Source organism: Ruminococcus sp. MSJ-25 (assembly GCF_018917825.1).
Taxonomy (GTDB): Bacteria; Bacillota; Clostridia; order Oscillospirales; family Ruminococcaceae; genus Hominimerdicola; species Hominimerdicola aceti.
On sequence record NZ_JAHLPI010000004.1, the window covers coordinates 1 to 92,746 of the forward strand.

General features: G+C 41.4%; 90 protein-coding genes and 4 pseudogenes. 63 read left to right on the top strand and 31 right to left on the bottom strand.

Features of this window, described 5'->3' with window-relative positions; translation table 11 throughout:
• The first annotated feature begins 180 nt into the window (after positions 1 to 180).
• The 24 genes and pseudogenes from KQH97_RS00725 (at position 181) to KQH97_RS00840 (ending at position 16,543) form a co-directional block, all read left to right on the top strand.
• The gene (locus KQH97_RS00725) at positions 181 to 819 is read left to right on the top strand and encodes an ATP-binding cassette domain-containing protein (RefSeq protein ID WP_216552150.1); all 639 of its coding nucleotides are present in this window, start codon (positions 181 to 183) and stop codon (positions 817 to 819) included.
• A gap of 390 nt (positions 820 to 1,209) precedes the next feature.
• Positions 1,210 to 2,256, top strand: a complete 1,047-nt coding sequence (locus KQH97_RS00730; RefSeq protein WP_216552152.1) for a Fic family protein — start codon at positions 1,210 to 1,212, stop codon at positions 2,254 to 2,256.
• A gap of 93 nt (positions 2,257 to 2,349) precedes the next feature.
• A pseudogene (locus KQH97_RS08710) lies at positions 2,350 to 3,105 on the top strand (polymorphic toxin-type HINT domain-containing protein); the annotation flags it as partial.
• Between the two features lie 20 nt (positions 3,106 to 3,125).
• A complete protein-coding gene (locus KQH97_RS00740; protein ID WP_216552156.1) occupies positions 3,126 to 3,509 on the top strand; it encodes an Imm1 family immunity protein in 384 nt (127 codons plus the stop codon).
• A 17-nt stretch (positions 3,510 to 3,526) separates the two neighbouring features.
• The gene (locus tag KQH97_RS08580) at positions 3,527 to 4,087 is read left to right on the top strand and encodes a hypothetical protein (protein ID WP_253286327.1); all 561 of its coding nucleotides are present in this window, start codon (positions 3,527 to 3,529) and stop codon (positions 4,085 to 4,087) included.
• Positions 4,088 to 4,098: 11 nt separating this feature from the next.
• Positions 4,099 to 4,443 (top strand): hypothetical protein, encoded by a 345-nt coding sequence (locus KQH97_RS00750; protein ID WP_117859462.1) that lies wholly within the window; start codon positions 4,099 to 4,101, stop codon positions 4,441 to 4,443.
• 69 nt (positions 4,444 to 4,512) lie between these two features.
• Positions 4,513 to 5,430: a polymorphic toxin-type HINT domain-containing protein gene (locus KQH97_RS00755; protein WP_216552158.1), complete on the top strand. Its 918-nt coding sequence runs from the start codon at positions 4,513 to 4,515 to the stop codon at positions 5,428 to 5,430.
• Positions 5,431 to 5,448: 18 nt separating this feature from the next.
• Positions 5,449 to 6,126, top strand: coding sequence for a PoNe immunity protein domain-containing protein (locus KQH97_RS00760; protein WP_216552160.1), 678 nt, complete (start codon positions 5,449 to 5,451; stop codon positions 6,124 to 6,126).
• Between the two features lie 64 nt (positions 6,127 to 6,190).
• Positions 6,191 to 6,710: pseudogene (locus KQH97_RS00765) on the top strand (polymorphic toxin-type HINT domain-containing protein); the annotation flags it as partial.
• Between the two features lie 75 nt (positions 6,711 to 6,785).
• Positions 6,786 to 7,058, top strand: a complete 273-nt coding sequence (locus KQH97_RS00770) for a hypothetical protein (protein WP_216552162.1) — start codon at positions 6,786 to 6,788, stop codon at positions 7,056 to 7,058.
• 184 nt (positions 7,059 to 7,242) lie between these two features.
• Positions 7,243 to 7,455, top strand: a pseudogene (locus tag KQH97_RS08800) (DddA-like double-stranded DNA deaminase toxin); the annotation flags it as partial.
• Positions 7,434 to 7,865 carry a hypothetical protein gene (locus KQH97_RS00780; protein ID WP_216552164.1) on the top strand — a complete coding sequence of 144 codons (432 nt, stop codon included), beginning with the start codon at positions 7,434 to 7,436 and terminating at the stop codon, positions 7,863 to 7,865. The pseudogene KQH97_RS08800 and the gene KQH97_RS00780, both read left to right, overlap by 22 nt.
• Positions 7,866 to 8,216: 351 nt before the next feature.
• Entirely contained in the window at positions 8,217 to 8,684 is a 468-nt protein-coding gene (locus tag KQH97_RS00785) for a polymorphic toxin-type HINT domain-containing protein (protein WP_253286328.1), read from the top strand.
• 12 nt (positions 8,685 to 8,696) lie between these two features.
• Positions 8,697 to 9,203, top strand: coding sequence for a hypothetical protein (locus KQH97_RS00790; RefSeq protein WP_215650091.1), 507 nt, complete (start codon positions 8,697 to 8,699; stop codon positions 9,201 to 9,203).
• Positions 9,196 to 9,696, top strand: coding sequence for a hypothetical protein (locus KQH97_RS00795; protein ID WP_118160541.1), 501 nt, complete (start codon positions 9,196 to 9,198; stop codon positions 9,694 to 9,696). Before KQH97_RS00790 ends, KQH97_RS00795 begins: the two co-directional genes overlap by 8 nt.
• A 252-nt stretch (positions 9,697 to 9,948) precedes the next feature.
• Complete coding sequence (locus KQH97_RS00800) at positions 9,949 to 10,668, top strand: hypothetical protein (protein ID WP_216552166.1); 720 nt, start codon at positions 9,949 to 9,951, stop codon at positions 10,666 to 10,668.
• Positions 10,649 to 11,146, top strand: coding sequence for a hypothetical protein (locus tag KQH97_RS00805; protein ID WP_117905749.1), 498 nt, complete (start codon positions 10,649 to 10,651; stop codon positions 11,144 to 11,146). The genes KQH97_RS00800 and KQH97_RS00805 overlap by 20 nt, the downstream gene beginning before the upstream one ends.
• 268 nt (positions 11,147 to 11,414) lie before the next feature.
• Complete coding sequence (locus KQH97_RS00810; RefSeq protein WP_216552168.1) at positions 11,415 to 11,663, top strand: hypothetical protein; 249 nt, start codon at positions 11,415 to 11,417, stop codon at positions 11,661 to 11,663.
• 208 nt (positions 11,664 to 11,871) lie between these two features.
• A complete protein-coding gene (locus KQH97_RS00815) occupies positions 11,872 to 12,753 on the top strand; it encodes a leucine-rich repeat domain-containing protein (protein WP_022287966.1) in 882 nt (293 codons plus the stop codon).
• Between the two features lie 131 nt (positions 12,754 to 12,884).
• The gene (locus KQH97_RS00820) at positions 12,885 to 13,367 is read left to right on the top strand and encodes a hypothetical protein (protein ID WP_118160549.1); all 483 of its coding nucleotides are present in this window, start codon (positions 12,885 to 12,887) and stop codon (positions 13,365 to 13,367) included.
• Between the two features lie 340 nt (positions 13,368 to 13,707).
• A complete protein-coding gene (locus KQH97_RS00825; RefSeq protein ID WP_216552170.1) occupies positions 13,708 to 14,613 on the top strand; it encodes a DUF5104 domain-containing protein in 906 nt (301 codons plus the stop codon).
• Positions 14,614 to 15,075: 462 nt separating this feature from the next.
• Positions 15,076 to 15,582 carry a hypothetical protein gene (locus tag KQH97_RS00830; RefSeq protein ID WP_216552172.1) on the top strand — a complete coding sequence of 169 codons (507 nt, stop codon included), beginning with the start codon at positions 15,076 to 15,078 and terminating at the stop codon, positions 15,580 to 15,582.
• Positions 15,583 to 15,965: 383 nt separating this feature from the next.
• Entirely contained in the window at positions 15,966 to 16,385 is a 420-nt protein-coding gene (locus KQH97_RS00835; RefSeq protein WP_216552174.1) for a hypothetical protein, read from the top strand.
• 14 nt (positions 16,386 to 16,399) lie between these two features.
• The gene (locus tag KQH97_RS00840; protein ID WP_216552176.1) at positions 16,400 to 16,543 is read left to right on the top strand and encodes a hypothetical protein; all 144 of its coding nucleotides are present in this window, start codon (positions 16,400 to 16,402) and stop codon (positions 16,541 to 16,543) included.
• Positions 16,544 to 16,609: 66 nt separating this feature from the next.
• Here the strand turns inward: KQH97_RS00840 and KQH97_RS00845 are convergent, their stop codons facing one another.
• Positions 16,610 to 16,930: a hypothetical protein gene (locus KQH97_RS00845; protein WP_216552178.1), complete on the bottom strand. Its 321-nt coding sequence runs from the start codon at positions 16,928 to 16,930 to the stop codon at positions 16,610 to 16,612.
• Positions 16,931 to 17,019: 89 nt separating this feature from the next.
• Between KQH97_RS00845 and KQH97_RS00850 the strand changes: the two genes are divergently transcribed.
• Positions 17,020 to 17,904 (top strand): hypothetical protein, encoded by an 885-nt coding sequence (locus tag KQH97_RS00850; protein ID WP_216552180.1) that lies wholly within the window; start codon positions 17,020 to 17,022, stop codon positions 17,902 to 17,904.
• A gap of 50 nt (positions 17,905 to 17,954) precedes the next feature.
• On the opposite strand, the gene KQH97_RS00855 is transcribed toward KQH97_RS00850, so the two are convergent.
• The 6 genes from KQH97_RS00855 to KQH97_RS00880 all read right to left on the bottom strand — a co-directional run bounded on the left by KQH97_RS00855 (position 17,955) and on the right by KQH97_RS00880 (position 25,612).
• The gene (locus KQH97_RS00855; protein WP_117864549.1) at positions 17,955 to 18,221 is read right to left on the bottom strand and encodes a DUF1294 domain-containing protein; all 267 of its coding nucleotides are present in this window, start codon (positions 18,219 to 18,221) and stop codon (positions 17,955 to 17,957) included.
• A 58-nt stretch (positions 18,222 to 18,279) separates the two neighbouring features.
• Positions 18,280 to 21,993: a phosphoribosylformylglycinamidine synthase gene (locus KQH97_RS00860; RefSeq protein WP_022287792.1), complete on the bottom strand. Its 3,714-nt coding sequence runs from the start codon at positions 21,991 to 21,993 to the stop codon at positions 18,280 to 18,282.
• Positions 21,994 to 22,175: 182 nt separating this feature from the next.
• On the bottom strand, positions 22,176 to 23,663 hold the full coding sequence (locus KQH97_RS00865) for an L-fucose/L-arabinose isomerase family protein (protein WP_038671463.1): 1,488 nt from the start codon (positions 23,661 to 23,663) through the stop codon (positions 22,176 to 22,178).
• Positions 23,664 to 23,759: 96 nt separating this feature from the next.
• Positions 23,760 to 24,518 (bottom strand): YdcF family protein, encoded by a 759-nt coding sequence (locus KQH97_RS00870; protein ID WP_117892468.1) that lies wholly within the window; start codon positions 24,516 to 24,518, stop codon positions 23,760 to 23,762.
• Positions 24,519 to 24,627: 109 nt separating this feature from the next.
• Positions 24,628 to 24,897 carry an HPr family phosphocarrier protein gene (locus tag KQH97_RS00875; RefSeq protein ID WP_046440140.1) on the bottom strand — a complete coding sequence of 90 codons (270 nt, stop codon included), beginning with the start codon at positions 24,895 to 24,897 and terminating at the stop codon, positions 24,628 to 24,630.
• Between the two features lie 484 nt (positions 24,898 to 25,381).
• On the bottom strand, positions 25,382 to 25,612 hold the full coding sequence (locus KQH97_RS00880) for an HPr family phosphocarrier protein (protein ID WP_022287796.1): 231 nt from the start codon (positions 25,610 to 25,612) through the stop codon (positions 25,382 to 25,384).
• Between the two features lie 250 nt (positions 25,613 to 25,862).
• Here KQH97_RS00880 and mtaB point away from each other — a divergent pair, with 250 nt between their 5' ends.
• Positions 25,863 to 27,167, top strand: coding sequence for a tRNA (N(6)-L-threonylcarbamoyladenosine(37)-C(2))-methylthiotransferase MtaB (mtaB, locus tag KQH97_RS00885; RefSeq protein ID WP_216552182.1), 1,305 nt, complete (start codon positions 25,863 to 25,865; stop codon positions 27,165 to 27,167).
• A gap of 59 nt (positions 27,168 to 27,226) precedes the next feature.
• Here mtaB and gatB read toward each other — a convergent pair whose 3' ends face one another.
• From gatB to KQH97_RS00950, 14 genes are all read right to left on the bottom strand, one after another.
• The gene (gene gatB, locus KQH97_RS00890) at positions 27,227 to 28,663 is read right to left on the bottom strand and encodes an Asp-tRNA(Asn)/Glu-tRNA(Gln) amidotransferase subunit GatB (protein ID WP_117877556.1); all 1,437 of its coding nucleotides are present in this window, start codon (positions 28,661 to 28,663) and stop codon (positions 27,227 to 27,229) included.
• Positions 28,664 to 28,680: 17 nt separating this feature from the next.
• Positions 28,681 to 30,132, bottom strand: a complete 1,452-nt coding sequence (gene gatA / locus KQH97_RS00895; RefSeq protein ID WP_216552184.1) for an Asp-tRNA(Asn)/Glu-tRNA(Gln) amidotransferase subunit GatA — start codon at positions 30,130 to 30,132, stop codon at positions 28,681 to 28,683.
• A gap of 12 nt (positions 30,133 to 30,144) precedes the next feature.
• The gene (gene gatC, locus KQH97_RS00900) at positions 30,145 to 30,414 is read right to left on the bottom strand and encodes an Asp-tRNA(Asn)/Glu-tRNA(Gln) amidotransferase subunit GatC (RefSeq protein WP_022287800.1); all 270 of its coding nucleotides are present in this window, start codon (positions 30,412 to 30,414) and stop codon (positions 30,145 to 30,147) included.
• 41 nt (positions 30,415 to 30,455) lie between these two features.
• A complete protein-coding gene (gene ligA / locus KQH97_RS00905) occupies positions 30,456 to 32,432 on the bottom strand; it encodes an NAD-dependent DNA ligase LigA (protein WP_216552186.1) in 1,977 nt (658 codons plus the stop codon).
• A 283-nt stretch (positions 32,433 to 32,715) separates the two neighbouring features.
• Positions 32,716 to 33,345 carry a sporulation protein YunB gene (yunB, locus tag KQH97_RS00910; protein ID WP_216552188.1) on the bottom strand — a complete coding sequence of 210 codons (630 nt, stop codon included), beginning with the start codon at positions 33,343 to 33,345 and terminating at the stop codon, positions 32,716 to 32,718.
• A gap of 55 nt (positions 33,346 to 33,400) precedes the next feature.
• A complete protein-coding gene (locus KQH97_RS00915; protein ID WP_216552190.1) occupies positions 33,401 to 35,797 on the bottom strand; it encodes an endonuclease MutS2 in 2,397 nt (798 codons plus the stop codon).
• 44 nt (positions 35,798 to 35,841) lie between these two features.
• Complete coding sequence (recO, locus tag KQH97_RS00920; RefSeq protein ID WP_216552192.1) at positions 35,842 to 36,594, bottom strand: DNA repair protein RecO; 753 nt, start codon at positions 36,592 to 36,594, stop codon at positions 35,842 to 35,844.
• On the bottom strand, positions 36,557 to 36,679 hold the full coding sequence (locus KQH97_RS08715; protein ID WP_022287805.1) for a hypothetical protein: 123 nt from the start codon (positions 36,677 to 36,679) through the stop codon (positions 36,557 to 36,559). Before KQH97_RS08715 ends, recO begins: the two co-directional genes overlap by 38 nt.
• A 69-nt stretch (positions 36,680 to 36,748) precedes the next feature.
• Complete coding sequence (gene era, locus KQH97_RS00925) at positions 36,749 to 37,663, bottom strand: GTPase Era (protein ID WP_216552194.1); 915 nt, start codon at positions 37,661 to 37,663, stop codon at positions 36,749 to 36,751.
• Positions 37,664 to 37,675: 12 nt separating this feature from the next.
• Positions 37,676 to 38,164 carry a diacylglycerol kinase family protein gene (locus KQH97_RS00930; protein WP_216552196.1) on the bottom strand — a complete coding sequence of 163 codons (489 nt, stop codon included), beginning with the start codon at positions 38,162 to 38,164 and terminating at the stop codon, positions 37,676 to 37,678.
• On the bottom strand, positions 38,151 to 38,660 hold the full coding sequence (gene ybeY / locus KQH97_RS00935; RefSeq protein WP_117864595.1) for an rRNA maturation RNase YbeY: 510 nt from the start codon (positions 38,658 to 38,660) through the stop codon (positions 38,151 to 38,153). The genes KQH97_RS00930 and ybeY overlap by 14 nt, the downstream gene beginning before the upstream one ends.
• Before the next feature lie 7 nt (positions 38,661 to 38,667).
• Positions 38,668 to 39,627, bottom strand: coding sequence for a PhoH family protein (locus tag KQH97_RS00940; protein ID WP_038671482.1), 960 nt, complete (start codon positions 39,625 to 39,627; stop codon positions 38,668 to 38,670).
• 130 nt (positions 39,628 to 39,757) lie between these two features.
• Entirely contained in the window at positions 39,758 to 40,945 is a 1,188-nt protein-coding gene (locus KQH97_RS00945; protein WP_216552198.1) for a sporulation protein YqfD, read from the bottom strand.
• Positions 40,945 to 41,226 carry a YabP/YqfC family sporulation protein gene (locus tag KQH97_RS00950; protein ID WP_022287811.1) on the bottom strand — a complete coding sequence of 94 codons (282 nt, stop codon included), beginning with the start codon at positions 41,224 to 41,226 and terminating at the stop codon, positions 40,945 to 40,947. Before KQH97_RS00950 ends, KQH97_RS00945 begins: the two co-directional genes overlap by 1 nt.
• Positions 41,227 to 41,317: 91 nt before the next feature.
• Here KQH97_RS00950 and KQH97_RS00955 point away from each other — a divergent pair, with 91 nt between their 5' ends.
• Both KQH97_RS00955 and KQH97_RS00960 read left to right on the top strand, forming a co-directional pair.
• On the top strand, positions 41,318 to 42,400 hold the full coding sequence (locus KQH97_RS00955) for a nucleoside recognition protein (protein ID WP_216552200.1): 1,083 nt from the start codon (positions 41,318 to 41,320) through the stop codon (positions 42,398 to 42,400).
• Between the two features lie 56 nt (positions 42,401 to 42,456).
• Entirely contained in the window at positions 42,457 to 42,669 is a 213-nt protein-coding gene (locus KQH97_RS00960; RefSeq protein ID WP_022287813.1) for a hypothetical protein, read from the top strand.
• Positions 42,670 to 42,770: 101 nt separating this feature from the next.
• Here the strand turns inward: KQH97_RS00960 and KQH97_RS00965 are convergent, their stop codons facing one another.
• Positions 42,771 to 45,131, bottom strand: a complete 2,361-nt coding sequence (locus KQH97_RS00965; RefSeq protein WP_216552202.1) for an ATP-dependent helicase — start codon at positions 45,129 to 45,131, stop codon at positions 42,771 to 42,773.
• 159 nt (positions 45,132 to 45,290) lie between these two features.
• On the opposite strand from KQH97_RS00965, the gene KQH97_RS00970 reads away from it, so the two are divergent.
• From KQH97_RS00970 to KQH97_RS01025, 12 genes are all read left to right on the top strand, one after another.
• Positions 45,291 to 47,441, top strand: coding sequence for a sugar phosphate nucleotidyltransferase (locus KQH97_RS00970; protein WP_216552204.1), 2,151 nt, complete (start codon positions 45,291 to 45,293; stop codon positions 47,439 to 47,441).
• Between the two features lie 342 nt (positions 47,442 to 47,783).
• On the top strand, positions 47,784 to 49,688 hold the full coding sequence (locus tag KQH97_RS00975; RefSeq protein ID WP_253286329.1) for a ribonuclease J: 1,905 nt from the start codon (positions 47,784 to 47,786) through the stop codon (positions 49,686 to 49,688).
• A 47-nt stretch (positions 49,689 to 49,735) separates the two neighbouring features.
• The gene (locus tag KQH97_RS00980; RefSeq protein ID WP_117864584.1) at positions 49,736 to 51,712 is read left to right on the top strand and encodes a DHH family phosphoesterase; all 1,977 of its coding nucleotides are present in this window, start codon (positions 49,736 to 49,738) and stop codon (positions 51,710 to 51,712) included.
• Between the two features lie 24 nt (positions 51,713 to 51,736).
• A complete protein-coding gene (gene rplI / locus KQH97_RS00985) occupies positions 51,737 to 52,183 on the top strand; it encodes a 50S ribosomal protein L9 (RefSeq protein WP_216552206.1) in 447 nt (148 codons plus the stop codon).
• Positions 52,184 to 52,185: 2 nt separating this feature from the next.
• The gene (gene dnaB, locus KQH97_RS00990) at positions 52,186 to 53,547 is read left to right on the top strand and encodes a replicative DNA helicase (protein ID WP_038671492.1); all 1,362 of its coding nucleotides are present in this window, start codon (positions 52,186 to 52,188) and stop codon (positions 53,545 to 53,547) included.
• Positions 53,537 to 54,865, top strand: coding sequence for a tRNA lysidine(34) synthetase TilS (gene tilS / locus KQH97_RS00995; protein ID WP_216552208.1), 1,329 nt, complete (start codon positions 53,537 to 53,539; stop codon positions 54,863 to 54,865). The genes dnaB and tilS overlap by 11 nt, the downstream gene beginning before the upstream one ends.
• Positions 54,866 to 54,964: 99 nt before the next feature.
• Positions 54,965 to 55,489 carry a hypoxanthine phosphoribosyltransferase gene (hpt, locus tag KQH97_RS01000; protein WP_046440161.1) on the top strand — a complete coding sequence of 175 codons (525 nt, stop codon included), beginning with the start codon at positions 54,965 to 54,967 and terminating at the stop codon, positions 55,487 to 55,489.
• A 38-nt stretch (positions 55,490 to 55,527) separates the two neighbouring features.
• Positions 55,528 to 57,468, top strand: a complete 1,941-nt coding sequence (gene ftsH, locus KQH97_RS01005; protein WP_117926893.1) for an ATP-dependent zinc metalloprotease FtsH — start codon at positions 55,528 to 55,530, stop codon at positions 57,466 to 57,468.
• 118 nt (positions 57,469 to 57,586) lie between these two features.
• Entirely contained in the window at positions 57,587 to 58,354 is a 768-nt protein-coding gene (locus KQH97_RS01010) for a TIGR00282 family metallophosphoesterase (RefSeq protein ID WP_046440166.1), read from the top strand.
• A gap of 107 nt (positions 58,355 to 58,461) precedes the next feature.
• The gene (locus tag KQH97_RS01015) at positions 58,462 to 58,722 is read left to right on the top strand and encodes a stage V sporulation protein S (RefSeq protein ID WP_022287824.1); all 261 of its coding nucleotides are present in this window, start codon (positions 58,462 to 58,464) and stop codon (positions 58,720 to 58,722) included.
• 60 nt (positions 58,723 to 58,782) lie between these two features.
• Positions 58,783 to 59,481: an ABC transporter ATP-binding protein gene (locus KQH97_RS01020; protein WP_216552210.1), complete on the top strand. Its 699-nt coding sequence runs from the start codon at positions 58,783 to 58,785 to the stop codon at positions 59,479 to 59,481.
• Positions 59,475 to 60,257 carry a hypothetical protein gene (locus KQH97_RS01025; protein ID WP_216552212.1) on the top strand — a complete coding sequence of 261 codons (783 nt, stop codon included), beginning with the start codon at positions 59,475 to 59,477 and terminating at the stop codon, positions 60,255 to 60,257. The genes KQH97_RS01020 and KQH97_RS01025 overlap by 7 nt, the downstream gene beginning before the upstream one ends.
• Positions 60,258 to 60,300: 43 nt before the next feature.
• Here KQH97_RS01025 and KQH97_RS01030 read toward each other — a convergent pair whose 3' ends face one another.
• The 4 genes from KQH97_RS01030 to KQH97_RS01045 are packed head-to-tail and all read right to left on the bottom strand — an operon-like array spanning position 60,301 to position 62,729.
• Positions 60,301 to 61,449 carry a zinc dependent phospholipase C family protein gene (locus tag KQH97_RS01030; protein WP_216552214.1) on the bottom strand — a complete coding sequence of 383 codons (1,149 nt, stop codon included), beginning with the start codon at positions 61,447 to 61,449 and terminating at the stop codon, positions 60,301 to 60,303.
• Positions 61,450 to 61,453: 4 nt separating this feature from the next.
• Positions 61,454 to 62,059 carry a flavin reductase family protein gene (locus KQH97_RS01035; protein WP_216552216.1) on the bottom strand — a complete coding sequence of 202 codons (606 nt, stop codon included), beginning with the start codon at positions 62,057 to 62,059 and terminating at the stop codon, positions 61,454 to 61,456.
• On the bottom strand, positions 62,059 to 62,424 hold the full coding sequence (locus tag KQH97_RS01040; protein WP_117877579.1) for a hypothetical protein: 366 nt from the start codon (positions 62,422 to 62,424) through the stop codon (positions 62,059 to 62,061). Before KQH97_RS01040 ends, KQH97_RS01035 begins: the two co-directional genes overlap by 1 nt.
• An 8-nt stretch (positions 62,425 to 62,432) precedes the next feature.
• On the bottom strand, positions 62,433 to 62,729 hold the full coding sequence (locus tag KQH97_RS01045) for a hypothetical protein (protein ID WP_046440174.1): 297 nt from the start codon (positions 62,727 to 62,729) through the stop codon (positions 62,433 to 62,435).
• 338 nt (positions 62,730 to 63,067) lie between these two features.
• Between KQH97_RS01045 and KQH97_RS01050 the strand changes: the two genes are divergently transcribed.
• From KQH97_RS01050 to KQH97_RS01065, 4 genes are all read left to right on the top strand, one after another.
• Positions 63,068 to 63,607 carry a hypothetical protein gene (locus KQH97_RS01050; RefSeq protein WP_117926899.1) on the top strand — a complete coding sequence of 180 codons (540 nt, stop codon included), beginning with the start codon at positions 63,068 to 63,070 and terminating at the stop codon, positions 63,605 to 63,607.
• Between the two features lie 18 nt (positions 63,608 to 63,625).
• The gene (locus KQH97_RS01055) at positions 63,626 to 64,138 is read left to right on the top strand and encodes a hypothetical protein (protein WP_117926900.1); all 513 of its coding nucleotides are present in this window, start codon (positions 63,626 to 63,628) and stop codon (positions 64,136 to 64,138) included.
• A gap of 150 nt (positions 64,139 to 64,288) precedes the next feature.
• On the top strand, positions 64,289 to 64,804 hold the full coding sequence (locus KQH97_RS01060; protein WP_038671510.1) for a hypothetical protein: 516 nt from the start codon (positions 64,289 to 64,291) through the stop codon (positions 64,802 to 64,804).
• Complete coding sequence (locus tag KQH97_RS01065; protein ID WP_216552219.1) at positions 64,801 to 65,520, top strand: hypothetical protein; 720 nt, start codon at positions 64,801 to 64,803, stop codon at positions 65,518 to 65,520. Before KQH97_RS01060 ends, KQH97_RS01065 begins: the two co-directional genes overlap by 4 nt.
• 88 nt (positions 65,521 to 65,608) lie before the next feature.
• Here KQH97_RS01065 and KQH97_RS01070 read toward each other — a convergent pair.
• A pseudogene (locus tag KQH97_RS01070) lies at positions 65,609 to 66,262 on the bottom strand (DUF4368 domain-containing protein); the annotation flags it as partial.
• Here KQH97_RS01070 and KQH97_RS01075 point away from each other — a divergent pair.
• The 3 genes from KQH97_RS01075 to KQH97_RS01085 all read left to right on the top strand — a co-directional run bounded on the left by KQH97_RS01075 (position 66,224) and on the right by KQH97_RS01085 (position 72,288).
• Positions 66,224 to 66,529, top strand: coding sequence for a single-stranded DNA-binding protein (locus tag KQH97_RS01075; protein WP_117858986.1), 306 nt, complete (start codon positions 66,224 to 66,226; stop codon positions 66,527 to 66,529). The pseudogene KQH97_RS01070 and the gene KQH97_RS01075 overlap by 39 nt on opposite strands.
• Positions 66,530 to 66,712: 183 nt before the next feature.
• On the top strand, positions 66,713 to 71,419 hold the full coding sequence (locus KQH97_RS01080) for a hypothetical protein (protein WP_216552221.1): 4,707 nt from the start codon (positions 66,713 to 66,715) through the stop codon (positions 71,417 to 71,419).
• A gap of 443 nt (positions 71,420 to 71,862) precedes the next feature.
• On the top strand, positions 71,863 to 72,288 hold the full coding sequence (locus KQH97_RS01085; RefSeq protein WP_253286330.1) for a transposase: 426 nt from the start codon (positions 71,863 to 71,865) through the stop codon (positions 72,286 to 72,288).
• 302 nt (positions 72,289 to 72,590) lie between these two features.
• Here the strand turns inward: KQH97_RS01085 and KQH97_RS01090 are convergent, their stop codons facing one another.
• The 4 genes from KQH97_RS01090 to KQH97_RS01105 all read right to left on the bottom strand — a co-directional run bounded on the left by KQH97_RS01090 (position 72,591) and on the right by KQH97_RS01105 (position 76,857).
• Complete coding sequence (locus KQH97_RS01090) at positions 72,591 to 73,457, bottom strand: helix-hairpin-helix domain-containing protein (RefSeq protein ID WP_216552223.1); 867 nt, start codon at positions 73,455 to 73,457, stop codon at positions 72,591 to 72,593.
• Between the two features lie 6 nt (positions 73,458 to 73,463).
• Entirely contained in the window at positions 73,464 to 75,734 is a 2,271-nt protein-coding gene (locus tag KQH97_RS01095; RefSeq protein ID WP_216552225.1) for a glycoside hydrolase family 3 C-terminal domain-containing protein, read from the bottom strand.
• Between the two features lie 80 nt (positions 75,735 to 75,814).
• Complete coding sequence (locus KQH97_RS01100; RefSeq protein ID WP_216552227.1) at positions 75,815 to 76,261, bottom strand: YaiI/YqxD family protein; 447 nt, start codon at positions 76,259 to 76,261, stop codon at positions 75,815 to 75,817.
• A complete protein-coding gene (locus tag KQH97_RS01105; protein ID WP_022287838.1) occupies positions 76,258 to 76,857 on the bottom strand; it encodes a hypothetical protein in 600 nt (199 codons plus the stop codon). Before KQH97_RS01105 ends, KQH97_RS01100 begins: the two co-directional genes overlap by 4 nt.
• Positions 76,858 to 77,093: 236 nt before the next feature.
• On the opposite strand from KQH97_RS01105, the gene glmS reads away from it, so the two are divergent.
• From glmS to spoVM, 16 genes are all read left to right on the top strand, one after another.
• A complete protein-coding gene (glmS, locus tag KQH97_RS01110; RefSeq protein ID WP_216552230.1) occupies positions 77,094 to 78,914 on the top strand; it encodes a glutamine--fructose-6-phosphate transaminase (isomerizing) in 1,821 nt (606 codons plus the stop codon).
• A 53-nt stretch (positions 78,915 to 78,967) separates the two neighbouring features.
• Entirely contained in the window at positions 78,968 to 79,615 is a 648-nt protein-coding gene (locus KQH97_RS01115; RefSeq protein WP_216552232.1) for an HAD family hydrolase, read from the top strand.
• A 140-nt stretch (positions 79,616 to 79,755) separates the two neighbouring features.
• The gene (locus KQH97_RS01120; RefSeq protein ID WP_022287841.1) at positions 79,756 to 80,634 is read left to right on the top strand and encodes a YicC/YloC family endoribonuclease; all 879 of its coding nucleotides are present in this window, start codon (positions 79,756 to 79,758) and stop codon (positions 80,632 to 80,634) included.
• 14 nt (positions 80,635 to 80,648) lie between these two features.
• Positions 80,649 to 80,906 carry an extracellular matrix/biofilm regulator RemA gene (gene remA / locus KQH97_RS01125; protein ID WP_022287842.1) on the top strand — a complete coding sequence of 86 codons (258 nt, stop codon included), beginning with the start codon at positions 80,649 to 80,651 and terminating at the stop codon, positions 80,904 to 80,906.
• Positions 80,899 to 81,543: a guanylate kinase gene (gene gmk, locus KQH97_RS01130; RefSeq protein ID WP_022287843.1), complete on the top strand. Its 645-nt coding sequence runs from the start codon at positions 80,899 to 80,901 to the stop codon at positions 81,541 to 81,543. The genes remA and gmk overlap by 8 nt, the downstream gene beginning before the upstream one ends.
• On the top strand, positions 81,533 to 81,742 hold the full coding sequence (gene rpoZ / locus KQH97_RS01135; RefSeq protein ID WP_022287844.1) for a DNA-directed RNA polymerase subunit omega: 210 nt from the start codon (positions 81,533 to 81,535) through the stop codon (positions 81,740 to 81,742). Before gmk ends, rpoZ begins: the two co-directional genes overlap by 11 nt.
• A gap of 30 nt (positions 81,743 to 81,772) precedes the next feature.
• Entirely contained in the window at positions 81,773 to 84,238 is a 2,466-nt protein-coding gene (gene priA / locus KQH97_RS01140; protein ID WP_367614645.1) for a primosomal protein N', read from the top strand.
• An 18-nt stretch (positions 84,239 to 84,256) separates the two neighbouring features.
• Positions 84,257 to 84,718, top strand: a complete 462-nt coding sequence (gene def, locus KQH97_RS01145) for a peptide deformylase (protein ID WP_022287846.1) — start codon at positions 84,257 to 84,259, stop codon at positions 84,716 to 84,718.
• Positions 84,718 to 85,650 carry a methionyl-tRNA formyltransferase gene (fmt, locus tag KQH97_RS01150; RefSeq protein WP_117897511.1) on the top strand — a complete coding sequence of 311 codons (933 nt, stop codon included), beginning with the start codon at positions 84,718 to 84,720 and terminating at the stop codon, positions 85,648 to 85,650. Before def ends, fmt begins: the two co-directional genes overlap by 1 nt.
• Positions 85,651 to 85,662: 12 nt before the next feature.
• Positions 85,663 to 86,979: a 16S rRNA (cytosine(967)-C(5))-methyltransferase RsmB gene (rsmB, locus tag KQH97_RS01155; protein ID WP_216552236.1), complete on the top strand. Its 1,317-nt coding sequence runs from the start codon at positions 85,663 to 85,665 to the stop codon at positions 86,977 to 86,979.
• A 4-nt stretch (positions 86,980 to 86,983) separates the two neighbouring features.
• Complete coding sequence (gene rlmN, locus KQH97_RS01160; RefSeq protein WP_022287849.1) at positions 86,984 to 88,030, top strand: 23S rRNA (adenine(2503)-C(2))-methyltransferase RlmN; 1,047 nt, start codon at positions 86,984 to 86,986, stop codon at positions 88,028 to 88,030.
• Between the two features lie 9 nt (positions 88,031 to 88,039).
• Positions 88,040 to 88,777 carry a Stp1/IreP family PP2C-type Ser/Thr phosphatase gene (locus KQH97_RS01165; RefSeq protein ID WP_242843618.1) on the top strand — a complete coding sequence of 246 codons (738 nt, stop codon included), beginning with the start codon at positions 88,040 to 88,042 and terminating at the stop codon, positions 88,775 to 88,777.
• 42 nt (positions 88,778 to 88,819) lie between these two features.
• Positions 88,820 to 90,940 (top strand): Stk1 family PASTA domain-containing Ser/Thr kinase, encoded by a 2,121-nt coding sequence (gene pknB / locus KQH97_RS01170; protein WP_051706481.1) that lies wholly within the window; start codon positions 88,820 to 88,822, stop codon positions 90,938 to 90,940.
• 3 nt (positions 90,941 to 90,943) lie between these two features.
• A complete protein-coding gene (gene rsgA, locus KQH97_RS01175) occupies positions 90,944 to 91,828 on the top strand; it encodes a ribosome small subunit-dependent GTPase A (RefSeq protein WP_216552238.1) in 885 nt (294 codons plus the stop codon).
• Positions 91,821 to 92,480 (top strand): thiamine diphosphokinase, encoded by a 660-nt coding sequence (locus tag KQH97_RS01180; protein ID WP_216552240.1) that lies wholly within the window; start codon positions 91,821 to 91,823, stop codon positions 92,478 to 92,480. Before rsgA ends, KQH97_RS01180 begins: the two co-directional genes overlap by 8 nt.
• A gap of 43 nt (positions 92,481 to 92,523) precedes the next feature.
• Positions 92,524 to 92,607 (top strand): stage V sporulation protein SpoVM, encoded by an 84-nt coding sequence (gene spoVM, locus KQH97_RS08805; protein WP_117856231.1) that lies wholly within the window; start codon positions 92,524 to 92,526, stop codon positions 92,605 to 92,607.
• Positions 92,608 to 92,746: the final 139 nt, after the last annotated feature.

Here is a 92,746-nt window from a genome sequence, read left to right on the forward strand (position 1 = left end):
ATGGCAAACTCAATAACTTGGCTGCATTACACAAAATATTTCAAAAAGCCAATAATGCCGATGAGCTTTTCTGTTATTTATCTGCTAGTACTTATTGCGGTTCTGCTGGTTTTCGGAGGGATAGCCATTGGTAAGTTTAATTATGATAATGTGACGGAGGTTGCAAGTTAGGGGGACAAAATGGATATCATCAATGTAAATGACGTATGCCTTACGCTTGGCAAAACGGAGATACTAAAGCACATAAACGTGTCCTTTGAGGAGGGCAAGATACACGGGCTTATCGGCAGAAACGGCAGCGGAAAAACAATGCTTATGAAGTGCATATGTGGTTTTATCAAGCCCACATCGGGTGAGATAACAGTTGACGGCAAGCAAGTGGGCAAGGACGTTGACTTCCCGAAAGATATGGGTATCATTATTGAAACACCTGGGTTTATACCGTATTACAGTGGATACAAAAATCTCAAACTTCTTGCGGGGCTTAACAACAAGATAGGTAAAGATGAGATAAAAAGCAGTATGAAACAGGTGGGGCTTGATCCCGAACTAAAGCGACACGTCCGCAAATACAGCCTTGGTATGAGGCAGAGGCTTGGTCTGGCACAAGCTATCATGGAAAACCCGAAGATACTCATTCTTGACGAGCCTTTCAATGGTCTTGACAAGGACGGCGTAAAAGAAATGCGTGAGTACCTACTTTCATACAAGGAGCAGGGCAAGACTATTCTTATTTGCTCTCACTCAGCGGAGGATATTTCTGTGCTGTGCGACACTGTGCATGAAATGGATAAGGGAGTCATTGAGGGGGTAAGGTGACATAGACTGAATAAGTATGGATTCGTATTTTTATTTAATGCAATACTATATTATATCATACTTTCTAAAAAAGTTTACATTTATCAACATGGAAGTTGAAATAGCCATATGAATTTATCAAATTCCATTAGCATCTATCACTGATAGGTGCTTTTTTTCATAACCAAAACAAGAAATGCGGGAAACAATTTATGATATAAAATTACGAATATGTTCCCCAATGCTATAGATACCATAAGAGTCGAGAAATCGGCTCTTTTATACAGTAGAGGAATACTGTTTGATATATTCCCTTATTTCGCACATAATATTAAGGACAAATTTGCTTATTCTATTGACATTTCCCTTATTTTATATTATAATTTAAGGGAAAATAATGGAGGTAAGGAAATGAGAAGTTTTAATTACTCTGGTTTTAAAGAACAAAAGTGGGATTCTGATATTCTCGGACTTATAGCGGCCATATACAAAGAGGCTGGAAAACAGGAGCAGTATCTGAAACAGCGTCCGCAAGAGATGGAGAAGCTTGTTGAGATGGCAAAAATTCAAAGTACCGAAGCTTCAAATGCGATAGAGGGTATCGTAACAACAAGCACGAGGATCAAACAGTTGGTCGAAGAAAAGACTACTCCTCGAAATCGTGACGAGCAGGAGATCGCAGGGTATAGAGACGTGCTGAACGTTATACACGAAAGCTTTGACGCTATTCCGATAACTCAGAACTATATTCTGCAGCTTCACAAAATGCTTTATAGTCATATGAACAATCCGCTTGCTGGCAGAACAAAAAGCGTGCAGAATTATATCAGTGCGGCTTACCCCGATGGACATACAGAAATACTGTTTACTCCGCTCGAGCCAAATGAAACATCTGAGGCACTTGACAGGATATGTGAAGAGTACAATCGTGTTATCGGTAATTTGGAGGTTGAGCCGCTTATAATTATTCCTATATTTATCCACGATTTTCTCTGTATACACCCTTTTAATTACGGCAACGGAAGAATGAGCCGTCTGCTTACTACTCTTCTGCTGTATCAGAATGGCTTTTACATTGGCAAATATATATCGCTCGAGGCAAAGATCTCTAAGAACAAAGATCTGTATTACAGTGCTATGAGTCAGTCGCAGACGGGCTGGCACGAGGGCAAAGAGGATGCTTTGCCATTTATAAAGTACATTTTAGGCACGATACTTGCATCGTATAAAGATTTTGAAGAGCGTACATCCATTGTTCAAGAAAAACTGCCTGCGCTTGAGATGGTCAGAATGGCAAGCAAAAGCAAAATAGGACGATTTAACAAGCAGGATATAAGGGAACTCTGTCCTACTCTCAGTGACAGTTCTATTGAAGGTGCACTAAGAAAACTTGTTGCCGCAGGAGAACTAAAAAAAGAGGGCAAGGGAAAGAGCACCTGCTATTTCAGATTAAATTAGATTAGATTAGAAGATGTTCTACACATCGCATGACTAGGTTTTGGCGGACTTGGAGCGGCAGGTGAATTTTTAGGTAATGCCAAGGCGGTTAGTTTGCTTGCCATAGAAACGATAAAGTCAGGAGATAAAGTCATTTCAACAGACCCTGAAACAATGAAAACTTCTCCGAAAACTGTTCTTGAAACCTACATAAGAGAGGTAACAACGCTTGTTCATCTCACTGTGAACGGTGAAGAAATCGTTACAACTGTTGACCACACGTTTTATGTGAATGATTGTGGCTTTGTCAACGCAGGAGAACTAATAGTTGGCGATAAACCTCTTGATGCTAATGGCAATGTTCTTTTAGTTGAAAATTTTGATGTTGAGTTGACAGAAGAACCTGTTAAGGTGTATAATTTCCAGGTGGAGGATTTCCATACTTATCATGTTGGCAAGTGTAGACTGCTTGTACATAATGCAAATTGTAATCAAGAAAAGCCTGTGCTTCCAAAATATGATGGAAAAACAACAGAGGGCGTTATGGTAACTCCAGATGGAAAGCAAATTTCTTTTAAATCAGGAAATAGTTCGACACCTTCATATCCTCAATATAAAGCACAATCAGCAAGTCATGTTGAAGGAAAAGCTGCTTTATACATGAGAGAAAATGGTATAAATGAAGCAACTGTATTTCATAATAACCCTAATGGAACTTGTGGATTCTGCGATAGACAAGTTCCAGCTCTACTTCCAAAAGGCGCTAAATTAACCGTGGTACCTCCAAGTAATTCGGTTGCAAATAATGTTCGTGCTATCCCAGTTCCAAAGACATACATTGGAAATAGCACTGTTCCGAAAATCAAATAAGAAAGGAATAAGGTAATCAAATGAAAATAAAACATTTTGGAGGAATTGAATATGCAAATAATATTTCTGAATTTTCAGAAATATTACAAAAAAAATATGGTGATGGTGTCAACGAGTTTTGGATTACTAATAATACTCAAGAGAATCCTTGCTTAGTGGTATTAGTAAACAAAGAAATGGCGAATCTCACCTATTTTCCAGACGAGGAGTCACTCGGTTTTCAGTCAGTTGGTCGCCAAACCGGTCAGACCAATGAATATTGTATTTTTTATACTAATACACCTGAGGAAGAAATTGAAATCAGCAGAGATTCAATTATCTCGGTAAATAAAGCTTTCGAGGCAGCCAAAAAATTTTTTTATAAACGTGAAATGCCAGATAATATTGAATGGGCTGAAAATTAAAGGTTTACAATTTTCAGGTGGAGGATTTTCATACATATCATGTTGGCGAATTAGGTGTATTAGTTCATAATGCAGAAAAATATGGTAACGGTCATTATGATAATAATCCTAGTGATAATCCCAAAGTATTAGCTGATGCTGAAGAAGATCCCAATGCAGTGTATGGCTATAAACCCAAAAAAGATGGCAGTTTGAAAAATTTCGCTAATGTGGATTGGTCAGATCCGGAATTTGTTGAAAGTGCAAGGCAAAAAAGAATTCAGTATATTGAAGATGATAGATCAATATGCGATTTAGTTTCTGATATGAAAAATAAAGGATGTTCTACAGAAGAAATAGCACATTTAATTTGTGATTATCGTAATCAAACAAGGTTAAATTCCTATCTCGATTTAGATGGAAATATTATAAATGAAAATGGATATAATGCTGCTTTAGAACGTATGCAAACTAGGTCTTATGATGCGTTAATTTCTAGTGGCAAGACACCAGAACAAATTATCAGTTCATCGATGAGAACAAATCCGGCAATGGATGCATGTGTAGGACTTTATGATGAAAATTTTAATAGTTATTAAGGAGTAATCATATGTACAAAATTGAAAAGAAAGAAAACTATGAGATTTATGCTTTTGACGAAATTGATTTAAGGATAAAGATTGTTGATAATAATTTATTAAAGAATGTATATATTAATTATAAAGGTTATAATCCATTATTTACAATGCTTTTAGGTGAGTTTTCTGCGGATTGCGAAATAGATTCAATACATTTTGATGTTAAAAGTGAGAATAGTAGACAAAATAATACCCTTTACGCAATTGTACAAAAAGAAGTTTTAGAGCTTTTTATTAAAGACATATATTTTTTTATAATAGAAAATAAGATAGAGCAAAAGCTTAATGAAAGAGATAAATCAATTTGGTCTTTTTAACTAATTGAATGAAGAAATTTACAATTTGCACAGATTAGCATAGCCGGTGTTGCCGTATTTACAGGCGGAATGAATAAAGGCTTTAACAGTGCGGCAAATAAAGCAGGCGTTAAGCCGTCTTGTTTTGTGGCGGGAACGCTTGTCATGGCGGTTGCCGGAATGGTTGCCATAGAAAAGATAAAGTCAGGAGATAAAGTCATTTCAACAGACCCTGAAACAATGGAAACTTCTCCGAAAACTGTTCTTGAAACCTATATAAGAGAGGTAACAACGCTTGTTCATCTCACTGTGAACGGTGAAGAAATCGTTACAACTGTTGACCACCCGTTCTATGTAAAAAATCAAGGCTTTATCAAAGAAGGCGAACTAATAGTTGGTGATGAACTTCTTGATGTAAACGGAAATGTTCTTTTAGTTGAAAATTTTGCTATTGAGTTGACAGAGAAACCTGTTACAGTGTATAATTTTCAGGTAGAAGATTTTCATACTTACTTTGTTGGCAATTGCAAGATTTGGGTTCATAACAATGATTGTGTAAAGAAAGTTGAATCTGGTGAGACTGAGCTAAAGACTAAACAGCAAAAAGGTAATTACTGTGAAATGAAAATGGATGATCATTATGAGAATTCCAATTTCTCAAGAATGGGTGATGATAGAATTGTATCATTGGATGATAAAATTCATCATGGAATAGATGGTGTATATAAGAATAACAATCCTAACGTACAACCAAAATATGTTGTAGCTGAAGCTAAATATGGTTCTTCGCAATTGGGTAATACCAAAAATAGCGGAAGGCAGATGTCTGATGCTTGGATATCTAAAAATCTGGATAAAGTTGTTGGTCCAGAGGTAGCTGATGATATATTAACAGAAGGGTACAGCAGAGAATTATTTAGAGTTAAAACCAGTCCTGGAACTAACGGTGGGGTTAAAGCTACAACATCTGTTAAAACTATCGATAGTAAAGGCTATGTTGTAAAATAATTAAAAAGGCGGTATTATATGAGAGATTCTATACGAACAAAAGCGTATTTTGATGAATTTATTGCTCAGGAAAAAGAACGAATTTGCAAATTTCAAGATAAGTTGAATTCAGGTTCGATTGATGATGAAAGAGTCCCCTTGATAAATAACAAAATAATATACTTAAAGACAGATCTCATAATAGCAAAATATTCAAGAGGAGATTCAATTAATGATATAAAAAACGAATTTGAAGAGTTGATAGATATGGTTTGCGAAAAAGGCGATGTGTCTATATATGAAGACAATCTATGTTTAGCTTCTTTGGCGTATCTCTTAGGTGTTAATAGCGATAAAATGATGCGTCTTAGAAGCAAACTGATGGAATCAGAAACCTATGATTATCTTATAGATTTTGTTTTTTTAGGCTCTGAAAGTGATATTGATATTAATAAGATATCTTTTCAGCGTGAGTATAAAAAGCTGACAAAATATATAGATGATAGGACAAAAGAAACATTTTTGAAGTATCTTCGTGGTTGGTATCGAAGTCACTTTCACAGTTCATGGTACGATTCACATAAAAATGAAAAATTCAAGCTGTATTTTGGATACTGGTGCTTTGAAGCTGGTGCTATTGCTAAAAGGCTCCAACTAGATGATAACGATTTACAAAATGAGCAGTATTATCCTTATGATATGGTTCATTTCAATTGAGTAATGACGAGGTGATAAAATGACACTTTCGATAGATGGTCGCTTATCTGAACTTATAGCGAACTCCTGTTCTTGAAACCTACATAAGAGAGGTAACAACGCTTGTTCATCTCACTGTGAACGGTGAAGAAATCGTTACAACTGTTGACCACCCGTTCTATGTAAAAAATCAAGGCTTTATCAAAGCAGGAGAACTAATAGTTGGTGATGAACTTCTTGATGTAAACGGAAATGTTCTTTTAGTTGAAAATTTTGATATTGAGTTGACAGATGATTCTGTTAAGGTGTATAATTTTCAGGTAGAGGATTTCCATACTTATCATGTTAGCGGATTAGGTGTATTGGTATATAATGCTGGTGATTATTCTAATCTAAAAGATTCAAAATATGTAGGTGAAGGGAAAAAGTTTACAAAGGCTCAAAAAAGACAGATAATACAAGAAAATATGAGACGAAATGGCGGAAAAATAAAATCTGATATGTCAGGAAAAGAACTTGTTCCCGCAACTCAAAGTAAGCTAAACGTTACGCCAGATCCATTGAAAGTTCAAATTGACCACATAAAGCCAAGAAGCAGTGGATGAAGTAACAGTTATTCTAATGCACAGGTTTTATCAAGAGAAGAAAATATTTTTAAATCAAATAAGTGAGGAAAAATTATGTTTGATATTGATGAAAATACAATGGTAATAACAACTGTAGATATTATTAACAAAAAAAAGAAAGTAGTTTTAGTTTTCCATGATAAAGAAGATGAAATGTGGGAATTTTTGGACGGAGAGGACGTTAGTGAAGAAAGTGCTGCTATAATATCGATTTCGGAAATGGAGCAGATTGATTCTTCTATTGGTGAATTATGTGATCTTCCTCTAGGATGCGGCGCTTTTCGTGATGATGAAACGCAGCCATGGAAATGGTTTGAAATAGAATGACCTCTTTTATTAGTGCCAAACAATAATAAAGGTGAAATTTACTAATAATTATGGATTCGATTTATAAGGAATGGGTTGTCAGCATCTTATTTTTATTTCATTGAAATCTTTAATGAAACACACACTGTGAACGATAGAATAGGTTATGACCTTGATCATTATCTGACAATATGTTGAAGGGCATGCAGCTGCTATTATGCGTCAAGAAGGTATTACATCAGCCAATTTATATATTAACAAACCGCCTTGTTCAACTGGTGCTATGTGCAGATTCAACTTAAATAAAATACTTCCGGAGAATTCAACTCTTAATGTTCATTTTCCTAATGAATTTGGCGTTGGGGCTATTTGGCAATTCAAATCTGGAACAGCTAGATGGAAACTTATAGAGTTTTGAAAGGAGTAAAAATGTATAAAGCGTATATAGAGTATTGTATTGATGGATATAATGATATAAAAAAAGAAATAACTGACTTGGAACAACAGCTTAATAATATTAAAGAAGAAACAAAAGATATATTCACATCACCATTTGGGGTAGATATAGTTATTGATTCTATAGGAAGAATGAGTATTGGTATTACTCAGGAAACGATAGTTTGCTATAAATCCGATGATTTTGAAATTCAACTTACTGCAATAGGCGATGAAAAATCAAGTGGTGAAACGTTATTTTATTTTGGCGACTACTCTTTAATGTCGAATAAGTATCTTATTCCGTATGAGATAGGTTTAAAAATTATACATAATTGGATTGACACAGGGCAATTACTTGATGAAGTAAAATGGATCGATGAGATATTCTGAGCTTATTTTTATATTATTGGTCGGCGAAAATTATTATGAATTCATAATAATTCTATTTTCTAAACTTTTAGTTATAAACGGCGAAGAAATCATAACTACAGAAAATCAAAGTAAAAAATATATAGAATAACGGAGGTGTAAAAATGCCAAGCAACCAAGAAAAAGTTTCACAGCTTTTAGCGGCAAGGTGATATATAATAATCCTAAAGCGGGAAAACAAGTAGTATATGATACAGATGGTAATTACTTTAGGATTGAAGACACAACTTTAACAGGAAAAAGAGTATACACTTATCTATTTTCTAACTTGCGTTTTGAACCTATATATGAGAAGATTCTAAGCTTATTCATTTGGTAATCAACGGCGAAGAGATCATTACGACTGAAATGCACCCGTTCTATGTAAATAATCGTGGCTTTGTCAATGCAGGAGAACTTGCAATCAGTGATGAACTTCTTGATTCTAATTGCAATGTTCTTTTGGTTGAAAATCATTCTGTCGAATTGACAGATGAACCCACTACGGTGTATAATTTTCAGGTAGAGGATTTCCATACGTATCACGTTAGTGGCTTTGGTGTGTTGGTACATAATGCTGGGAAAGATTATTCTAGACGCGAACGTATGGGTAGACAAAAAGGTAAATCTCCGAGAGATCAGAAAAAACAACAAAAACAAGTTAAAGCAATAACACGTGAGTTGAAAAGACGTGGTGTGCCAGAAAATAAGATAAAAGATAATATACATGATATATTACATGACGAAGGCATGGATTATCAAGAAGCACTAGAAGAGGCTTTGAATTATTTTGGAGTATAGGTAGGAAGTACAATGACTTTATCAGAAAAAAATACAATAACGGAATGCATCAATAAAATTAAAGGTGCGAAAAGTATAAAAATAGGGAGAGCAGCTGATTTAGTTTGGATTGCCATGAAAGGAATTGATGGTAAAGATTATGCACTCCATATGCAAACTTTTTTTAGATTTTGTAATATCGAAGAAGTATTAATTACTGATATGGATAAATATCAGCCAATATCACCAATGACCGAAACTGAAAATTTTAATTGGGATGTAAAAGGTAATAATTTATTTGACAAATGGTGCGATGATTTCAACAAAAATTTTTCAGATAATATTGTAATTAAATCTATTGAAATAAACAATTTTGGTGATCTTAAAATTAAATTTAGTAATTCTATAACATTAAATGTTTTTGTTGATACAACTTCTAATGATGAGTGTTGGCGTTTCTTTGTATGGCATGGAAAAGAAAGACATCTTGTTATAACTGGCAGAGGGATTCAATGTCGGGAGGATAATGTTAGTGAATAAAAAAGAGAGAAATTATATTTCAGAAAGACTTCAAGTACTTGTTGGAAATAAGGTTGCTGATATTAATAGAAATCATGGGGACATTTGGATTGATTTTGTTGATGAGCACGGTAAATGTTATATATTATTAATGCAGACTTTATTTAGAATATGTGACAATGAAAAAATTTTGGTTACTGACACAGACAAATATAATAAATTGGAATCAGAAAGTGATGATGATTTATTTGAGTGGGATGTTAATGGTGCAAATATATTTGATAAATGGGTTGCCTCTAACAAAAACGATTTACTTAATAACCTTATTGTTCAAAAAGTAAAAATCACGGAATTTGGTGATTTGGTGATTATATTTAATAAAAGTATCACATTGACTGTATATTTGGAAGTTACAAACAATACAGAATGTTGGAGATTTTTTGAAAAAGGTAACGATGAGAAATACGATTTAATTGTTTTAGGAGATTGTATTAACGTTGATTTGCTCAATTAATGTTATTTGAGATAGGATACAGACTATACTTAAATACATATGGTAAAAGATTTCAAGCTTAAATAAATAATGTAAATTACTCAATCGGATATCAAATTTGTAAAAATAGAATAACGGAGGTGTAAAATTGCCAAGCAACCAAGAAAAAGTTTCACATATTTTAGATATTATTAGGAGTTGTAGTAAAATACAACTGTATAAACTCTGACTATTATTGAGAGCAAAGACGATTATTACGACGAGTACTACTACATGAAGCCCGAATGTGAAAAAAGCCGTAGGGAGAAATTCAAAGACGGCTGCAAAAAAGTCGGCGAATGGTGTAAGAATCATTGGAAAGAGTTGGTTATAGGCGCTATATGTATTGTTATTGGTGCTGTTTTAACCGTATTGACAGGTGGCTCATTTTTAGCAGTACTTGGTATAGGATTTAAGGCAGCTGCAATGGCAGGGTTTATATCTGGTGGGATTAGTGTGATGAGTTCACTGATAGTTTCGATTTTCAGTGGAGATAGTTTTAAAACGATTTTGGGAAAAGTGTTAAGATCATTTGTAGATGGTTTCGCTAGTGGATTTATGTGGGGTGGAATTTTTGCTGGTGGTGCGCAGACAATATCTGCAATATTAAAATTTTCTAGAAGTGGTACATTGATATTTGGCGGTGAACAACTGCAATTATTCAAGCCAAATAATTTCTCAGGTAAAACTTTGGGTAAAATAAAAATATGGTCTCCAAACGGACTTAATAACCCAAATTCTGGTGGAACATTATTTAAAATTGGAAAAACTTTCAGATTGGATTTTGAGGCTGGAAAACAACTTTTTCATACGCATATTACATATAATTTATACAATAGTATGCCTAATTTCATGAAATCCATGAAATGGATATTTGATCCCGCTAAACGTGATGTACATGTTAGATTGACTTCAATATTAGGAGGAGTAATAGGTGTTACTCAGAAAGAATGATCAAAAGAAAAAAGTTAAACAAGCATTTATAGATGGTGATGTTTCTACAAAGTTATTAAAAAAAATAATTAAGCTAGCACCTTCTTTTTTCTTTCTTGAAATTTGCGATATTTGCAAGAATGATGAATTAACAAAAATTATTACTAATTCTAAGCAAACATATGCATCATTGATAACTAAAAACGAAAATACCGATATTGTTATTGTAGCAAATAATGACTTTTTTAATATATCTGTCAATTTATTGTTTAAAAGCTTATGTGAAACTATAGTTATATATTTTCCTTTTGAAAATATTACGTTTCAACAATTTCTTTATAATTGTGAACCGTACTCAAACAATCCGCAAAAATCAGCTATTATAAAAGGTCTATGTTATATGATCTGTACATGGGTAACAAATGAAAATAGATTATATTTTCATTTTGATAATTTTAAGGGTATAGAAACGTTTGAAAAAATTAAAACGTTAATTTGAAACAATTATATAAATTTAATTTTTACCACAAATTCATTAAGAAAAGTTGAATCTTTTGAAAATACATTTCCGATGTTGTGACTATTGACTAAAATGTGGCTGATGCTATTGATTTTGCAATTGCTCTAAATGTGCAACATGGTTCTAATTATGAGAATATTGAATTACATTTTGGATTCTCACGAGAAGAGGGAATCTTTTTAATGGGGAAAATTCTCCAACTGTTGAAGAGTTTAAAAGGAGAGCAAATGAATTGGGTTCGGAGGTTATGAAAGATTTTGTTCATGAGGCATTACAGTATGTTGAATTTAATGATAATTTAGACATTGTGGATTTTGCTAATGGAAGTACTGATAGAATGATATCCTATAGTGGAGATATTATTTCGACAAGGTATGACGATCAGGATTTTTTATCTGATATTGATCCGAATAATATACAGTATAAATTTGAGAACAGTAACAGTAATTTTCTGAAAGTTCAACAGGAATATAATAAGGCTGTAATGGATGGCTGAATCGATCCTAAATCGGAGTTCATATTAAATAATGGTGGTATTGATCAAATTCGCAATAATATAAATTACGATGTTAAATCTACTTTGGGTGCTTATATTGATGGTGAACTTGTAGGAGAAAAAAAGAAGAGAGCAGATAAATATAAACAGCATATTGATGCCTTTATAACATTTTTGTAAGATTAACTTAATGAGGGATTTGTTTATAATGAAACATAAAACCATATTTTCTACAATGATAATTATTACTTGTATTCTTATAATATTTTTGGCTATTGTAATAGGTTTCGGAATATGGTTCTTAAACAGTGATAATGAAACAGAAGCTGATTTACAGTGGAAACGAAAAACCATTAACGACTGTATTAATCAAACAAGTCAGAATTATGATGAGATACGTGAGTTGGTTTGTGATCCGGGTTCTGATGTTGCACTTTTGGGACATGATTATGATTTGCTCAGCAAATTAACGAATCTTGAAACAATTACTATTGTCGGAATCAGTGACGCTTCAGATGCACAGAACTTTTTTGAAGAGTTAACTAAACTAAAAAAATTAACTTCTGTTAATATTGTAGATTCACCTATTGGTTCAATAAGAAAGCTGGCAGATATCAGAAGTCTATCAAGCTTATGCATTAGATCAAATCCTTATGGGGGTGCTCGTTTTAAAATTGACGATATTAACTTGCTCGGAACAGAGGGAAGCTTCAAGAATTTAAAATCGTTGGAATTATACGATGTTCAAATTGAAACCTTACCGGATTTATCCGAATTAACGGAATTGAAATCACTTTCAATTTCAGGAGCTGATTTTACCAAGCTGGATGATGAAAGTGTTAATTGGGAGAATATTGTATCCCTCAATATAAATTCTACGAATATACACTCAATTGATAAAGAAATTATAAATAAACTTTATAATCTAAAAGCTTTAGATGTTTCTTATTGTAATATTACAGACATAAGCTTTGTGTTAAACTTACCAAAATTAGAAGAGTTCTCATATTTAGGGCATGATACTCATGGAATTGATTTGAAATGCTTAAATGAACATCCAAATTATGATGAAGCTTGGATGAAAGATTAAATTTGATATTTTTAGCAGATATTTCAAAACTCTTCGCAATGGTCTTGTGGGTGGATATATAGAAGGTTTTTTTGAGAATATTGGTCAAGGCGGAATTGATGCAATAAAAGATTAAAGGAGTGAACTGTTGATTGAGAACTAAAAACAATTATTTTGAGATTAGACATAATGGATATGTCTTACTGTTTTTAGTAGCCGTACTTTTTTCTTTTGTAATTATACTTGAAATAATTGATTTTGTTGAACACTCTTTTAAAGCAAATTGGTTTATGTATATAGGATTACTTGTTTTTTGTGTTTTGCTTTCTTTTCCTGTATTATTCACTACTCTGAAAATTAAAGTACGAAAAGATGAAATAATGGTTGTTAAAACCTGCGGTATCCGAATAAAAATAACAACCGATGAGATAAAAAAAGTTACTATTATAAAACCGGATACAGTTGATCAAAAAACCAATATTGTTACACGAATAAAAGTATATGCGGGTATACGAAAGTTTTACGTAGACAGCAAAATGAAAAATTATGATAAATTCTTGAATTTCATAACAGAAAATGTTGATGACCAAATAATAGAATATAAGGTTAATTGGATTACAAAAACTAGATCTTAAAAATTGTAATCAGCGTTTGCAATGTTGACGATGTAATTAGTTCTATAAAAGCGTCTACACAGACTCAGGAAAATAAGATCGACGCTCTTGATAATCTCAAAAAAGATGTAAATGAGTTTGTTTCTGATGTTGTGCGTATCGACGGCGATGTCGCTGATGTTATTAATAAGAGCAAGAATGACTTTTACGATAAGTATGAATACTTAAAAACCGGATATTGAGGATGGAGAATGGCGAGATCATGTATGAGGCTTTCAGAGATGCGACTGACGGAACTGCAGGGTGGTCATTCTCAGATGAGACTTACATAGCAATTTTAGACTGGAAGGAGAAATAATAAATGAAAAAAGTCATCAGCCTTATTTCGAGCTTAGTATTGGTGATATCTCTGAGTAGTTGTGCCATTAAAGAAACGCCTATCATAAACGGTGTTGAGTATAAATACAACGATCAGTTCTACGCAGATACGGTAGATCAATTATTGACATACATAGACGATGGGGATAAAGACGGCGTAAAATCCTTACTGTGTAACGGTCTGAAAAATTCAGATGGTATTGACGCTGATATACAAGCGCTGATTGATGGATTTGAAGGCGATATAATTCGCACGACAGAGTATGAAAAGGATACTGTGAGCGCCAGTTCTTCAGGGAAAAATTATACCAGTGCTTTTCTTTCCAGATCATTTTATATTATCACGGATAAGCAAAAATATGGGGTATATATAGCAGTTTGTCCCATCGATGAAAAGCATGATGATGGGGAAGATCTGGTCGGCGTTTATAACATATCCATAAATACTTTGGATTATGAGTCCGGTGATATCGAGTGTAATACTGCCAATACTATTGAAATTGCAGACCATAACTGCTGCGTTGCTTCCGGTTATGGCGACAGCCGCAGTTATTTAGTGGCTCAGACGGGCAATAAGTACGAAGTTATAGATATTTACAGGATAATCAATCCACAAAGTATTGTAAAATATGATGATATAACCGCATGGAACAGCAGAGATTTTCTGAGCTTTAAGGAAAAATTCGGTGCTCCGTATGCCGAATCTCTTGACAATGACAAGGAACATGTTTTAGCCGATGTATATATGTATGAAATTTCAGACAGCAATAAATATGCGATCGTGGCTGTTGGCAGAGATGACGGCTCGATCAATGCGCTGTCTGTTAAGGATATAGACAGCCGTTGGAGCGAAGATAATAAATATGAATATATTTTAGAAAATGAATAGATTAAAGGCAAGGAATTAAATAACAAATGAGCAGCGAAATAATCGGAACAAAATTCAAGTACACGGTATTAACATTGACACCGTTTTCTTCACACCATTTATGCACTGTAAGTCCGCTACTTTTCTGTGCCTGGATCTGGGCTGACCATTCGGTCAGGCGAAATTCGTTCTTTACCGTTGTGATCGTTGTTTTCATTATCTTTATCTCCACATCTAATTTGGTCTAAGCAGCTCTATAGACTTTTTGAGATTGGGTAATTTACTCTATGGAGTTGCTTGAAGTTTATTATACTTCTTTAGTCATCGGTGGGGTAGATGCGGAGGGTTTGACGGTTACATTCAAATTCACAACGTCAATGATAGATGATATTTTAGAAGATGTCCCCGTGATTGATACAAATAGATATACTTGATGTAAAAATAGAAAATGTTTATTCGTCGTTTGGTGGGAAAGGAAATGTTATGAAATTAGAAAAACAAATTACAAATGAAGAGCTGCTTGAACTTACAAAAAAAGCATTTGAAAATAACGAGGTTGCTGAGTTCCTTTGCGGAGAAAAAGGATATGCTTGTCCTATAAGTCACTTTGTTCCAGCAAATGTACCAACGGATTTTAGTAGAATTATAGATTTTGGAGTATACAAACTTTATGAGGAAACTAAAAATGAAAAAATTGTTGCCAAATTCGAAGAAGCCATATTGTATTTTCTTGATTGCGATCCAGCAAAGAATTGGATAGCGTTTATGGTATGTTGGAATCAAATTAGGAATGAAAAAAGACACGAAGCACCATTTAAATTCATTAATCAAGAGTTAATTGAGAAATTGAAGGAAACGCTATTAAAACACGAAAAGGAGCTTCGTGTTTGTATGGAATGGCAAGGTTGGAATGAAGAAAATGGGCTTTGGCAGGAAATTACAAGAATTAATAACATTGCAACTAAAAATTATGGGGTGAGTATATTATGAATATAGACGAAATATTTAGTAAAGGTGCATCTTATCTAATATCTGAAAAAGGTTATGAAGACTATATTTCAGGCAAAGATGTTACATTGTGACGTCCTGTTGGAGATGATACTGTTGTTTGGGTTGCACCAAGTGCCGAAATTGATGAAGCTATAATTAAAACCAAATCCGAATGTTAACCCTAGTATAGAAGAAATCGGCAGCGCGAATTCAATAAATGGAATCCCAACCAAACAATTAAATAATCTATATAATTCATTAGGAAGAGATTCTGAGTGCTTACGTTTCATTCATTGTATTTACTATACAAGCGCAGCAAGAACTTTCATATGGGTTCTCTTTAAAATACCCTTAAATACTTTTATTATTGTGAGGTTTAGACTATGGCATTTGTTAATGAAAAGCTGACTCCAACGCAAAGAGAGAAACTGGCTAAGAAAAAGATTAAGAACCCATACGGGAGCTTTATGGACACGACAGAAGGTATCATGCCCCTGTACTTAACTATTGACAAAAATTCTGAAACATGGTTAGCACATTGCTATAACCATCATGACACGAATAATGATATAGAGGAATTTATCTTTATGTATAAATCAAATCCGATACCTGTTCAAGCAATAAAGAGTATTCATGAACAACAAGTTTGTTGGAAAATAACACGTATTGATTTCCCGAAAGGATTGCTAAACGATAGAGAACACCTTCAAATTTTGTTAACTGACGCGTTCAAAGCTTACAACATATCCGGATGGCCTGGCGAAGAAAGTGGACAGACCAAGGTAATATATGGCTATGAGTAAGGAGGTGTATTGTAATGTTGACGTTATTGGAAGCATTAGATGAGCTCAATTCAAAATCAGAAAGTGAATTTACGCTTGATTATCTTGAAGAACTTGCTAAAAAAGTATCTATCGAACCTGTGCCTCATTTAACGATTAAAGGCTCTGAGCTGACCTAAAATTGGTCTTATCAGAGCCTTTTTTACATTATGCTTTTTAACAAAATGTCATTTTAGGCTGTGCATTTATTCTGGCAGCAGGACGCAGGCACAGAAACCGGGTTCGGGCTGATAGCAATATATGGTGAGGTCTTTTCCAATCTCAGCGCTAAAATCCTTCAGCGTGTGCTTTGTGCCGTTGAGTGCTACATCTGCGTAAGATACCACCCATTTTCGGTCTCCGTTGCGAAATACTTCATAAAAAGACCGATTCAGCATTTCTTCCACGGGCACACCCTCAACTACCGCCATCTCCTTGTTGCAGTAGCGGAAAATAAAGTCAACGCCGTGACCATCCTCATCGAATACAAGCTCGATAACGCAGTAAGCCAGAGGCATTTCGTCCATAATACTGCACTTCTCGTAGAAACCCAACGGCGGGTCGAATTTCTCCTTAGGCGACGGAACGTCTAGCCCAAGCTCCTTACGCAGCCGATGTGGATGGGCTGAATGGCAGCTTTGACAATACCGAGTTTGATCTTGCTTCTGCAGAGAATACAACAATTGAAAACGCCCCAACAGACACAACTGCTTTTGGCATTTCCGGAGGTGCGATCACAAAAGATCAGAAGATCGGAACTATTACAGTAAAGATCACCTCAGACACCTCAGACTCCTCAGACACTACTATGGTGAAAAATTTGGAGAATCTGCGCGGTGTATTTGAAAATGGTGGCAAGGCAAAGCTAAACAACGATCTTAACGGAGCATACGAGATGCTGACGGTTTCGTCAGGAAAAGATCTGGAGTTTGATCTGAACAGAAAGACGCTGAGTGTCGAATCTATTTCACTCTCAAATGATGGCAACGAAACGCTGACGCTGCGCAACGGTACTATCGGTTGTTATGTGCAGATGAATGGAAGAGCTGAACAACATCTGATCGTTGACAATTGTACTCTGGATGAGTTGTGCGACAATAATAATTACTCAGATGTGACCTTGAGAGATTGTGTCATCACGAAAGATTGCTTTACCAGCTATGGCGGCATTTGGAAATTCGAGGGAGTCAATAATATTACCGGAACAATGAAAGTTAAAAAAGATGTCACCATTTCCGGCGACTTTACGTTAGGGACGCTTAAAGTTCCCATGGTTACTTCCGGTACGCCGACCTTAAAACTGTCGGGTAATATTCGGATAGGCAAATTCTCCTTTGATAGTGTTTATAGAGAAGAGGCAAAGATCATCTGCGGTGTGGGTACATATAACTTTAAGCCGGATGAATATGAAACAGGCAGATATGGCGGTATTCAACTAGCAGAGGGATGCACCGTCAGCGGACCTGATGAGAACGGCATTTACACCGTTACAGCGGAATAAGGAGGGCAAAAAAATTAGGCAGCCGTTACCGACTACCTAAAGAACTTATTCTATTCTGCAATGACCTTGTATATGATAAATGCCCATAGTGCAAGAGAAATTATCATCACCATATAAAAATACCAGTGTTTTGTTTTGTGACGGAAAAATTCCATGCCCAGAAATCCTCCTGCAAAGCCGCCAAGCAGGCTCAGACCAAGGAGCGTTTTCTCAGGTATCCGCCATTTGTGTGCTCTTGCCTTGTGCTTATCTGCACCAAAAAGTATGAACGTCAAAAGGCTCATTGCGGAAAGATATATTATAATGTATTTCAGCATATCTTTGCCCTCATATAAACAAAGGGCGGAAAAGCTCCGCCCTTGTATTTTTGTTTTTTTACTTGAAGTAAGCTACGCCGCTTTCAAATATCTTCTGATCCTTTTCACCAGGAACGTTCTTTGATACGCAGCAGCCCTTACGCTCTGAGTGACCCATTTTACCAAGAACACGTCCGTCAGGTGAGGTGATACCCTCGATAGCCTGGAATGATGTGTTAGGGTTGCAATGAATGTCAAATGTAGGTTCTCCGTCAAAGTCAACATACTGTGTAGCGATCTGTCCGTTTGCAGCAAGCTGTGCGATTTCCTCTGCTGTTGCAACGAAACGTCCCTCACCGTGTGAGATAGCCACGCTGTGGATATCGCCTACCTCACAGCCTGCAAGCCATGGTGACTTGTTGGAAGCGATCCTTGTGTTTACCATTTTAGACTGGTGTCTTGCAATGGTGTTGAATGTAAGTGTAGGGGAGTCGTCTCTCATATCTCTTATCTCACCATATGGTACAAGACCAAGCTTGATAAGTGCCTGGAAGCCGTTGCAGATACCAAGCATAAGACCGTCACGATTTTTCAGCAGGTCATGGATAGCGTCTGTAAGTCTTGGGTTTCTCAGGAATGATACGATGAACTTGCCTGAGCCGTCAGGCTCGTCGCCACCGCTGAATCCGCCTGGGAGCATTACTATCTGTGACTCTTTTATCTTCTTCTCCATTGCGTCAACAGACTCCTTGATAGCCTGTTCTGTGAGGTTTCTTACAACGAAGATGTCAGCCTCAGCGCCTGCCTTTTCAAAGGCTCTTGCTGTATCGTATTCGCAGTTTGTGCCAGGGAATACAGGGATAAGCACCTTTGGCTTTGCCACCTTGATAGCAGGTGCAACTCTCTTGTCTGCCTTGTAGCTGTACTTTTCAGGCTTCTCAGCAGGCTCTTTCACATGAACAGGATATACAGGCTCAAGCTTGCCCTCCCAAAGTGTCTGGAGCTTGTCAAGGCTTATTGTGTAATTGTCTGACTTTATCTCGTAGCTTTCTGTTGTTTCACCGATAACTCTCTCGTCAGTGTCAACGCCCTCTGCAAGCTCGATAACAAATGCGCCATAGCAAGCTCTGTAAAGTTCTTCTGCTGTGAGCTTATCTGTGAACTTAAAGCCTATCTTGTTACCAAATGCCATTTTTGCAACAGCCTCAGATACACCGCCGTATGATACAGCCCAGCATGAAAGCACCTTGCCCTCGGCAATAAGCTTTTCTACCTTTTCAAATACTGCCTTAAGTGAATCGAAGTTCACAAGCTTGTTGTCGTCATATTCAGGCTTGATAAGGATTACCTTAGAGCCGGCCTTCTTAAATTCCTGTGAAACTACCTTGTCTGCGTCTGTTACTGAAACAGCGAATGAAACAAGTGTAGGTGGAACGTCTATTTCCTCGAATGTACCTGACATTGAGTCCTTACCGCCGATAGAACCGCATCCTAGCTCTATCTGTGCCTTGTATGCACCGAGGAGAGCAGACATAGGCTTGCCCCAACGCTCAGGATCATTCTGTGTTCTCTCGAAATACTCCTGGAATGTGAGCCAGCACTTCTCATATGTACCGCCTGTTGCGATGACCTTTGCGATAGATTCAACTACAGCGCTCATTGCGCCGTGGTATGGGCTTACAGATGAGAGATATGGGTCATAGCCCCAGCCCATAATGGACGTTGTTTTTGTATTGCCGTGAAGAACAGGGAGCTTTGCAGCCATTGCCTGTGTAGGTGTGTTCTGATATTTACCGCCAAATGGCATAAGAACTGTGTTTGCACCGATTGTTGAGTCAAATCTCTCAATAAGGCCCTTCTGTGAGCAGATGTTGAGGTTTGATATCATAGACTCCCAGCGGTCAGCAGTGTCAGCGTCGTTGCTCTCTGCTGCGAAAACAGGAGCAGGGATAGAAATATCTGTGTGCTTTTCAGCTCCGTTTGAGTTAAGAAACTCTCTTGTAAGGTCAACGATAGTGTTGCCGCACCAGTTCATTTTAAGTCTTGGCTCAGCAGTTACTCTTGCCACCATTGTTGCTTCAAGGTTTTCCTTTGCAGCCTCAGCCATGAACTTTTCAAGGTCGCTCTTTGCGATAACAACAGCCATTCTCTCCTGTGACTCAGAGATAGCAAGCTCAGTGCCGTCAAGACCGTCATACTTCTTTGTAACAGCGTCAAGGTTGATAGAAAGTCCGTCAGCAAGCTCGCCGATAGCAACGGAAACTCCGCCTGCGCCGAAGTCGTTACAACGCTTTATCATTGAAGTAACTTCAGGGTTTCTGAACAAACGCTGAAGCTTTCTTTCCTCAGGTGCGTTACCCTTCTGTACCTCAGCTCCGCAGTTTTCAAGTGAGTGGAGGTTGTGTGATTTTGAAGAGCCTGTTGCTCCGCCACAGCCGTCACGTCCTGTTCTTCCGCCAAGGAGGATAACGATATCCTCAGGCTCAGGTCTTTCACGTCTTACGTTCTCAGCAGGAGCAGCACCTACTACAGCACCTATCTCCATTCTCTTCGCAACATAGCCCGGGTGATATATCTCGTGAACGTGACCGGTAGCAAGACCTATCTGGTTGCCGTATGAAGAATAACCATTTGCCGCACCTACAACTATCTTTCTCTGTGGAAGCTTACCTGTGATAGTGTCCTCAACAGGAACCAGCGGATTGCCTGCGCCTGTTACTCTCATTGCCTGATATACATATGAACGTCCTGACAGAGGGTCTCTGATAGCGCCACCAAGACAAGTTGCCGCACCGCCGAAAGGCTCGATCTCTGTAGGGTGGTTGTGTGTTTCGTTTTTGAACATGAGCAGCCAATCCTCAGGATTGCCGTCAACGTCAACAGTTATCTTAACAGAGCAAGCGTTTATCTCCTCACTCTCGTCAAGGTCTTTGAGCAGACCAGCTTTTTTAAGCTGCTTTGCGCCGATACAAGCAAGATCCATAAGTGTAACAGGCTTGTCAGTTCTGCCTGCGTAAAGGTCTTTTCTTGTGTTGATATAGTCTGCAAAGGTAGCAGCTATGTAGTCTGAGTCGATAGAAACGTTATCGACGATAGTGGAGAATGTAGTATGACGGCAGTGATCAGACCAATATGTGTCTATCATTCTTATCTCAGTGATAGTAGGATTTCTCTTTTCAACGTTTTTGAAATAATCCTGACAGAACTTGATATCGTCAAAGTCCATTGCAAGACCCAAGTCTGTGAGCATGAATCTCAGGTCATCGTCTGTTGAATAGATAAAGCCCTCAACAGTCTTAACTGTGGTAGGGATAGTATACTTGATATCGAGTGTATCGAAGCAATCAAGGGAAGCCTCTCTTGACTCAACAGGGTTTATCATATAGTGCTTGATCTGGTCAAGCTCTGCTTCTGTGAGTTTGCCAGAAACGATATAAATTCTCGCTGACTTGATAGTAGGTCTTTTTCCTCCAGTGAGAAGTGAGATACACTGTGCGCAGGAATCAGCTCTCTGATCGAACTGACCTGGCAGATACTCAACTGCAAAAACAAACTCGTCAGCCTTTACAGCAGGCAGGTGATCGTAAGTAACGTCAACAGCAGGCTCAGAGAAAACGACTGGTGCTGCAAGGTCGAAATCCTCTCTTGAAAGACCCTCTGCGTCATAGCGGTTTATAACTCTCAGACCTGTAAGGTTTTCAAGTCCCAGAGCTGACTTTATTCCGCCGATAAGTGAATTTGCTTCAACTGCAAATTCAGGCTTTTTTTCTACATAAATACGGTAAACAGACATGGCTACATCTCCTTATAATAGTTACCTCTATTATACTACATTTTTCGCATATTTGTCAATAAAATTCTTATTATTCGGCATGGCATATAATTATGTGTGAATAAGCGTTGGCTCACTTGTTGATTTTTTTAGTTCATAAAAGCAGAAATACCGCACCATTACAGTGCGGTATACCTGAAATATTAATCTGCAAACGGATTTTCTGTTGGATAAAGCATACCCTTTGGCTGATTGAAGCCTATGTCTGTCATGCCAAGATATGTCATAACACTGTGGAGTGCCTTTCCATAGTGACCAAAAGCAACAGCACCGTGGTGAGGATAGTTCTTCTGAACGAGAACATGGCGGTAAAATCTGCCCATTTCGTTTATAGCGAAAATACCGATAGAGCCGAATGAACGTGTTGCCACAGGAAGAACTTCGCCCTCTGCAATATATCCTTTGAGCTGTGCGTCAGCCGTTGACTGGAAGCGAAAGAATGTTATATTTCCGTCAACGATATCGCCCTCAAGTGTACCTCTTGAAATATTAGGCTCGCTGTCTGGCTCAAGATTTCTCTTCATGATACGCTGGAACTTCATCTCAGGCTCTTTTACAAGGCATGAAGCTGTGTTTCCGCAGTGGAAGCCCATGAATGTATCCTTATGTGTGTAAGGGAATTTTCCTGCGATATCATCATTGTATATGTCCGCAGGAACAGTGTTGTTGATGTCAAGGAGCGTAACAGGCTTCTGCGATACGCAAACGCCTATGTATTCGCTGACAGCACCGTAGATATCTACTTCGCAGGCAACAGGAATGCCTATCTTTGTAAGTCTTGAATTAACATAGCAAGGAACGAAGCCAAACTGCGTCTGGAATGCAGGCCAGCACTTGTTTGCAAATACAACATATTTCCTTGAGCCTTTGTGAGCTTCTGCCCAGTCAAGAAGAGTAAGCTCATACTGCGCAAGTCTTGGAAGAATGCCTGCCATTTTATTGCCCTTGCCAAGCTCTGCTTCCATGTCAGCCACAACAGCAGATATTCTCTCGTCGCCGGCATGGGCGTTGAATGACTCGAAAAGGTCAAGTTCTGAGTTTTCTTCTATCTCGATACCCATATTGTAGAGCTGTCTGATAGGTGCGTTGCAGGCAAGAAAGTCCTGTGGGCGCGGTCCGAATGAGATTATCTTCAGATCCTTAAGACCGAGGATAGCCCTTGCAACTGGAACGAACTCGCTTATCATCTTTGCGCACTCGTCAGGTGTACCAACAGGGTACTCAGGGATATAAGCCTTGATGTTTCTCAGTGCAAGGTTATAGCTTGCGTTGAGCATTCCGCAGTATGCGTCGCCTCTGTTGTCGATAAGTGCATCACCGCATGGTTCTTCAGCGGCCGCAACGAACATAACAGGACCGCCAAACTTCTTTGCTAGAAGTGTTTCTGAGGACTCAGGTCCAAAGTTTCCGAGATATACAACAAGTGCGTTACAGCCTGCTGTGTTTACCTCGTCAAGGGCTTTGAGCATATCATTCTCGTTCTCCACAACTGTAGGACATTCGTAGATATCTCCGTAAGCCTTTTTGTACTCCTGACAGACCTTGATACGTCTTGATTCTGAAAGCGACATAGGGAAGCAATCTCTTGAAACTGCAACGATGCCAAGTTTTACTTCTGGTATATTTTTCATGTTTTAACCTCCGGTTTTCATTTATTTATGACTTTATTCTAGCATACCTTTGTGCTGTTTTCAATAGCTTTTTGTGCAAATTTTCGTGAAATTTAGTTAGCTGCCCAGCATGAAAAAGTGCGTTAGCCCAAGCCACTCTCTCACCCAATATGTGAACAGGTATCGTGGCTCGGTGTAGGCTGAATAAGCGGTGACATTCTCCACGCCCTGAGCCTTTGCTATAAGGCTTGCACGGTATTGATGAAAGCCGTCTGTGACGATAGTCATATCATGGCTCATGCCGAGTTCATCGAGTATCTTGAGAGAGTTTTGGATATTTTCGTAAGTTGAAGTGGACTTGTCCTCCATTATTATCCTGTCGCTGTCCATGCCTTTTTCAAGAAGGTAATTTTTCATTGCCAAGGCTTCGCTTATTTTCTCATCATCACCCTTGCCGCCTGAAACTATGCAAAGCGTATCGGGATTGTCGTTCATAGCCGTAATTGCAGCGTCAAGTCGTCTGCGTAACATTCGTGAGGGGCGTTCGCCTTTTACCTGACAGCCAAGCACAACTATAACATTGGCTTTTTCAGGGCGGTTTTCCTGTGCTTTGTACATAAGTATGGAAAGAATACCTACATATATTATCCCAGCAAGTATCAATGTGCTTACAAAGATAAGCCCGAATTTACCTGCGCCATGTCCCCATATTTTTGATATAATACCGCAGAATTTTGTCCAGTTTGCCGTTATGATCATTAGCATCACCGAAACGATGATGCCAAGCAGGTTGCCCGAACATATAACTGGTAATGGTACAAGAAACAGAAACAACAGCAAAGTTTCCAGTGCAAGCAATATTATTTTTACGCTCATTAGTTATCTCCTTGTCTTTTTTGTACTATTATAACATATAGCTCTTGTGATTACAAGGGCAAAAGAGAAAAGCGCTCCGCAGCAGCAGAACGCTTTTATAAGGAATGATCTAAGTTGAGATCAGATCACCGAATTTTTCGAGAAAATCACGCTTGTCGTCATATTTAGCTACCAGCGATACAGTTTTCTTTGTGCCAAGACCGAAAATACCCATAAGTGATTTTGGATTGAGTATTTTTGTTCCTGACTGCACCACCAGATCGTATTTGCAGCTTAAAGCCGCTTCATGCAAAGTCTTGATGTCATTAAGATCGTTTATCCTGATATAAGCTTTGATCATGTTCGTGATTATGCCCTTTGGCATATCCTCCTTTCGCAATAATAACCTCTGAAAAAGTAAAAAGAACCGAAAATTTCTGAGATTTTCGTTTCTTTTTACATTGGCAACAGCAGTTCTATACTTATATGTCACATATCTTAATCTATATATAATTATATGTCAGTGTGAACAAATAGTAAACAGATATTGTGTAAAATATTATATACGAAGATATTAATATGAATTTTACTTATTTCATGTTAATTTATTATATAAAATTTGGATAATCAATCATAATTAAACGTTTTAGTTAATGTGGGACTTATATAAAAGCTATAACAAATCAGCTAAAAGTTTTCTTATTACGAAAATCTCAAACGTTTTATATGCGCTTTGAATGGAAATACAACAAAAGTAGAAAATGTATATTCGTAAATATATTAAACTATATGATGAGATTTTGCAAAAATGCGAAATCGTTTAAATTTTGCGATAAAAAAAAGCACTGAGCTTTTAAAACTCAGTGCTTTCGTGATATCAAAGTTTAGTCAACAATAAATTCTTTGATCTCGTCAAGGAATTTAGTAGCGTCGTCTGTGTGTGCTACGAGCTGGATAGGATTTGAAAGGTCAAGGCTGAAAATACCCATAATTGACTTAGCGTCAACTGCATATCTTCCTGACGCAAGATCCACATCAAAGTCGTACATAGAAACTACGCTTACAAACTTTTTAACCGCTGCAATGGAATCGAGCATGATTTTTACCTTTGTCATAAATATTCCTCCTTCAGAATGATCGGTATATCCGATCTTGATTCCCACATAAATTCTGTAGATCTTTTCTCTACAATTTATATTATAAACGATTTTTCTGATTTGTCAATGGATATTTGCAAAAAAAATTAAAATATGGTACAATAGTCAAGAGTGATAAAAATCAAAGTTTAGATTTATGCAATATGCACATATATTACCGTGATTTATTGTGCATTATAAACATTTGACTATTGAAAGGAAATCAAATATGAAAGCCTTTTTCTATACATTCGGCTGTAAGGTAAACCAATATGAAACTGAGAATATAAAAGAATCTATGCTGTCCGAGGGGTATGAGGTCACGGAGGATTATGCTGATGCAGAGGTCTGTGTTGTAAATACCTGCACTGTTACCGCTCAGTCGGACTCAAAATGCCGACAGCTTATTCACAAGATAAAAAAAGCCAATCCTGAGTGTCTGATAGTTTTGGCAGGCTGTTTTCCGCAGGCTTTTGAAAAGGAAGCTTCTGCTCTTGACGAGTGCGGTATCATAGTTGGCACAGGTGCAAAAAAGGAGATACCTGCCCTTATAAAAAGGTATATCACAAGTGGCGAGCGTATTATCAGGATAGTTCCTCGTGAGAGGGGAGAGGCTTTTGAGAAAATGACAAACTCAGGTGCTGACCAAAAAACTCGTGCGTATATCAAAATTCAAGACGGCTGTGATCAGTATTGCACCTACTGTATTATCCCCACTGCGAGAGGACACATCTGCTCAAAACCGCTTGCGGATATCGCTCCCGAAGTTCAGCAGCTCGTTGACTCAGGTCACAAGGAGATAATCCTCACGGGCATAAATCTTTGCTGTTACGGCAGAGACTTCAAAAACGGCACACGGCTCATTGACGCTGTTGAAGCCGCCTGCGGCTGTGATGGCGATTACAGAGTGCGTATCGGCTCTGTTGAGCCTGAGCTTATTTCAGATGAAGATATCCTGCGAATGTCAAAGCTTGAAAAACTCTGTCCGCATTTTCATCTTTCCCTGCAGAGCGGTTGTGATGAAACGCTTAAACGTATGAACCGCCACTATGATACGGCGGAGTATGCTGAGCTTTGCGAGAAGCTTCGCAGGCATTTTCCAAACTGCGCTATAACCACCGACATAATGGTGGGTTTTCCACAGGAAACTGACGAGGAATTTGAAAAGTCGCTGGCATTTGCAAAGAAGATATCTTTTGCAGAAACGCATATTTTCCCGTATTCACGCAGACCTACCACTGTTGCCGACAAAATGAAAGGTCAGCTCGACCGCAAGACCAAGCACAGTCGTGCGGCTCAAATGGCAGATGTATGCAACGAAACAAAGGCTTTGTATCTCAAAAGCCTTGTGGGCACAGTGCAGGAGGTTTTGTTTGAAAAGGAAACAAGCCCTCAGTGGCATCAGGGTCATGCTCCTAATTATGTGACAGTGAAAATACCGAGGACGAGCGAAGAAGTTTCCTTAAGGCGACAGCTTTTAAAGATAGAGATAACCTCGTCAGATGGCGAGGTTTGTTACGGAAAACTTATATGAGTACAAAAAAGAGGACCGCAAATGCGATCCTCTTTTGTTATATCCAAATATACTCAGGCTTATCCAAGCTTTGCAAGAATTATCTCTTTCATTTTTCCAGGGTTAGCCTTGCCCTTTGAAGCCTTCATGCACTGACCAACAAGATAGCCCAGAGCATTTGTCTTTCCGCCCTTGTAGTCATTTACAGACTTTTCGTTTGCGGCAAGAACTTCGTCAGCGATCTTTTCAAGTGCGCTGTCATCAGAGACCTGTGCAAGACCCTGCTCCTCGATAATGTCGCTTACCTTTTTGTCCTCCTCGAGAAGAACTGCAAAGACTTTCTTTCCTCCTGCGTTGGAAATGGTCTTTGCCTCGATAGCAGCAACGAGGTCAGTAAGATTGTCAGCAGTGAGCTTTGTATCTTCGAGAGTCTTGCCTGTTGCGTTCATGTACTTAACAAGGTCGCCGAGTATCCATGTTGTATAGCACTTTGCAGGGAACTTGTCCTTTGCCATGCAATCGTCAAAAAGCTTTGCAAGGGAAACAGACTCTGCTATAAACGTTGCGTCCTTTATGTTCAGACCGAACTTCTTTACATATCTGAGTATCTTTACGTTTGGAAGCTCTGGGATGCTCTTTTTAAGCTCGTCAACACGCTCCTGCTCAACAACGATAGTGAGCAGATCAGGCTCAGGGAAGTAACGATAATCCTGAGCGTCCTCTTTTGAACGCATTGGAATGCTCATTCCCTTTTCGTCGTCCCAACGGCGAGTTTCCTGCTCGACCTTTCCGCCTGCTTCAAGAACAGCTATCTGTCTTTCTACCTCGTAGTCGATACCTCTTACAGCGGCAGAGAAGCTGTTTACGTTCTTCATCTCAGAACGTGTGCCGAATGGCTCGCCAGGCTTGTGAACAGATACGTTTACATCACATCTGATAGAGCCTTCCTGCATCTTACAGTCGCATATGCCAAGATACTGTAGGATAGATTTCAGTGTTTCAAGATAAACCTTTGCTTCCTGTGAGGAACGCATATCAGGCTCAGAAACTATCTCGATAAGCGGAACACCGCAGCGGTTAAGGTCAACAAGTGATACACCATGGAACTTGTCAGAGTGGAGAAGCTTACCTGCGTCCTCCTCGATGTGTATTCTTGTGATACCTATTCTTCTTTCCTCGCCGTCAACAAGGATATCAACATAACCCTTGCCGCAGAGAGGAACTTCTGCCTGTGATATCTGATAAGCCTTTGGCAGGTCAGGATAGAAATAGTTCTTTCTGTCCTGCTTGCAGACACGGTTTATCTCGCAGTTGAGTGCGTGACCCATTCTTATTGCATAATCAACTACCTTTTCGTTAAGAGTAGGCAGTGTGCCAGGCATACCCATGCAGATAGGGCAAACCTGTGAATTGACTTCAAGACCGAACTGGTTCTTGCAGTCGCAGTATATTTTAGACTCGGTATTAAGCTCAGCATGAGTTTCAAGACCGATTACAACTTCGTAGCCTTTTACCATTTTTGTGACCCCTTTCCTTAAAGCTCAGGCATTTTGAATCCGCCAACAAGCTGCTCATAAGCATAAGCTGTGTTAAGCAGACGCTGCTCTGTAAACTTTCCGCCGATAAGCTGCATACCAACAGGCAGACCCTTGTCGTCATATGCACAAGGAATACTTATTGCAGGCAGACCTGCAATGTTCACTGTAACAGTGCAGACATCGTTTGCGTACATTTTAAGGGGATCGTCAGTGTTTTCACCGATCTTGAATGCTGTTGACGGAACTGTAGGAGTAGCGATAACATCAACGTCAGCGAACTGAGATGCGAACTCCTGCATTATTCTCTTCTGAACGAGCTTTGCTTTCTTGTAGTAAGCGTCATAGAAACCTGATGAAAGCACGAATGTGCCGAGCATTATTCTTCTCTTTACTTCGTCGCCGAAGCCCTCTGAACGTGTTCTCTCGTACATATCAACAAGTCCGTCATATTCCTCAGCTCTGAAGCCGTATCTTACACCGTCAAATCTTGCAAGGTTTGAAGAAGCTTCTGCAGAAGAAATGATGTAGTATGATGAAAGTGCATAATCTGTAGACGGCAGAGAAATCTCCTTTACAGTTGCGCCCTGCTTTTCAAGCTCTTTCACAGCGTTCATTACAGACTGTTTAACGAATGGGTCGATACCCTCGCCGAAATACTCTTTTGGTATACCGATCCTCAGACCCTTTACGTCAGCTTTAAGGTTAGCCGCAAAATCAGGATACTCTCTATAGGAAGAAGTAGCGTCATACTTGTCATGACCAACGATAGCAGACTGTACCATAGCAACGTCCTTTACGCACTTGCCAAGAGGTCCGATCTGATCCAGTGATGAAGCGAAAGCAACAAGACCATATCTTGAAACGCTGCCGTATGTAGGCTTCAGACCTACAACGCCGCAGTATGAAGCAGGCTGTCTGATAGATCCGCCAGTGTCAGAACCAAGAGTAACGATAGCCTCTCTTGCTGCAACAGCGGCAGCAGATCCGCCTGATGAACCGCCAGGTATTCTCTCTGTATCAAATGGGTTTTTAGTAGGCTTAAAATGTGAGTTCTCGGTTGATGAACCCATAGCGAACTCGTCCATGTTGAGCTTGCCTGTTACAACGATATCGTCAAGCTTGTTCATTACAGTCGCATTGAAAGGCGGAACATAGTTTCCAAGCATTTTAGATGCACAAGTCGTTCTCAGACCCTTTGTTGAGATATTGTCCTTGATACCAACAGGTATACCAGCCAAAGGTGAAAGCTCCTCGCCCTTTGCAAGCTTTTCATCTATCTCAGCGGCTTTTTTAATAGCGTTTTCTTCGTCAAGTGTCAGATAAGCGTCTACCTTGCCCTCAACTGCTTTTATTCTGTCAAAAACAGACTTTGTAAGCTCTGCGGAGCTTATTTCCTTGTTCTTTATCATTTCTGACAAGTCGCAGGCATTTCTTTCAAAAAGTTCCAATTATAACACTCCTTACTCTACTGTTTTAGGCACGACAAGACAGCCTGCCTTTACCTGAGGAGCGTTCTGCATAAGCTCCTGTCTTGTGAATTTATCCTGAACAGCCACGTCTTTTCTGAGTATCATCGGGTTGTCAGGGTCAAGGGTCATTTCGTCCTGAATGTCGGGGAGCTTTTCAACCATTCCCACGATGTTTTCCATTTCTGACTCAAACTTATCAAGCTGATCGTCTTCGATGCGAAGTCTTGCCAGCTTGGCAATGTGTTTAATGTCAATGTTCATTTTACATTCCTCCTGTTTTATTTATATAAAAAGATATTATCTTATTTTATCATATCCTTGAACTGTTCTTCGGTGATTATCTCGATGCCGAGCTGCTGAGCTTTATCAAGCTTGCTTCCTGCTTCCTCACCTGCAAGAACATAGTCCGTTTTTTTGGACACCGAGCCGCTTGCCTTGCCGCCGTATTTCTCAATGAGTGCTTTTGCTTCGCTTCTTTTAAGCGTCGGCAAAGTGCCTGTGAGAACAAAAGTCTTTCCTGCAAAGCGGTCGTCTATCTGTATCTTCTCATACTTTGTGTTTATCCCACATTCTTTGAGCCTTTGGATAAGCTCTATCATATGCTCTTCATGGAAAGCGTTGTAAACGCTTTGCGCCATTACGCCGCCAAAGCCGTCTATCTCGGATATCTGCTCAGCGGAAGCGTTCATGATGTTGTCTAGGTCGCCGAACTTGTCGCACAGAAGCTTCGCAGAAGCCTGTCCGATATTTCTTATGCCCAGACCAAACACCAATCTGTCCAAAGAATTGGACTTCGACTTTTCTATAGCACTAAGCAGATTGTTCACTGATTTTTCCTTGAAGTTGTCAAGCTGTAAAAGCTTGTTTTCGCTCAGAGTGTAAAGGTCAGCCACAGAGGTGATAAGCTTGTTGTCAAGAAGAGTGTGAACTATCTGCGGACCAAGACCGTCAATGTTCATTGCGCCCTTTGAAGCAAAGTGAACGATGCTCCTGAATATCTGCGCAGGACATTCAACGTTCGGACACCTTACCGCCGCTTCTTCCTCGGACTTCACAAGCTTTGTTCCGCATACAGGACAGCACTCAGGGAGCGTGAAAACTCCGTCGCCATGCTTTTCCACAGAGCCCAGTACCTCGGGAATGATATCTCCTGCCTTGCGGACCTTGATGATATCCCCCACGGAAATGTTTTTCTCTCTTATAAAATCCTGATTGTGTAGGGTCGCCCTTGAAACGCTCGTTCCTGCAAGAAAAACAGGCTCAAACACGGCCACAGGTGTTATCGCACCAGTTCTGCCCACGTTAAGCTCTATATCGAGCAGCTTTGAGGTCTTTTCCTCAGGCGGAAACTTGTAAGCCACAGCCCACTTTGGCACTTTTGCAGTTGCACCAAGCATTTCACGCTGTCTGAAATCATCGACCTTTATAACAACGCCGTCAATATCGAATGGCAGGTCAAAACGCTTTTCTCCGATAGCCTTTATGCAGCCTATGACCTCATCAGCGGTAGACACACGCTTGTAATCAGGGATAGTCTTGAATCCCAGTGTTTTCAGATAGTCAAGAGACTCCTTGTGGGAAGTAAGCTCCTTGCCCTCTATCTGCTGAACATTGAACACAAAGATATCAAGCTTTCTTTTTGCCGCTATTTTAGGGTCTTTCTGTCTAAGAGAACCTGCGGCGGCGTTTCTAGGGTTTTTGAAAGGCTGCTCGTCATTATCCTCCTGCTCTTTAACAAGCTTCAGAAAAACATTTCTCGGCATATATGTTTCACCTCTGACTTCTATCAAAGGTAGTTCCTCGTTTATTTTTATAGGGATGGACTTTACAGTTTTCAGATTAGAAGTAACGTCCTCGCCTACAAAGCCGTCACCACGGGTAGAACCTATGGCAAGCTCACCGTTGTGATATTCAAGGGATATCGAAAGTCCGTCTATTTTAGGCTCAACAACGAATTGCGGTTTATCCACAGCCTGCTGAACTGTCTCAATAAAGCTTCTCACCTGTTCAAAGGAAAAAACGTCCTGCAAAGAACCCATTTGTACACGGTGTGTGACTTTCTCAAATATTGATATCGCCTTGCCGCCTACACGTTGAGTAGGGGAGTCGCTTCTGATAAACTGCGGAAACTGCTCCTCAAGACCCTTTAGTTCCTGCTGGAGCATATCGTATTCATAGTCTGTGATCTCGTTCCTGTCCTCAACATAGTAAAGCTGAGAGTGATAATTCAAAAGCTTCACAAGCTCGTCTATACGTTTTTTAGCTTCCTGTTCGTTCAAAATAACACAACTCCATTTCTGCCAACTTTTTACGGCATATCATACGCAGGGCAATACCACATAAGGATTGTACGCAAGATGCGTAGCCAGATTTTTCGTTAGCTTGTATAGAAACGACGCAGGAATACTTCCGTATTTCAAGGAGTTTCTGTGCGAGATAACGGAAAATCTGCAAGCAGATTGCGTGCAAAGCCGTTAGGCGTGCCTTATGCGGTATTGCCCTTTATATTATACCATAATTGCTGGTGAAATACAAGCCTTTTTTCTATAAACTGCGAAAAAATCAGCCTTTTCCCTTGCATAAGTACATATCAGGTATCTCCCCTACGATAACAGTTTCGCTAACGGGATAGTCATAGCTCACCACGATATCCGTAGAGTGTGCAGGAAGAATGGCTGTCATTTCTATGGTCACAGTGAGATAGAGGCTGTATTTTGTCTGATTTATCCCGGCTTCCGTTAAATCGCTTTTAAGTTCGGTCTTTGACGCACCTATCTGATGAAGCCGCAGCGGTATGTCAAAACCTCTGCCTGTGAGGATATTTATTCCTGAAAGTGTGCCGATGGGTACGCTGAGTTTTGTACCCTCAAGCTGTGAAAGGCTTTCGTTCACAGCTTTTGAAACACTGCTTTGAAGCCTGTTCACAGCGTTCGTATCGCTGTTTATGGAGGTTATCCTGCCGTCAGTTTCGGATATCTTTATATAACTGCTCTGAGGCAGTTTTTCCAGCTCTCTGCTTATGGCCGCATTTATCACGTCAAGTGCCGCCTGCTTGCTCTCAAACTCGCTTATTTCGCTGATGTGCCTTGAAAGCTGTGCAAAAAACACCGTCGTGAGCAGTGCAAGAATAATAACGACAGCAAGAATTATGTATGAAATTCTGTTCTTGAAAGAACGCTTGTGAACGCTCAAAAAAATCACCGCCTTTGGCTTATTATATACCAAAATGCGGTGATATGTGATTATTTTACTTTAATTCAACGATAGTTACTCCGTCCTCGCCTTCTCCGTAAACGCCTTTTCTGAATGATTTTACAGAAGGGTGGTGTTTAAGCGCACGCCTTATGGCATCACGGAGAATACCAGTGCCTCTGCCGTGGATTATGGTAAGCATCGTCACCCCTGACATGATAGCGTCAGAAATAAACTGCTCCATTTCATGAACGCCCTCGTCAGCGGCATAGCCCCTGATATCAAGCTCGGTGGATACCTTTCGTGTCATACGGCTCTCAATGCCGCTTTTGGATACACCGCCTTTTTTAACAGGCTTCTTTGTCTGCTTTTGCGGCTGGTGTTTTTCAATAAGCTGAAGCTTCTTTACATCTATCTTGGTTTTCATTATGCCTGCCTGAATGAAGCACATTCCGCTGTTGTCAGGGGGTGTTATAATTATACCCTTTCTGTTTGTGTCAACGATAAGCACGTTGTCGCCCTTTTTCAGCGGTCTTGGCAGCACATATCCCTCGTTCCTGCTTTCAGAAACAGGGTTAGCCTCGCTGTATAGCTTGTTCATTGTGGACTTCTGCTTGTGCCTTGCATCAATGGCTTTCTGAGTGAAGTTCGGATTTTCTTTCTCTTTTCTCAGCTTGTCAAGTTCGTCAACAAGTGCCTGTGATTCACGCTGAACACGATTTACGATCTGCTGAGCCTCACGTCTTGCCTTTTCAAGCTCGGCTTCTTTTTGATCGTAGAATTTTTCTTTCTGCTCTGCAAGCTCTTTTCTGAGAGCCTCGCTTTCCGCACGGTATTTCTCAGCAAGCCTGTTGTTTTCTTCAAGCTGCATTCTTGTGCGTTCAAGATTGTCTATGATAGTTTCAAACTTTCTGTTATCCTCAGAAATAAGCGATTCAGCGTACTTGATTATATCCTTGTCGATACCAAGACTTTCAGAGATAGCAAAAGCGTTGGACTTACCGGGTGAGCCTATGATAAGCCTGTATGTCGGGTGCAAAGTCTGCACGTCAAACTCGCATGAAGCGTTCTCAACGTCAGGAGTGTCGATAGCGTACATTTTAAGCTCCTGATAGTGAGTAGTTGTAACTAGCGTCGCACCAAATATCCTTATGCGTTCAATTATAGCCACCGCCAACGCAGCACCCTCCACAGGGTCAGTGCCTGAACCAAGCTCGTCAAGGAGCACAAGGCTTTCGCTGTCCGCTTCGTCAAGTATGGTCTTTACTCTGCTTATGTGAGAAGAGAATGTAGACAGATTGTTTTCTATAGACTGCTGGTCGCCGATATCAACGAGCACGTTTTTGTATACAGATATCCTGCTTCCGTCTGACGCAGGAATGAGCAGACCACACATTGTCATAAGCGTGAGCAGACCCACAGTTTTAAGCACAACTGTTTTACCGCCCGTGTTAGGACCTGTTATTATCAGGGAGTGATAGTCAGTGCCAATGGAAAAGTTTATAGGCACGACCTTTTTGGGGTCGATAAGAGGGTGACGTGCCTTGTTCAGCACGATAACACCGTCACTGGATATCTCAGGGAGCATTGCTTTCATTTTTGCACCGAGGTTTGCCTTTGCAAAATAAAGGTTAAGCTCTGTTACCGCATTGTAGTTTGAAATGAGCTGGTCTTTCATTTCGGCACATTCCATGGAAAATTCAGCGATTATCCTGTGTATCTCGTCCTGCTCCTGACCCTGCAAAATGCGGATATCGTTGTTTGCCTCCACAACTGACATAGGCTCGATAAAAAGCGTTGAGCCTGTTGCGGAGGTGTCATGAACAAGACCGCTGACATTGCCCTTGAACTCAGTTTTTACAGGAAGAACGAAACGTCCGTCACGCATTGTAACAATGCTCTCCTGTAAATATTTCTGAGTGCTCGGGGATTTTATCATCTTGTCAAGGGTCTCTCTTATCTTAAGCCCTGAACGTGTTATCTTCTGTCTTATGCTTCTCAGCTCCGCACTTGCGTCGTCAGAAAGCTTTGTGTCATCTATGATAGCCGTTTCAAGTCGCTGTTGCAGATACTTGTTTGGATAGAGCATTTCAAAGAGATATGAAAGGGAAGTGTCCTTGTTCTCACACTGCTCATACCAGTGGTGAAGCTCATAGGTCTGCGCAAGCAAGCGTCTTATCTGGATAAGCTCTCCAAGAGAAAGCACACCGCCTGCTTCGGCTCTTTTGATGTAAGTTGATACGTCATTTATGTTGTAAAAATTCGGCGTGCCGTATCTCACGCTGAGTTCAAGGGCTTCGGCGGTCTTGCCTGTTTCTTTCTTGACCGTGTAAAGATCAGAACAAGGCTTTATCCCCAAAGCCATTTTTTTCGTTTTTTCGTTGGAGCATTCTTTTGAAAGCATTTCAAGAATTTTGTTCAGCTCCAGCGAATCATAAAATCTTTCGTCCATTATATATACCTCAAAATATGACAATAGGCAAAGCTACGCAATGCCTACAAAAGTCTGTAAAAATCAAGCGACGGAAACTTGCCTTTCAGATTATATCTCACAAACCGCTCTGTAAAAGCCGTCAGTTTTTTCTGATATCTTTCGCTTATCTTGAAAGCAAAAAGCCGCTCATATTCCGTCAGTGCAATAAATCGGACTATGTATAGCATAGTCCTGTCTAATTCAATATCGTAAATGCTGTCAGGATTGTAACAGCATTTGTCACACTCCAAGACCCCTGTTGACAGATTGAAGTGCATAATGTCAGCTTCATACGCCATGCAAACCGAGCAGCCAAGGAGCGCAGGTCTTAATCCTGCTTCGCACAGCAGACGAAACTCAAATATAGATTTGAGAAGTTCGTTATCCCTGTCGCCTTTATCGAGAAAATAAAGTGTGTTCAGCGTCAGCCGCATTATCTCGTCACAGCCGTTTTCCTCTGTTCGTATATACATGAGAAGCTCAGAAAAGTAAGAGGCAAGAGCCGTTTTCTTAGGGTCGAGCCTGATGTTGTAAAAAAGCTTCTCTGATTCACTGCTGTTGAGAAAAAACATTGATTGGTCTTTAGCGTTCTTCTTTTCCTCAACGCACAGCTTAGAGTATGCAAAAAGCTGCGTTGATGACGCGTTTTTCGTGCTTTTCCTGCCACCACGAACAAATATATCTATGACTCCACGCTCTGCTGTGAGGACAGTGACGGATTTGCTTGTTTCGCCCCTGTCATTTTCCCTCAGTATCAGTCCCATAAAGGTCAGCATTGTCAGTATCCTCTTTTCTGTGTGCGGCATATGTGAGATAATCCTCTATCCTGCCGCTTTCAAAGAACTTGTCCCATAAAGTCATGATATTCACCGCCTTACTGATATTATCAGCTTTTTTGACGGTCATTATAAGCGGAAAAATATGTTGCCTTTATTCCAAACCGAAATTCTTTATCATGCCCTCACGGTTTCTCCAGCCCTCTTTTACCTTGACCCAGCACTGGAGATTTACTTTTATCTGGAAGAAATCTTCAAGGTCAGCTCTTGCTTCCTGACCTATCTTTCTAAGCATAGAGCCGCCTTTTCCGATAAGTATGCCCTTGTGTGACTCTCTCTCACAGTAAATCGTAGCGGTAACATCAAGTATAGCTTCACCGTTTCTATTTTCACGCTCGTTGAGCTGTTCGATAGTCACAGCTATGCCGTGAGGAACTTCGTCATTAAGGTTATTGAGTGCCTTTTCTCTTATTATCTCAGCCATTATGACCTTTTCTGGCTGGTCTGTGAATTTATCATCAGGGAAGTAGTGCGGACCCTCCACAGCATTCTTTTCAAGATCTTCCATAATAATATCAAGGCCGTCCTTTTCAAGAACGCTCACTGGCACGATATCTATAAAATCATAAAGCTTTGAATACTCTGCTATCACTGCGATAAGATCCTCTTTGTTTTCAAGAAGATCTATCTTGTTCAGCACAAGTATCACCTTAGTCTTGCCTGTCTTGAAGCCCTTTACAAGCTCACGCTCGTTTTCGGATATTTTCTTTGTGCAGTCAGCCATAAGGATAATAAGGTCAACCCCTGCAACAGACTCGTTCACAGCGTTGAGCATATGCTCGGAAAGCTTGTTTTTAGCCTTGTGCATACCGGGTGTGTCCATGAAAACGAACTGCGTTTCTCCCTTTGTGAGAACACCTGTTATCTTTGTTCTTGTTGTCTGCGGCTTGTCGCTCACTGCGGCTATCTTTTCGCCCACAAGTGCGTTTAGCAATGAGGATTTGCCTGCGTTCGCACGTCCAACAATGGTGACGAACGCATTTTTTGAATTTGCATTTTTCTTGTTCATATATATTTTTCCTTATCTTTTTTTATCTTTGTCAGCAGGCGTTTTGAACACCCATACGAGCCACAGTATCACACCTGCGGCTAAAGCTATCCCTAGCCATATGTTTCTTGCAAAATAAGAGGCTATCGCCATAAAAGCATAATAGTCCCAGAATATCCTTATTCCCACAGCCACAGAAGCTATCGCCGCAATGAGAACAGCCCCTGCCGCACAGTCTTTAGCCTTTTTAGCAAGGGGGTTTTTATCTTTACACGCCATATCCACAGCGGCTTCAACAGCCGTGTTCACAAGCTCTAGTGAAATAACAAGCCCTATGCAGATATAAACTGCGGCAGTTTCGGCGGCGCTAAGCCCATAAAATCGCATTAGCAGTATCACAAGCACTGCAACGCCAACGTGAAAACGCATATTGCGCTCTGTTTTTATACAGCTCACAACGCCCTCAAAGGCATAAACAAAGCCCTTGAAGAAACGTCCTATCCCTGTTTTACCTGTGTTCATGCTCGCCTAAGAAAGTGGCGTCACGGGATATGCCCAGATTGCCAAGTATAGCTTCTTCCTTTTCACGCATTATCCTCTCCTGAAGATTGCTTTCTTCATGGTCATAGCCAAGGAGATGAAGCATTGAATGTACTGTCAAAAAGCCTATCTCTCTTTCAAGAGAGTGACCATATATCTCAGCCTGACGGTAAGCAGTTTCAAGGCTTATGACTATATCTCCCAGCAGGTAAGCGCCTGTTTCGTGGTTCATGTCAAAATCACCGTTCTCGCCAAGAGGAAAGCTCAGCACGTCTGTTGAGCGGTCTATGTTTCTATGCTCTTTGTTAAGCTCATGTATCTGCTCGTCATTCACAAAAGATACAGAAACTTCAAAATCATCATTGTGGCCCTCATATTCCAAAACAGCATGGCAACAGCGTCTTACAAGAAGCCTTATGCCAACAGGTATCTTTACCTCTGTCTGGTTGTTGGTTATCATTACTTTTACCTTGCCCATTACTTTTTCACATTCCTTTTTTGTTATATTTTTCATAAGCAAGGATTATGTCCTGCACAAGCTTGTGACGGACAACGTCCTTGTCGGTAAATCTGTTTATTGATATATCGTCAATGCCTTTGAGTACGTTCATTGCCTGAATAAGTCCTGACTTTCTCTGGTCAGGCAGGTCTATCTGCGTTATATCGCCTGTTATGACTATCTTTGAGTTGAATCCAAGACGTGTAAGGAACATCTTCATCTGCTCGTGAGTGGTGTTCTGCGCTTCATCAAGGATAATGAAAGAATCGTCAAGAGTACGTCCTCTCATGTATGCCAGCGGAGCGACTTCGATACAGCCACGCTCCTGCTGCTTAGCAAAAGTGTCAGGACCGAGCATTTCAAAAAGTGCGTCATAAAGCGGTCTGAGATATGGGTCTACCTTACATTGCAGGTCGCCCGGAAGAAAGCCCAGCTTTTCTCCTGCTTCAACCGCAGGACGTGTGAGGATTATCTTCTCCACCTCGTGCGCTTTGAAAGCCTTTACCGCCATTGCCACCGCAAGATAAGTCTTGCCCGTTCCCGCAGGACCAATGCCCATGACGATAGTCTTTTTTCTTATTGCTTCAACATATCTTTTCTGACCGAGAGTTTTCGGCTTGACGAGCTTTCCGCTCACCGTTACGCACACGCCGTCATCAGACATATGCTTTATCTCATACTGCTTGCCCTCACGCACAAGTGTGAAAACATATCTTATAGTCTGCTCAGTGATAGCCTCGCCCTTGTTGATAAGAGCAATAAGGCTATTTATAGCTTCCGAGGCGTTAAATACGTTCTCCTCATCGCCTGTTATCTTGATATCGTCACCTCTGCCGAGAATCACAACATTATACTCTTTTTGGATAAGATTAACATTCTCGTCATAATTGCCGAAAAGGCTGAGTACAGTTTCCATTCTGTCCACGCTGATAAGTTTTTCCGCCATTAGCACAACTTCCTCTTTTTTTGTTCTGATATACCTATTATACAAAGTTATTATATCACATTTTTCCTCTGATTGCAACAATCTCAGTAAGATTTAACACTTTTTTTATGCACCTTTTCACGCTTTTTGATCATTTCTTAATAAAAAATTCCACCTCTCTGCAAAGCTCGCCATATAGAGTGTATGTTACAGTAGCGGTTACTCCGTTTTCTGTCACATTATCCTCCACTTGCCGGTCTTTAATCTCATAGTCTGAGAGAAAATTTTCCTCATATAAATACGCCTTTTCATGAACGGCGTCAAGTGCCTGCTGTTCTGTCAGGGTGTCTTGTGAAAATTTATATTCTTCAAGTTCGCAGGTGGTTATGCCAAAAGGCATTTCAAGCCCGAAAAGCGACAGAGGAGAATATCTCTGCTCATTTTTCCAGTAACCCTCAGGCTTTGAGAAAAAAAGAGGTATATCAGCGTCAAATACAGTGAAAAAACGCTTTGTATCTCTCTTGCCTGTCGTCTTTTCTGCCTTGTCCTCAAAGGGCTGTGTGAATGTGACAGTGCGCTCAAAAGTGCCTAGTATCTTGCCCTTTGAGCGTGCATAGCTTGTCTTTGTTTCAACGTTTTCCTTGCCGTCTATCCAGCTTGATTTTGATGTGATGATCTCACCGCCTACAACGATATCGCCCTTTGTCACACCGCTTCCCACAGGTATCTTTAGCTGTCCGTCATAAACCTCGATTTTTTCGATAACTCCGTTTTCGCAGGCAACAAGATTTGAAGGATAGCGGTTTGACTCACGCTTTGTGTCACCCTCAGTTTCGATAACGTCGATTATCAGCGTGTCACCCTTGCGTGTTATGCCTGCCCATGATATGCCCTCCACTTTTTGCTTTAACGCACGTTCTGTGACTATGAGATCAATACTTGGGATATAAGTGCCGGTTTCAACGCCCTCCTCTTTAAGCACCGACATAACGCCTTTTCTGATATTTTCATCATCACTGAGTATGTCAAACCTCACCACCACGTTTGATAGATAGAAGCACGAAAGCATGACAGCCGCAGTGCCTATGACAAGTCCTCCTCTTCCGAAAAAACGTTTTGCAAGAACAAAGCTTCCGTGACGTTTTGTGGCGGTGTATTCAAGCCCAAGTTCATTGCATAGTCTTTCAAGTGCCTTACAGTGTTCCGCAGGCATACGCAAAGTGAGCTTTCCGTTCTTTTCACACATTTTGCTAACGGGAAGCTTTTTTGACATTATCCTGCGGAAAAACTTGGTGAAGCTGTCACCTGTGATAACATAATCTATATAACCGAAAATCATTATCCTCTCTCCCTGATACTTCTTGACACAAGCTTGACCGACTCTATTTTTCCTCTTATCTCCACGCTGTCAGAGCAGAAATTTGACATTGTTAGTCCGCTGCCCCATATCTCTATCTCAAAAGAGCCTGTCAGCACCTTTGCCATTATCTCACTGCACTCAACTATCTGCTTGCAGTTTTCGATAACGGCGGCTCTGTCGTCAGTTATGCTTATGTATGAGCTTAGTGCGGTCAATTCTTTTGTCATGCCGAAAAAGCTTAAAAATGGTATCTTCTTCATTTTTGCGTCCTCCGTTCATTGTCTTATGCTTAATTATATTATTAGACAGACTGACATATACTTAAAAAGTAAAAGTAGGGAGGTAATAAAAATGTTGAAAAGACTTGCAAAGGAGCTTTGCGTATACATACTTGCGGGGGTGGTCATATGGTTCTGCATTATCATCATATCAGGGGGCGGGAGCGTAAAGCTTGGTATCTCCGAAGCCGTTGACCGCTGTATGAATATCATAATCCCGTCGCTGTTTGTTTTTATGGCGCTGTCGCAGATACTTGTTTCAAGTGGGCTTTACTACTGCGTTTCAATGCCTTTTTATCCTATATCGAGATTTATAATGGGCATACCGCCTCAGCTTTTCTTTGTATTTCTTCTTGGCAATACCGCCGGCTATCCTGTGGGAGTGAAGCTTCTTTCAGATTTGTGTCAGAGAAAGATAATATCCCAGCGTACTGCAAAGATAATGTCCTGCTTTTGCTGCTGTGGAGGGCCTGCTTTTTATTCTGGTACAGTGGGCCTTGCAGTGTTTGGTTGTACAGGAGCAGGCATTGCAGTGTTCGTATCCATACTAGCGGCAAATTTTCTCACTGCGCTTGTTCTTGGCAGAGCTATAAATGAGGATAAGAAAACATCAAAGCCGACTTTCAGACTTGACGGCAGAATGTTCACCGACAGCGTTATCTCGGCAGGAAAGTCGCTTTTTGTTATCTGCGTTATGATAGTCTTTTTCGGAGCGTTTATGTCCTCTCTTGAATACTGCGGAGAGTTCAGCTTTCTGAAAGATGTGTTTTCACTGTCAGAAAACGGACTTGTCCTTGTGAAAAGCTGTCTTGAAATAACTTCTCTCACTGAGCTTTCGGGAAGTCCATTTTATCTTCTGCCATTTATAGCCGCTGTCTGCTCCTTCGGTGGTCTGTGTGTGATTATACAAATAGCTGCACTTGGCGTGGATTTCTCCCTTGTGCCGTTTTTTATCTCACGTTTGACATCAGCCTTTTTGTCTGCTGTCATATGCCGTTTTATCTATCCTTTCTTTATTCCTGATTCAGTTTTGACTTCTGTTACAAATAATGTTAAATTCGTCAAAGTGAACAATTTTGTTCCCTCGTTTTGCTTGATTATGATGATTTTATTACTAACTTTGAAGAAAAGACTAGCATTTTCTAAAACAGTATGATATAATTAATAACAAATGAAAAAAGATTAACTTATCTTAAAGGAGTTGTATAAATCATGGCAAAGAAGAGCTATTTTGGTAACAGAATTTCACCGTCATGTTCTTACTGCCTTTTCGGCAACAGATCAAGAGAAGGAAATAAGGTCCTTTGTGAGAAGCAGGGTCTGGTAGACGCTGATTATAGCTGTAAGAAGTGGGTCTATGATCCTATCAAGCGTGTTCCAAAGAAACAGCTTAACATTCCAAATCAGGAAGACGATGTTATCTGATACATAAAATATGCCGTACATTTTTTGGTGTACGGCTTTTATATTGCAAAAGATCCGCAGAGCGTTTTGTTTCGCCCTGCGGATCTTTCTATCTTATATCCTTATATCTTTTTTATCTTCGTGTAATTTGCCATTATCTTCTTTGTGCCACGATTATCGAATGCTATCTCAACAAGAGTATCGTTAGCCATAGGTTTTGAGCTTAAAACAGTGCCTTCACCGAATATCTTGTGCAAAACTCTGTCGCCTGGTGCGAAAGTTTCGGTATTAACAGAAAAATTGCTCTTATCAGCCTTTCGCTGAGCCAATTGCTGTTGCAGACTCATGCTGTGAGGCTTTTCATAGCCGTTGAGATAAGGTGAAGCCTTTGTTTCCTCGGCTTGCTTTTCTATGCAATCGGCAGGAAGCTCTTTTATAAAGCGTGATATCCTGTTTCTGTCAGTGCGACCGTAAAGCATACGTTCCTCTGCGTGGGTAAGATAAAGCTTTTCCTTTGCTCGTGTCACCGCAACATAGGCAAGTCTGCGTTCCTCTTCCGTGTCAGCTTCTGATTCAAGACTTCTTGATGACGGGAAGATGTTGTCCTCCATGCCTACCACGAAAACTATAGGGAACTCAAGGCCCTTTGCAGAGTGCATTGTCATAAGCACAACATAGTCAGCGTCAGAGTCGAGATTGTCAACGTCAGTGTAAAGTGATATTTCCTCCAAAAATCCCGACAGCGACGGCTCGTCAGCATTTTCTTCATAGCTTGACATGGTGGATTTAAGCTCGTTGATGTTTTCAAGACGTGTCAGACCCTCGTCGCCCTGCATTTCAAGATGACGCTTGTAGCCTGTCATATCAAGAAGCTTGTCCAAAAGCTCCGCAAGTGGCAGAGTGTCAGAAAGCTCAGTAAGCTCTGAGAGCATATCGCCCACAGGCATAAGCTGTTTTGAACGCTTCACAAGGGGAGCAAGCATATCGGCTTCCTGCATGATGTGGATAGGTGAATCCCCAAGGTCTGAGGTTATCTGTTCAAGTGCGTTTACAGTGGCTTCGCCGATACCACGTTTCGGTTCGTTGATTATTCTTCTCAGACGGAGAAAGTCAAAATGGTTGTTTATTACAGAAAGATAAGCGAGGATATCCTTTATTTCCTTTCTGTCATAGAATTTCAGACCGCCTATTATTTTATATGGTATTCCACTTTGTATGAACGTCTGCTCCAAAGCGTTCGATTGTGCGTTCATTCGGTAGAGAATGGCATGGTCATTGTATTTTCTGCCCTTGTTTATGTCCTCAAGAATGGTGTCAGCCACGAATTTTGCTTCACTGCGCTCGCTTGAAGCCTTGTATACTGTTACCTTTGCACCGTCACCCGAAGCTGTCCACAGATTTTTGCCCTTTCTGCCCTGATTGTTGCTTATAAGCTGATTTGCGCAGTTAAGAATGTTCTGGGTCGAGCGGTAATTCTGTTCAAGCTTTATAACATCAGTGTCAGCATTGCAGTCGAACTGCTCCTCAAAGTTGAGGATGTTCTCGATAGTCGCACCACGGAACTTATAGATACTCTGGTCGTCATCACCCACAACGCACAGGTTGTGGAATTTCTGTGACAGCAGCGAAACAAGTCTGAACTGAGCCTTGTTGGTGTCCTGATACTCGTCTACCATTATATATTTATATAAGTTCTGATAGTGGTCGAGGACGTCAGGAAACTGCTCAAAAAGCTTGACTGTGTGGCATATCATGTCGTCGAAGTCCATAGCGTTTGCGGCTTTGAGCTTATTCTGATAGTGCTTGTATACCTTGCCTATGGTCAGATTACGATAATCTCCTGCCGCAGAGGTGATGAACTCGTCAGGCTCTTGGAGCTGGTCTTTTGCGTGGGATATTTCGCTTAGTATCGCTCTCGGTGGAAACATCTTCTCGGATATGCCAAGCTCTCTCAATATGCTTTTTACAGTTCTCTGAGAATCGTCTGAATCATAAATGGTGAAACTGCTTGAAAATCCAAGCTTGTCACATTCACGCCTGAGTATCCTTGCGCAGGCGGAGTGGAAAGTCGCCGCTGTTATGCCTTGACCTGCCTCTCCCAACATTCCTGCAAGACGTTCTTTAAGCTCGCCTGCCGCCTTATTTGTGAACGTGATAGCAAGTATGCTCCACGGCTTTATGCAATCGTATGCCACAATGTCTGCAAGGGTAGAAGCGTCATTTGTCTTGCCGTCAATGTAGTCTTTGAGAAACTGTATGTCCTGTTCAGAGGGCGTGCCGTAGGTCTGCTCTGTGTTGTATGCGTTGCCGAAGTATATCATGTTTGCGATGCGGTTTACCAAAACAGTGGTCTTGCCGCTTCCTGCTCCTGCCAGTATAAGGAGAGGTCCTTTTATTTTGAACACAGCCTTGCGCTGTTGGTCGTTCATTCGTGAAAAATATTTTTCAAGTGCTTTTCTTTTAAGAGCCGTAAACTGCTCCATTATATACACCTCCGTAAAATTTCTTTTATGCCGTATCCTACATTATAGCATATTTTTTCTATTTTGAAAAGGGCGGCGGCAAATTTTTTTCACATGAATAACAGTGGGTATGTTTTCCAATAATACATTAAATCAAATATTATGAACGGAGGAACATATATGAAAGCTGTTGTTTTATGCGGAGGACGTGGAGAAAGATTGATGCCCATGACAGACAGGCGACCTGCGGCTCTTCTGAGATTATGCGGAAAAGAAATTCTGCTTTTTACTCTTGAAATGCTGGAGAAAGCAGGCTTTGAAGAAGCTGTCCTTGCGGTGGGCTATGGCTCTGAACAGGTAGAAAGGCTTCTTGATGAAAAATACTCAGGTAAGATAAAGCTCCATATGATAAACACCGCAGGCAAAAGCACTGTGCAGGCTGTTAGAACAGCAATGTGCGATGAAACAGAAATTCTTGCCGTGGAATGTAACTGTATATGCACTCACCCTCTTGATGAGATTATAAAAGTTCATTTGAGCCACGATACCTTTTGTACGGCTCTGACTTATGATACTGAAAACAAACCTGCTGGCATATATATAGTGAAAAGAGAGCTTTTTGATAGTCTTAATCCTGAAAAGCCTATGGATATGACGGAGGATATTATCCCCGAGGCTGTGAAAAGTGGCGAAGCTGTCCTGCTTGACGGAAAAGGCTATTATAAAAGGATAAACACGCCTGAGGCTTTCCTCGATTGTCAAAGGCATATGCTTTACAACGAAAATATGTCACAAAGGCTGACGGAAAATAATTTCAGCGGTGCGGCAATAGGTGAGCCTGTTTATATAGGAGAGAACGTTTCTGTTATGTCAGGGTCGGTCATAGAAGGCGGAAGCGTCATAGACAATAACGCTGTTGTAAAGGGCGGCAAGGTGAACGGATATGTTGGAATAGGCTCGGTGGTGTCTGAACGCTGTGATATAAACAGTGCAGTGGTATGCCGTGGGGCTGTCCTTGACAGCGGTGTGAAGTGCGGTGAATATTCCGTCATAGGTGAAAAGGCTCATATCGCAAGTGAAGCCGTCATTGAAAAAGGCGTGGGCATATGGTCTGGAAAAAATGTTGAAAAGGGCGCGAGACTTTATGAAAACGTGAAAAGATCATCTGACAGCCGACTTGTCATAGACGAAAACGGCGAGTGCAGTTTGTGGGGCGGTGAAGCCACAGCGCAAAAGGCTATGCTTTTTGGACTTTGTGTCGCAAGCGCTGCAAAAAAAGGCGGAAGTATAGTGACAGCCTATGGCTCTGACGAAAGCCTTTTGCTTAAACAAGCCCTTGACTGCGGCATATGTCAGGCTGGAGTGAACGTGTACAGTATAGGCAGAGCAGGCATTTCAGAGCTTTCTTATGCTGTGAACAGATTTGGCGGAGAGTTCGGCATACTCATAGGCGCAAACATTTCAGGTCACGCAAGACTTATTTCGGCTGGGGGAATGTTGCCTGATGAAAAGCTTCTTGACCGCATTGGAAGCATAGCTGACGACAGAGCTTATCGCAGTGTGGGGCTTTCTCAGACGGGTTGTGTGACAGATTTTTCAGCGGTGAGGGAGCTATACGTCGCAGAGCTTGAAAAAATACTCCCTGACCGATTTAAAGGCGTAAATGTGGATATCCGCACATATGATGTTAAAAAGGCGAACCTTGCCGACAGACTCTTTCACGGCAGGAACGATATAGACGGTGAGCGTATAATATTCAATCTTTCCGCAGACGGCACAAAAGTATCAGCTTACAGTGAGAAAACAAGCTATGTCATGTGGGAAAAGCTGGTGGCAATGTATGCGGGGGTGTGCTTTGAAAAGGGGCTTGCAGTGGCATTGCCTGAGAATTTCCCCTCTAATGCCGATGCCACTGCTGAAGACCACTGTGGCAGGCTTTACCGATACGAAAACAATGCTGACATAGCAAAGGACGTTGCCGTTTCGACCCATAATATGTTTGCCTATGACGGACTTTACCTTGCGTCAGCGGTGACGTCTTATCTGTCAGAGCAGGGGATAACGCTACAAAAAGCTCTCTGTGATGTGCCTGACGCATACACTTCAAGCCGATTTGTGGGCATAACAATGAGCCGTGAAAACAAGGAAAAGATATTTTCAGAGCTTGGCTGTTCGGCAGAGGGAGAGATAACAAGGGGCAAGACCCACGCAGTTATCAGACCGCTGAGGGATAAAAAAGGTATAACAGTGTTTGCAGAAAGCGTGAGCTGCGAGCAGGCGGCTGCCTTTTGCGAGGATATAACAAGCAGGATAAAGGGCATATTCAGATAAATGTAATAAATTGCTATTGACATTGAGACGAAAATGGAGTACAATATAATCAGATATTTTTGTTCGGACAAAGGCGGCTCATGCCGCTGTATTTAAACTGCGTTCATCACACCATTTTGTCTTTCTTTGAGGCTTTAAGCGTTTTTGACAGCACATGATAATAAAGCCCAAACGCAGCGGTATATTGAATCTAAACGGAAAAATCGAATATTATTTGAGCATGATAAAATGCAGCAGGAAGGAGATAATTGCTCCTGCCGTATGTTTGTGCTGCTTTTTTGCGGCATTTTGTGCCTTTGAAGGCTTAAAAGCGGAGTACAGCAGGGCAAAGTACATTATTTTATGAACGAAAAGAACAACACAGTAAAAAAACCTACACAAAAACGTTTTTTCAGAAAAAAACAGAATAAGAGTGAGATACCTCTGGCTCAGGCTTCAAAAGAGCTTGACCGTGTAAAAAGTCAGAGAGCTTCGGGCAGTGTGAAAAAAACGCTTCAGCCGAGAAATGAAACTCCACAGAGAAAACCGCAGAATACTCAGCAAAGACGTCCAAGACCTGCGGCGAACAGAGTGAAAGAGCCTGTAAGAAGAACGCCTGTGAAGATAATCCCTCTTGGCGGTCTTAACGAGATAGGAAAGAATTTCACTGTTATCGAGTGTTCAAACGATATGTTCGTTATCGACTGCGGATTGGCTTTTCCTGACAGTGAAATGCCTGGAGTTGATATCGTTATTCCTGATTTCTCATACGTAGAGAAAAATCAGGAAAAGCTCAGGGGCGTTGTGCTTACACATGGTCATGAGGATCATATAGGCGGTCTGCCGTATTTTCTGAAAAAATTCAACGTGCCTGTTTACGGCACAAGGCTTACCCTTGGTCTTGTTGAGGGCAAGCTGAAAGAGCATGGGCTTCTAGGAACGGTAAAACTCAACGTTGTAACGCCAAGACAGACAGTTAAGCTTGGCTGTATGGCGGTGGAGTTTATAAGAGTAAACCACTCTATCCCTGACGCCGTGGGAATGGCTATCCATACCCCTGCTGGTGTGCTTATCCATACTGGTGACTTCAAGGTAGACTATACACCTATCGAGGGCGGTATAATCGACCTGCCTAGATTTGCAGAGCTTGGAAACAAGGGCGTTTTGGCTCTTATGGCTGACTCTACAAACGCTGAAAGACCTGGCTATACCATGAGCGAGCGCAAGGTTGGCGAAAGCTTTGTGAAGCTTTTCAACAAGGCTGAGGGCAAGAGGATAATCATTGCCACTTTCGCTTCAAACGTCCACAGAGTTCAGCAGATAATAAATAATGCTGTCACACACGGCAGAAAAGTGGCTGTGTCGGGCAGAAGTATGGTGAATGTTATCTCAAAGGGCATCGAGCTTGGCTATCTTAAAGTGCCTGACGGTGTGCTTGTGGATATCGACACTATATCGAGATATGCACCTGAGAAAATGGTCATCGTCACAACGGGAAGTCAGGGCGAGCCTATGTCGGCGCTTACAAGAATGTCGGCAAACGAGCATAGGAACGTTACTATCACTCCTATGGACTTTATCATAATCTCGGCTAATCCTATCCCCGGCAATGAAAAGTATGTCACAAAGGTAGTAAACGACCTTATGAGATTGGGTGCAGAGGTAATATATGAGTCAATGTACGAGGTGCACGTTTCAGGACACGCTTGTCAGGAAGAGCAGAAATTGTTGCTTTCTATCACAAAGCCAAAATTCTTTATCCCTGTACACGGCGAGTATAAACATCTTATGAAGCACAGAGATACGGCACTTTCTGTGGGAATCCCTGAGAGCAATATAATCATTGCTGATATAGGCAACGTTATCGAAACAGACGGCGTTGACATGAAGATAACAGGGCAAGTGCCTGCTGGAAAGGTGCTTGTGGACGGTCTTGGCGTTGGCGACGTTGGCGCAATAGTTCTCCGTGACAGAAAACATCTTGCTCAGGACGGACTTATCATTGCCGTGGCAACTATCGACAGGGCTTCGGGAGATATCCTTGCAGGGCCTGACGTGGTTTCAAGAGGCTTTGTATATGTAAGAGAGAGCGAGGAGCTTATGACCGAAGCTCAGAAGCTTCTTACCGAAACACTTCAGGATTGTCTTGACAGAAATATGAAGGATTGGAATACCATAAAGGGCAGAATGAAGGACAATCTTTCGGACTTTATCTTCACAAAGACAAAGAGAAGTCCTATGATTTTGCCGATAATAATGGAATTATGACCGCCTGTCAACAGTGCGGTTGTTTATAGAAATGCAGGAGCTTTAAAATGAAAAGTAACAACGGATTACAGATCATAATAAGAATAACAGTGTGCGTTACCATGCTTTCGTCACTTATAGGCGCTTTTATGCTGCATTCTACTCCGTCTCACAGAGAGTCGGGCAGTGTGCTTATCCTAGTGTCTGTGGCGGCGGCTGTATTGTGGGTGCTTGAAGAAGTGGTTTTCCACAATCACACTCGCAAGTATGTGGCAAAGCTTTCCACGATGATCTCAAAGACGGAGAGAGATTCTCTCCTGAATTTTCCTGCTCCTGCTATAATAATCGACAGCGAAAACGTCATCGTGTGGTATAACAGACTTTTTGGCAGACAGGTCTACTCTGAGGAGGAAGCCTACGGAATCGACCTCACAGAGCTTATGAATATCGATATGGATAAGATATACACCTCTGACGGCGACCTTGTTTGCACAAATTCTCATTTTTATAAGGCAAAGGCTATACATACCGATACAAACGGTGAACTTTCAATGGTCTATTTCAATGACGTTACCGATTATGTGGAGCTTGAATATGAGTTCAGAATGTCCCACAAAGCGGTAATAATCATAACTATCGACAACTTTGACGAGCTTATGTCAAATATCAGAGAGAGCGAAAAAGCTCACGTTGTTGTTGAGATAGAAAAGCTCATAGAGGAATTTTTGGAGAATACTACTGCGGTGTCGAAGAAAGTAGCGAGCGACAAGTTCTATGTTTATATGGAGGAACGCCACCTTGCACCTATAATCGAGCAGAGATTTAAGATACTCGAGCAGGCAAGAAAAATAGCCGTTGGCGAGCGTTCTAACCTTACATTGTCCATAGGTGTGGGCAGAGATGGTGCAAACCTTGCGGAGAGCGAGAAGTTTGCAAAGCAGGCTCTCGAAATGTGCCTTGGACGTGGCGGAGATCAGGCGGCTGTCAAGGAGGACGGTGAGTTCAAGTTCTTCGGCGGCATTTCTTCTGCACCTGACAAGAACAATAAGACCCGTATCCGTATGGTGGCAAAGGCTATGCTGGAGCTTATCTGCAACCACGATAAGGTGCTTATAATGGGTCACCGATTTGGCGACCTTGACAGCGTAGGCTCTGCAACAGGCTTCTGCTGTGCTATCAGAAACATGGTAAAAGAAGCTTACGTTGTGGTAGACCCTGAGCAGAATTTGTCGAAAACGCTTATAAATTATATAAACGAAAACGAGTCGGAGCATTATTACATAACCCCTCAGGAGGGTCTTGAAAGACTTGACGATAACACGCTTCTTGTGGTAACTGATACCCATAACCCTGCACTGGTTGAGTCAAAGGAGATACTTGCAAGGGCGAAAAATGTGGTAGTTATCGACCACCACAGAAGAATGGTGAACGGTATCGAGCCGACTATAATGTCGTTCTTAGAGCCGAATGCGTCATCGGCCTGCGAGCTTGTGACGGCTCTTATCGAGTATTTCGGCGAGGATTCCAATATCACAGTCCATGCGGCGGAAGCTCTGCTTGCGGGAATAATGCTGGATACAAAGAATTTCATTATGAAAACAGGTGTAAGCACTTTTGAAGCGGCAGCATTTTTGAAGAAAAAGGGCGCTGATACTATAGCTGTCAAAAAGCTTTTTGCAAACTCTATTGAGACTTATCATCAAAAATCGTCGCTTATAAACAGTGCTCACCTTTATAAAGAGTGCGCAGTGGCTTATACAGAGGAAAGCTTCTCTGAAATAAGGATAGCGGCTTCACAGGCGGCAGACGAGCTGCTTGGTATAACAGGTGTAAAAGCTTCGTTCGTTATCTATGAAACGAACGGTGTGATAAATATCTCTGCACGAAGCATGGGTGCTTGTAATGTGCAGATCGTCATGGAGTCTTTGGGTGGCGGCGGTCATCTTACTATGGCGGCAACTCAGCTCAACTGTTCAATGAATGAGGCGAGAAAACGCCTTGCAGACGCCATTGACGAATACTGGGAAAATAATTCGCAGGAATAAAAAAAGAAAGGCAGAGTGAATAATATGAAAGTTATTTTGTTAAAAGATGTAAAGGGTTCAGGCAAGCAGGGAGATATCATCAACGTTGCAGACGGATATGCAAGAAATTTTCTTATCGGAAAGGGTCTTGCACTTGAAGCTACAGCTAAAAACCTTAATGACCTTGCAGGCAAAAAGGCTTCCGCTCAGCACAAGATAGATGTTGAAACAGCCGACAATAAAGCTATCGCAGAGAAAATAAAGGATAAGGAAGTTCTGGTAAAGGCTAAGGCAGGTCAGGGCGGAAAGCTCTTTGGCGCAGTTACAGCAAACGTTATTTCAGATTGCCTCAAGGCTCAGTATGGCGTTGTTATCGAGAAGAAGAAGATAAATCTTACAACCGAGATAAAGGCTTTCGGTGACTATACTGCACAGATAAAGCTTACTCATGGCGTGTCATGCAGCATTAAAGTAAAGGTCGTTGAGGAGTAATCATGGCTGATAATTTCCGTGGGCTTACCACAGGAGCGACCCTTGGCAGGGAGCTGCCCTTTTCTCAGGAGGCTGAGGAAGCCGTTCTGGGAGGAGTTCTTCGTGATCCTTCGGTGCTTCCGAAGGTCATTGAGATACTAAAGCCTGAAAGCTTTTATCGTCCACAGCATCAACAGCTTTTCTCCATAATAATGAGAATGTTCACCACAGGCAGCAAAGAGGACCTTATCACGGTAATTAATGAAGCCGTCACAATGGGTGTTTTTGAAACGTCTGCAATGGCTAAGAATTATCTTCTTGGTATTATGGAAATGGTGCCGTCAACGGATAATATCGAGAGCTATTGCAAGATAATCGAGGAAAAAGCAAGGGTAAGGTCGCTTATAAATGCCGCTAATCAGATTCTTGAAAAGGCATATGACGGCGGTGAGGATTCTCAGACGCAGCTTGACGCTGCCGAGCAGTCTATATTTGAGATAAGACAGGGCAGAGATGTTCAGGGCCTTACACGAATAAGCGACGTTATCGTTGATACATTCGAGCATTTGCAGGAGATATCAGGTCCTGACGCAGGCGAACATCTTGGCGCAAAAACAGGCTTCGGTCAGCTTGACGCAATCACAACAGGTCTTAACAGAACTGACCTTATCATTATCGCTGCACGTCCTGCAATGGGAAAATCTGCATTTGCACTTAATATTGCGGTGAATACCTGCAAGGCGACAAAGCGTGATGTTGTTATATTCTCTCTCGAAATGGGTAAGGAACAGCTCGTGTCACGTATGCTTGCTTCAGAGGCGCTTGTTAATAATACCCTGCTTAGGTCGGGCAATCTTGAGCCTTCCGATTGGGAGAAGATAGCAGGTGCGGCAGATACGCTGTCACAGCTTCCTATATATTTTGACGACGGTGCAGGCTGTACAGTGCCGCAGATGAAAGCAAAGCTCAGAAGAATGAGAAATCTTGGACTTGTGGTCATCGACTACATACAGCTCATGCAATCAGCAAATAAAAACGCCAGCCGTGTTGAGGCGGTGTCTGAGATAACACGTTCCTTGAAGCTTATGGCTAAGGAGCTTAATGTGCCTGTTATCGCACTTTCACAGCTTTCCCGTAGCTCAGAGAAGCGTGACGATAAAAGACCTATCCTTTCAGACCTGCGAGAATCAGGTTCTATCGAGCAGGACGCTGATATCATTATGTTCCTCTATCGTGACGCTTACTACAGCGATGAGGGCGACAAGTCGGTGGCTGAGTGTATCGTTGCGAAAAACCGTCACGGACAGACAGATAAGGTGCAGCTTGGCTGGATAGGCGAATATACCCTGTTCAGAGGTCTTGATTTCAGGAGAGATGATGAATAATTTTCTTGTAAAGGTAGCTTCTACCATAGAGAAATTTCATATGGCAAATAAGAGCGAACGCTTGCTTGTGTGCCTCTCGGGAGGCGCCGACAGCGTTACGCTCCTTTTGTGTTTATATGAGCTGGGCTATGATGTATGCGCTTGTCATGTCAATCATCATCTCCGTGGGGAAGAAAGTGACAGGGATCAGCATTTTTGCGAACAGCTTTGCGAAAAGCTTGGGGTCGAGCTGAAGGTGTTTCATGCCGATGTCGTGGGCTACTGCAAGGAACATTCTGTATCCACTGAGGAGGGGGCAAGAAAGCTTAGATATGACTTTTTCGACAGTATCGGTGCAGACAAGATATGCACAGCACACAGTCTTTCGGATTGCCTTGAAACTGCCATATTCAACCTCGCAAGAGGTACAGGTCTGAAAGGTATTTGCGGAATACCGCCTGTGAGGGGAAATATCATAAGACCGCTTATAAATTGTACTCGTCAGGAAATAGAGGGCTTTCTCAAAGAGAGAGGACAGGACTTTGTTACTGACTCCACAAATCTTACTGACGATTATACCAGAAATAAGATTCGCCACCTTGTTGTGCCAAGGCTTGCGGAGCTTAACAGTTCGCTTTTTGGCTCATATTCAATGACAGCTGACAGGCTTAGAACAGACAGCGACTATCTTGAAAGTCAGGGGCTTGAAGCCTTTGAGAAAGCGGTCTTGCCAAAGGGCTATGACGCATTGTGTCTAAGACAGCTCCACGAAAGTGTACGCCGTCGTGCAATAATGCACATTCTTGAGAAAGAGGGGCTTACTGTGAGCCATGACAGTATCGAGGATATCGACAGGCTGATACTTGACGTGGGTAAGGCGAACATCAAGGGCGGAGTCTTTGCGGTCTGCTCAAAAGGTGTGCTCAGCTTTGCAAAGGGCGAGATGCTTGAAAACAGCACTCTCAGGAGCGTTAAGGTAAGCGACGAGGGCGTTTATCTGTTCGGCAATAAGGAGATAGAGTTCAAATTCTATCCTTTTGACGGAAAAATCGCAAATGTTCATAAAAAGTTTGCAAATTGTTGCCTGGATTATGATAAAATAAAGGGTGAGATTGTTGTCGAAAATCGCAGAGAGGGCGAGAAGATACGCCTTGTGAACAGAGATTTTGACAGCGATGTGCGAAAGCTGGTGAACAAGTCTTTCAGACTTGAGGACAGGAGCAGTGCCGTTATCCTAAAAGATAGTCAGGGCGTTGTTTTCGTTGAAGGAAGCGGTGCGGCTGAAAGGGTGAAGATAGACTCTGAAACCGTTAAAATATTGGCTTTTACCATAAAGTGAGATGAATATCACCCTAAACTGAAAAGTTTTTTGTGTGAACTTGTATTTTTTCACTTTTCTGTCACATTGATAATATATAATCAGAGAGGTTGTTAGTTAATGAACAATATATCGGTTCTTTATTCTGAGGAAGAGCTTGCATTGTCTGTGAAAAAGCTTGGAGCAGAGATAACTGAGGAGTATAAAGGAAAAAAGCTTCTTGTTGTGTGCGTTCTTAAGGGAGCGTTCGTGTTTACTGCTGATCTTGTAAGAAGTATCGACAACGATATGCAGATCGCTTTTATTACTGCAAAGAGTTATGTTGGCACAAGCTCAACAGGAAATGTTTCAATTTCAGGAGATCATGATTTTATGGGTCTTGACCTGAGAGAGTGGGACGTTTTATTGGTTGAGGATATTCTCGACACAGGAAGAACGCTTTGCGAGTTAAAAAAGAAGTTTGCGTCAATGGGTGCGCCAAGTGTTAAGATAGCTGTTATGCTTGATAAGCCGTCAAGACGTGTTGCAGACATAACGCCTGATTTCAAATGCTATGAGATCGAGGACAAATTCGTTGTTGGCTGTGGTCTTGATTATGATGAGAGATATAGAAATCTTCCTTTTATCGGCATAGTTTCCGAGTAAGGAGCCAAATATAATACAGAACAAAAGGTTGTGATCGATTGAAAAACAATAATAATGGAAAGACCCTGTTGATCTATCTGCTGGTATCGGTTGCCATAATCTGCGGATTGGTCTATATGCTAACAAGCATGAGCACAAAATCTTCCGACAAAAAATATTCGGAGATAATGGAACAGTTTGACAGCCTGAACGTGTCACAGTTTGAGCTTGATCTTGGCTCCGGACAGCTTAAGTATAAGCTCAAGGGCGAGGATAAGGTATATAGTTATACAGTTCCAAATGTTTCACTGTTTGCAAATGAAGTCCTTGGCGGTGAGGACGCTGAGAACTATCGTAAGAAATATAATACTGAAAATCCAGACGATCCTTTGCAGTATAATCTTATACCGATATCGGATAACAGCTTCTGGCTTAATCTGATACCGACGCTGCTTATGCTGGGCGTTATGATATTCTTTTTTGTGTTCATGATGAAGAATGCAGGCGGCGGAAAGATGTCATCTTTCGGAAAAACAAATGCCAAAATGGCGCCAAGCAGCAAGAAAGCTACCTTTGATGATGTAGCGGGTGCAGACGAGGAAAAGGAAGAGCTTAAGGAAATCGTTGATTTTCTCCGTGATAATAAGAAGTATACCGAGATCGGTGCGAGAATACCTAAGGGCGTTCTGCTCCTCGGCCCTCCGGGTACAGGTAAAACGCTTCTCGCAAGAGCCGTTGCAGGAGAAGCAAGAGTTCCGTTCTTCTCTATCTCAGGCTCTGACTTCGTTGAGATGTTTGTGGGCGTCGGTGCTTCAAGAGTAAGAGATCTTTTTGAGCAGGCCAAGAAAAACGCTCCTGCTATCATCTTTATAGACGAGATCGACGCAGTGGGCAGACAGAGAGGCGCAGGCCTTGGCGGCGGTCATGACGAGCGTGAGCAGACCCTTAACCAGCTTCTTGTTGAAATGGACGGCTTTGAGGATAACGATTCTGTTATTGTTATGGCTGCAACAAACAGACGTGATATACTTGACCCTGCACTTCTTCGTCCGGGCAGATTTGACCGACAGATACTTGTGGGCTATCCTGACGTTAAGGGCAGAGAAGCTATACTGAAAGTTCACACAAGAAACAAGCCGCTCGCTCCTGACGTTGACCTTGAAACTATTGCAAAATCAACTGTAGGCTTTACAGGTGCAGACCTTGAAAACCTTGTGAACGAGGCTTCGCTCCTTGCGGCAAGAAAGAATAAAAAGGCTATCACCAAAGATGAGCTTGAGGAAGCTTCTATCAAGGTTGTGGCAGGTCCTGAGAAAAAGTCTAAGGTCATCACAGAGGACGAAAAGAAGCTTACAGCTTATCACGAGGGCGGTCATGCACTCTGCACATACTACAGCAAATCACAGGATAAAGTTCATCAGGTATCTATCATACCTAGAGGTCAGGCTGGCGGTTTCACAATGAGCCTGCCTGTCAAGGATAAATCTTATGTTAGCAAGAACGAGATGTACGAAAATATCGTGGTTCTTCTTGGCGGACGTGTTGCTGAAAAGCTGATCCTTGACGATATCTCAACGGGTGCTTCAAATGACCTTGAGAGAGCTACTTCCACAGCTAGAAACATGGTAACACGCTACGGCTTCAGTGACAATCTTGGTCCTGTTGTATACGGTCAGGGCGATCATGAAGTATTTCTTGGCAGGGATTACACTAATACACCAAGCTATTCTGATAACGTTGCGGCTGAGATCGATAATGAGATAAGAACTCTTATTGAAAGTGCATTTACTGACGCTGAAAAGATACTCAACGAGCATATGGATAAGCTTCATGTTGTGGCTAAGTATCTTATGAAGTATGAAAAGGTTGACGGTGCAACATTTGAGAAGCTTATGAATGGCGAGCTTACAGAGAGCGAGTTCATGGGCGAAGCTGATAAAACACCAGAAATCCAGGATACTCCTGAGATAGTTGATGATATTTCAGTTGACGATAATTGATATGAAAGATCAGACGTGTAAAAGCGTCTGATTTTTTTGTGATGTCTGCTTGATTTTGCAGTAAGGATAGTGTATAATAAGGGTAACTGTAAAATGCAGTATAGAACGGAGATAGCAAATGAACTTACTTTTTATCGGAGATGTTGTGGGACAAAGCGGCTGCGATTTTCTTGAAAGCAGAATGTATAAGCTGAAGCGTGAATATGATATAGATGTGACCGTGGTGAACGGTGAAAATTCTGCTCAGGGCAATGGTATCACACCGCAGTCTTACAGACAGCTTCTCAACATGGGGGCTGACGTTGTAACGACAGGAAATCATTCTTTCAGACGACGTGAGGCTGAGGAGCTTTATGACACAAACGAGCAACTTTTAAGACCTGCCAATTACCCTGAGGGCGTTATGGGTCATGGTGTGACTTATATTGATATGTGTCCTTATAAGATAGCCGTGGTAAATCTTATGGGAACGATGTATATGGAGGCCGTGGAAAATCCTTTCAACTATGTTGACAAGCTTCTTGAAAGCATTGATACGCCTAATATAATCGTTGATTTTCATGCGGAGGCAACTTCTGAGAAAAAGGCTATGGGCTTTTATCTGCAAAAACGATGCACTGCTGTGCTTGGCACTCATACCCATGTTCAGACGGCCGATGAAACGATCTTAGGCGGACATACCGCCTATATCACCGATGTTGGAATGACAGGCCCTGAGCTTTCCGTACTTGGGGTAGACAGTGATATAGTCATAAATAAGTTCAAATATCGCACCCCTGTGAGGTTTTCAGAAAGCACCAACGATTGCTTTATAAACGGAGTTGTGGTAAAATTTGATGAAAAATCGGGAAAAGCAACAAATATACAGCGTGTTATTAAGCGATAATAACGAAAAGTATTAATAAAGCTTGAAATTTTATTATGTATGTAGTATAATATAGTGAGTATAATAAGTGGGGTAAATTCTTTGAATTTACTTATGGAGGTATTCAAGTGGAAATTCTAAAGGTTTCTTCAAGGTCTGTCCCTAATTCGGTGGCAGGAGCAGTTTCGGGCGTTATCCGTGACAGCGGTGCAGTTGAGGTACAGGCAGTGGGCGCAGGCGCAGCCAATCAGGCGATCAAGGCTATAGCGATCGCAAGGGGCTATCTTGCACCATTGGGCATTGATCTTATTTGTATCCCAGCATTTGCAAGCGTTTTGATCGACGGTGAGGAAAGAACTGCGATCAAGCTTATTTGTGAAGAAAGATAATAATGCGGCAGCAAGGCGTGTTAAAGTCTTGCTGCTTTTTGCTACAAAGGAGGGGACAGCATGGAAACTGTTTTGCAGACTTATGGGCTTACAAAGCAGTATGGAAGCTTTACAGCGCTGAGCAATCTTGACCTTGCGCTGGAGAGGGGTAAAATTATCGGTCTGCTAGGGCCGAACGGAAGCGGAAAAACAACATTTATCAAGCTTTGCTGTGGACTTATAAAACCTACGGCAGGGGATATACTCATATGCGGAATGCCTATTGGCGTGGAAACTAAAAAAGTGGTTTCCTACCTGCCTGACAGAAATTTCATACCTGACGATATGAAAGTAAATGAGATGCTTAGGTTTTTTCAGGATTTTTACAGCAATTTCAATGTAGCAAAGGCTCAGGATATGATGAACAGGCTGGGGATAAACCCTGCGGCAAAGTTCAAGACAATGTCAAAGGGTACAAAAGAAAAGGTGCAGCTTTGTCTTGTTATGAGCCGTGAGGCTGACGTTTATCTTCTTGATGAGCCAATTGCAGGCGTTGATCCTGCGGCAAGAGATTATATCCTCAACACCATAATCTCAAATTACAACGAAAGAGCTGCTGTGGTAATTTCCACCCACCTTATTGCAGATATCGAACCTGTCCTTGACGACGTGGTGATGATACAAAATGGTATGCTAAGGCTGCATAAATCTGTTGACGCTATCCATAACAAAACCGGCAAGTCTGTGGATCAGCTTTTCAGGGAGGTGTACAGATGTTAGGCAAGCTTTTGAAATATGAGCTTAAACGCTCGGCAAGAAAGTTTTTCCCTCTTGTGTTGGGATATATGATAGTTGCACTGATATTTTCTCTGATGCTTCGTTATGGCGAGAGCGTTAAAAGCCCTAATTTTCTGGTGATATTCATTGTTGTGTGCATTGCCTATGGTATTGCCGTGGGGGCGTTGTTCACTGTGGGCTTTACCATATCGCTGACCAACTTTCACAAGACCCTTTTCACTGACGAGGGCTATCTTATGCTGACAATACCTGTCAAGCCATATTATCACATTTTCACAAAGTTCATTTCTTCTGTGATATGGTCAGCGGCGAGCATGATCGTTTTTGTGCTTTCGCTTTTGCTTATTGACCCAACAGAGTATCTTGATTCTGTTGGAGATTTTATAAACGCTTTGGGCAACGGCTTTGCTGAAGAACCGCTCACTTCGTTTCTGATATGCCTGTATACTCTGACGCTGTTTGCAGGCTTGCAGATATTCTTATACTTTGTTATCTCTCTTTCAAACTGTTTCAAGCACAAAGTTCTTGTAGGCTTTGCTATAATCTTCGCTTGCAATATGTTATCCTCGATGATAAGCAATCTGGCAGGCGACCTTTCTCTGTGGAATATGCTCTTTATGCCAACGTCACGCTTGCCCGATACAGAAGCGGCATTCAACCTAAGACTTGTGTTTATGACAATGTATCAGTTCGCATATATCTTGGCATATTTCCTGCTGACAAACTTCATAATAACACGCAAACATAATTTGCAGTAAAAAAAAGGCAGACGATGAGTCTGCCTTTTTTGTGTTGTGATCTTTAGTTAAGTATCCAGATCTGAGCTGAATTTTCAGGCTCAAGGTCAGCAAAGGAGAGCTTTCCGCCCTTTGAGTTTGCAAGCACCTTTACATAGCCTGTGGATTCAGTGGATATTCTGAAACGTCTTTTTCCCAGAGCAGTGACCCTGAACTGAACAGGCTTGCCGTCTATTTTCAGATAGTCATAGCCCTTGCATGAAGCGTTCACATAGCCGCCGTCGCTTATCTTTAAACCGAATGTGCCGTCCTCTGTAAGACAGACCGTCAGCTTCTGTTCAAGCTCCTTGTCAGGCTTTTCAAGCTGCAATCCTTTTGGGGTAACAGTGAGTACAAGACCTGATATCTCGTTTTTGAATGTGTAAGCCTTGCCGTCAAGTATGTAATTCCCTGCGTCAGAGGTGCAATCGTCATAGAATTTCAGAAGAAGCGCTGTGACATTCTGCTGTGTGACCGGAAGAGTGTTCTTTGCAACGTCATCAAAAGCTCTTGGGTCAAGGTGAGAAATGGTGTCAACAAACTTGCCTGCGTATTTTACAAGCTTGTTTGCCGCCTCACCAAAGTTATCCTTGCCGTAGTATTTCAGCAGACGCTTGTCGAAGCTGTCGGCTGTGTGTCTTGTGCAGGTGGTGGAAACGTGCTTCTCAAAAGCGTAATGCACGTTGTTTGCCTTGTCCTGATATTTCATGTTTGCAACGTGAACAGTGCAGCCCATGTCTGAAATAAAATGTGCGGCTCTGCCGAGAACACGCATGGCGTTTTTTATGTCACCGCTTTTGTAAAGAGATACTGCGGCGGTGTAGTTTTCTTCGAGGCAAGTTCTTGCGCTCACTGCAAGGTCACCAAAGCGGTTGCGGTAATAGCCGTTAGTTTCAGGAAGCTCCTTGCCCTTTGGATTAACGCAGGAGTAATAATGCTTGCCATGACCTTTGTCCATATCGTTCTCCTCGTCAGGCTGTGTGCAGCCCTTGAGTATCTCGCTGTGATAGTCTTTATAGAATGTCACCTGCTTCTGCTTTTTCTCCTTTTCCAGAAGTGCAAGTGATTTTTTTACAATGTCCTCGTGAGTAGTGCCGCTCCATGCGTACGCTTTGATAGGTCTGAGCCTATAGCATACAGCCAGCGCAACTGCGGCTGTGAGAATTTTTTTCATAACTCTATTTTCCTTTTCTGATATTTTTGTTGTTTTTCTTTTTCCTTACTGAGTAGCCGAACGTTCCAAGCTTTTTGCCAAGACCGTAATACTCTCCGTGAGCGTAGGCAAGAAGCCCCGCTTTGTCAAGGCAAAGCTTTCCTTTTTCGTCAAGCAATTCTTTTGCAACGTCAAGCCCCACAATGTCAGCAATGAACATATCATGTGTTCCAAGGCTCACGACCTCTCTTACTTTGCACTCGATATTCACAGGAGATTCTGTCAGCAAAGGTGCCGATACCTTTGCTGACGGCTCTGCGGTAAGGTGCATTTCCTTGAACTTATCCACTTTTCTGCCGGTTTTCACACCGCACCAATCCACAGCTTTCACAAGCTCTCTGGTCGGCAGATTTATGACGAACTCACCGCTTTGAGTGATAAGCTCGTGGGAATATCTCTCAGGTCTGACGGAGATGTAGGTAACAGGCGGCTGAGTGCAGAGAATGCCTGTCCACGCAACTGTGAACACATTGGGTTTATCCATACTGCCGCAGGTAACGAGAGTAGGTGGCAGGGGAGAGGTTATGACGCTGCCTTTCCACTGCTCCTTGGTGTATTTTGTGTACTCCATTATTTCACGCCTTTCTCGTTGTCAAGTCCAAAATTATGTACTCGTCTGTATATTTTGTCATAGTCCTTATAAAGAAGCTGAGTCTGATTTTCAAGAAAATAGTAGTGCTTTATATAAGGCACAAGCAGTACGAGAAACGCAATGGCAAGGGGTATGAGTATCATGACCTGCCAAACTGCAATGGCAATGAACGTCATGACAGTACAAAGTGCAAAAAGCACCGTCACGATAAGATGTATCAGCCGTTCGTGCTGAAAAAAAGCGATATGTTCTTTGTGATAATCAAGGAGCTTTGCAAAGTCGCAGTCTTTATCATCAAGACAGCTTGCAACAAAACTGCGGTAACGCTTGAAATATTCCGTCATGATATCACCTACAGTTCAATAAACTCAGCGTCTTGTATCTCAAGGTCACGGAGCTTGGTCTTGTATGAATTTTTCTTTTTAAGAGCCGCACGTTCCTGCTCTTTTTTCTTGACGTCCTTTGCAACTGTCATAAGCATTATATTGTCGATAGTTTTATAGTGCTTTGAAACACGCTGAGCAAAGTTTTTGCGCTTTGCAGGCTTTTTCTTTTTGCCGTCAAAAATAATGGCAAGAACAACGGATATCGTCATTGCGATAATAGTTTTCTCCGCATTTGAGTTCACAGAGATAACTCCTTTTTTCATACTATCACCATTCCTTCTGCCTGAGTTTTCCTATCAGGATAACAACATATAAGGCTATTATACTATATTATCACGAAGATTTCAAGTATTATCTATTAATAAAAAAAGTAACGGTGTTATTATGAGAGCTATCGTTTTTGTTGTGCTTTAATGGTCACGGAGATGCTGGACTGTCAAAAAATGAATGCCATATGTATCAAAAAAACTACCGCTTGTGCATTATTATTACCACTTGTGCAAATGTTGTTGACTTTTTGTTAATAACAATGTACTATTATTGTGAACATTAATGCTATTTGGCAGGAATGTCTGGCTAATGCACAAGCAGGAGGATAATGATGGAGAATAATGAGAACAAAGCAAAAAAACAAAGGATCATAATAGCTGCACTTATTCTGGGCATGATGTTTTGCATAGGCATTACGATTTGGGCTGTGTTTTTCAGAAAGCCAGAAACAAAATCTCTAGTACCTGATTATGCACCTCAGCAGACAGAGCAGAATGCTGAACCTTTGGAGGACAACAGCAGAAATCTTGATGTGCCTGAGGGTGGCGGAGGAATTTCTCTTGAATACGAAAATACAGTGAATATCAAGCTTTCTGATAAAACAGCTTATTTTAGTTATAAGCATCCAAGCAGTTCAACTCAGGATATCGTGCTTTGTATCGAGATAAATGGTGAGATCATCGCACGCTCAGGTACTATAAAACCAGGTAATCAGCTTAAAACGCTTCCTTTGCTTGAGGGCGAGGAGGACAAACTTAGTGAAGGCACTTATACAGACGCAAATTTCAGAGTTTTAAGTTATGATCCGCAATCAGGTGAAAAAGCAATGGTCGATATGGTGGCAAAAATAACTGTCACTGTTGAAAAATAAATAACGGGGGAATTTATCATGAAAAACAAATTTGCGATCATCACCGCATTAGTGCTTGCAAGCACTAGCGTGGTTACAGCATATGCGGTAAATTCAGAAAAAAATGACGGCAGCGAACCAACAAATATCAAGGTTACAGGAAGCTATATTGATTCCAAGTCAACGACAATGTCTGTGGACGTTGAGTGGGAGGAAATGAATTTTACCTACTTTGGCGGACATAAAGTATGGGATCCTGAAACACATAGCTATACCACAGAGTCTGCATGCTGGTGGGATGAGCCTAAGGAGATAACTGTAACAAACCATTCAAATTCGGCTATTAAAGCACAGTTGAATTTTGCATCAAAGGTCGAAGGACTTAACGGCATGTTTTATGAAAATGTTATTTTATTGGAAACAGCCGAAGGCACTGCTGTTGACGCTGCACCTAAAGATTCAACACATTTCAGTGTAAGTGGAGCAGGGATAGAAACAAACAATACAGATCTTGGCACTATCACAGTAACGATCTCTGAAGACATTCAATAAGTAACTGACGCAGTGGTTGTTTCTACCCATGTTGATACAACTCTTTATTATGTAACAGGATCAAATGTAGCATGGAGGGTAGTAAGAAACAATGATATTGAGATTGTACCGATAGCGTAATTAAAAAGTATTCATATCAGGGGGCTTATGATGGATAAGCAAAAAAATGACGGGAAGCTGATCGTATCAGTGCTTATGGTCTGTTTTGCAGTTACCATTGGCGTGATGATATTTGCATTGTGCCGTCCAAATGATAAAAAAAGTGCAGAATTTACTCCACCGCCTTTTGAAAGCACAGCACAGCATGGCAAGCCTGAGGTTTCGGAAAATTTAGGCTATAGCTCTCCGAACAGAGATGATATGAGCTATGATTTTGCGGTGTGCGGAAACGTCACTATGGAAGGCGACAAGGCAATAGTATATCTTACAAATATCGAGGGCAACAATGCCTGGATAAAGCTCAGAGTGTTTGACGAACAGGGAAATATGCTTGGAGAAACTGGTCTTATCAAGCCAAACGAGTATGTGAAATATGTTACGCTCTCAAAGACGCCGGAGGTCGGTACAAAGATAAAGCTTAAGATCATGGGTTACGAGCCGCACACTTATTATAGTGCAGGTGCGGCTTCCTTGAATACACAGATAGGGGGTCAAATAGACCAATGAAAAAAATGACTTTATTTCTTGCTCTTGTGCTTGCATTAAGCATACCTTCTGGTGCTTATGCGGCAGAGGCAAAGCTTGATGATAATAATACAACTGCAAATGGAAATGTTTATGCGGTCTATACAGAAGATGTTCCATGGAACAGTGTGCCTGTTGACGACGATGGAAATGCTGTTATTGATTTTCCAGATGGCACAAGCGTGAAGATCGAGAATGCCGATAAAGATAAAAATCTTGCGGTGGATCAGGTCACAGAGAAGGAAGCTATTGACTGGTTAAACAGCGTCATGGGAAAAAAGTCTGAAAACACCGTAGCATTTCATATTTATTACATTGACGGAGATTCTATTCTGCCGGCAAATGGAATAAAGGTAACGATAAACATAGACAAAGATCAGGTAAATTCCGTTAAAGCTGATGGTACAGTAAGCAGTCTTAAATGTGAAGAGTCTGATGCAGAAATATCCTTTGTCACAGACGATGCACCTTTCTATGTCCTTGGTACAAAAACGCCTGAAAGTTCATCAGATATATCACCAGACAGCACAGGCAAAATAGATGATAGCTTACAAAACAGTTCACAGACAGCAGTTCAAAATGTAAACAAAGATGGTGATAAGTCACCTAACACAGGCTTAGGAGCAGGTGCAGCATTGACAATGTTGCTGCTTGGTGCTGTTGCCGTAAGCGCGTCAAAAAGAACAAAGGATAAATGATCTGATATTAATAAGGCTCGCCGTTTGCATTGGCGTTATTAAGCAAAAAAAGAACTCGCACGTTAGAGGAACGCCGATAAAGAAGTATTTAAGACTTTCTCTTTTTGTCGTACTTCATACTGTCAGCGACCGCAGTCGATACTGCGACATCGAAGCGATAATAAATGTCGATCTGCTGTGTGCGGTGACCGCTGCTCTTATCAGGAGCATGAACAACGATTTTTTCGATAAGCTCATGCATGATCTCAGGAGTAAGCTCCGTGATACGCTCATACTTCTGCACCACGCTGATGAATGCGGTCACATCAGCGGACTTCTGTTCGGCGGTTTCGATATAGGCAGTAAGCTCTGTAACGCTTGCCTTTAGTTTATTCTGTTCGTCCTCATATCCTTCGGACATGACAGCAAATCGCTCATCGGAAATTTTCCCTGATACATTGTCCTCATAAAGCCTTGTAAACAGCCTGTCAAGCTCAATGATACACTTTTCAGCCTGTTTCAGGGCTTCCTTTGCTTTTGTAAGCTCCGAGGACTGCTTCTGAACGGAATTATCCATAGCCGCCTGTACAAACTCGTCCTCATGCTTCTTGACCCTGACAAGCAGTTTGTTAAGTTCGCTCATCACGATCTCGTTCAGTACAACAGTTCTGATGAAGTGTGCGGAACAAGCGTCCTTGTCTGAAGAATACGTGGAACACTTCAAATGCTCCTGATCGGCGGTCAGACTTGTTGCTTGGCACAGGATTACAGCTACTGTAAATTCAGCATCGCAGTTGATCAACCAAAGCACATTGGCGTTGATTCCATCGAGACAGACTTGTTTACCTGTCTTGCATTTGATGACAACGCAAAGTCAGAGAATTTCCTCTATTCAAAAGGTGGGACTATTACATCTGTTGGCTCGCTTAGGAAGGCTCCTGATAATACCGCAGTTATTATTATGGAGGAACTGCACTTCCAGAACAAGTTCGCTGTTAAAGTGGATACTAATTCCGGTCAGATTTTCTGAGGATATGGCTGACTTGGTAATGTTTATGAAAGTCACAGATAATTGAACACAGTACCCATAATGTAATCCGACAGGCTTACTATCGTGAGCCTGTCTTTTTTGATTTATAAATTGACTGTAAACAGGAAATATGCTATAAAAAAGGAAATAAGCAACTCATTTTCGGGATGGAGGGATTGTATTATGGCAAGTATCACTGTTGATTGGAATGTATTTGATTATAAATTCTCCGGTAAGCAAAGAGAAGCATTTGAAAGCCTTGCATATACACTTTTCTGTTTTGAGTTTAAGCAGAAATTCGGTATCTTTCGCTATTTTAATCAGCCCTATATTGAAACTCAGCCTATAAAAACTGATGATGGTGATGTTATTGGTTTTCAGGCTAAGTATTATGACGCCGCAACAAAACTATCTTCAAAAAAGATGGAGCTTATAGAAGCAATAGATGGTGCTAAAGATAAGTATGCAGGGATTACCAAGTTTATTATTTATACAAACAAGGAATTCTCTACGAGCAAAACTAAAGGAAAAGTAAAGCCAGATTATCAAGATGAAATTGAAAATCACGGAAAAAGCTTAGGTATTAATATTGAATGGCGAGTTCCTAGCCATATTGAAGCAATGCTTTATAATCCTGAATTATGTACGTTAAGAGAATTCTATTTTGATCCCGATTCAACGCTTCGATTATTTGCTGAAAAAGTACAAAAACGAACGGTTTCCATCATAAGTAACATCAAATCCGAAATACCTTATAAAGATAGAATTCTAAAAATCGATTATTCACAAACGGCGATACATGATTTTACTAAGTCAAACAACAGCGCTCTTGTTGTTTATGGTAATGCAGGTACTGGCAAATCAGGATATGTAAAAGACTTTTACGAGCAAGTGGTTGAAAAGCAAGATACAAGTCTCTTAGCCTTTTCTGCATCCGATTTTGATGTTAAGGAAGAAACATCATTGTTCAATCAGTTTGGTAATTGTGGTTTGGACGGTTTGATTTCATTATATGAATCAGATAGCAACAAGTATTGTTTAATTGAATCGGCAGAAAAGTATAGTAACTTCTTCGATTTTGATATATTTAGGAATGCTATCCATAGATTAATCGAATCTGGTTGGAAGATAATCATTACCATTAGAAAACAGTATAAAAATGGTTTCATAAATGCAATCCTTGATGGAATTATAATTGATGAATTATGTATAGAAAACATTGATAGTGAAAAACTAACGGCATTATCGGGCAATTATGATTTTGAACTTCCTTCAAATAAAAAGGTTTGTGGTATCCTTTGTAATCTTTTCTACCTGAAGCTGTATTTAGAATTATTATCAGCCGGAACAACAGTACCGTCGGATACAAAAGTATTTTCAGAGCAGATATGGAAACAATTCATACGGAATGATCGGCAAAGACAGCGTAATCTCCCCATTAGGAGAGAAGCATTTATTGAGAACATGGCTTCGTCCTTATTGAATAACGAAGCATATTGTTATAAGGCGCAAGCTTCTGATGATGGAGAAGTTCTTTCGCTACTGGAAGAACAGGGTATTATCATTCCGTATGATGATACCCCCGGACTGTGGGTATTTAGTCATGATGTATATGAGGAAATAGTTGTAAATCATATTTTCGAGGAAAAATATAATGAGAGTTATGACCTTCAGAAGATAACGGATATTTTTGCCAACTCCCTACGTTCAAGGAAAATGTATCGAATATGGCTTGAAACTAAACTTAAGGATGCTGACAGCAACCTTTTATCTACACTTACAAATTCTTTAGTTAATCCTGAATACCAGCAGTTATGGAAAGATGAAACAATAATTGCACTTATGAACTCGGAAGATGCCGAAGCCTTTAGCATTATGGAGTCCTTATTCAGTGCAAATACCTATGAATTATTTACGAGGTCAGTATTCTTATTAAACACTGCGTGCAAATGCGTCGTTAGAAATAATAACTATATTAAACTGATTAAGTCACAAAGAATAAGCATATATCGTTTCACTGAACCAACAGGAAAAGCTTGGAATACGATATTCAGTTATATTAGCAAACACATAGATTTAATTCCATGGAATAGTCAAAATATAAACATTGTAGTGGAAGCAATGGGATCATGGGTGCGAAGCAACCCCACAGGAGAAACAACTCACATAGTAGGTCATATTGCTTTATCCCTAAAAGATAAAATATGGCAAGAGAGTGAACGAAGGTATGGTCTATATGACGATTCTACTCACAAATCAATCAATACCATCATCCTGCTTGCAGCTATAGAATTAAAAGATGAATTAGCGGCTTTAGTTGATAACATTATCAGCAACAAATTATTCAGCCATCGTGATAAAGATTATGTTTTCATAACACAATCGCTTTCAAATATTTATGAATGTGGAAAAGTATATGCTGCTATTCCTGAAAAACTGCTTCAATTAGCATGGGCATATTGGCTGTATAAAGACAAGAATGACCATTTTTCATTTATAGCTATGGAATTGCATTTTGGTTTCAATGATCATTTGCAGTCAATGTATTCTCCATCCAGTGCATATCAGACCCCTATTCGTGCATTATTGCAAGTAGATACGATGAACACTATCAATTTTATTATTAACCTTACAAACAATGCTGTAACATACTATAAAGATTCAGATTTGAATAAACGCTATAACGAATGCTATGATATTCAGATTATATTGAACGACAAAGAGATTATCCCACAAATATGCAGTGATAGATTGTGGAAAGCATATCGTGGAACAGGAGTTACACCACATTTACTTGATTCAGTATTAATGGCTCTTGAAGACTATGTTTTGTCGTATGTTGAGAAACTAACAAAAGAAGAAGCAACAGCATTGTGCTTATATTTGCTAAGGAAAAGCAATAATGTCTCAATAACAGCGGTAGTAATGAGCGCAGTGATCGCTTTTCCTGACAAATTATTCGATATTTGTTGTGTACTATTAAAATCCAAAGAACTGTTTTTACTTGATAGAGCACGTTTATCGAAAGAATATTCTGTAAACTATTTCAGAGGATTAATTCCAAGAAACAAGATGTTCGATGATGAGAGACTTAAGACCAATAAAAAAGAATTCCGGAAAAAAACCTTCGAAGATATTATTCTACAGTACCAAGTATATTCAGGTGATTTATCGGAAGATGAATTCAAACAACGACTTGACAGATTATATTCTGCTATTGACACTGCATCAACTGATATTGAAAAATGGCACCCAATTCATCAGGCGTGTTTCCATCGGATTGATTTTAGGAAATATATTCCTGAAGGAGAACCGATCGTTGAAGATAGTCAAATCAAAATACCAATGAAAGCAGATATGCCTCAAAAAGTTGTTGAGTATGCCAAAAACAGTAGCGAGGAATATGCTGCAAAGTTAGGTGATACTGAATTATTGCTCTGGGCTTCATCTCGATATAAACATGATGAAAAATACAAGACTTACAGCAAATACGAAGACAGCCCCATATCAGCATACGAGGCTGCTAAAACACTGATAGAGTCTGATAAAGAAGATTTGCCGCTGAAGAGTATTGATATGATTACATTTACCATAGCTGTCCTTTTACGAGATTTTAGCGGAACACTTGATACCGATCAGTACGACTATTGTAAGAATGCCATCTTAGAACGTGGTTTTGGTCTCTTACAGAATAGTTCAAACGCTTTATTTAATCACGATATTAAAGCGGTTATCATGTCGGAAATATCGAATATGGTTGATCGGAGCGACAATGATGTCGAATGGACGAATCCGATTATCATACTTCTTGCTTTTATGCTTGATTATCGCAAACAGATTGGAAACAATATGATCTATCCATTGTCTGGTCTGTGGAAGAAAGACAGAGATTTAGCTTTCAAGCTGATTATTGTTTTTTCAAAGCTTATAGCTTCATTCAATGGGAACGATGTGGTTGAATTTGTTGATTCTAATAAGGAAGATATATCAGCTCTATTATCTGTAGACGAATATTCACTTAAATCAATTGATTTATCGGTGCTTGATTATAATACGAGAATATACCTGAGCACAATATTAGATTCTCATGATACAGATATAACAAGATTTGTAATAACTATCGGTGAACAGTTTTGGGAGAAACTATTCCATGATAAACATGATGACAGATTACACAGAATATTCGAGCTGGAAAACGAGTATAAAAAATGGCTTGCGGAATTTCTGTTAAATATTAACAGCTATGACAGAAGCACAATTATTCAAACACTTATGCCGTTAGTAGGGTTTAATCGAGAGTTTGACCGGTTATTATTTGATATTATAAATGCAGAAGATATTAATCCGAGATATGGTGCGTTTTGGGACTTATGGACTCTTATGCAAGACTATTTCTTTCAAGAATATGAAAAAAATGTTGACGATTATAAAAACATCAACACTGTTGTTCATATAGGTTATGGCTATGAAGATGTTTTGGCAACTTTTTTACTCTATAGTCCATTTTGGAAAGAGAATACATCTCAATGGCATTCTCTTAAACCGCAGAATAACAGCTTCTATATTGCTGTAGCAAATCGATTAGGTTACAATCCTACTACTCTTTTTGCTATTTCTCAAGTCCTCAATACAGTTGGTAAAGCAACATTCATAGAAACCGGAATAGATTGGATTAGTGATATCATAACAAACAATCCGCATTTATATGATAAAACTCTACCCGAGAACACATTGTATTACATTGAAGAATACATTTTTTCTTATACAAACAGTCACATTGATATAATACAAACCAGTATTCCGATTAAAAGAAAAGTCATAAAGATTCTCGATTTTCTAATCGCAAAAGGTTCAACAATGGGGTTTTTACTAAAAGAGGAACTTATTTAACTACATTATTATATTAGCCCTATAGTTTAAGGAGCATTGCATATCACAAGCAATGCTCCTTTTGTATTATAAAAGGCGCTGTAAAAAAACGCGCAATAAAAAAAAGACTGCAACCACCCTTAAAAGGGTAGGAAAGCAGTCTTTTTTGTGGTATAATAAATTTGATGAAAAAATACCAACGAGAATATAATACACCATATCAATTAAAATTTCCTATAGAAATTGAAAAAATTATTGAAACAACAGATTCGGTATATACATTTTGTGAAGTTATTGATCATATTGACCTAAATAAATACCTGACGACTACGGAAGCTTCAACAACTATTTGTACTGCGAAGAACACGGAATGGGAAAATACATGAAATTTACCATGTATGAAAAAGAAAGCAAGAATATTAAATACCATAATGATCCATACAGAGCAGTGAATTTCCGCATAGATGAAAATGGTGATCTGGTGTGTCCTAACAACAAGAAAATTCCATTACGTTTACAGCAGACCCATAAAGGGAAACAAATATGGTAGGACAGAAGAATTCTATCAGTGTGAGGAATGTGCAAACTGCTCTCATAAAGAAAAATGCTGCAAATGCAAGGGAAATCGCATAGTTCGCATAAATGAAGAATTGACAGCATTTCACAAAGAGGTTTTAAACAATCTTAATTGTATTCATGGAGCGCTTCTCAGAATGAACAGAAGCATTCAATCTGAAGGAGCAAACGGTATCATCAAGTGGAACCGGTCATACACAAGAGCCAGAAGACGCGGCTTAAATGCCATGAATTTAGAAATTGCGATGATTTGCTGTGGTTTTAATCTGCATAAATTTCACTTGAAGAAGATCGCAATCAGAAAAGCAGCCTGAAAAAGATATTTTTCAACATTTTAATGATCGGCAAAAAGCGCTGTATTTCTGCCGGTGTGTTTGCTGTACCCTTTTTTCAAGATTAGATAGTTTTTTTTGCTGTGTGATATATTAAAGCCCGTGGGCTTCCATATCGAGGAAATCCACGGGCTTTGTTGCGCGTTTTTTTACAGCGCCTTATTTGTTATAGCCTGCTGTAAAAGTCTTGCTTATAGTAGTTGTGATAAAACTTCTATATGAGCGCAATCCTTTTTCGTGCGCCTTCTTTTTTATATAGCGTATAGCAGATATATAAAATACAGTTATATTTCAATATAATCCCAAAGCTCGGAAACAAGTTTTTCTGTAAAGCCCTTGCACAAAAGAAGCTCGTTAGGGCTTTCGTAATAGGATATAAGCTCACGAAGTTCTATGACAGCATTCGCCTTGTCCATATCAATTAGCAGCTTGTCTGATATCTCCTGAGCGTCAGCCTTGTTTATGTTCACTTTCTGCCTGACTTTCTCAGTAGTTTCAGTCGTTGTAACAGTTTGCTCCTCTGAGGCCGGAGGCTCTGTTACAGTATCAGCAGGGATTTCTGTTTGAACAGGCTGAGTTTCTGTGACTTTCGTTTCCTGCGGCATATCATGGTAGTCTGCGCTGTCAACATAAAAATAGCCTTTGAGAAGTGCAAGTGTAGAGTCTCCGATGCCGTTTACTTCAAGAAGCATATCCATGTTGCTGATAACACCAACTCTGTCACGATATGCTATTATCCTGTCGGCTGTTACCTCGCCTATGCCGCTCACCGCCATAAGCATTTCCTTGTCAGCCTTGTTTATGTCAGCAGGAAAGCTGTATTTCTCTTTGGTTTCAGCAATACTGCTTGTGACGGCTTTTGATGTCGTTGCTTTTCTGGTGGTGTGTGCCTTTGTAGTCTTGCTAACGACCTTTTCACAGTCTGAATTGTCCACCTTGTCAGCCTGAGAGCTGTCAGCAGGCGGTGTGAGTATTACCACATCATCACGCTGTGGTCTGTTAACAAGTGCAGAAGCGATCGCTGTAGTAATGGCGATCGCAACTGCGATCACGCCTACGAAAAGTTTTAGCCTGCTTGTTTCTACTTTTGAAGCATCATTTTCTGTCACATTCGATTTTTCGTCTTTGTTGCTGTCTAACTTGCTGTCCATAATTGGTTATTTTTCTGCAAGCATTTCGTTGAGATTTTCCACCATTTCTGACATCTTCGCTCTTGTGATGTCCGGAACATTTGCAAATGTAACAAGGGTCCTCAGTGGCATATCTCTTATCATTGCTTCCATCATTTCCTTTGCAGAAGCGCCAAGATCGTCGGAAGCCGTGTCGCCAAAACCGCAGTCTATTTTGCTTAAAATGTCCTCGAACATAGCTCTGCCCTCTGGGATAGAATTTATCTCGCCACAGGTGGTGTTCAAGGTGAAATGCACTGGGAGTTTTGTATCGGAAGATACATAAACAGAAGTCGAAAGCCTGATATCTCTTGAAGAAGAGCCTGCCTCGATAATAAACTCACCGTATTCAACGAACCAATCGTGTATATCAGGCTCGTAGTATGCAAATGAACGCTTATCAAGGTGGAACACAGCCTTTTTGGTCTCGCCAGCTTTAAGAAAAAGCTTTTCAAAGCCCTTAAGCTCACGGACAGGTCGGCGCACTGAGCTTTCCTTGTCGGAAACGTAAAGCTGAACGATCTCCATACCGTCTCTGTCGCCTGTGTTTGTTACGTCCACCATGACCGTCAGGGTCTTGTCGTCTTTTATCTCGTTTTCTGAAACAGTAAGATTGCTGTATTCAAAGGTTGTGTATGAAAGTCCGTGACCAAATGGGAACAGTGGCTTTATGCCCTTTTCATCATAATATCTGTAGCCCACGAATATTCCCTCGGCATAGTCAACATCGTCCATATTTCCCGGGAAATTAAGATAAGACGGATTATGTGAAAGCTTTTCAGGGAAAGTTTCCGCAAGCTTTCCGCTAGGGTTAGCTTCGCCAAAAAGCAGAGCCTTTTCAGCAGTGCCGATGTTCTGTCCGCCAAGATACATTTCAAGTATGCCCTTCACCTTATCTGCAAACGGCATTTCAACAGCCGAGCCGTTGTGGAGAACGATAATAACGTTCTCGTTTACCTTAGCAACTTCATCAATAAGCTTGAGCTGACAATCAGGTATTCTCATATGCTTTCTGTCAAAGCCCTCAGACTCAAAGCTTTCGGGCAGACCTGCGAAGATAACGGCAACATCGCTGTTCTTGGCAAGCTCCACAGCTTCATCGAGAAGCTCGTCAACAGTTTCGTCACGGTCGGTGACGAAACCCTGTGCGTATGTGATATTATCCATGCCCTTGACTGCTTCAAGAGCAGAAGTTACCTTAAATGAATTTATGTGAGAGCTTCCGCCGCCCTGATAACGTGGCTTGTCGGCAAATTCGCCAATGAAAGCTATCTTTGCAGACTTGTCAAGCGGCAGTTTCTTATCATCATTTTTGAGCAGTACCGCACATTCGGACTCTATCTTGCCTGCAAGTTCATGCTGTTTTTCTTTATCCCACTTTGTTGCAGGGGCATAGCCGTCCTCGGCTTTCTGAATAAGCGTAAGCACGTTTCTCACAGCCTTGTCAAGGTCTTTCATTGAAAGCGAGCCGTTGTTTACGGCTTCTATGATAAGCTCGTCATTCTTGCCGTTGCTGGTAGGCATCTCAAGGTCAAGACCTGCGGCAACGCCAAGAGGTCTGTCATCAACTGCGCCCCAATCGCTAACTACAAGTCCATCATAGCCCCATTCGTTTCTGAGTATATCAGTGAGCAGAAGCTTGTTCTGCGAGGAATATTCGCCGTTTATGCGGTTGTATGAACACATCACTGTCCAAGGCTTTGCTTCCTTGACTGGTGTTTCAAAGGCACTTAAATATATCTCATGGAACGTTCTCTCATCAACGTTGGCAGAATAGCTCATACGTCTTGTTTCCTGATTGTTCATGGCAAAGTGTTTAAGGGAAGTTCCCACGCCCTTGCTCTGAACGCCCTTTATGTGTGCTGTGGCAAGCTGTGAAGCAAGATAAGGGTCTTCTGAGAAGTATTCAAAGTTTCTGCCGCAAAGTGGTGAACGTTTTATGTTACAGCCAGGACCAAGTATAACGGAAACGTCCTCAGCCTGACACTCCTCGCCAAGAGCCTTGCCGAGAGTTGTAAGCAGCTTTCTGTCAAAAGAGCAGGCAAGTGCGCAGGCACATGGGAAGCATACTGCCTTGATAGCTTCGTTAGGATTGTCTGTATCATCACGCATTTTTCTAAGTCCGTGAGGGCCGTCAGACACCATTATGCTTGGTATATCCAGCCTTTTTATTTCCTCAGTGTGCCAGAAGTCAGAGCCTGAGCACAATGAAGCTTTTTCTTCAAGTGTGAGTTCCTTTAAAATCTTGTCTATGTTCATTGTGAAAACCTCTTTTCTATAAAACTATAGTTTGATTGTAACACAATTTTCTATGAAATTCTATATATTTTGTGCATATTTTACATAAAGTTAATATTATCTTCGATTAGTTTGGTAAGAGCCACCCTGAAATCCTCGTCCTGCTGTTTGGTGCGCTTTGGCGGACCTTTGAGCCTGCCACCGCTTCTGCGTATCTTCTTTGCAGTATGTCTTGATAGAAGCAGTGCGTCAATGTTGGAACTGTCATATATCCTGCCGTTCTGGTCCAGAGCAAGGACGTTTCTTGCGAGACACATTGCCGCAAGCCCATAATCCTGCGTCACGGCAATATCGCCCTTTAGAGCGATGTTCACAAGCTTCATGTCTGCATTGTCTGCACCCTTGTCGACAGTTATCACCTGTGCATAGTCAGAGCTGAAAATATGCGAGCTGTCGCAAACTATGATACATTCAAGCCCATGGCTTTTGCTTATAGAAACTGCGATATTCGTAACAGGACAGCCGTCAGCGTCTATAAGTATCCTCACGCCTTGCCGCCTTCTATATAAAATGTAGATTCCATATCTGCAATATGGGTCGCCAGTGCGAGAGGATACATTTCAAGGGCAAGACCGATACTGTTCTTGTTTTCTTCTCCTGAAAAGCCCATGTGCCAGCGTATAGCCATGGCTTCCTCACGAGTCAGCCGCATATAGCTGCTTACTATGTAGACCGACTTTTCACCGTGACCATATGGCAGTGTTTCGTGGAATTCATAGTATGGGACTTTCTCCCACACGCCCTGTTCGTTCTTGGCGTTGCGGTAGCTTACTCTGTAAAGATTTACCTTGCAGATGTCATGAAGCAGTGAAACGATAGCAATGCTCTCGTCAGAGTATTCCATGTTGTAATCTTCCTTTACACGCTCACGCTCCAGATAGCTTTTCAGACACTCATAAACGTGTATGCTGTGTTCGCACAAGCCACCCTCGTATGCTCCGTGGTATCTTGTAGAAGCAGGTGCAACAAAGAAGTCGCTGTTTTCTGAAAGCAGATAATTGAGCAGCTTTTCCGAACCCGGGCGCTTTATGTTTTCCGTGTAGATCTCAACGAATTTGTCTTTAAGTTCTGTTACCTTTGACATAATGGACCTCCTGTAAAAATATTATATTATGATAAGCTTTAGCGTTTTAGTTTTACCGAACTAATTATAACATATTTTTTGTAAGATTAACAGTACTTTTCGCTAATTTTTGCATTTGCTATTGCTTTTTCATGCAATATATGCTATGATATATTATATTTATGTGGATATGGTTTGGAAAAATATAAGAAATTTAATGATTTTTAACAAATGAGAATGAAAGGAGCTGCTTATATATGTGCGGAATAGTAGGCTATGTGGGAAAAAAGGATTGTACAAAGGTGCTGCTTGACTCACTGTCAAAGCTTGAATACAGAGGTTATGACTCAGCAGGAATAGCTGTTTTTGAGAACGATGCTATCAAGACAAAAAAGACAAAGGGCAGACTTGCTGACCTTGAAGAAAAGCTTAAAAGAGAGGGCTGGCTCAACGGTACTTGCGGTATAGGTCACACACGCTGGGCTACACACGGCGAGCCGTCTGATATAAATTCACACCCTCACGGAAATGCGAATATTTCTATCGTTCATAACGGTATCATTGAAAACTACAGAACTATCAAGGATTTTCTGCTGAAAAAGGGATATGTCTTTGAATCTCAGACAGATACAGAAACAGTTGCAAAGCTTCTTGATTATTATTATGATGGCGACCCTATGGCGACAATACAGAAGGTTCTTGCTGAGATAGAGGGTTCATATGCTCTCGGTATCATATTCAAGGATTTTCCAAGAAGAATATATGCAGTAAGAAAGGATTCTCCTCTTATCGTTGCAGTTGGCGAAGACGAAGCTTTTATAGCTTCTGATGTGCCTGCAATACTGAAATATACGAAGAATTACTATCTTCTTGACGAGAACGAGATAGCTGTCCTTGACGATGGCAATGTGGAGTTCTTTGACGTTCACGGAATGCCAGTTGAGAAAGAGATGCTCGTTGCTGACTTTGATATGGAAGCCGCTGAGAAGGGCGGATATGCTCACTTTATGCTCAAAGAGATTCACGAACAGCCAACAGCCATAAAAACAACTATCACACCAAGAATAGTTGACGGTATGCCAAACCTTGAAGAGTGTGGTCTTACATATGACAGACTCAAGGGCTATAACAATATCTTCGTTGTTGCCTGCGGTACTGCTATGCACGCAGGTCTTGTGGGCAAGTATGTGCTTGAAAAGATTGGCAGGGTACCTGTTACAGTGGATATGGCTTCCGAGTTCAGATACAGAGATCCTATCATTGCAAAGGGAGATCTTGTTATTCTTGTTTCACAGTCAGGAGAAACAGCCGATACTCTCGCAGCCCTTAGAATGGCTAAGGAGAGGGGTGCTGAAACACTTTCTATCGTAAACGTAAAAGGCTCGTCTATCGCAAGAGAGTCTGATATGGTGCTTTACACCCATGCAGGCCCTGAGATATCTGTAGCTTCCACAAAGGCATATATCGTTCAGCTTTCTGTATTCTATCTGCTGAGCTTTGCTATAGCATACGCTCACGGAGCTATCTCAAAAGAGGAGTGCATGAGACTTACAGCAGAGCTTCAGAACGTTCCTAATATGCTTGAAGTTGTTCTTAAAACACCTGATAATTGTCAGTATGTTGCTTCACAGCTTGTAAACAAGGAAAATCTTCTTTATATCGGCAGAGGTCTTGACTATGCGCTTTCTATGGAAGGCTCACTGAAGCTTAAGGAGATATCATATATCCACTCTGAGTCATATGCCGCAGGCGAGCTTAAGCATGGCACTATCTCACTGGTAACAAACAATATGCCTGTTATCGCAGTTGCAACACAAAGAGAGCTTCTTGACAAGACCATAAGCAACGTCAAGGAGGTCAAGGCAAGAGGAGCATACGTTGTCCTTGTTACTCACGGATATATCAACGTTGACGACGAGGTGGCAGATTATAAGATCGGTCTGCCGACAATAGACGATCTGCTCATGCCTATGCTGACAGTGGTTCCTTTGCAGCTTATCGCTTACTATACCTCAGTTCTCAGAGGCAATGATGTTGATAAGCCGAGAAATCTTGCAAAATCAGTTACAGTTGAATAAAATACAGGGCAATCCGCAAAGGGTTGCCCTTGCTGTTTGAAAAGGAGTTTATTATGAGCAAATACAGATACTTTGTTTTCGATTTTGACCTTACTCTTGCAGACTCTTCCGAGGGTATTCTGGAGTGCTTTAAGCACGTTTTGAAAGAGTTTGGTTATCCGCCAAAGGACGACAGGACTATCTACAACACCATAGGCATGACCCTTGTTGACGCTTTCGACCTGCTGACAGATATGCCTGACAATCCTCAGCGTGAGGATATGCGCAAGGCGTATGTAAAAAAGGCAGACGAGGTAATGGTGAAGAAAACATATTTCTATGACGATACTATCGCAATTTTGCAGACCTTGCAGAACGCAGGTGTGAAAGTCGGCATAGTTTCCACGAAATATCGCTATAGGATAGTCAATACTTTCAATGAGCAGGCAGGCTCTTTGCCTGTGGATATCATAGTTGGCGGTGAGGACGTTACAAGGGCAAAGCCTGACCCGCAGGGACTTGACCTGATAATAAAGCGTTTCGGTGCGGATAAATCGGACGTGCTTTATATAGGCGACAGCTACATCGACGCTGAAACCGCACTCAATTCAGGGGTGGATTTTGCAGGAGTAACAACTGGCTCTACCACTAAAGAGGATTTTGAAAAATACCCTCATATCTATATCGGCTCGTCACTGTTGGACATATTTCAGAATATATAAATTTTAAGTAAATATAATTTTAAATAAATGTGAAAAACTATTGCTATTTATGGAGCTTGATGTTATAATATAATTTGATGTACTATGTTAAGTACCAAGCGGATAACATAAATATTATTATATGAAAGGACGGGTATGCTATGATAAAAAGCATGACCGGTTTCGGCAGAGAGCATATCGTGGCAAACGGCAGAGAGATAATCGTTGAGATACGCTCTGTAAACCACAGATATTATGAATTTACTTCGAGAACTCCGAGAGCCTACGGCTATCTTGATGAAAAGCTGAAAGGCTTTCTTAAAAGCGGTATTTCCCGTGGTAAGGTAGAGGCGTCTGTTTCTATCTATAATCAGGAGGGTACTGACGCTGAGATAGAGCTTAACAAGGCTGTTGCAAAGGGCTATCTTGACGCACTGAGAGGTGCGGCTGACGAGCTTGACCTTGATGACGATATCACACTGTCACATATCATGAAGCTTCCTGATGTGTTCACAGTTGTGAAGAAAACAGATGATGAGGAAGTGATCTGGAACGAGGTCAAGGACGTGGCTCAGGTGGCGTTGGACAGATTTGTTCAGATGCGTGAAACTGAGGGCGTCAAGATGTATGACGATATCAGCGGCAGACTTGATTATATCGAGGAAACTGTGGGCAAGATAGAAGATCAGTCACCTAGCGTTACTGAAAGCTACAGAGAAAGACTTTATGCAAAGATAAAGGAAACTCTCGGCGATAAGGACATAGACGAGCAGAGGATACTTACAGAAGTGGCTATTTTCGCCGATAAGGTGGCAATAGACGAGGAAACAGTAAGGCTCAGAAGCCATATCTCACAGTTCAGAGGGCTTATCAAGTCGGACGAGCCTGTTGGAAGAAAGCTTGACTTCCTTGTGCAGGAGCTTAACCGTGAGGTGAATACTATCGGCTCAAAGGCTAACGATCTCACTATCACAAAAATGGTGGTGGATCTTAAGGCTGAGATCGAAAAGATCAGAGAGCAGATACAGAATATCGAATAACGGCGGTGTGAGATATGCAGCTTATTAATATCGGTTTTGGAAATATGGTGTCCTCCGCAAGGGTCATTGCCATAGTTTCCCCTGAGTCTGCGCCTATAAAGCGTATCATTCAGGAAGCTAAGGATAAGGGTACTCTTATAGACGCCACCTACGGCAGAAGAACAAGAGCGGTGCTTATTATGGACAGCGACCATGTGGTGCTGTCGGCAGTTGCACCTGAAACTGTAGGCGGACGTGCCGCTGTTGACGAGGAGGACGATGACAATGTATAAGAACAATGCAAAGCTGTTTGTTATATCAGCTCCCTCAGGCTGTGGCAAGGGAACTATACTTGCAGAGGTCTTTAAAAACAGAGATGTGTTCTATTCTATATCCTGCACTACAAGAAAGCCCAGAGAGGGCGAAAAGGACGGCGTTCACTATCATTTTATAAGCGATGACAGCTTTAAGAAAATGATAGACAGCGGTGAATTTCTTGAACACGCAGGATATGTTGGCCATTATTACGGAACGCCAAAGAAGCCTGTTCTTGCTAATCTTGAGCAGGGCAGAGATGTTATACTTGAAATTGAAACTAACGGTGCTTTTCAGGTGAAGAAAGCCTTTCCTGAAGCTGTGCTGATGTTTATACTTCCACCGTCTGTTAAGGAGATAGACAGACGGCTTAGAAAGCGTGGAACTGAGTCTGACGATGTTATTGCTGACCGTGTAAGTCAGGCTGCCGGTGAGATCGGCAAAGCCGGCGGTTATGATTATGTGATAATGAACGACGGACTAGAGGACGCTGTGGAAGATTTTGTTGCAGTTATGAACTCCGTGAAAGCCGAGGACGGCAAGGCGGATAAATTCAGATCAGAAAATGATGATACAAAGAAATTAATTGACGAGGTGCTTAATTATGATGCTTAGACCGGCCGTAAGCCAGATTTTGAAGAACAATGAAAGCTATTATTCTCTAGTTATTGCAGTTGCAAAGAGAGCAAGAGAGATCACAAGCGACGCTTTTGACAACAAGCTGGTGCTTGATGAAAAGCCAGTAAAGACAGCAGTTGACGAGCTTTATAATGGCGAATACAAGATAATCGAGGATCCAAGCCTCAGAAAATAATCGAGGCTTTTTATGGGGAGGTGTACGGCTGTGCGTGGAGTTTTTATCGTGGCAAAGGTTGCAATAAGCCGTGCATCATACAGCTTTGACGCACTGTATAGCTATAGTGTGCCAGAGGAGCTGGCTCAGAAAGTGAAAAGCGGAGTGCGTGTGCTTGTGCCTTTTGGCAGAGGAAACCGTAAAGCCGTAGGATTTGTTGCGAGAACGTATACGGAAGCCGAGTATAACGATAAGCTGAAGCCTGTTATTTCAGTGGTGGACGGGGAAAGCCTTGTCACCGAGGAAATGATGAGGATAATAATGTGGCTGAAAGAAAACACTTTCTGCACCTATTATGACGCTTATAAATCTGTTGTGCCTACAGGATTTTCATACACTTTTTCACAGCATTACAGCCTTGTCAATACCTACATTGACGAGGATACTTTAAATGAAGATGAAAAAAATGTGGTTGACTTTCTCCGATGTGCAAAAAGTCAGAGGGAGATAGACAGCTTTCTTGACGTGCATAATGACGCACGAAAGAAGAAAACTGTGGATTCTCTTGTGGATAAGGGCTATGTTGAGATCAGCGACGCTTTGAAAAGAAAAGTCGGTGATGAGAATGTCAGCATGGTAAGGCTTTCTGACGAGTATGTGTCAGGGGAGATACAGACCACTCTTACCCCGAAGCAGACCCTTGTGGTGAAGCTTCTTGAGGAGGGCGGCTGTGCCTCTGTGAAAGAGGTCTGCTATATGACCAACTGCACTTCAAGCATATTAAAAAGGCTTGCTGACAAGAAAGTTATCGTGCAGTATAAATACGAGGTCATGCGTGACGCCATAGGCGAGCTTGGCGAAAGGCAGGACCCTGACGATATCATATTAAATGATGAACAATCAGCGGCATATGAGGGCATAATGGGGCTTATAAAAGCTGAAAAGCCCGCAGGTGCGTTGCTTTACGGTGTTACGGGAAGCGGCAAGACGTCTGTGTTCATAAAGCTTATAAAAAGCGTTATGGATATGGGTAAAACAGCGGTCATGCTCGTGCCTGAAATATCCCTTACACCGCAAATGCTCGGCAAATTCAAGTCACTTTTCGGTGATAAGATAGCCGTTATGCACTCGTCATTGTCATTGGGACAGCGTACTGACGAGTTCAAACGTGTAATGCGTGGGGAAGCAAGAATAGTTATAGGCACAAGAAGTGCAATATTTGCTCCTGTCACCAACGTGGGAATAATCATCATGGACGAGGAGGGCGAGCCGTCATATAAGTCGGACTCAACGCCTAGATACCATGCACGAGATGTTGCCATACAGCGGTGCGGATATAATAACTGCGTGCTTTTGATGGCTTCTGCAACTCCGTCTTTGGAAAGCTTTTATTACGCTCAAAAGGGCAGATATCACTTGTTTGAACTTAAAAACAGATATTCAAAGTCGCCCCTGCCGGCAGTCGAGATAGTCGATATGCAGGAGGAAGCGGCAGAGGGTAATGACAGCTTGCTTAGCCGTGTTATGTGTGATAAACTCACAGAAGTGCTTGCGAAAAAAGAGCAGGCTATCCTGCTTTTAAACAGGCGTGGCTATACAACGTATATCACTTGCATGGACTGCCGTCAGCCTGTGGCTTGTCCAAACTGCAATATACCCCTGACCTATCACAAGAAAAATGATCGGTATATGTGCCACTACTGCGGATATACCATGGATAATATAGAGCACTGTCCACAGTGCGGCTCACAGCGGCTCAAATCAAGCGGTGTGGGAACTCAGCGTGTGGAGGACGAGCTTGAAAGGCTTTTTCCGCAGGCAAGGCTTCTGCGAATGGACGCTGACACCACTTCTTCAAGATATTCCTATGAGGAGAATTTCAAGGCGTTTGAGAAAGGCGAGTATGATATAATGCTCGGCACTCAAATGATAGCAAAGGGACTGAATTTCCCGAACGTCACAATGGTGGGTGTCATATCCCTTGACAAGGCACTGTTCACAGGGGATTTTCGCAGCTATGAGAGAACATTCTCACTGCTCACTCAGGTGGCAGGAAGAAGCGGCAGAGGAGATAAACCAGGGGTCGCATACATTCAGACCTTTGTGCCTGACCATTATGTGCTGAACCTTGCGGCAGAGCAAAATTATGATGAGTTTTATAAAGAGGAGATAGCACTGAGAAAGTCGCTGACATATCCGCCTTTTTGCGATATATGCGTCATAGGCTTTTCAGCACCCCTTGAAAGCAAGGTAATAGGCGCTTCACGCTGGGTAACTCAGCTTATAAAAGAGTATATCTCACAGCACAAGGTGAATTTTCCCCTCAGAGCGTTAGGTCCTGCACCATGCACATTTGAAATGATAAATAATCGCTACAGATACAGACTTATCCTGAAAACACGCAATACTGCGGATTTTCGTGATATGATAAAGCACGTTCTGGGCGAGTTCTATAAAAATAAAGATTATCAGACAGTTCGTATCTATGCCGACATAAACGGCGATATTGGGCTTTAAGAAAGGATAGTTAAATAAATGGCACTCAGAAAAATACTTAATAAGAGCGATGAGATTCTTCACAAGGTCTGCAAGCCTGTTACAGAATTTGACGACAAGCTTGGTCAGCTTCTTGACGATATGACAGAAACCCTGAAAAACGCAAACGGAGTTGGTCTTGCAGGTCCACAGGTGGCAAAGCTGAGAAGAGTGGTCGTTATAATAATCGATGATAAGGTTTACGAGCTTATCAACCCTGAGATAACATGGCAGAGCGAGGAAAAGCAGAGAGTTCTGGAGGGCTGTCTTTCATGCCCGAACGAGTGGGGCTATGTTACAAGACCTATGAGAGTTAAGTTCAAGGCGCAGGACAGACACGGCAAGTGGTACGAAATGGAAGTATCAGAACTGTTTGCACAGTGCGTTTGCCACGAGCTTGCACACCTTGAGGGTCATCTGTTTACTGAGATAGTTGAAGAATTTGTAGAGGTTGAGGACTAATGAAAATAATCTTCATGGGTACGCCTGATTTTGCCGTACCAACGCTGAAAAAGCTTTATGACAGCGGATATGAGGTGCAGGCTGTTTTCACTCAGCCTGATAAGCCAAAGGGCAGAGGCTATAAGCTAACTCCGCCCCCTGTAAAGGTGCTTGCGCAGGAGCATGACACAACTGTTTATCAGCCGCAAAGCCTTAAAAAAGACGGCGAGGAGTATGTTAAAATTATCAATGACCTTGCCCCTGATTGTATCGTGGTGGCGGCTTATGGCAAAATGCTCCCTAAGTCGGTGCTTGATATACCAAGGCTTGGCTGTGTGAACGTCCATGGCTCACTGCTTCCTAAATATCGTGGAGCAGGTCCGATACAGTGGGCTGTGCTTAATGACGAAGCTGAAACTGGAATTACAACGATGCTTATGGGAGAGGGCATGGATACGGGAGATATCCTTGTGGAAAAGGCTACTCCTATTGGCGAGAACGAAACAGCCGCAGAGCTTTTTGACAGACTTGCTGAAATGGGTGCAGAGGTGCTTGTTGATACCCTTGAAAAGCTCGATAAGGGCGAGATAACTCCTGTTAAGCAGGACGAGAGCCTTGCGACTTATGCACCAATGCTCTCAAAGGAGCTTTGCCCTATAGATTTCACAAAGCCAGTGAGAAAGATACACAAGCAGATATGCGGTCTGTCTGATTGGCCATGCGCTACTACAGTGCTTGAGGGCAAAAGGCTGAAAGTATATAGGTCTGAGATAGCTTCCACAAAGCCTTGCGGAAAGCCTGTGGGCACTGTGGTGGATAACAGCAATTTCTCTGTTGCCTGCTCAGACGGAGTCATAAGATTTACTCAGGTGCAGGCTGAAGGCTCAAAGAGAATGGATACCGCTGATTTTCTCAGAGGCAGACATATCGAGAACGGCACTGTGTTGGGATAATTCGGAGGAACTATGGGAAACGCCAGAAAAACGGTTTTAAGGCTGCTTACAAGGCTTGAAAACAGCGGCTCATATTCAAATATACTTCTTGACGAGGGCCTTGAAAGGTCTGACCTTTCACCTCAGGACAAGAAATTCGCCGCAGCACTTTTCTACGGCGTTTTGGAAAGACAGATAACTCTTGATAACATTATTCGGGAATATTCACGCAACCCTAAGAATAAGCTTGGTACTGAGGTCAGAGTTATACTGAGAATGGGTCTTTATCAGCTTTTATATATGGACTCCGTTCCTGACAATGCGGCTGTGGACGAGTCTGTGAAGCTTGCAAAGAAAAACAGAAATCCTGCGGCAAGCGGCTTTGTGAACGCAATGCTAAGGGAGTTTATAAGAAACGACAAAAAGCTTCCAAAGGGCAGAAATGCCACGGAGGAGCTTTCTATAGAATACTCCGCACCTGTATGGCTGGCGGAGAAGTGGACAAGGGAATATGGTAAGGACATCTGCCTTGAAATGCTGAAAACATCTGTGGGACAGGCACCTGTCACCGCAAGAGTGAACACGGTCTTTTATTCTCTTGAAAGCACACTGGATATGCTCGCTGAGGAGGGCATTACATTTGAAAGGCTGTCTGTCCTGCCTGATTGCATAAGGATATGCGGTGCAGGGGCGGTGGAGCATACTAAGGCTTACAAAGAGGGCAGGATACACGTTCAGGATCTTTCGAGCCAGCTTTGCTGTGCGGCTCTTGATCCTAAGGAGAACGATACAGTTCTTGATCTTTGTGCCGCACCTGGTGGAAAGACCTTTACAATTGCCGAGCGTATGAACAACAAGGGCAGAGTGCTTGCTTTTGATCTGCATAAAAATCGTGCAGGGCTTATTGAAAGCGGTGCCAAAAGGCTTGGGCTTGACTGCATAAGCGCAGGTGTCAACAACGCAAAGGTCTATGACGAGAAAATGCCAAAGGCTGACAAAGTGCTTTGCGACGCACCTTGTTCGGGACTGGGCGTTATAAGAAGAAAACCTGAGATAAAGTATAAAGAACCCTCAGATTTCGACAGGCTTCCCGAAATACAGTATGATATACTGAAAACGTCGGCGGAGTATGTAAAAGCAGGCGGAACGCTGGTGTATTCCACCTGCACGCTGTCAAGGGCGGAAAATGATGAAGTGGCGGACAGATTTTTGGCTGAACACCCTGATTTTGAGCCTGCACCGCTAGGCGAGGCTTTTGGTAGCGACAGCGGTCTTTGCAGAATGTCTATCACACCTGCAAAATATAATTCAGACGGATTTTTTATTGCTAAGTTTATCAGGCTGAGGTGATCTTTTGGTAGCATTTGATGATAATGGAAAAATAGATATATTGGGGCTTCTGCCTGACGAACTGGAAGCCGAGATACTAAAGCTTGGAGAAAAGAAGTTCCGTGCAGGGCAGATATTTGACTGGCTTCATGTAAAGCGAGTGTCAAGTTTTGATGAAATGACTAATCTATCTGTACAATTAAGGAATCTGCTCAATGAAAAATTTTGTTTAAAATCACTATTTGTGTCAAAAAAGCTTGAATCTCATACCGATAATACTGTAAAATATCTATATGAGCTTGAGGACGGAAATCATGTGGAATCCGTAATAATGGAATACAACTACGGAAACACCATTTGCGTGTCAACTCAGGTGGGTTGCAAAATGGGCTGTCGCTTTTGTGCGTCAACTATTGCAGGCTTCAAGCGTGATCTGACTTCGTCGGAGATCCTGGGGCAGATATACGCTTCTGAGCGTGACAGCGGAAGAAAGATATCAGGCGTGGTGCTTATGGGAATAGGCGAGCCTATGGATAACTTTGATAATGTGGTGAATTTTCTTGAAGTGCTGTCCTGTCCAAAGGGCTTTAATATGTCGCTAAGGCACGTTTCAGTGTCTACCTGCGGCATTGTGCCGAGGATATATGAGCTTGCAGAGAAAAAGCTTGGAATAACATTGTCTATCTCTTTGCACGCTTCCAATAATAAGAGCAGGAGCGAGATAATGCCTGTTAATGACAGGTATGATATTAACGAGCTTCTTGCCGCCTGCCGATACTATTTTAAGGTAACAGGCAGGAGAATTTCTTTTGAATATGCTTTGATAGACGGGCATAACGATTCCATGGAGGACGCAAGGGAACTTGCGGAGCTTCTGGGCGGATTTGTCTGTCATGTGAATATAATCCCTGTTAATAAAATAAAGGAGCGTAATTATCATTCTGATAGAAAGTCAGCCAACAGATTCAGAGGATATCTGGAGAAGCTTGGGATAAACGCTACTGTGAGGCGGACCTTGGGTGCGGATATAGACGCTGCCTGCGGTCAGCTAAGACGAGAATATGAGATCTGATAAAAGGTGGTGAATCGCTTGTTTATAGCGTCTGATACAGACATCGGAAAAAAACGCAGTGAAAATCAGGACAGAGTGCATGCTGAATTTCTTGCTGACAATGTTGCCGTTGCGGTGGTCTGTGACGGTATGGGCGGAGCGTCATCAGGCGGAGTTGCCAGTCAGCTTGCCATTGACGCAGTAGTAAAACGTATCAAGGAAAATTTCCGAAAAGATATGAAACCAAATTCCATAAGAAATCTTATGCTCACTTCAGTGCATTATGCGAATACGATCGTGTATGGCAAGAGCAAGGAGGATATTGACAAAAACGGCATGGGTACTACCTGCGTTGCGGCATTGGTGGTGGATAAGACCGTCTATATGGTGAGTGTGGGCGACAGCCGTGGATATCTTCTTACCAAGGACGGTATAGCTCAGATAACCACTGACCATACTTATGTGGAAATGCTTTATAGGTCGGGTCAGATAACCAAAGAAGAAGCGAAAAATCATCATATGAGAAACGTTATCACAAAGGCTGTGGGCGTTGAATCAGATGTTGAGGTCGATTATTTCGAGCTTGAAGAAAATGATAATTTTGCGGTGCTGCTTTGCTCTGACGGTCTGACCAATTATTGCACAGACAATATGATATATGAAACTGTGTTTGGCAATAATCTTGACGAGGCTATAAAACAGCTTATTGCTTTCGCAAACGAATGCGGCGGTAAAGATAATATTACTGCTGCGGTAATAGCAAATTAATGGAATGACAATAAAACATGAATAATATAGGAGTTGAATTACATGGATTCTAATATCGGCAAAAAGCTAGACGGCAGATATGAGATAACCGAGCTTATCGGCGTGGGCGGAATGGCTGACGTTTATAAGGCAGTTGACGTTATGGAAAACCGTACTGTTGCGGTAAAGATACTTAAGCCTGAATTTTCACAGAACGAGGAATTTCTCAGACGCTTCAGAAACGAGAGCAAGGCTATCGCTGTACTTTCTCACCCTAATATCGTAAAGATATATGACGTGGGATTTTCTGACGAGATACAGTTTATCGTTATGGAGTATATCGACGGCATCACCCTTAAAGAGTTTATCGAGCAGCAGGGCGTGCTTAGGTGGAAAGACGCTTTGCACTTTGTAACTCAGATACTCCGTGCTTTGCAGCACGCTCATGATAAGGGTATCGTTCACAGGGATATTAAACCGCAGAACATAATGCTTTTCCCTGACGGAACTATCAAGGTCATGGATTTTGGTATCGCAAGATTTTCAAGGATCGACGGAAAGACACTTTCTGACAAGACTATCGGTTCTGTTCACTATATCTCACCTGAGCAGGCAAGGGGCGATATGACAGATGAAAGATCTGACATATACTCTGTAGGCGTTATGCTCTATGAGATGCTCACAGGCAGAAAGCCTTTTGACGGTGAAAATCCTGTGGCTATCGCTCTCAAGCATATGCAGGAGGATCCGGTTCCGCCAAGAGAGATCATGCCTTCTATCCCAGAGGCTCTTGAAGAAATAGTTATGCACGCTATGGAGAGAGATCCTGCAAGACGTTATCAGTCAGCAGCAGAGATGATAAAGGATATAGACACATTCAAGCTCAATCCATCTGTTGTTTTCGGATATAAGAACAGCCCTGTTCCTATCCCTGTGGCTGATAACAATAACAAATATTTTGACGATGAGCATAGTGAGAACTATGACGACGATGAAGAATATGAGGACGATGACGAAGAAAACGATGACGAGGAAGAAGAGGAAGAAAAGAAGCGTTCTTACGTTGTTCCGATACTCCTTGCTGTGACAGTTGCGGTAGTTATCATTGCAGCGTTTGTTATCGTAGGAGTTGTATTCAAGTCATTCAGCGGTTCAAACGGTATGCACACAGGCACAGTTACACTGCCAAACTTTGTGGGCAAGAATATCGTTCAGGTTGAGCAGGATTATAAGGATAAGCTTAAATTTGATATCACCGAAGAGTATAATGACCAGTATGACGAGGGAATAATCACATTCCAGGGTCAGGCAGCAGGAAAGTCTGTTAAGGAAGGCTTCACTGTTACACTTACTGTAAGTAAGGGCAAAAAAATGGCAACTATCCCTGACATGGTGAAGAAAGACGGCACTGTGGCTGAAAGCGAGCTTAAGGCTGCAGGATTTATGGTCGTTAAGAGAGATATATGGTCTGAGGATATAGCTTCAGGTCTTGTTGTGAAAACACAGCCGGCAGCAGGCGAGCAGTATGCCGTAGGTGCGACTGTTGCTTTGTTTGTAAGTAAGGGTCCTGTTGAAACAAGAGTCAAAGTACCAAGCGTTGTAGGTCTTACAGAAGAAAAGGCAGTTGCAATGCTCAAGGAGAACAAGCTCAAGGCTGAGGTCAAGGAGATCGAGCATGAGGGCGATAAGGGCAAGGTCATCGAGCAGGATACAGATGAAGGCACATATGTTGAGCGTGACACAACTGTTACTATTTACGTTTCGACCGGAGAAACTTCACCTGTTGAGGTAACATTCTCACTGCCACTCCCAAGTGGTATCCACGGCTCATATTCTATAGACATCTACAATAACGGCAACGTTGCATATACACAGAAGATCGGTAGTGGAGAATCTGTTGCAGGCGGTTCTGTAAATGTAACTGTAAAGGGCAAGAAGACAGAAACTCTGACTATCTTCATCACAAATGACGAAAATCAGCAGAAGTGCCGTTATGCAGTATATGACATAGATTATGATAAGCAGACAGCTACTCTTAGCGGAAGCCTGAATGAAAGCGGTCTGATCGACATTACTCCGACAACGACCACAACTACTACAACTACGACCACAACAACTACTACAACTACCACTACTGAAGCACCTGCACCGGAGCCTCAGGAGCCAGACGAGCAGGGTCAGTAGTTCATGAATGGAATAATCGTTAAAGCTATCGGAGGCATCTACTATGTAGAAGCCTCCGACGGCATTTATGAATGTAAGGCAAGAGGAGTATTCAGAAGAAAGAACATTTCTCCTGTAGGCGGCGACAGAGTTGAATTTTCATTGGAGGACGACGGAAGCGGAGTTATCGAGAAGATAGAGGAAAGACGCTCATTGCTTATAAGACCGCCTCTTGCAAATCTTGATATGCTTGTGTTCGTTTCGTCTACCTGCGAACCAAGACCTAATCTGCTGTTGCTTGATAAGTTTATTGCAATAGCTGTTTTCAAAAAAATAGAGCCTGTGGTAGTCTTTACAAAGATAGACAAGGAAAGCTGTGACGAGCTTGTGGATATATACAAGGGTGCAGGGATAAAGACCTTTCAGGTAGACAATACCACTGGCGAGGGCAGTGAAGCTGTTAAGGCAGTGCTGGAGGGCAAGCTGTCGGCATTTACAGGAAACACGGGCGTTGGCAAATCGTCACTGCTCAATAATATGTTTCCTGCATTGGGGCTTGCCACCAACGAGATAAGCAAAAAGCTTGGCAGAGGAAAGCACACCACACGCCATGTAGAGCTTTATAAGCTGGAGGGCGGTGGTTATATTGCTGATACCCCTGGCTTTTCGTCGTTTGATACCAACAGATATGATATTATTTTCAAAGACAAGCTTGCAGGCTGTTTTCCTGAGTTTCAGAAATACGAGGGCAAGTGCAGATTTCCTGATTGCAGCCACACAAAGGAAAAGGACTGTGCGGTCATAGAGGCGGTAAAAAATGGCGAGATCGCAAAGTCAAGGCATGAAAGTTATGTGGAAATGTACGAGCAGGCAAAGCAGCTTAAGGAGTGGGAATACAAAAATGACTAAGAAATGCACTATCTTTTCAGGCGGTGAAGCGGTGTCGGCTCAGTGTGTGGCAGAATATAAGTCTTTTATCGACGATTCTCTTGTGATATCCGCTGACAAGGGCTATAAGCTTGCACAGGCAGTGGGCGTAAAGTCGGACATTATTATGGGTGACTTTGATTCCGCTGAAAAACCTGTTTTTGATAATATCGAGATCTTCCCCTCAGAAAAGGACGATACCGACCTTATGCTCGCCATAAAGCATGGCTTTGAGTCGGGTTGTGATGATTTTCTCATATTCGGTGCAACAGGCGGACGAGTAGACCACTTACTTGGAAATATCCAATCTCTGGGATATATTTTATCTTGTGGCGGTGAGGGAATGATAGCCGCAGATAGGGAGATAATTCGGCTTTATCGTGCAGGCAGTTACAGGATATATGACCGTGAGGGCTTTTCGTTCTCACTGGTGGCATATACCGATAAGGTAGAGGGTCTGACCATAAAGGGTGCGAAATATGAAGTAGAGAACTGTCTGTTGACCAATGCTTTCCCGCTTGGTATATCAAACGTGGTGAAAGGCTTTGATGGGCAGGATAGAAAATACGCTGAGATATCATTCAAAAGCGGCTATCTGCTGTCAGTACAGTCAAAAATGGTAACCGATTTTTGATTTTTGAATAATATAAACTATAACTATTCGGGAGGTAATACTTATGAAAGTTGTAGTTGTAAAAAGTCCAAAGGTCATATCGGGTTTAATGAGGCTTATTTTTAAGATCAAAAAGGAAGAAGAATAGGATAACTGGCGGTACTCGTGTGATATAATCCCCTTAGAGTAGACACATGAAATAATAAAATGGTGTAACTCTAAAGGGGGTTATTTTATGTCAAAGAAGAAATCACTTACAAGTGAAGAACGTGTTGCAGCAGTACAGG

What these genes read in the sequence shown, in the direction of transcription:
- KQH97_RS00725 (WP_216552150.1), top strand. Translation starts at nt 181, where the DNA reads ATGGATATCATCAATGTAAATGACGTATGCCTTACGCTTGGCAAAACG.
- KQH97_RS00730 (WP_216552152.1), top strand. Translation starts at nt 1,210, where the DNA reads ATGAGAAGTTTTAATTACTCTGGTTTTAAAGAACAAAAGTGGGATTCT.
- KQH97_RS00740 (WP_216552156.1), top strand. Translation starts at nt 3,126, where the DNA reads ATGAAAATAAAACATTTTGGAGGAATTGAATATGCAAATAATATTTCT.
- KQH97_RS00750 (WP_117859462.1), top strand. Translation starts at nt 4,099, where the DNA reads ATGTACAAAATTGAAAAGAAAGAAAACTATGAGATTTATGCTTTTGAC.
- KQH97_RS00755 (WP_216552158.1), top strand. Translation starts at nt 4,513, where the DNA reads ATGAATAAAGGCTTTAACAGTGCGGCAAATAAAGCAGGCGTTAAGCCG.
- KQH97_RS00760 (WP_216552160.1), top strand. Translation starts at nt 5,449, where the DNA reads ATGAGAGATTCTATACGAACAAAAGCGTATTTTGATGAATTTATTGCT.
- KQH97_RS00770 (WP_216552162.1), top strand. Translation starts at nt 6,786, where the DNA reads ATGTTTGATATTGATGAAAATACAATGGTAATAACAACTGTAGATATT.
- KQH97_RS00780 (WP_216552164.1), top strand. Translation starts at nt 7,434, where the DNA reads ATGGAAACTTATAGAGTTTTGAAAGGAGTAAAAATGTATAAAGCGTAT.
- KQH97_RS00790 (WP_215650091.1), top strand. Translation starts at nt 8,697, where the DNA reads ATGACTTTATCAGAAAAAAATACAATAACGGAATGCATCAATAAAATT.
- KQH97_RS00800 (WP_216552166.1), top strand. Translation starts at nt 9,949, where the DNA reads ATGAAGCCCGAATGTGAAAAAAGCCGTAGGGAGAAATTCAAAGACGGC.
- KQH97_RS00810 (WP_216552168.1), top strand. Translation starts at nt 11,415, where the DNA reads ATGAAAGATTTTGTTCATGAGGCATTACAGTATGTTGAATTTAATGAT.
- KQH97_RS00815 (WP_022287966.1), top strand. Translation starts at nt 11,872, where the DNA reads ATGAAACATAAAACCATATTTTCTACAATGATAATTATTACTTGTATT.
- KQH97_RS00825 (WP_216552170.1), top strand. Translation starts at nt 13,708, where the DNA reads ATGAAAAAAGTCATCAGCCTTATTTCGAGCTTAGTATTGGTGATATCT.
- KQH97_RS00830 (WP_216552172.1), top strand. Translation starts at nt 15,076, where the DNA reads ATGAAATTAGAAAAACAAATTACAAATGAAGAGCTGCTTGAACTTACA.
- KQH97_RS00835 (WP_216552174.1), top strand. Translation starts at nt 15,966, where the DNA reads ATGGCATTTGTTAATGAAAAGCTGACTCCAACGCAAAGAGAGAAACTG.
- KQH97_RS00840 (WP_216552176.1), top strand. Translation starts at nt 16,400, where the DNA reads ATGTTGACGTTATTGGAAGCATTAGATGAGCTCAATTCAAAATCAGAA.
- KQH97_RS00845 (WP_216552178.1), bottom strand. Translation starts at nt 16,930, where the DNA reads ATGGACGAAATGCCTCTGGCTTACTGCGTTATCGAGCTTGTATTCGAT.
- KQH97_RS00855 (WP_117864549.1), bottom strand. Translation starts at nt 18,221, where the DNA reads ATGCTGAAATACATTATAATATATCTTTCCGCAATGAGCCTTTTGACG.
- KQH97_RS00860 (WP_022287792.1), bottom strand. Translation starts at nt 21,993, where the DNA reads ATGTCTGTTTACCGTATTTATGTAGAAAAAAAGCCTGAATTTGCAGTT.
- KQH97_RS00865 (WP_038671463.1), bottom strand. Translation starts at nt 23,663, where the DNA reads ATGAAAAATATACCAGAAGTAAAACTTGGCATCGTTGCAGTTTCAAGA.
- KQH97_RS00870 (WP_117892468.1), bottom strand. Translation starts at nt 24,518, where the DNA reads ATGAGCGTAAAAATAATATTGCTTGCACTGGAAACTTTGCTGTTGTTT.
- KQH97_RS00880 (WP_022287796.1), bottom strand. Translation starts at nt 25,612, where the DNA reads ATGACAAAGGTAAAAATCATGCTCGATTCCATTGCAGCGGTTAAAAAG.
- mtaB (WP_216552182.1), top strand. Translation starts at nt 25,863, where the DNA reads ATGAAAGCCTTTTTCTATACATTCGGCTGTAAGGTAAACCAATATGAA.
- gatB (WP_117877556.1), bottom strand. Translation starts at nt 28,663, where the DNA reads ATGGTAAAAGGCTACGAAGTTGTAATCGGTCTTGAAACTCATGCTGAG.
- gatC (WP_022287800.1), bottom strand. Translation starts at nt 30,414, where the DNA reads ATGAACATTGACATTAAACACATTGCCAAGCTGGCAAGACTTCGCATC.
- KQH97_RS00915 (WP_216552190.1), bottom strand. Translation starts at nt 35,797, where the DNA reads ATGGACGAAAGATTTTATGATTCGCTGGAGCTGAACAAAATTCTTGAA.
- recO (WP_216552192.1), bottom strand. Translation starts at nt 36,594, where the DNA reads ATGCTGACCTTTATGGGACTGATACTGAGGGAAAATGACAGGGGCGAA.
- KQH97_RS08715 (WP_022287805.1), bottom strand. Translation starts at nt 36,679, where the DNA reads ATGACTTTATGGGACAAGTTCTTTGAAAGCGGCAGGATAGAGGATTAT.
- era (WP_216552194.1), bottom strand. Translation starts at nt 37,663, where the DNA reads ATGAACAAGAAAAATGCAAATTCAAAAAATGCGTTCGTCACCATTGTT.
- KQH97_RS00930 (WP_216552196.1), bottom strand. Translation starts at nt 38,164, where the DNA reads ATGAACACAGGTAAAACAGGGATAGGACGTTTCTTCAAGGGCTTTGTT.
- ybeY (WP_117864595.1), bottom strand. Translation starts at nt 38,660, where the DNA reads ATGGGCAAGGTAAAAGTAATGATAACCAACAACCAGACAGAGGTAAAG.
- KQH97_RS00940 (WP_038671482.1), bottom strand. Translation starts at nt 39,627, where the DNA reads ATGGCGGAAAAACTTATCAGCGTGGACAGAATGGAAACTGTACTCAGC.
- KQH97_RS00945 (WP_216552198.1), bottom strand. Translation starts at nt 40,945, where the DNA reads ATGATTTTCGGTTATATAGATTATGTTATCACAGGTGACAGCTTCACC.
- KQH97_RS00950 (WP_022287811.1), bottom strand. Translation starts at nt 41,226, where the DNA reads ATGAAGAAGATACCATTTTTAAGCTTTTTCGGCATGACAAAAGAATTG.
- KQH97_RS00955 (WP_216552200.1), top strand. Translation starts at nt 41,318, where the DNA reads ATGTTGAAAAGACTTGCAAAGGAGCTTTGCGTATACATACTTGCGGGG.
- KQH97_RS00960 (WP_022287813.1), top strand. Translation starts at nt 42,457, where the DNA reads ATGGCAAAGAAGAGCTATTTTGGTAACAGAATTTCACCGTCATGTTCT.
- KQH97_RS00965 (WP_216552202.1), bottom strand. Translation starts at nt 45,131, where the DNA reads ATGGAGCAGTTTACGGCTCTTAAAAGAAAAGCACTTGAAAAATATTTT.
- KQH97_RS00970 (WP_216552204.1), top strand. Translation starts at nt 45,291, where the DNA reads ATGAAAGCTGTTGTTTTATGCGGAGGACGTGGAGAAAGATTGATGCCC.
- KQH97_RS00975 (WP_253286329.1), top strand. Translation starts at nt 47,784, where the DNA reads ATGAACGAAAAGAACAACACAGTAAAAAAACCTACACAAAAACGTTTT.
- KQH97_RS00980 (WP_117864584.1), top strand. Translation starts at nt 49,736, where the DNA reads ATGAAAAGTAACAACGGATTACAGATCATAATAAGAATAACAGTGTGC.
- rplI (WP_216552206.1), top strand. Translation starts at nt 51,737, where the DNA reads ATGAAAGTTATTTTGTTAAAAGATGTAAAGGGTTCAGGCAAGCAGGGA.
- dnaB (WP_038671492.1), top strand. Translation starts at nt 52,186, where the DNA reads ATGGCTGATAATTTCCGTGGGCTTACCACAGGAGCGACCCTTGGCAGG.
- tilS (WP_216552208.1), top strand. Translation starts at nt 53,537, where the DNA reads ATGATGAATAATTTTCTTGTAAAGGTAGCTTCTACCATAGAGAAATTT.
- hpt (WP_046440161.1), top strand. Translation starts at nt 54,965, where the DNA reads ATGAACAATATATCGGTTCTTTATTCTGAGGAAGAGCTTGCATTGTCT.
- KQH97_RS01010 (WP_046440166.1), top strand. Translation starts at nt 57,587, where the DNA reads ATGAACTTACTTTTTATCGGAGATGTTGTGGGACAAAGCGGCTGCGAT.
- KQH97_RS01020 (WP_216552210.1), top strand. Translation starts at nt 58,783, where the DNA reads ATGGAAACTGTTTTGCAGACTTATGGGCTTACAAAGCAGTATGGAAGC.
- KQH97_RS01025 (WP_216552212.1), top strand. Translation starts at nt 59,475, where the DNA reads ATGTTAGGCAAGCTTTTGAAATATGAGCTTAAACGCTCGGCAAGAAAG.
- KQH97_RS01030 (WP_216552214.1), bottom strand. Translation starts at nt 61,449, where the DNA reads ATGAAAAAAATTCTCACAGCCGCAGTTGCGCTGGCTGTATGCTATAGG.
- KQH97_RS01035 (WP_216552216.1), bottom strand. Translation starts at nt 62,059, where the DNA reads ATGGAGTACACAAAATACACCAAGGAGCAGTGGAAAGGCAGCGTCATA.
- KQH97_RS01040 (WP_117877579.1), bottom strand. Translation starts at nt 62,424, where the DNA reads ATGACGGAATATTTCAAGCGTTACCGCAGTTTTGTTGCAAGCTGTCTT.
- KQH97_RS01045 (WP_046440174.1), bottom strand. Translation starts at nt 62,729, where the DNA reads ATGAAAAAAGGAGTTATCTCTGTGAACTCAAATGCGGAGAAAACTATT.
- KQH97_RS01050 (WP_117926899.1), top strand. Translation starts at nt 63,068, where the DNA reads ATGGAGAATAATGAGAACAAAGCAAAAAAACAAAGGATCATAATAGCT.
- KQH97_RS01055 (WP_117926900.1), top strand. Translation starts at nt 63,626, where the DNA reads ATGAAAAACAAATTTGCGATCATCACCGCATTAGTGCTTGCAAGCACT.
- KQH97_RS01060 (WP_038671510.1), top strand. Translation starts at nt 64,289, where the DNA reads ATGGATAAGCAAAAAAATGACGGGAAGCTGATCGTATCAGTGCTTATG.
- KQH97_RS01065 (WP_216552219.1), top strand. Translation starts at nt 64,801, where the DNA reads ATGAAAAAAATGACTTTATTTCTTGCTCTTGTGCTTGCATTAAGCATA.
- KQH97_RS01075 (WP_117858986.1), top strand. Translation starts at nt 66,224, where the DNA reads ATGCTCCTGATCGGCGGTCAGACTTGTTGCTTGGCACAGGATTACAGC.
- KQH97_RS01080 (WP_216552221.1), top strand. Translation starts at nt 66,713, where the DNA reads ATGGCAAGTATCACTGTTGATTGGAATGTATTTGATTATAAATTCTCC.
- KQH97_RS01085 (WP_253286330.1), top strand. Translation starts at nt 71,863, where the DNA reads ATGAAAATGGTGATCTGGTGTGTCCTAACAACAAGAAAATTCCATTAC.
- KQH97_RS01090 (WP_216552223.1), bottom strand. Translation starts at nt 73,457, where the DNA reads ATGGACAGCAAGTTAGACAGCAACAAAGACGAAAAATCGAATGTGACA.
- KQH97_RS01095 (WP_216552225.1), bottom strand. Translation starts at nt 75,734, where the DNA reads ATGAACATAGACAAGATTTTAAAGGAACTCACACTTGAAGAAAAAGCT.
- KQH97_RS01105 (WP_022287838.1), bottom strand. Translation starts at nt 76,857, where the DNA reads ATGTCAAAGGTAACAGAACTTAAAGACAAATTCGTTGAGATCTACACG.
- glmS (WP_216552230.1), top strand. Translation starts at nt 77,094, where the DNA reads ATGTGCGGAATAGTAGGCTATGTGGGAAAAAAGGATTGTACAAAGGTG.
- KQH97_RS01115 (WP_216552232.1), top strand. Translation starts at nt 78,968, where the DNA reads ATGAGCAAATACAGATACTTTGTTTTCGATTTTGACCTTACTCTTGCA.
- KQH97_RS01120 (WP_022287841.1), top strand. Translation starts at nt 79,756, where the DNA reads ATGATAAAAAGCATGACCGGTTTCGGCAGAGAGCATATCGTGGCAAAC.
- remA (WP_022287842.1), top strand. Translation starts at nt 80,649, where the DNA reads ATGCAGCTTATTAATATCGGTTTTGGAAATATGGTGTCCTCCGCAAGG.
- gmk (WP_022287843.1), top strand. Translation starts at nt 80,899, where the DNA reads ATGTATAAGAACAATGCAAAGCTGTTTGTTATATCAGCTCCCTCAGGC.
- rpoZ (WP_022287844.1), top strand. Translation starts at nt 81,533, where the DNA reads ATGATGCTTAGACCGGCCGTAAGCCAGATTTTGAAGAACAATGAAAGC.
- def (WP_022287846.1), top strand. Translation starts at nt 84,257, where the DNA reads ATGGCACTCAGAAAAATACTTAATAAGAGCGATGAGATTCTTCACAAG.
- fmt (WP_117897511.1), top strand. Translation starts at nt 84,718, where the DNA reads ATGAAAATAATCTTCATGGGTACGCCTGATTTTGCCGTACCAACGCTG.
- rsmB (WP_216552236.1), top strand. Translation starts at nt 85,663, where the DNA reads ATGGGAAACGCCAGAAAAACGGTTTTAAGGCTGCTTACAAGGCTTGAA.
- pknB (WP_051706481.1), top strand. Translation starts at nt 88,820, where the DNA reads ATGGATTCTAATATCGGCAAAAAGCTAGACGGCAGATATGAGATAACC.
- rsgA (WP_216552238.1), top strand. Translation starts at nt 90,944, where the DNA reads ATGAATGGAATAATCGTTAAAGCTATCGGAGGCATCTACTATGTAGAA.
- KQH97_RS01180 (WP_216552240.1), top strand. Translation starts at nt 91,821, where the DNA reads ATGACTAAGAAATGCACTATCTTTTCAGGCGGTGAAGCGGTGTCGGCT.
- spoVM (WP_117856231.1), top strand. Translation starts at nt 92,524, where the DNA reads ATGAAAGTTGTAGTTGTAAAAAGTCCAAAGGTCATATCGGGTTTAATG.